Origin of the sequence: Microbacterium sp. NPDC055988, assembly GCF_042269505.1 — a bacterium.
GTDB lineage: Bacteria > Actinomycetota > Actinomycetes > Actinomycetales > Microbacteriaceae > Microbacterium.
In genome coordinates, this window is sequence record NZ_JBHJXY010000001.1 from 3,282,734 (window position 1) to 3,394,848 (window position 112,115).

109 protein-coding genes, 1 tRNA gene and 2 pseudogenes (2 of these 112 running past the window's edge) are annotated in these 112,115 nt (G+C 68.5%); 40 read left to right on the top strand and 72 right to left on the bottom strand.

The features are described from left to right. Together ACFC14_RS15745 and dusB are read right to left on the bottom strand one after the other, a co-directional pair. Positions 1 to 1,341, bottom strand: partial view of a deoxyguanosinetriphosphate triphosphohydrolase gene (locus tag ACFC14_RS15745; protein ID WP_376106418.1) — the 5' portion only. The gene continues 45 nt to the left of window position 1, outside the view; 1,341 of the gene's 1,386 nt are visible here — the first part of the coding sequence; its start codon is at positions 1,339 to 1,341; its stop codon lies off the left edge, out of view. Continuing rightward, positions 1,331 to 2,485: a tRNA dihydrouridine synthase DusB gene (gene dusB, locus ACFC14_RS15750; protein WP_376106421.1), complete on the bottom strand. Its 1,155-nt coding sequence runs from the start codon at positions 2,483 to 2,485 to the stop codon at positions 1,331 to 1,333. The genes ACFC14_RS15745 and dusB overlap by 11 nt, the downstream gene beginning before the upstream one ends. Positions 2,486 to 2,544: 59 nt before the next feature. Between dusB and ACFC14_RS15755 the strand changes: the two genes are divergently transcribed. Both ACFC14_RS15755 and ACFC14_RS15760 read left to right on the top strand, forming a co-directional pair. Further along, complete coding sequence (locus ACFC14_RS15755) at positions 2,545 to 3,039, top strand: glutathione peroxidase (protein ID WP_376106424.1); 495 nt, start codon at positions 2,545 to 2,547, stop codon at positions 3,037 to 3,039. Between the two features lie 170 nt (positions 3,040 to 3,209). Continuing rightward, entirely contained in the window at positions 3,210 to 4,406 is a 1,197-nt protein-coding gene (locus ACFC14_RS15760; protein ID WP_376106427.1) for a metallophosphoesterase family protein, read from the top strand. Between the two features lie 72 nt (positions 4,407 to 4,478). Here ACFC14_RS15760 and ACFC14_RS15765 read toward each other — a convergent pair whose 3' ends face one another. Beyond that, entirely contained in the window at positions 4,479 to 5,153 is a 675-nt protein-coding gene (locus ACFC14_RS15765; RefSeq protein WP_376106430.1) for a DsbA family protein, read from the bottom strand. Positions 5,154 to 5,223: 70 nt separating this feature from the next. Between ACFC14_RS15765 and ACFC14_RS15770 the strand changes: the two genes are divergently transcribed. Continuing rightward, positions 5,224 to 5,835, top strand: a complete 612-nt coding sequence (locus ACFC14_RS15770; protein WP_376106433.1) for an AAA family ATPase — start codon at positions 5,224 to 5,226, stop codon at positions 5,833 to 5,835. Here the strand turns inward: ACFC14_RS15770 and ACFC14_RS15775 are convergent. Further along, positions 5,775 to 6,578, bottom strand: a complete 804-nt coding sequence (locus tag ACFC14_RS15775; RefSeq protein WP_376106436.1) for an isoprenyl transferase — start codon at positions 6,576 to 6,578, stop codon at positions 5,775 to 5,777. The genes ACFC14_RS15770 and ACFC14_RS15775 overlap by 61 nt on opposite strands. Next, positions 6,575 to 7,318 (bottom strand): DNA repair protein RecO, encoded by a 744-nt coding sequence (recO, locus tag ACFC14_RS15780; protein ID WP_376106438.1) that lies wholly within the window; start codon positions 7,316 to 7,318, stop codon positions 6,575 to 6,577. Before recO ends, ACFC14_RS15775 begins: the two co-directional genes overlap by 4 nt. Before the next feature lie 34 nt (positions 7,319 to 7,352). Between recO and ACFC14_RS15785 the strand changes: the two genes are divergently transcribed. Then, positions 7,353 to 8,051 (top strand): trimeric intracellular cation channel family protein, encoded by a 699-nt coding sequence (locus ACFC14_RS15785; RefSeq protein WP_376106441.1) that lies wholly within the window; start codon positions 7,353 to 7,355, stop codon positions 8,049 to 8,051. A gap of 9 nt (positions 8,052 to 8,060) precedes the next feature. On the opposite strand, the gene ACFC14_RS15790 is transcribed toward ACFC14_RS15785, so the two are convergent. Continuing rightward, positions 8,061 to 8,792, bottom strand: coding sequence for a TetR/AcrR family transcriptional regulator C-terminal domain-containing protein (locus ACFC14_RS15790; protein WP_376106444.1), 732 nt, complete (start codon positions 8,790 to 8,792; stop codon positions 8,061 to 8,063). Between the two features lie 67 nt (positions 8,793 to 8,859). On the opposite strand from ACFC14_RS15790, the gene ACFC14_RS15795 reads away from it, so the two are divergent. Next, a complete protein-coding gene (locus ACFC14_RS15795) occupies positions 8,860 to 9,231 on the top strand; it encodes a VOC family protein (RefSeq protein ID WP_376106447.1) in 372 nt (123 codons plus the stop codon). A 58-nt stretch (positions 9,232 to 9,289) separates the two neighbouring features. Here the strand turns inward: ACFC14_RS15795 and leuA are convergent, their stop codons facing one another. Next, complete coding sequence (gene leuA / locus ACFC14_RS15800; RefSeq protein WP_376106450.1) at positions 9,290 to 11,044, bottom strand: 2-isopropylmalate synthase; 1,755 nt, start codon at positions 11,042 to 11,044, stop codon at positions 9,290 to 9,292. A 193-nt stretch (positions 11,045 to 11,237) separates the two neighbouring features. Here leuA and ACFC14_RS15805 point away from each other — a divergent pair, with 193 nt between their 5' ends. Next, positions 11,238 to 11,882, top strand: a complete 645-nt coding sequence (locus tag ACFC14_RS15805) for a hypothetical protein (protein WP_376106452.1) — start codon at positions 11,238 to 11,240, stop codon at positions 11,880 to 11,882. A 1-nt stretch (position 11,883) separates the two neighbouring features. On the opposite strand, the gene ACFC14_RS15810 is transcribed toward ACFC14_RS15805, so the two are convergent. The 13 genes and pseudogenes from ACFC14_RS15810 to hrcA form a co-directional block, all read right to left on the bottom strand. Continuing rightward, the gene (locus ACFC14_RS15810) at positions 11,884 to 12,840 is read right to left on the bottom strand and encodes a zinc-binding alcohol dehydrogenase family protein (protein WP_376107227.1); all 957 of its coding nucleotides are present in this window, start codon (positions 12,838 to 12,840) and stop codon (positions 11,884 to 11,886) included. Positions 12,841 to 12,855: 15 nt separating this feature from the next. Then, positions 12,856 to 13,329: a hypothetical protein gene (locus tag ACFC14_RS15815; protein WP_376106455.1), complete on the bottom strand. Its 474-nt coding sequence runs from the start codon at positions 13,327 to 13,329 to the stop codon at positions 12,856 to 12,858. Next, positions 13,326 to 14,306: a hypothetical protein gene (locus ACFC14_RS15820; RefSeq protein ID WP_376106457.1), complete on the bottom strand. Its 981-nt coding sequence runs from the start codon at positions 14,304 to 14,306 to the stop codon at positions 13,326 to 13,328. The genes ACFC14_RS15815 and ACFC14_RS15820 overlap by 4 nt, the downstream gene beginning before the upstream one ends. Next, positions 14,299 to 14,541, bottom strand: coding sequence for an RNA polymerase sigma factor (locus tag ACFC14_RS15825; RefSeq protein ID WP_376107230.1), 243 nt, complete (start codon positions 14,539 to 14,541; stop codon positions 14,299 to 14,301). Before ACFC14_RS15825 ends, ACFC14_RS15820 begins: the two co-directional genes overlap by 8 nt. A 99-nt stretch (positions 14,542 to 14,640) precedes the next feature. Continuing rightward, positions 14,641 to 14,826, bottom strand: a pseudogene (locus ACFC14_RS15830) (sigma-70 family RNA polymerase sigma factor); the annotation flags it as partial. A 54-nt stretch (positions 14,827 to 14,880) separates the two neighbouring features. Further along, positions 14,881 to 15,777, bottom strand: coding sequence for a GTPase Era (gene era / locus ACFC14_RS15835; protein WP_376106460.1), 897 nt, complete (start codon positions 15,775 to 15,777; stop codon positions 14,881 to 14,883). Continuing rightward, entirely contained in the window at positions 15,770 to 17,065 is a 1,296-nt protein-coding gene (locus ACFC14_RS15840) for a hemolysin family protein (protein WP_136042000.1), read from the bottom strand. The genes era and ACFC14_RS15840 overlap by 8 nt, the downstream gene beginning before the upstream one ends. Next, a complete protein-coding gene (gene ybeY, locus ACFC14_RS15845) occupies positions 17,062 to 17,520 on the bottom strand; it encodes an rRNA maturation RNase YbeY (RefSeq protein ID WP_029261717.1) in 459 nt (152 codons plus the stop codon). Before ybeY ends, ACFC14_RS15840 begins: the two co-directional genes overlap by 4 nt. Further along, positions 17,517 to 18,542, bottom strand: a complete 1,026-nt coding sequence (locus ACFC14_RS15850) for a PhoH family protein (protein ID WP_240745075.1) — start codon at positions 18,540 to 18,542, stop codon at positions 17,517 to 17,519. Before ACFC14_RS15850 ends, ybeY begins: the two co-directional genes overlap by 4 nt. Positions 18,543 to 18,621: 79 nt before the next feature. Then, entirely contained in the window at positions 18,622 to 18,972 is a 351-nt protein-coding gene (locus ACFC14_RS15855) for a histidine triad nucleotide-binding protein (RefSeq protein ID WP_376106464.1), read from the bottom strand. Between the two features lie 63 nt (positions 18,973 to 19,035). Beyond that, positions 19,036 to 19,764 (bottom strand): 16S rRNA (uracil(1498)-N(3))-methyltransferase, encoded by a 729-nt coding sequence (locus tag ACFC14_RS15860; protein ID WP_376106467.1) that lies wholly within the window; start codon positions 19,762 to 19,764, stop codon positions 19,036 to 19,038. Between the two features lie 2 nt (positions 19,765 to 19,766). Next, on the bottom strand, positions 19,767 to 20,882 hold the full coding sequence (gene dnaJ / locus ACFC14_RS15865) for a molecular chaperone DnaJ (RefSeq protein WP_136041997.1): 1,116 nt from the start codon (positions 20,880 to 20,882) through the stop codon (positions 19,767 to 19,769). 37 nt (positions 20,883 to 20,919) lie between these two features. Continuing rightward, a complete protein-coding gene (gene hrcA / locus ACFC14_RS15870; protein ID WP_136041996.1) occupies positions 20,920 to 21,951 on the bottom strand; it encodes a heat-inducible transcriptional repressor HrcA in 1,032 nt (343 codons plus the stop codon). Between the two features lie 103 nt (positions 21,952 to 22,054). Here hrcA and ACFC14_RS15875 point away from each other — a divergent pair, with 103 nt between their 5' ends. Next, positions 22,055 to 23,473 carry a carboxylesterase/lipase family protein gene (locus ACFC14_RS15875; protein ID WP_376106471.1) on the top strand — a complete coding sequence of 473 codons (1,419 nt, stop codon included), beginning with the start codon at positions 22,055 to 22,057 and terminating at the stop codon, positions 23,471 to 23,473. A 19-nt stretch (positions 23,474 to 23,492) separates the two neighbouring features. Here ACFC14_RS15875 and hemW read toward each other — a convergent pair whose 3' ends face one another. Together hemW and ACFC14_RS15885 are read right to left on the bottom strand one after the other, a co-directional pair. Further along, a complete protein-coding gene (hemW, locus tag ACFC14_RS15880; RefSeq protein WP_376106474.1) occupies positions 23,493 to 24,710 on the bottom strand; it encodes a radical SAM family heme chaperone HemW in 1,218 nt (405 codons plus the stop codon). Continuing rightward, complete coding sequence (locus ACFC14_RS15885; RefSeq protein WP_376106476.1) at positions 24,710 to 25,363, bottom strand: DUF1990 family protein; 654 nt, start codon at positions 25,361 to 25,363, stop codon at positions 24,710 to 24,712. Before ACFC14_RS15885 ends, hemW begins: the two co-directional genes overlap by 1 nt. Positions 25,364 to 25,687: 324 nt before the next feature. Here ACFC14_RS15885 and ACFC14_RS15890 point away from each other — a divergent pair, with 324 nt between their 5' ends. Further along, positions 25,688 to 26,041, top strand: a complete 354-nt coding sequence (locus ACFC14_RS15890) for a GIY-YIG nuclease family protein (RefSeq protein ID WP_376106479.1) — start codon at positions 25,688 to 25,690, stop codon at positions 26,039 to 26,041. A 171-nt stretch (positions 26,042 to 26,212) separates the two neighbouring features. Here the strand turns inward: ACFC14_RS15890 and ACFC14_RS15895 are convergent. From ACFC14_RS15895 to ACFC14_RS15905, 3 genes and pseudogenes are all read right to left on the bottom strand, one after another. Next, positions 26,213 to 26,675, bottom strand: a pseudogene (locus ACFC14_RS15895) (DUF1990 family protein). 30 nt (positions 26,676 to 26,705) lie between these two features. After that, the gene (gene lepA, locus ACFC14_RS15900; RefSeq protein WP_376106482.1) at positions 26,706 to 28,559 is read right to left on the bottom strand and encodes a translation elongation factor 4; all 1,854 of its coding nucleotides are present in this window, start codon (positions 28,557 to 28,559) and stop codon (positions 26,706 to 26,708) included. 117 nt (positions 28,560 to 28,676) lie between these two features. Further along, the gene (locus ACFC14_RS15905; protein ID WP_136042875.1) at positions 28,677 to 30,407 is read right to left on the bottom strand and encodes an ABC transporter family substrate-binding protein; all 1,731 of its coding nucleotides are present in this window, start codon (positions 30,405 to 30,407) and stop codon (positions 28,677 to 28,679) included. A 367-nt stretch (positions 30,408 to 30,774) separates the two neighbouring features. Here ACFC14_RS15905 and ACFC14_RS15910 point away from each other — a divergent pair, with 367 nt between their 5' ends. From ACFC14_RS15910 to ACFC14_RS15930, 5 genes are read left to right on the top strand one after another with little or no spacing between them, the layout of a single operon-like run. Next, entirely contained in the window at positions 30,775 to 31,755 is a 981-nt protein-coding gene (locus tag ACFC14_RS15910; RefSeq protein ID WP_091036971.1) for an ABC transporter permease, read from the top strand. A gap of 1 nt (position 31,756) precedes the next feature. Next, positions 31,757 to 32,674: an ABC transporter permease gene (locus tag ACFC14_RS15915; RefSeq protein WP_136042876.1), complete on the top strand. Its 918-nt coding sequence runs from the start codon at positions 31,757 to 31,759 to the stop codon at positions 32,672 to 32,674. Then, a complete protein-coding gene (locus ACFC14_RS15920) occupies positions 32,625 to 34,727 on the top strand; it encodes an ABC transporter ATP-binding protein (RefSeq protein WP_136042877.1) in 2,103 nt (700 codons plus the stop codon). Before ACFC14_RS15915 ends, ACFC14_RS15920 begins: the two co-directional genes overlap by 50 nt. Beyond that, positions 34,724 to 35,302: a PH domain-containing protein gene (locus ACFC14_RS15925; RefSeq protein WP_136042878.1), complete on the top strand. Its 579-nt coding sequence runs from the start codon at positions 34,724 to 34,726 to the stop codon at positions 35,300 to 35,302. Before ACFC14_RS15920 ends, ACFC14_RS15925 begins: the two co-directional genes overlap by 4 nt. 42 nt (positions 35,303 to 35,344) lie before the next feature. Next, positions 35,345 to 36,076, top strand: coding sequence for an alpha/beta fold hydrolase (locus ACFC14_RS15930; protein ID WP_136042879.1), 732 nt, complete (start codon positions 35,345 to 35,347; stop codon positions 36,074 to 36,076). On the opposite strand, the gene ACFC14_RS15935 is transcribed toward ACFC14_RS15930, so the two are convergent. Beyond that, entirely contained in the window at positions 36,071 to 37,258 is a 1,188-nt protein-coding gene (locus ACFC14_RS15935; protein ID WP_376106489.1) for an MFS transporter, read from the bottom strand. The genes ACFC14_RS15930 and ACFC14_RS15935 overlap by 6 nt on opposite strands. A 44-nt stretch (positions 37,259 to 37,302) precedes the next feature. Beyond that, entirely contained in the window at positions 37,303 to 38,673 is a 1,371-nt protein-coding gene (locus tag ACFC14_RS15940; protein ID WP_376106491.1) for a GH1 family beta-glucosidase, read from the bottom strand. A 222-nt stretch (positions 38,674 to 38,895) separates the two neighbouring features. Here ACFC14_RS15940 and rpsT point away from each other — a divergent pair, with 222 nt between their 5' ends. After that, positions 38,896 to 39,156, top strand: coding sequence for a 30S ribosomal protein S20 (gene rpsT / locus ACFC14_RS15945; RefSeq protein ID WP_017830351.1), 261 nt, complete (start codon positions 38,896 to 38,898; stop codon positions 39,154 to 39,156). Positions 39,157 to 39,250: 94 nt separating this feature from the next. Here rpsT and holA read toward each other — a convergent pair whose 3' ends face one another. The 5 genes from holA to ACFC14_RS15970 form a co-directional block, all read right to left on the bottom strand. Further along, the gene (gene holA, locus ACFC14_RS15950) at positions 39,251 to 40,291 is read right to left on the bottom strand and encodes a DNA polymerase III subunit delta (protein ID WP_376106495.1); all 1,041 of its coding nucleotides are present in this window, start codon (positions 40,289 to 40,291) and stop codon (positions 39,251 to 39,253) included. Positions 40,292 to 40,334: 43 nt separating this feature from the next. Beyond that, entirely contained in the window at positions 40,335 to 42,698 is a 2,364-nt protein-coding gene (locus tag ACFC14_RS15955) for a ComEC/Rec2 family competence protein (protein ID WP_376106498.1), read from the bottom strand. A 196-nt stretch (positions 42,699 to 42,894) separates the two neighbouring features. Beyond that, a complete protein-coding gene (locus ACFC14_RS15960; RefSeq protein WP_376107234.1) occupies positions 42,895 to 43,410 on the bottom strand; it encodes a response regulator transcription factor in 516 nt (171 codons plus the stop codon). Between the two features lie 132 nt (positions 43,411 to 43,542). Then, positions 43,543 to 44,082, bottom strand: a complete 540-nt coding sequence (locus ACFC14_RS15965; RefSeq protein WP_376106501.1) for an RNA polymerase sigma factor — start codon at positions 44,080 to 44,082, stop codon at positions 43,543 to 43,545. Next, on the bottom strand, positions 44,082 to 44,663 hold the full coding sequence (locus ACFC14_RS15970; protein ID WP_376106504.1) for a hypothetical protein: 582 nt from the start codon (positions 44,661 to 44,663) through the stop codon (positions 44,082 to 44,084). Before ACFC14_RS15970 ends, ACFC14_RS15965 begins: the two co-directional genes overlap by 1 nt. Before the next feature lie 261 nt (positions 44,664 to 44,924). Here ACFC14_RS15970 and ACFC14_RS15975 point away from each other — a divergent pair, with 261 nt between their 5' ends. From ACFC14_RS15975 to ACFC14_RS15995, 5 genes are read left to right on the top strand one after another with little or no spacing between them, the layout of a single operon-like run. After that, positions 44,925 to 45,233 (top strand): hypothetical protein, encoded by a 309-nt coding sequence (locus ACFC14_RS15975; RefSeq protein ID WP_376106507.1) that lies wholly within the window; start codon positions 44,925 to 44,927, stop codon positions 45,231 to 45,233. Further along, the gene (locus ACFC14_RS15980) at positions 45,230 to 45,865 is read left to right on the top strand and encodes a hypothetical protein (protein WP_376106510.1); all 636 of its coding nucleotides are present in this window, start codon (positions 45,230 to 45,232) and stop codon (positions 45,863 to 45,865) included. The genes ACFC14_RS15975 and ACFC14_RS15980 overlap by 4 nt, the downstream gene beginning before the upstream one ends. A 2-nt stretch (positions 45,866 to 45,867) precedes the next feature. Beyond that, positions 45,868 to 46,965 carry a hypothetical protein gene (locus ACFC14_RS15985; RefSeq protein ID WP_376106513.1) on the top strand — a complete coding sequence of 366 codons (1,098 nt, stop codon included), beginning with the start codon at positions 45,868 to 45,870 and terminating at the stop codon, positions 46,963 to 46,965. Then, complete coding sequence (locus ACFC14_RS15990; protein WP_376106516.1) at positions 46,956 to 47,576, top strand: ATP-binding cassette domain-containing protein; 621 nt, start codon at positions 46,956 to 46,958, stop codon at positions 47,574 to 47,576. Before ACFC14_RS15985 ends, ACFC14_RS15990 begins: the two co-directional genes overlap by 10 nt. Continuing rightward, entirely contained in the window at positions 47,573 to 48,622 is a 1,050-nt protein-coding gene (locus tag ACFC14_RS15995; RefSeq protein WP_376106518.1) for a hypothetical protein, read from the top strand. Before ACFC14_RS15990 ends, ACFC14_RS15995 begins: the two co-directional genes overlap by 4 nt. 30 nt (positions 48,623 to 48,652) lie before the next feature. Here ACFC14_RS15995 and ACFC14_RS16000 read toward each other — a convergent pair whose 3' ends face one another. The 3 genes from ACFC14_RS16000 to ACFC14_RS16010 all read right to left on the bottom strand — a co-directional run bounded on the left by ACFC14_RS16000 (position 48,653) and on the right by ACFC14_RS16010 (position 53,378). Further along, on the bottom strand, positions 48,653 to 49,249 hold the full coding sequence (locus ACFC14_RS16000; protein ID WP_376106521.1) for a ComEA family DNA-binding protein: 597 nt from the start codon (positions 49,247 to 49,249) through the stop codon (positions 48,653 to 48,655). 195 nt (positions 49,250 to 49,444) lie between these two features. Continuing rightward, positions 49,445 to 52,021: a leucine--tRNA ligase gene (leuS, locus tag ACFC14_RS16005; protein WP_376106524.1), complete on the bottom strand. Its 2,577-nt coding sequence runs from the start codon at positions 52,019 to 52,021 to the stop codon at positions 49,445 to 49,447. 34 nt (positions 52,022 to 52,055) lie between these two features. After that, entirely contained in the window at positions 52,056 to 53,378 is a 1,323-nt protein-coding gene (locus tag ACFC14_RS16010) for an anthranilate synthase component I family protein (protein ID WP_376106527.1), read from the bottom strand. A 41-nt stretch (positions 53,379 to 53,419) separates the two neighbouring features. On the opposite strand from ACFC14_RS16010, the gene ACFC14_RS16015 reads away from it, so the two are divergent. Genes ACFC14_RS16015 through ACFC14_RS16025 form a run of 3 tightly spaced genes read left to right on the top strand, consistent with a single transcriptional unit; the run spans position 53,420 to position 56,019 of the window. Continuing rightward, positions 53,420 to 54,091 (top strand): DedA family protein, encoded by a 672-nt coding sequence (locus tag ACFC14_RS16015; RefSeq protein ID WP_376106530.1) that lies wholly within the window; start codon positions 53,420 to 53,422, stop codon positions 54,089 to 54,091. A gap of 4 nt (positions 54,092 to 54,095) precedes the next feature. Then, on the top strand, positions 54,096 to 55,121 hold the full coding sequence (locus ACFC14_RS16020; protein ID WP_376106533.1) for an App1 family protein: 1,026 nt from the start codon (positions 54,096 to 54,098) through the stop codon (positions 55,119 to 55,121). A gap of 16 nt (positions 55,122 to 55,137) precedes the next feature. Then, complete coding sequence (locus tag ACFC14_RS16025) at positions 55,138 to 56,019, top strand: 3-methyladenine DNA glycosylase (protein ID WP_376106536.1); 882 nt, start codon at positions 55,138 to 55,140, stop codon at positions 56,017 to 56,019. Between the two features lie 3 nt (positions 56,020 to 56,022). On the opposite strand, the gene ACFC14_RS16030 is transcribed toward ACFC14_RS16025, so the two are convergent. Genes ACFC14_RS16030 through ACFC14_RS16045 form a run of 4 tightly spaced genes read right to left on the bottom strand, consistent with a single transcriptional unit; the run spans position 56,023 to position 59,255 of the window. After that, positions 56,023 to 57,228: a glycoside hydrolase family 3 N-terminal domain-containing protein gene (locus ACFC14_RS16030; protein WP_376106539.1), complete on the bottom strand. Its 1,206-nt coding sequence runs from the start codon at positions 57,226 to 57,228 to the stop codon at positions 56,023 to 56,025. A 26-nt stretch (positions 57,229 to 57,254) separates the two neighbouring features. Next, complete coding sequence (locus ACFC14_RS16035) at positions 57,255 to 57,911, bottom strand: NAD(P)H-binding protein (protein ID WP_376106542.1); 657 nt, start codon at positions 57,909 to 57,911, stop codon at positions 57,255 to 57,257. Between the two features lie 28 nt (positions 57,912 to 57,939). Next, positions 57,940 to 58,467: a hypothetical protein gene (locus tag ACFC14_RS16040; RefSeq protein WP_376106545.1), complete on the bottom strand. Its 528-nt coding sequence runs from the start codon at positions 58,465 to 58,467 to the stop codon at positions 57,940 to 57,942. Beyond that, positions 58,464 to 59,255, bottom strand: a complete 792-nt coding sequence (locus ACFC14_RS16045) for a hypothetical protein (RefSeq protein ID WP_376106548.1) — start codon at positions 59,253 to 59,255, stop codon at positions 58,464 to 58,466. The genes ACFC14_RS16040 and ACFC14_RS16045 overlap by 4 nt, the downstream gene beginning before the upstream one ends. A gap of 38 nt (positions 59,256 to 59,293) precedes the next feature. Between ACFC14_RS16045 and ACFC14_RS16050 the strand changes: the two genes are divergently transcribed. Then, positions 59,294 to 60,418, top strand: coding sequence for a DUF2804 domain-containing protein (locus ACFC14_RS16050; RefSeq protein WP_376106550.1), 1,125 nt, complete (start codon positions 59,294 to 59,296; stop codon positions 60,416 to 60,418). On the opposite strand, the gene ACFC14_RS16055 is transcribed toward ACFC14_RS16050, so the two are convergent. Continuing rightward, a complete protein-coding gene (locus ACFC14_RS16055) occupies positions 60,405 to 61,475 on the bottom strand; it encodes an NAD(P)-binding domain-containing protein (protein ID WP_376106553.1) in 1,071 nt (356 codons plus the stop codon). The genes ACFC14_RS16050 and ACFC14_RS16055 overlap by 14 nt on opposite strands. Before the next feature lie 137 nt (positions 61,476 to 61,612). On the opposite strand from ACFC14_RS16055, the gene ACFC14_RS16060 reads away from it, so the two are divergent. Then, positions 61,613 to 61,685: transfer RNA gene (locus tag ACFC14_RS16060), tRNA-Ala, on the top strand. A gap of 169 nt (positions 61,686 to 61,854) precedes the next feature. Then, positions 61,855 to 62,040 (top strand): hypothetical protein, encoded by a 186-nt coding sequence (locus ACFC14_RS16065; RefSeq protein WP_376106556.1) that lies wholly within the window; start codon positions 61,855 to 61,857, stop codon positions 62,038 to 62,040. 80 nt (positions 62,041 to 62,120) lie between these two features. Here ACFC14_RS16065 and ACFC14_RS16070 read toward each other — a convergent pair whose 3' ends face one another. The 11 genes from ACFC14_RS16070 to rplU all read right to left on the bottom strand — a co-directional run bounded on the left by ACFC14_RS16070 (position 62,121) and on the right by rplU (position 69,928). Then, positions 62,121 to 62,405, bottom strand: a complete 285-nt coding sequence (locus tag ACFC14_RS16070; RefSeq protein ID WP_376106559.1) for a hypothetical protein — start codon at positions 62,403 to 62,405, stop codon at positions 62,121 to 62,123. A 95-nt stretch (positions 62,406 to 62,500) separates the two neighbouring features. Next, a complete protein-coding gene (locus ACFC14_RS16075; RefSeq protein WP_376106562.1) occupies positions 62,501 to 63,190 on the bottom strand; it encodes an SDR family oxidoreductase in 690 nt (229 codons plus the stop codon). A gap of 1 nt (position 63,191) precedes the next feature. Further along, complete coding sequence (rsfS, locus tag ACFC14_RS16080) at positions 63,192 to 63,572, bottom strand: ribosome silencing factor (RefSeq protein ID WP_017830333.1); 381 nt, start codon at positions 63,570 to 63,572, stop codon at positions 63,192 to 63,194. Then, positions 63,572 to 64,798 carry a hypothetical protein gene (locus ACFC14_RS16085; protein WP_136040930.1) on the bottom strand — a complete coding sequence of 409 codons (1,227 nt, stop codon included), beginning with the start codon at positions 64,796 to 64,798 and terminating at the stop codon, positions 63,572 to 63,574. The genes rsfS and ACFC14_RS16085 overlap by 1 nt, the downstream gene beginning before the upstream one ends. Beyond that, the gene (gene nadD / locus ACFC14_RS16090; protein WP_136040929.1) at positions 64,795 to 65,400 is read right to left on the bottom strand and encodes a nicotinate-nucleotide adenylyltransferase; all 606 of its coding nucleotides are present in this window, start codon (positions 65,398 to 65,400) and stop codon (positions 64,795 to 64,797) included. Before nadD ends, ACFC14_RS16085 begins: the two co-directional genes overlap by 4 nt. Positions 65,401 to 65,406: 6 nt before the next feature. Next, the gene (locus tag ACFC14_RS16095) at positions 65,407 to 65,631 is read right to left on the bottom strand and encodes a hypothetical protein (protein ID WP_029261671.1); all 225 of its coding nucleotides are present in this window, start codon (positions 65,629 to 65,631) and stop codon (positions 65,407 to 65,409) included. A gap of 66 nt (positions 65,632 to 65,697) precedes the next feature. After that, positions 65,698 to 66,951 carry a glutamate-5-semialdehyde dehydrogenase gene (locus ACFC14_RS16100; protein WP_376106567.1) on the bottom strand — a complete coding sequence of 418 codons (1,254 nt, stop codon included), beginning with the start codon at positions 66,949 to 66,951 and terminating at the stop codon, positions 65,698 to 65,700. A gap of 9 nt (positions 66,952 to 66,960) precedes the next feature. Next, entirely contained in the window at positions 66,961 to 67,746 is a 786-nt protein-coding gene (gene proB, locus ACFC14_RS16105) for a glutamate 5-kinase (protein ID WP_136040927.1), read from the bottom strand. Next, positions 67,743 to 69,242 carry a GTPase ObgE gene (gene obgE / locus ACFC14_RS16110; RefSeq protein ID WP_136040926.1) on the bottom strand — a complete coding sequence of 500 codons (1,500 nt, stop codon included), beginning with the start codon at positions 69,240 to 69,242 and terminating at the stop codon, positions 67,743 to 67,745. The genes proB and obgE overlap by 4 nt, the downstream gene beginning before the upstream one ends. Positions 69,243 to 69,343: 101 nt before the next feature. Then, entirely contained in the window at positions 69,344 to 69,601 is a 258-nt protein-coding gene (gene rpmA, locus ACFC14_RS16115; protein ID WP_028501603.1) for a 50S ribosomal protein L27, read from the bottom strand. Between the two features lie 18 nt (positions 69,602 to 69,619). Further along, a complete protein-coding gene (rplU, locus tag ACFC14_RS16120) occupies positions 69,620 to 69,928 on the bottom strand; it encodes a 50S ribosomal protein L21 (RefSeq protein WP_028501602.1) in 309 nt (102 codons plus the stop codon). A gap of 245 nt (positions 69,929 to 70,173) precedes the next feature. On the opposite strand from rplU, the gene ACFC14_RS16125 reads away from it, so the two are divergent. Further along, a complete protein-coding gene (locus tag ACFC14_RS16125) occupies positions 70,174 to 70,440 on the top strand; it encodes a DUF4031 domain-containing protein (protein WP_376106573.1) in 267 nt (88 codons plus the stop codon). On the opposite strand, the gene ACFC14_RS16130 is transcribed toward ACFC14_RS16125, so the two are convergent. Then, the gene (locus ACFC14_RS16130; protein ID WP_376106575.1) at positions 70,405 to 73,038 is read right to left on the bottom strand and encodes an Rne/Rng family ribonuclease; all 2,634 of its coding nucleotides are present in this window, start codon (positions 73,036 to 73,038) and stop codon (positions 70,405 to 70,407) included. The genes ACFC14_RS16125 and ACFC14_RS16130 overlap by 36 nt on opposite strands. A gap of 281 nt (positions 73,039 to 73,319) precedes the next feature. Here ACFC14_RS16130 and ACFC14_RS16135 point away from each other — a divergent pair, with 281 nt between their 5' ends. Beyond that, positions 73,320 to 73,931, top strand: a complete 612-nt coding sequence (locus ACFC14_RS16135) for a vitamin K epoxide reductase family protein (protein ID WP_376106577.1) — start codon at positions 73,320 to 73,322, stop codon at positions 73,929 to 73,931. Positions 73,932 to 74,312: 381 nt separating this feature from the next. Here the strand turns inward: ACFC14_RS16135 and ndk are convergent, their stop codons facing one another. The 5 genes from ndk to ACFC14_RS16160 all read right to left on the bottom strand — a co-directional run bounded on the left by ndk (position 74,313) and on the right by ACFC14_RS16160 (position 81,050). After that, positions 74,313 to 74,729 (bottom strand): nucleoside-diphosphate kinase, encoded by a 417-nt coding sequence (ndk, locus tag ACFC14_RS16140; protein WP_029261664.1) that lies wholly within the window; start codon positions 74,727 to 74,729, stop codon positions 74,313 to 74,315. A gap of 1 nt (position 74,730) precedes the next feature. Then, positions 74,731 to 75,144, bottom strand: coding sequence for a DUF4233 domain-containing protein (locus ACFC14_RS16145; RefSeq protein ID WP_376106580.1), 414 nt, complete (start codon positions 75,142 to 75,144; stop codon positions 74,731 to 74,733). After that, on the bottom strand, positions 75,141 to 76,493 hold the full coding sequence (locus ACFC14_RS16150; protein WP_376106583.1) for a bifunctional folylpolyglutamate synthase/dihydrofolate synthase: 1,353 nt from the start codon (positions 76,491 to 76,493) through the stop codon (positions 75,141 to 75,143). Before ACFC14_RS16150 ends, ACFC14_RS16145 begins: the two co-directional genes overlap by 4 nt. Then, positions 76,490 to 79,900 (bottom strand): isoleucine--tRNA ligase, encoded by a 3,411-nt coding sequence (gene ileS / locus ACFC14_RS16155; RefSeq protein ID WP_376106586.1) that lies wholly within the window; start codon positions 79,898 to 79,900, stop codon positions 76,490 to 76,492. Before ileS ends, ACFC14_RS16150 begins: the two co-directional genes overlap by 4 nt. Before the next feature lie 409 nt (positions 79,901 to 80,309). Further along, positions 80,310 to 81,050: an endonuclease domain-containing protein gene (locus ACFC14_RS16160; protein WP_376106589.1), complete on the bottom strand. Its 741-nt coding sequence runs from the start codon at positions 81,048 to 81,050 to the stop codon at positions 80,310 to 80,312. A 376-nt stretch (positions 81,051 to 81,426) separates the two neighbouring features. Here ACFC14_RS16160 and ACFC14_RS16165 point away from each other — a divergent pair, with 376 nt between their 5' ends. After that, a complete protein-coding gene (locus ACFC14_RS16165) occupies positions 81,427 to 82,077 on the top strand; it encodes a pentapeptide repeat-containing protein (protein ID WP_376106592.1) in 651 nt (216 codons plus the stop codon). On the opposite strand, the gene ACFC14_RS16170 is transcribed toward ACFC14_RS16165, so the two are convergent. From ACFC14_RS16170 to ACFC14_RS16220, 11 genes are all read right to left on the bottom strand, one after another. Then, complete coding sequence (locus ACFC14_RS16170; RefSeq protein ID WP_376106595.1) at positions 82,067 to 83,572, bottom strand: ATP-binding cassette domain-containing protein; 1,506 nt, start codon at positions 83,570 to 83,572, stop codon at positions 82,067 to 82,069. The genes ACFC14_RS16165 and ACFC14_RS16170 overlap by 11 nt on opposite strands. Continuing rightward, entirely contained in the window at positions 83,569 to 84,381 is an 813-nt protein-coding gene (locus ACFC14_RS16175; protein WP_376106598.1) for an ABC transporter permease, read from the bottom strand. The genes ACFC14_RS16170 and ACFC14_RS16175 overlap by 4 nt, the downstream gene beginning before the upstream one ends. Further along, a complete protein-coding gene (locus tag ACFC14_RS16180) occupies positions 84,378 to 85,322 on the bottom strand; it encodes an ABC transporter permease (RefSeq protein ID WP_376106600.1) in 945 nt (314 codons plus the stop codon). The genes ACFC14_RS16175 and ACFC14_RS16180 overlap by 4 nt, the downstream gene beginning before the upstream one ends. Before the next feature lie 28 nt (positions 85,323 to 85,350). Then, positions 85,351 to 86,964 (bottom strand): ABC transporter substrate-binding protein, encoded by a 1,614-nt coding sequence (locus ACFC14_RS16185; protein ID WP_376106603.1) that lies wholly within the window; start codon positions 86,962 to 86,964, stop codon positions 85,351 to 85,353. Between the two features lie 94 nt (positions 86,965 to 87,058). Further along, on the bottom strand, positions 87,059 to 88,558 hold the full coding sequence (locus tag ACFC14_RS16190; protein ID WP_376106606.1) for a serine hydrolase domain-containing protein: 1,500 nt from the start codon (positions 88,556 to 88,558) through the stop codon (positions 87,059 to 87,061). 26 nt (positions 88,559 to 88,584) lie between these two features. Beyond that, on the bottom strand, positions 88,585 to 89,298 hold the full coding sequence (locus ACFC14_RS16195; RefSeq protein WP_376106609.1) for a type 1 glutamine amidotransferase: 714 nt from the start codon (positions 89,296 to 89,298) through the stop codon (positions 88,585 to 88,587). Continuing rightward, entirely contained in the window at positions 89,295 to 90,389 is a 1,095-nt protein-coding gene (locus tag ACFC14_RS16200) for a dipeptidase (RefSeq protein ID WP_376106612.1), read from the bottom strand. Before ACFC14_RS16200 ends, ACFC14_RS16195 begins: the two co-directional genes overlap by 4 nt. A gap of 16 nt (positions 90,390 to 90,405) precedes the next feature. Next, positions 90,406 to 91,296 carry an aminotransferase class IV gene (locus ACFC14_RS16205; protein WP_376106615.1) on the bottom strand — a complete coding sequence of 297 codons (891 nt, stop codon included), beginning with the start codon at positions 91,294 to 91,296 and terminating at the stop codon, positions 90,406 to 90,408. Positions 91,297 to 91,321: 25 nt separating this feature from the next. Further along, positions 91,322 to 92,470, bottom strand: coding sequence for an o-succinylbenzoate synthase (menC, locus tag ACFC14_RS16210; protein WP_376106618.1), 1,149 nt, complete (start codon positions 92,468 to 92,470; stop codon positions 91,322 to 91,324). Continuing rightward, complete coding sequence (locus ACFC14_RS16215) at positions 92,467 to 93,156, bottom strand: MurR/RpiR family transcriptional regulator (RefSeq protein WP_376106621.1); 690 nt, start codon at positions 93,154 to 93,156, stop codon at positions 92,467 to 92,469. Before ACFC14_RS16215 ends, menC begins: the two co-directional genes overlap by 4 nt. After that, entirely contained in the window at positions 93,153 to 93,932 is a 780-nt protein-coding gene (locus tag ACFC14_RS16220; protein ID WP_376106624.1) for a hypothetical protein, read from the bottom strand. Before ACFC14_RS16220 ends, ACFC14_RS16215 begins: the two co-directional genes overlap by 4 nt. 153 nt (positions 93,933 to 94,085) lie before the next feature. On the opposite strand from ACFC14_RS16220, the gene ACFC14_RS16225 reads away from it, so the two are divergent. The 8 genes from ACFC14_RS16225 to ACFC14_RS16260 all read left to right on the top strand — a co-directional run bounded on the left by ACFC14_RS16225 (position 94,086) and on the right by ACFC14_RS16260 (position 103,559). Beyond that, positions 94,086 to 95,174: a M20/M25/M40 family metallo-hydrolase gene (locus ACFC14_RS16225; RefSeq protein ID WP_376106627.1), complete on the top strand. Its 1,089-nt coding sequence runs from the start codon at positions 94,086 to 94,088 to the stop codon at positions 95,172 to 95,174. Between the two features lie 289 nt (positions 95,175 to 95,463). Continuing rightward, positions 95,464 to 97,296: an ABC transporter substrate-binding protein gene (locus ACFC14_RS16230; RefSeq protein WP_376106630.1), complete on the top strand. Its 1,833-nt coding sequence runs from the start codon at positions 95,464 to 95,466 to the stop codon at positions 97,294 to 97,296. A 71-nt stretch (positions 97,297 to 97,367) separates the two neighbouring features. Continuing rightward, on the top strand, positions 97,368 to 98,411 hold the full coding sequence (locus tag ACFC14_RS16235) for an ABC transporter permease (RefSeq protein ID WP_376106633.1): 1,044 nt from the start codon (positions 97,368 to 97,370) through the stop codon (positions 98,409 to 98,411). Beyond that, a complete protein-coding gene (locus ACFC14_RS16240) occupies positions 98,408 to 99,322 on the top strand; it encodes an ABC transporter permease (protein ID WP_376106636.1) in 915 nt (304 codons plus the stop codon). The genes ACFC14_RS16235 and ACFC14_RS16240 overlap by 4 nt, the downstream gene beginning before the upstream one ends. 1 nt (position 99,323) lies before the next feature. After that, a complete protein-coding gene (locus ACFC14_RS16245) occupies positions 99,324 to 100,973 on the top strand; it encodes an ATP-binding cassette domain-containing protein (protein WP_376106639.1) in 1,650 nt (549 codons plus the stop codon). Next, positions 100,970 to 101,917: an LD-carboxypeptidase gene (locus ACFC14_RS16250; protein WP_376106642.1), complete on the top strand. Its 948-nt coding sequence runs from the start codon at positions 100,970 to 100,972 to the stop codon at positions 101,915 to 101,917. The genes ACFC14_RS16245 and ACFC14_RS16250 overlap by 4 nt, the downstream gene beginning before the upstream one ends. Beyond that, on the top strand, positions 101,914 to 102,750 hold the full coding sequence (locus ACFC14_RS16255; RefSeq protein ID WP_376106645.1) for a serine hydrolase: 837 nt from the start codon (positions 101,914 to 101,916) through the stop codon (positions 102,748 to 102,750). The genes ACFC14_RS16250 and ACFC14_RS16255 overlap by 4 nt, the downstream gene beginning before the upstream one ends. After that, positions 102,747 to 103,559 carry a serine hydrolase gene (locus ACFC14_RS16260; protein ID WP_376106648.1) on the top strand — a complete coding sequence of 271 codons (813 nt, stop codon included), beginning with the start codon at positions 102,747 to 102,749 and terminating at the stop codon, positions 103,557 to 103,559. Before ACFC14_RS16255 ends, ACFC14_RS16260 begins: the two co-directional genes overlap by 4 nt. A 9-nt stretch (positions 103,560 to 103,568) precedes the next feature. Here the strand turns inward: ACFC14_RS16260 and ACFC14_RS16265 are convergent, their stop codons facing one another. After that, positions 103,569 to 104,618 (bottom strand): P1 family peptidase, encoded by a 1,050-nt coding sequence (locus tag ACFC14_RS16265; RefSeq protein ID WP_376106651.1) that lies wholly within the window; start codon positions 104,616 to 104,618, stop codon positions 103,569 to 103,571. 157 nt (positions 104,619 to 104,775) lie between these two features. Here ACFC14_RS16265 and valS point away from each other — a divergent pair, with 157 nt between their 5' ends. Together valS and ACFC14_RS16275 are read left to right on the top strand one after the other, a co-directional pair. After that, entirely contained in the window at positions 104,776 to 107,391 is a 2,616-nt protein-coding gene (gene valS / locus ACFC14_RS16270) for a valine--tRNA ligase (protein WP_376106654.1), read from the top strand. Further along, complete coding sequence (locus ACFC14_RS16275; protein ID WP_376106657.1) at positions 107,391 to 107,606, top strand: hypothetical protein; 216 nt, start codon at positions 107,391 to 107,393, stop codon at positions 107,604 to 107,606. Before valS ends, ACFC14_RS16275 begins: the two co-directional genes overlap by 1 nt. A 109-nt stretch (positions 107,607 to 107,715) precedes the next feature. Here the strand turns inward: ACFC14_RS16275 and ACFC14_RS16280 are convergent, their stop codons facing one another. Together ACFC14_RS16280 and ACFC14_RS16285 are read right to left on the bottom strand one after the other, a co-directional pair. Beyond that, entirely contained in the window at positions 107,716 to 107,934 is a 219-nt protein-coding gene (locus tag ACFC14_RS16280; RefSeq protein WP_376106660.1) for a hypothetical protein, read from the bottom strand. Continuing rightward, complete coding sequence (locus ACFC14_RS16285) at positions 107,931 to 108,554, bottom strand: ArsR/SmtB family transcription factor (RefSeq protein ID WP_376106663.1); 624 nt, start codon at positions 108,552 to 108,554, stop codon at positions 107,931 to 107,933. The genes ACFC14_RS16280 and ACFC14_RS16285 overlap by 4 nt, the downstream gene beginning before the upstream one ends. A gap of 134 nt (positions 108,555 to 108,688) precedes the next feature. Here ACFC14_RS16285 and ACFC14_RS16290 point away from each other — a divergent pair, with 134 nt between their 5' ends. Further along, positions 108,689 to 110,740 carry a M3 family metallopeptidase gene (locus tag ACFC14_RS16290; protein ID WP_376106666.1) on the top strand — a complete coding sequence of 684 codons (2,052 nt, stop codon included), beginning with the start codon at positions 108,689 to 108,691 and terminating at the stop codon, positions 110,738 to 110,740. 9 nt (positions 110,741 to 110,749) lie between these two features. Continuing rightward, complete coding sequence (locus tag ACFC14_RS16295) at positions 110,750 to 111,400, top strand: class I SAM-dependent methyltransferase (RefSeq protein ID WP_376106669.1); 651 nt, start codon at positions 110,750 to 110,752, stop codon at positions 111,398 to 111,400. 72 nt (positions 111,401 to 111,472) lie between these two features. On the opposite strand, the gene clpX is transcribed toward ACFC14_RS16295, so the two are convergent. Continuing rightward, positions 111,473 to 112,115: the 3' portion of an ATP-dependent Clp protease ATP-binding subunit ClpX gene (clpX, locus tag ACFC14_RS16300; RefSeq protein ID WP_136042123.1), read on the bottom strand. Its footprint extends 626 nt past the window's final position; 643 of the gene's 1,269 nt are visible here — the last part of the coding sequence; the start codon falls outside the window, past its right edge; its stop codon occupies positions 111,473 to 111,475.

Sequence of the window (112,115 nt, forward strand, 5' to 3'; positions counted from 1 at the left end):
GGCGCCGGGTCTGGCATGACGAGGAGTCCAGATGCCGACCTCGGCAGGATCGATCTCTCCCACGAGCCGGTTGTGCCAGTCGATCGCGCTCTGGTCGGTGAGGCTCGCGATCTGATCGACGACCACCCTGGCACGCTCGGCATCGTTCTCCGCCGCGATGAAGTCGGCGGCGAACGCAGGCTCGAGCACGTCGGATCCGGCGGACCACAGAGCGTCGGTCGACCAGAGCGCCTCGGCGAGCCGCGTCAGAACACGCCGCTGCTCCTTGTACACGCCCTTGCGGGCCTCGATCGTGACGATGGCCTGACCCATGATGCCCTTGAGCACGGCGATCTCGACCTCGATCACCCGGGGCACGATCACGTGGGCGTTGTAGCGCACCAGGGCCGTGGTCCCGTAGGCCTCCTTGGTGGCGGCGACAGCGGCCTTGGCGAATCGGCCGATCAAGTCGCTCGTGAGGTTCTTGAGCCGGGCGAGCGCCTGCCGCGAGCGGTCGAAGGACGCCAGCCACATCGGCTGGGACGACAGGCGGTAAAGCGCATCCGCCAGCTCGTCGCGAGTGAAGTCGTATCCCACCCACTGCTGGATGCGGCCGAGGAGCGCGTCATGAGCGCTCGGATCGGCGAGCTGCGCCACGTCGACGTATCCGTTGACGATCGCGTCCTCGAAGTCGTGCACCGAGTACGCGATGTCGTCGGAGAGATCCATGATCTCGGCCTCGATGCAGCGCAGGCGCCCGGGGGCACCCTCGCGCATCCAGCGGAAGACGGCCTCGTCCTCGGGATACACGCCGAATTTGAGCCGCCCGCCGGGGTCGGGCACCGGGCTGTCGACCGTCCACGGGTACTTGCACGTCGCGTCCAGGCTGGCGCGGGTCAGGTTCAGTCCGACCGATCGGTCATCGTCGTCGAGCACCTTGGCCTCGAGCCGGGAGAGGATGCGCAGCGACTGGGCGTTGCCCTCGAACCCGCCGATCGGAGCCGCCCACTCGTTGAGCGCGCGCTCGCCGTTGTGTCCGAACGGCGGGTGGCCCAGGTCATGGCTCAGGCAGGCGGTGTCGACCACATCGGCCGAGACGCCGAGAGCGACAGCGAGTTCCCGCCCGACCTGCGCGACCTCGAGCGAATGCGTGAGTCGGTTGCGGGCGAAGTCGGCTGTGCTGGCGGGGCTCAGCACCTGCGTCTTCGCGGCGAGACGACGCAGGGCGGCGGAGTGCAGCACGCGGGCGCGGTCACGGGCGAAGTCGTTGCGCTCGGATCGATGGGTCTCGGCGAAGAAGCGCTCGGCGTCGCGTGCGTCGTAGCCGTCGGCACGCAGGCCGACCTGAGGATCAACCGCCACTGTTCTCGATCTCCGCTCCGCGCATCATCTCCGAGGCCGACGAGGCGAGCTCTCGCGACTCCAGCCACTTGTCCGGCAGTGCCGTGCGCTTCGGGTGACCGGAGCGTCCGCGCTGCCCCTCGGCATCCGCACCGGGATACGGGGCGGTGTGATCGAGGCGTCCGAGGAAGTCATCGATCTCGGCGAGGCTGGATGCGGTGGCGAGCCCGGTGCGGATGTCTCCGCCGACCGGGTATCCCTTGAAATACCAGGAGACGTGCTTGCGGATGTCGCGGCACCCGCGATCCTCGTCCTCGAAGAACTCCACCAACAACTCGGCATGCCGACGGAAGGCATCCGCGACGAACCCGAGGGTGGCATCGACCGTCTTGCCCTCGCCGCCGAATGCGGTGGCGAGCTCGCCGAACAGCCACGGCCGCCCGAGGCAGCCCCGTCCGACCACGACGCCGTCGCAGTCGGTCTGCGCCATCATGCGCACGGCATCGTCGGCGGACCAGATGTCGCCGTTGCCCAGCACGGGGATGCTCGTGACGGCCTGCTTCAGCTCGCCGATCGCGTTCCAGTCGGCGTGACCGGAGTAGAACTCGCCCGCGGTACGCGCGTGCAGGGCCACAGCAGCTGCACCGGCATCTTCCGCCGCACGCCCGGCGTCGAGGAAGGTCAGGTGATCCTTGTCGATTCCCTTGCGCATCTTGACGGTCAGCGGCACGTCACCCGCGGCCTTGACCGCCTGGTCGACGATGTCGGCGAACAGCTTGGACTTCCACGGCAGCGCTGCTCCCCCGCCGCGGCGGGTGACCTTCGGCACGGGGCACCCGAAGTTGAGGTCGATGTGGTCGGCGTGGTCTTCCGCGACGATGATGCGCACGGCTTCGGCGATCGTCTTCGGATCGACGCCGTAGAGCTGGATGGACCGCGGGGTCTCCGACTCGTGGTGTCGGATCAGCCGCATGGTCGTCTCGTTGCGCTCGACCAGGGCGCGCGAGGTGATCATCTCGCTCACGTAGAGCCCGGCGCCGTACTCGCGGCACAGGCGCCGGAAGGCGGTGTTGGTGATACCCGCCATGGGTGCGAGGACGACCGGCACGTCGAGGTCGATCGGGCCGATGCGAAGGGGGCGGGCGGGGGCGGTGGCGAGAGTCATGTCCTGTCCATTCTCCCAGACGCGGAGCCAGGAGGGATGCTGCGACCTAAGCTGTGAATATGACCGATTCCGCGCTCCGTTCGATCCCGTTCACCGATGCGAAGGGCGAGGAGAAGACGCTCGACGATCTCGGCGCCGACGTGGTGCTGGTGGTCAACGTGGCGTCCAAGTGCGGCCTCACCCCGCAGTACGAGCAGCTCGAGGAACTGCAGCGCCTCTACGGCGACCGCGGCTTCACCGTCGTCGGCTTTCCCTGCAACCAGTTCTTCGGTCAGGAACCGGGCTCCGTGGACGAGATCCTCGAGTTCTGCTCGACGACCTACGGCGTCTCCTTCCCCGTCAACGACAAGGTCAAGGTGAACGGCAAGAACGCCTCGGACCTGTACAAGGCGCTCAAGGAGACCCCGGACGCGGGTGGCAAGGCCGGCCGTGTCGAGTGGAACTTCGAGAAGTTCCTCGTGCTGCCCGACGGTGACGTGCTGCGGTTCCGTCCGAAGCAGAAGCCGGACGCCCCCGAGATCGTCAGCGCGATCGAAGCAGCGCTGACCCGCTAGACCACAGCGCATCCCGCACGGTGTCCGCAGCCGTTCACCTCCGCGTCATCCGCGTCGTGCGCTGATCCGCCCGTGAACGCGGGTCTCGTTCACCCCCTCGTCAGCCCGGCGCCATCTGGCATCCCTAGTCTCACCGCGGCGAACATCGCCGAAGACGAAGGAGACCACGCATGACCGACCGCCTGCCGATCAGCCGACGCACCGTCCTCACCGCCGGAGCGCTCGGCGCTCTCGGTACCGCCCTGCCCCTCGGCACCGCCCAGGCCGCCGCGGCCTCCGACATCGCCCCGGCGGGCGCCGGATCCGGCCGAGGCCTGCGGTTCCGCGCCGACGGCACATTCAAGGTGGTCCAGTTCAACGACACCCAGGACGATGAGCGCACCGACCGCCGCACGGTCGAGCTGATGGAGAAGGTGCTCGACCAGGAGAAGCCCGACTTCGTGGTGATCAACGGCGACGTGATCACCGGCGGATGCGAGACCCGGCTCGCCGTCAAGCAGGCGATCAACAACGTCGTCACGCCGATGGAGTCCCGGCGGATCCCCTGGGCGGTCACCTACGGCAACCACGACGAGGATTCGCTCCCGCAGTCGGGCGTGGACGAGGCGGGGATGCTGAAGATCTACCGCTCGTACGAGTACAACGTGAACGCCGAGAGCACGCGGGGTGTGACCGGCACCAGCAACACGATCGTCTCGATCGGCTCGGCCGCCCGGAAGAACCGCGAGGCGTTCACCCTGTGGTTGATGGACTCGGGGCGCTACGCCCCCGGCGCCATCGATGGCCAGGACTTCGCCGGGTACCCGACCTGGGACTGGCTGCGGATGGACCAGGTGGCCTGGTACCGCGAGCAGTCGCAGCAGCTCGAGCGGCGTCGCGGGCGCAAGGTGCCGGGGTTGATGTTCCTTCACATCGCGCTCTGGGAGCACCGCTTCATGTGGTGGGGCGGCGTCGACACCCGCACGGAGGCCGATGCGGCACGCGGCAGGGCACGACACGGGATCGTCGGAGAGCGCAACGAGGACGAGTGCCCCGGCCCGTTCAACTCGGGGATGTTCAATGCGATCCTCGAGCGCGGCGATGTGAAGGGCGTGTTCGTCGGCCACGACCACATCAACGACTACGTGGGCGACTACTACGGCGTCATGCTCGGCTACGCCCCCGGAACCGGCTTCGGCGCGTACGGCCTCGACGGCGCAGAGCGCAACCGCATGCGCGGCGGAAGGGTCTTCGAGCTCAAGGAGGCCGGTGACGAGGTGACGATCGCGACGCGCGTCGTGTACGCGCGCGAGCTCGGCATCGATCTCACCGCGAACGACCAGCCGATGCAGCCGCTGCCGCTGGGCCCGCGCCAGCAGCGGATCTGACGCTCATACAGCAAGACGGCGGGAACCCGTTCGGGTTCCCGCCGTCTTCGCGTGCGTCGTGGGCCGTCGATCTCAGGCTTCGACGGGTTCGTCCCGCTTGGCCCAGAGGTCGCGGATCACGTTCTCGAATGCCGCCGGCGGCTGCGCGCCGCTGATGCCGTACTGTCCGTCGACCACGAAGAACGGCACGCCCTGGATGCCGTATGCCCGCGCCTGCGCCTGATCCTGGCGCACGGCCGGGAGGTACTGCTCGCTCTCGAGCGCCGCACGGGCACGGTCGGCGTCGAGGCCCACCTCGGTTGCGAGGGCGACGAGGTCATCGATCCTCCCGACGTGCTTGCCTTCGGTGAAGTAGGCGGACATGAGCCGCTCCTCCATCTCGTGCTGCAGCCCCTCGGCCTTCGCGAAGTGCAGCAGCTCGTGCGCCTTCACGGTGTTGGTGTGCTGCAGGATGTCGAAGCGGTACTCGAGCCCCGCGTTCGCCGCGACACCGGTCACGTTCGACAGCATCTGCTCGACCTGCTCCCGCGGCATGCCCTTGTGCCCCGCGAGGAAGTCGATCTCATCTCCGTCGAAGTCGACCGGGGTGTCGGGCGACAGCTCGAATGAGTGGAAGGTGATGTTGACCTGCGGCGCGTCCTCATCGGCGGCGACCGCTTCGAGACCCTTCTCGAGGTTGCGCTTGCCGATGTAGCACCAGGGGCAGGCGATGTCGGACCAGATGTCGATGGAGATGGGTTCAGTCACACTTTCATCCAACCGCATGCGCCTATGAGCTATTCCGAGGCGGCGGTCGCGATATCGGTAGGATTCTCGGATGCTCACCGGCGCCGACCCGCTTCCCGTCCGGCCCGAGCGCGTCTTGATCGCCGGTGTCACGGGCTCCGGCAAGACCACGCTCGCGCGCCGCGTCGCCAGCGTGTGGGGACTGCGCCACGTCGAGATCGACGGCCTGTTCCACGGTCCGGACTGGACTCCGCGACCCGAGTTCCTCGACGACGTCCGCTCGCTCGCGGCCGAAGACCGGTGGGTCACCGAGTGGCAGTACACGAGCAAGGGCACGGATGAGATCCTCACGCCGCGCGCCGACCTCGCGATCTGGCTGGACTACCCGTACCGCGTGGCGCGCTCCCGCCTGCTGCGTCGGACGCTGAGCCGCAGCATCCTCCGCACGCGGATGTGGAACGGCAACGTCGAGAAGCCGATCTGGCAGATGTTCCGCGGAGATCCCGAGGAGAACATCCTGGCCTGGCAGACCAAGACCCTCGGGCATTGGACCGAACGGATGCCGGATTACATCCTGCGCTACCCGCACCTCACGATCGTCCGGCTCCGGGATCCCCGCGAGACCGAGCGGTGGCTCCGGGCTCAGGCGGGCGCGTCGGGGGTGTCGATCGCCCCGCCGAAGCGACGGTCCCGAGACAGGTAGATGTCGATCGCGCGCCAGAGCTCCTCGCGCGAGAAGTCCGGCCACAGGGTGTCGAGGAAGACCATCTCGGCGTACGCCGACTCCCACAGCAGGAAGTTCGAGGTGCGCTGCTCCCCCGAGCTTCGCAGGAAGAGGTCGACGTCTGGCATGTCCGGCACGTACAGGTTCCGGCGGATCATCTTCTCTGTGATGGCCTTCGGCTTCACCCGACCGGCGGCGACGTCATCCGCGATGGCCCGCATCGCGTCGACGAGCTCGACCCTGCCGCCGTAGTTGACGCACATCGTGAGGGTGAGCACATCGTTGCCGCGGGTGAGCTGCTCCGCGTGCTGCAGCTCTTTGATGACGCTGCCCCACAGACGCGGCTTGCGGCCGGCCCAGCGGATGCGCACGCCCCATTCGTTGAGCTGGTCGCGGCGACGGTGCAGCACGTCACGGTTGTAGCCCATGAGGAAGCGCACCTCCTCGGGAGAGCGCGCCCAGTTCTCCGTCGAGAACGCGTACACGGAGAGATGCTTCACACCGGCCTGGATGGCACCGGCGACGACGTCGAGCAGCACCTCCTCGCCCGCCTTGTGACCCTCGATGCGGTTGAGCCCTCGGCGGTTGGCCCAGCGGCCGTTGCCGTCCATGACGATCGCGACGTGCTCGGGCACGGCCCGGAACGCCGGCGGGTGCACACCGGTCCAGTCCAGCGGGCGATAGGGCACCGCGTCCTTGTGCGTGTAGGGCTTCGGGCTCATCGCGGTCCTTCCGACGAGATGTCCGACACATGGGCGAGCGAGCGGATGCCGCGCTCCAGGTGCCATTGGGCGTAGGCGGAGACGAGTCCGGACGCGGCTGCCGTGTCGGCGTGCGGGGACGCGTCGATGACGTCCCATTCACCCGAGATCAAGGCACGGAGCAGGGTCAGCGTCTTCTCGGCGACGCGAGGGCTGCCGGCCGGGGCGCAGTTCGTGCACACCAGGCCGCCCAGCTGCGCGACGAACCGGGAGTGCGGGCCCGGCGTGCCACAGCGCGCGCATTCATCGAGGGAGGGCGCCCACCCGGAGAGGGACATGACCCGCAGGAGATAGGAGTCCAGGATGCTGCGCGCGACGTGCTCTCCGCGCGACAGCGCCCTCAGCCCGCCCACGAGGAGCAGGTACTGGTCGGGGGTGGCCTCGGCGTCGCTCAGCCGGTCGGCCGTCTCCACCATCGCGTTCGCCGCGGTGAACCGGTCGTAGTGCGCCGCGATGTCCGTGCCGTAGGAGCCGAGCGACTCCGCCTGCTGCACGATGTCGAGCGAGCGTCCCTGATACAGCTGCACGTCGGCGACCATGAACGGCTCGAGCCTGGCACCGAACTTCGATGACGTGCGGCGCACCCCCTTCGCGACCGCGCGGACCTTGCCGTGGCGTCGCGAGAGCATGGTGACGATGCGATCCGCCTCACCGAGCTTGTGAGTGCGCAGGATCACAGCTTCGTCTCGGTAGGTGGGCACCCCTCGATTATCCTCCGTGCAGGAGAATGGTCGGGTGACCGAACCGCTCTTCACCATTCCGCTGTGGGCGGACCTGCTCGGCGTCGGCCTCGGCGGGGTCCAGGGCGCGATGTTCGCATCGGGGTTCCAGGGCCAGCGACGCCTCGACTGGCTGGGTGTCGCGATCATCGGCATCATGATCGGCATGGGCGGCGGTCTCATCCGCGACATCCTGCTCGGGCAGACACCGGCCACGCTGCAGAACCAGTGGTATCTCGTCACGGCGGCGGGAGCAGCACTCCTTGGCATGCTCCTCGCGGGTCTGTTCACCCGCCTGAACACCGCGATCGTGGTCCTCGACGCGGTCGTCATCGGGATGTTCGGTGCGTTCGGCACCAGCAAGGCCCTGGCATTCGGCATCCCCGAGGTACCCGCGGTGTTCATCGGCGTCTGCGCGGCCGTCGGCGGCAGCGTGCTCCGCGACATGTTGATGGGGCTGCCGACCGCGATCATGCACGTGGGCTCCCTCTACGCCGTCGCGGCCGGTGCCGGATGCACATTCATCGTCATCGCCGTGGCGCTGGGCATGCCCATCACGATCGCCGCGGTCATCGGCATCGCCGTGACGACCGTGATCCGCATCCTCGCCGTCACGTTCGATGTCTCCCTCCCGGAGCAGCGCCGCATCTATCGACGCAAGGTCGCCGCCGAGACGGGCGCCATCGCGATCGTCAAGCCCAGCGCCGACAGCTGAGCCTCAGTCTCAGGATGCAGCCCGCTCCTCGATGAGGGCGCGAAGGCCGTCGAGGACCCGGGCCAGGCCGAACTCCCATGCGGCATCGGCGTCGTAGGCCGCGCCCAGGGATTCGCCCGCGGCCTGACCGACGGACTGCGCGAGCGGGTGCTCCTCCCCGAGGTGGGTCGACAGACGCGGTCCCGCCTCCGCCCAGAAAGCGCCGAGCTGCTCCTTCTCGGAGTTCTCCCGCATCCGGCTCGCCGCGGCACGCACGAAGTCCAGGACGAAGGACAGGGCGGCGTCGCGTTCCACGCCTTCCAGCCCGGTCTCATCGAACGCGTGCAGCTCGCGGTCGTACTTCGCGATCGTGCCGGGTCCGAGCGCAGCACGCTGGTCTGCGATGTCGAGCAACCAGCTGTGTCCACGCAGCAGGTCGAGGTTCTCCTCGGCCACGGTGCGCACGCGATCGGACCATGCGGCTTCCTCGACCGGCCGCACGATCATCCGTGCATGCATCTGGTCGATCATCAGCACCAGCAGGTCATCGCGGCTGTTGACATGCGTGTAGATCGACATCGGCGGCAGCTCGAGCGACTGCGCGAGGGCGCGGATCGTCACGGTGTCCAGGCCTCCGCGATCGGCGAGCTCGATCGCGCGCGAGACGACCTCCGCCGTCGAATGGCGCGCCCGGGGTCCGCGACGCCCGCCGGCGGCAGCCGAGTCATCCCGCCAGAGGAGATCCACCAGATTCTTGGCCATGTCGGAATAATCCTCTCACGCGAAGACTTAACCCTGTACGTTGTACGTAGTTTAGACAGGAGACACCGTGAACATCACCCAGACCGCCATCTCGCTCAACGTCCCCGACGTCGCCGCCTCGGCGTCTTTCGCGAAGACCCACTTCGGATTCGAGGAGGCCATGTCCGCCGAGGGCTTCGTCTCCCTGCAGCACCCGGACGCGCCGAACCTCATCTTCCTGCAGACCGGGCTGCAGACGTTCCGGCCTCAGGAGATCGCCGGTTCTGCGGGGCAGGGCACACTGCTCGTGTTCGTCGTCGAGGACATCGATGCGGAGTTCGCCCGCATCGCGACGAGCGCACGCGTCATCACTCCCCCGGAGACGGAGCCCTGGGGTGAGCGCTACTGCCAGTTCGCCGACCCGAACGGCCTCGTCTGGCAGCTCGTCCAGTGGGTGTGAGCAGGTGACGACGAACGCCCCCTCGGTCGACACCGAGGGGGCGTTCGTATACGCATCGTCAGACTGCCGCGAGCTCCGGCTGACGCGTGCGGATCGAGCGGTTCACGCCCGAGACGATCGCCTTGAGCGACGCGGTCGAGATGTCCCCGTCGATGCCGACGCCCCACAAACGCTGGTCGCCCACCTGCAGCTCGACGTAGGCCGCGGCCTGCGCGTCACCGCCGGCGCTGAGAGCGTGCTCGACGTAGTCGTACACCGTGATGTCGAAGCCCTGACCGCGCAGCACCTCGACGAACGCCGCGACAGGGCCGTTGCCGTTGCCCGAGACGGACACCTCCTGGTCGTCGTCGCGCAGAACCACGTCGAGCACCACGTCGCCCGACATGTCGCTGCGGGTCTGGGTCGCGAGCAGCTCGAAGCGCCCCCACTTGGCCGCAGAGTCGTCGGCGGGCAGGTACTCGTCGTTGAAGATCGACCAGATCTGGTCGGACGTGACCTCGCCGCCCTCGGCATCCGTCTTGGCCTGCACGACACCGGAGAACTCGATCTGCAGCTTGCGCGGAAGATCGATCGCGTGATCCGACTTCAGCAGGTACGCGACGCCACCCTTGCCGGACTGCGAGTTGACGCGGATGACCGCCTCGTACGAGCGACCCAGATCCTTCGGGTCTACGGGCAGGTACGGGACCGCCCACTCGATCTCGTCGACCGTGACGCCCTCGGCGCTCGCCCGGGCCTCCATCGCCTCGAAGCCCTTCTTGATCGCATCCTGGTGCGAGCCGCTGAATGCGGTGAAGACGAGGTCGCCGGCCCACGGGCTGCGCTCGGGCACGGGCAGCTGGTTGCAGTACTCGACCGTGCGCTTGACCTGGTCGATGTCGCTGAAATCGATCTGCGGATCGATGCCCTGGGTGAACAGGTTGATGCCCAGCGCGACGATGTCGACGTTGCCCGTGCGCTCGCCGTTGCCGAACAGGCAGCCCTCGATGCGGTCGGCGCCGGCCATGTAGCCGAGCTCGGCCGCGGCGATGGCGGTGCCGCGGTCGTTGTGCGGGTGCAGCGAGAGGATGATGTTCTCGCGGTGGTTCAGGTGACGGCTCATCCACTCGATCGAGTCGGCGTAGACGTTCGGCGAAGCCATCTCGACCGTGGCCGGCAGGTTGATGATCACCTTGCGGTCGGGGGTCGGCTCGAAGACCTCGATCACCTGGTTGCAGATGTCGACGGCGAACTCGAGCTCGGTGCCCGTGTAGCTCTCGGGCGAGTACTCGTAGTAGACCTTCGTATCTGGGATCGTCTTCTCGAACTTGCGGCACAGGCGCGCGCCCTCGAGTGCGATGTCGACGATGCCCTGTTTGTCCGTGCGGAACACGACCTCGCGCTGCAGCACGCTCGTGGAGTTGTAGAGGTGAACGATGGCCTGCTTGGCGCCGGCGATCGACTCGTAGGTTCGCTCGATCAGGTGCTCGCGTGCCTGGGTCAACACCTGGATGGTGACGTCGTCCGGGATCAGGTTCTCTTCGATGAGTTGTCGGACGAAGTCGAAGTCCGTCTGGCTCGCCGACGGGAAGCCGACCTCGATCTCCTTGTAGCCCATGCTGACGAGCAGCTCGAACATGACGCGCTTGCGCTCGGGCGACATCGGGTCGATGAGGGCCTGGTTGCCGTCGCGGAGGTCGACGGCGCACCAGCGCGGTGCCTCCGTGATGCGGGCGTCGGGCCACGTGCGGTCAGGCAGGTGGACGCTGATCTGCTCGTGGAACGGCCGGTACTTGTGGATCGGCATCGCGGACGGGCGCTGAGTGTTCTGCATGATGGGGCTTCTTCTCTTCGTCAAGATGAACGGGCCAACACAAGCGCCGCGACGAGGAAGGCCCTAGCTTTAGGACTCGTCGCGGCAGCTAAGAAGAAGCAGACCGCCGAAAGGCATGTGGTCATGCTAGCAGGCATGTGCGGGCGGTTTCGACGTGTCTGAGACGATCAGGCGCTCGGAGACACTCCCCCGTATGAGCACATCGCAGCGTCGCCTGATCCTCGCCGTGGCATCCGCCGTCGGACTCCTCACGTTGAGTGCCTGCACGGCAGGACCCGGCAGCTCGGCGGCCCCGACGAGCACCACCGTTCCGTCGGACCAGCGCCTCGAGAACGCGCATCCCGAGCCGCCGGAGGGGCGCGTCCTCGGGGTGGGCACCGTGTTGGATGACGCAGGCGACGTGGATTTCTGCGTGACGACCCTGGACTCGTACCCGCCCCAGTGCTCCGGCGTGCCGCTGGACGAGTGGACCTGGGACGGTGTGGATGGCAGCGAGACCAGCGGTGACACCACCTGGGGCGAGTACGCCGTCTACGCAACGTACGACGGCGAGCGGCTCACCCGGACCGACCCGCCGATCATGCTCGCGCTGTACGACACTGTCGCTCAGGAGGATCCGACCGATGGCATCGAAGGCTCGACCCCCGAGGACGAGCTGACCAGGGTGCAGGACGATATCTCCGCCCGCCTCGGGGCGAATGCGCTCACCGTCTGGACCGAGCGTGGATACGTCTGGTTGCAGGTCATGTGGGACGACGGCACGATCCAGAATGCGATGGATGCCGAATACGGCGACGGTGTCGTGATCGTGACATCGACCCTGCGCGAGATCGACTGACCTACGGGATCAGGGCGAGCTTACCGCCGGGGTGGCCGGACGCCAGCAGTCGATGGGCGTCGCGTGCATCGGTGAGGGGGAACGTCCGGGCGACCGGCACCACGAGGTCGCCGTTCTGGGCGAGCGCGATCAGCTCGCTGCGCACCTCATCGCGAAACCGGGCACTGTCGGGCATCGACCCGGCGATCGCCAGGATCCCCTCGGCCCCCGCGCGCCCCAGAGCGGCGATCGTGACGATGCGACGGCGATCGGCGACGAGGTCGAGGGACACGTCGACGGCCTCGTCCGTGCCGACGGCATCGAGCGCCGCGACCACCGGTTCGTCTGCGACCTCCCGGACCCGATCGGCGAGCCCCGGGCCGTATCGGACGGGCTCTCCCCCGAATCGCCGTACCTCGTCGAACCGGTCGGCGCTCGCGGTGCCGATCACCCGGATGCCGCGGAGCCGAGCCTGCTGCAGGACGCTCACGCCGACCGCCCCCGAGGCGCCGTGGAGGACGACGGTCTCGCCCGGCGCTGCCCCCGTGACCGCCAGCATCTCGGCCGCAGTGGTGCCGACGAGAAGCAGATTCGCCGCCTCCGGGTGCGTGAGCGTGGACGGCTTCGCGAAGACCTTCTCGGCCGGGACCGTGACCTCTGTCGCGTAGCCCCCGCGTACCCGGAACGCGACGACTTCGTCTCCGATCGCCGCGGAACCAGAGCCGATCCGGGTGTCCGGACCGACCGCGCTGAGCACACCGGACACCTCATACCCGATCGGCACAGGGAACTCGAGGCCGGGGCGGCCGGACGCGACATGCTTCGCGTCCGCAGGATTCACGCCGGCCGCGTACACCCGGATCGTGACCTCACCGCGGCCGGGTGCCGACAGGCGCTCCTCGACGGACTCCCACGAATCCGGCGGGCCCGGCGCGGTCGCCACCCAGTGCTTCGCCAGCGGCAGTTCCCCCGAGGACATCGACGACGACACAGCTCAGAGGAGACAGCGCAGGTTGGTGACCGTGCCGGAGACATTGCTCCAGCTCCCGGCAGCCACGGTCTTCAGGACGGTCGACCCGTTGCGCACCTGCACGGATCCGGTACTGCGCGCGTTGGCGGCGGACTTGACCGTGAAGCTCGACGGGATCGCATGCACGGCGCAGGTGCCGAACGTGAGAGCTCCTCCGCCGAGCGACGTGCTGCTGTAAGCGCAGATCCTTCCGGTCGTACAGCTGCCGACCGAGCGCGATGCCACGCCCGTGGCTGCGGGGACGGTGAGCTCCATGTCCAGCTTGGGCCACACCGCGTGCCGCCCGTCGATGAGAACCCCGCCCGGCACCTCATCGAGTACCGCCGCGACCAGGGGATCGACCTCACGGTCGTCCTCCGCGGCGGCCATGGCCGGGGCCGCCCCCAGCGTCATGGTCATCCCGAGCAGGGCGGCCGCCAACAGAGTGGTGCGTCTCATCGCACGGTCTCCTCATCGAGATCCCACATCTGATACGAGATGATCGCGCCTACGGGGAACACGTCATCGGCTTTCAACACCGTGCGTTCGACGCCCACTATCCGTCCGGTATCGCGCGACACCAGGACGAGGTCGCTCACGGCGCCGTCCGGGGACTGGACCCGCACACCGGTCACCGCACGCCCCAGTCGGTCGATCGTGTTCCCGAGAGCTTCACCGCCCCCGGCCTCCTCGAGCAGGAGAAGCAGCTCCTGGTGCTGCGCGTCGGTGAGCGTCCACTGATCGAGGACCGACGTGAGCGCCAGCCCGACGTCGTATGCGGTGGGATCCGCCGGCATCCCGAACGCCTCGAGCATCGCCACCATGTCGTCACGTGTCTCGCCGGGCACCGTCGTCCAGGGAGTGTCGAAATCCCCCGGCCCCATCACCAGATCGGTGACGACCTCGCCGCTGCTCGAGACCTCGGCGGCATTGCTGGCGACCGCGTCGGAAGGGTCATACGGCACACCGGCGATGATGGTCATCCGCCCGGAGCCGTCCGGTTCCCACACGAGGGTCGAGAGCTGCGGCACGACCGTCGTCGTCTTCGTGTCGACGTCGACCTGGAAGCCCCACGAGGCCGTCCTGACGGTTCGCATCGGCGCCGCCGGCCCCGGGGTCTCGGCGAGAGCCGTCTCCGCGTCGTCGACGAGCTGCGCGACCGTGCTCGATCCGGTGAATTCCAGCGGCGCGGGCGTGCCGGCGACAGCCGCTCCCTGCGGCGAGAGCACCCCGATCACCAGAGCAGCGGAGGCGGCGACGGCCGTGAGCCCGCCCGCCCAGCCGAGTGTCTGCGCCCGCCGGCGCTTCGGTGCCACGTCGCTTCGGAGGATTCGGTCGCGGGTGGCGAGTGCACGGGCATCGGGTGGCGCATCGCGCGGCGTCGGCGCAGGGTCGGCTTCGATCAGCATCCGCTCGAGCACGGCGTTGTCAGTCATCACCCGTTATCAGCCCCTCCAGGCCCAGCTCATCGCGCAGACGATTCTGCGCGACGCCCAGCGTCTTTCGTACCCGGAACTCAGAAGCGCGCAACAACTCCGCGATCTCCCCCACCGCGAGCCCATCCCAGTACGTGAGCATGATGATACGCCGTTGGGCCGGAGTGAGGACACCCAAAGCACGAACGACTTCCGAACGACCTGCCGGTCCCGGCTGTTCGTCGGCATCGGTCACTCCACCGTGCACGGCGTCGAGGGCGCAGGTCGGCGTCGAAGAGCGACGCGAGCGAGAGCGCAGACGCCGATCGGCGGCGCGGAGCAGCCAGACGCGACTGGGGGGTCGTGCCGGTCGCAATCGCGACCAGGCGTGCAGGAACACCTCGGAGACGATCTCGGTGACTTCCTCCTCATCGCCGACGACGCCCTCGACATGGTGCCGTACCGCCGCCCAGTGAGCGTCGAAAACTCGTGTGAAGACCTCGTTCCGCAGCGGATTCGGGTCATCGCTGCGGAAGCTCATGTCTGCGGGGTCGGCGGCCTTCCCGCCGCCATCGACGTGTGACCGGGCCTCATCTCAGAAGCCGAGCCGGCCGAGCTGCTTCGGGTCTCGCTGCCATTCCTTCGCGACCTTGACATGCAGACCGAGGAACACACGGGTGCCGAGCAGCGCCTCGATGCCGGCGCGGGCACGCGCGCCGACTTCGCTCAGCCGCTTGCCCTTGTGCCCGATGATGATCGCCTTCTGGCTGTCGCGCTCGACGACGATCGACGCATGCACGTCGGTGAGATCGGTGCCCTCGCGCGGTGCGATGTCGTCGATCACGACCGCGATCGAGTGAGGCAATTCGTCGCGGACCCCCTCGAGAGCCGCCTCGCGGATCATCTCGGCGATACGGTCCTCCTGCGACTCGTCGGTCGTGATGCCCTCCGGATACAGGGCGGGGCCCTTGGGCATCAGCAGCAGGATCTCGTCGGACAGGACGTCGAGCTGGTCCCTCGTCAGCGCAGACAGCGGGATCACCGCGGACCAGTCCTCGCGCAGCGCATCGACCTCCAGCAGACGCTCGGTGATCTCGTCGCGGGCCGCGACGTCGGTCTTCGTCACGATCGCGATCTTCTTGGCACGCGGATAGCCGTCGAGCGACGCGGCGATGCGGCGGTCGCCCGGGCCGACCTTCTCGTTCGCGGGTACGCAGAACCCGATGACGTCGACGTCGCCGAGCACCTGCTCCACCAGGTCGTTCAGCCGCTCGCCGAGCAGTGTCCTCGGCTTGTGGATGCCCGGGGTGTCGACGATGACGAGCTGCCCCTCGGGGCGATTCACGATGCCGCGGATGGCGCGACGGGTGGTCTGCGGCTTCTCGCTGGTGATGGCGATCTTCTCGCCGACGAGCGCGTTCGTCAGCGTCGACTTGCCGACGTTGGGGCGGCCGACGAAGGTCACGAACCCGCTTCGGGTGTCGTCAGTCATCGTGTCGATCTCCTTCATCCTGCGAAGCGTCAGGGTCTCCTGCCGCACGTTCCACGAACACGGTCGCGATCCCGCGACCTCGGCCGCGAGATGCTCCTCCGGTGAGGACCAGGCCCTCCACCGTCGCCGTCGCCCCGGGCTGCGGAACCTGTCCCAGCGCTTTGCCGAGCAGACCGCCGATCGAGTCGACGTCCTCGTCCTCGAGTTCGAGGCCGAAGAGGTCGCCGACGTCCTCCAGGGAGAGACGGGCACTCACGCGGTAACGTCCGTGACCGAGATCGACGAACTCTGCGGATACCTGATCGTACTCGTCGGAGATCTCGCCGACGAGCTCCTCGATCAGATCCTCGAGCGTCACGAGGCCCGAGATGCCACCGTGCTCATCGATCACCAGGCACACGTGCACGGCGTCGCGCTTCATCTGCTGCAGCAGCGTCTCGGCCCGCATCGACTCCGGCACGAAGGTCGCCGGTCGCGCGATCGGCCGGATGGACGCGGCGCGCCAGGCACTGTCGTCGCGATACGCGAACTGCACGAGGTCCTTGAGATAGAGCACGCCGACGACATCATCGGCGTCATCGTCCACGACGGGCATCCGGGAGACGCCGCGGTTCAGGAACAGCGACATCGCCTCGTCCGTCGTCGCGGTGGCATCGACGGTCACCATCTCGGTGCGCGGCACCATGACGGCGCGGACGAACTGGTCGGTGAAGTCGAACACCGAGTGGATGAGGTCTCGGTCGTCCTCCTCGATGAGGTCGTTCGATGCCGCCTCATCGACCATGCTGAGCAGCTGGTCCTCGCTGGCGAAGGAGCTGCGGCCCGTGCCGGGCGTGACCCTGTTGCCCAGCACGACGAGCGCCTGGGCGAGCGGTCCGAGGAAGATGCGGAGTCCGCGGACGATAGAGGCGGTGCCGCGGATCATGCCCTCTGCGTGCTGACGACCGAAAGACCGAGGGCTCGCGCCGACGAGCACGAACGTGATCGCCGTCATCAGCAGCGCGGCGGCGAGCATCGCCCACCAGTTGTTGTCGATGAGCATCGTGAAAGCGACGGTCACCAGCACCGCAGCGGTCACCTCGGCGAGCACGCGGATGAACGCGACCGCGTTGACATGCGCGTCCAGATCGGCGGCGATGCGCCCCAGCGCCTTGGCCCGGCGCCCCTCCGTCGCCATGTCCGCGAGATTCGCGCGGGAAGCGACGCCGTAGGCGGCATCGATCGCGGCCATGAGACCGCCGAACGCCACCAACAAGACGGCGGCGACGAGAAGGAGGGCGGCCGTCATCGGCGACGTTCAGCCGCGGCGAAGCCCTGGATCAGTTCCTTCTGCAGTCCGAACATCTCACGCTCCTCGTCGGGCTCGGCGTGATCGAATCCGAGAAGGTGGAGCAGACCATGGGTGGTGAGCAGGATCAGCTCATCCATCAGGGTGTGACGCGCGGCCTGAGCCTGCGCCTCGGCCACCTGCGGGCACAGCACGATGTCGCCCAGGAGCCCGGGAGCGGTGGGGCGGTCTTCCGTACCCGGACGCAGCTCGTCCATCGGGAAGCTGAGCACGTCGGTGGGTCCGGGCTCGTCCATCCACTGCACGTGGAGGGCCTCCATCGCACCCTCGTCGACGAGGACGATCGCGACCTCGGCATCCGGGCTGACGTGCAGCTGCGCCAGGTTGTAATCCGTGAGCCGCTGGAGCACGGTCTCGTCGACGTCGATGGCCGACTCGTTGTTGATCTCGATCATGAGAGTCCTCGTTTCGGCATGCGGTCACGTGGTCCGGGGCGCTGCGCTCCCCTGCGGTCGGCGCGGTTGGCGAACTCCGCCGCCTGCTCGCGCTCGAATCGCTGTGCGGTGCGCTTCTCGTCGTACTCGCTGTATGCGTCGACGATGCGTCCGACCAGCGAGTGACGGACGACGTCGTCGCTGGTCAGCCGGGAGAAGTGGATGTCGTCGATACCGTCGAGCACGCGCGTGACCAGACGGAGTCCGGAAGAGCCCTGCGGGAGGTCGACCTGGGTGATGTCACCCGTCACGACCATGCGCGTGCCGAAGCCGAGGCGCGTGAGGAACATCTTCATCTGCTCGGGCGTGGTGTTCTGCGCCTCGTCGAGCACCACGAACGAATCGTTGAGCGTGCGCCCGCGCATGTAGGCGAGGGGCGCGACCTCGATGGTCCCCGTCGCCATGAGGCGCGGCACGATCTCGGGGTCCATCATCTCGTTGAGCGCGTCGTACAGCGGTCGGAGGTATGGATCGATCTTGTCGGTCAGCGTGCCGGGAAGGAACCCGAGCCGCTCGCCCGCCTCGACGGCCGGGCGGGTGAGGATGATGCGCGTGACCTCTTTGCGTTGCAGCGCCTGCACGGCCTTCGCCATCGCCAGGTAGGTCTTGCCCGTACCGGCAGGGCCGATGCCGAAGACGATCGTGTTCTCCTCGATCGCGTCGACGTACTCCTTCTGCCCGAGCGTCTTCGGACGGATCACCTTGCCGCGCGTGGTCAGGATCGCCTCGCCCAGGACCTCGCTCGGCCGCGGACCGCCCTCCTGGCGCAGCATGCGCGCAGAGCTGGAGACATCGCTCGGAGCCAGATCATGCCCAGCCCTGGTCATGGCGAGCAGTTCTTCGACGAGGGCTTTCGCCTTCGCGACCGCATCTGCGTCGCCGCCGAGGGTGATCTCGTTGCCGCGCACGAGCACCTGCACATCGCGGTGCTCCTTCTCGAGCATCCGCAGCAGCCGGTCCTGCGGTCCGAGCAGTTGCACCATGGCGACGCCGTCAGCGTAGATCTTCTCGACCGCCTCGGGCGGCCGACCGCCCAGGCTGCGCTCCTGCGGTTCGTTGTTGTCAGGCACCGACGCTCTTCTCGGTCAATCCCCCGGCCAGCACATGCGCGTGGACGTGGAAAACGGTCTGTCCGGCGTTCGCGCCGGTGTTGAAGACGAGACGGAAGTCACCGTCGGCGGTGTGCTCCTCGGCCAGTTTCCCGGCGAACGCCACCATCTCTGCCAACAGCGACGGATCTCCCGCGGCGAGTTCTGTGACGTCACGGTACTCCGCGGTCTTCGGGACCACGAGCAGATGCACGGGCGCCTGCGGGGCGATGTCCCGCAGTGCGAACAGGCGATCGGTCTCGCCGAGGATCTCGGCAGGGATCTCCCCGTTCAGAATGCGCGTGAAGATCGAGGGTTCCGTCATGCGCTCAAGTCTACTGATCACGGCGTCCGCGGCGCCCTGGGGCCTCGACGGCCGGAACAGAGCTCACCAGCGGCCGAGCGCCACCGACAGCACGGCGATCGCCGCCGGGCCCGCCGTGGACGTCCGCAGCACCGTGTCGCCCAGGAGCACGCGTTCTGCCCCCGCCGCCGTCAGCCGGTCGAGCTCCTCCTCGGCGACCCCGCCTTCCGGCCCCACGACCAGAACCAGATCACGACCGTCAGCCTCGATCTCGGAGAGACGCACGGAGGCCGTCGGATCGAGCAGCAGCATCCGCTGCGAAGCCGCCCGTTCGGCGAGCTGCTTCGTCGAGACCGGGGCGGTGACCTCGGGCACCCAGGCCCGATGGGCCTGTTTCGCGGCCTCGCGCACGATGGTCGCCCACCGTTCGCGCCCCTTCACCGCCTTCGGACCCTCCCACCGCGACACACTGCGGCTCGCCTGCCACGGCACGATCTCGTCGACGCCGAGCTCGCACGCCGCCTGCACGGCCAGCTCATCGCGGTCGCCCTTCGCGAGCGCCTGGACCAGGATGATCCGCGGGCTCGGAGCCGGATGCTCGACGCGGTCGGAGATGCGCACCTCGACGCGGCTCGGAGACACCTCTTCGGCCGCACCGGTCAGCCACACACCCGCGCCGTCGCCGACCGTGACCGCCTCGCCGACGCGCAACCGCCGTACGACGGCCGCATGCTTCGCCTCCGCGCCCGTCAGCGACACGACGTCGCCGACTCCGGCACCCGCAGAAGACTCCACAAGGAAGTGCAGTGCCATGATCAGTGGCTGCGGAAACGGTCGCGGAGCTTCGAGAAGAGCCCGGGCTGGAACTGCGCGAGCTGCGGATCCGGCGCCTTGGCCTTCTTCGCGAAGTCCTCGATCAGCGCGCGCTGCGCGGAGTCGAGCTTGGTCGGTGTCAGCACCTGCACGCCCACGCGGAGGTCTCCGCGCTGGGTGCCGCGGAGCGGGGTGATGCCCCTCCCCTTGATGGTCAGGACGTCCCCGGACTGCACGCCGGAACGGATCTCGAGATCGACCTCGCCGTCGAGCCCCTGGATCGTGGTCTCGGTGCCGAGGATCGCGTCGGTCATCGACACCTCGAGCGTGGCCAGCAGGTCGTCGCCCTCGCGGCTGAAGGCGGGATGAGCGTTGACCGTGACCTCGACGTACAGGTCGCCGTTGGGGCCGCCCGCCTTGCCGACCTCTCCCGAGCCGGGCAGCTGGAGGCGCAGACCCGTCTCGACGCCGGCGGGGATGTCGAGCGAGACCGTGCGACGCGAACGCACGCGACCCTGGCCGCCGCACGTACCGCACGGGAACGGGATGGTGGTGCCGTAGCCCTCGCAGGTGCCGCAGGGCTGGGAGGTGACGACGTTGCCGAGCAGGCTGCGCACCTGGCGCTGCACATGGCCGGAGCCGCCGCAGATGTCGCAGGTGACCGGGGAGGTCCCCTCCTGGCAGCAGGAGCCGTTGCACGTCTCGCACAGCACCGCGGTGTCGACGTCGATGTCGCGGTGCGCACCGAACACGACGTCGCCGAGGTCGAGCGTGACACGGACGAGCGCGTCCTGGCCGCGCTCCCTGCGCGAGCGGGGTCGCGCCCCGCGACCGCCGCCCTGGGAGGCGCCGAAGAAGGTCTCGAAGATGTCGCCGAAACCGCCGAATCCGCCGAAGTTGCCGGCAGCGCCGTCTCCCCCGCCCATGTCATAGCGGCGCCGCGACTCGTCGTCGCTCAGCACGTCGTACGCGTGCGTGACGAGCTTGAACTTCTCCGCCGCGTCCTCACCGGGATTCACGTCCGGGTGCAGCTGTCGCGCGAGGCGTCGATACGCCTTCTTGATCTCGTCGGTGGAAGCGTCTCGGGACACCCCGAGAACCTCATAGTGGTCCGCCACAATCGCCTTTCTGCGTGTGTCTTCCGGCGCGACCGCGTCAGCGGCCGGCCTCGTCTTCGTCGAGCATCCGCGACAGGTAGCGGGCGACAGCCCGCGCCGCAGCGAGATTGCTCGGGTAGTCCATCCGCGTCGGCCCCATCACGCCGACGCGCGCGGTGCCGCTGGGTGCGGCGTAGTTGCTGGCGACGATCGATGCCTCGCCCAGGCCGAACGGCGCATTCTCGGTGCCGATGCTGGCGGCGAGTCCGTGCTCGTCGGTCACCATCTCGCTCATCAGCCGCAGCAGCGTCACCTGCTCCTCGATGGCCTCGAGGAGCGGATGGATGCTGCCGCGGAAGTCCTGCTCACGGCGGGCCAGCGTGGCCGCTCCCGCCATCACCAGACGCTCCTGTCGGAACCCGCCGAGCTCGTCCATGACGACGCTCGCGATCGCGCGCAGCACGAGGTCTTTCGGAGCGTCTTCCGCGGCCAGCAGGGTCTGGAGCCGGTCGGAGGCCTCGCCGATGCCGTGGCCGGTGATCAAGGCGGCCATGCGTGCACGCAGCACCGCCATCTCGGCCTCGTCGATGGCTTCCGGCAGCAGCGCCACGCGTTGCGACACACCGCCGGCGTCCGTCACCAGCACGATGAGGAGTCGATTGGGCGCCAGTGCGACCAGCTCGACGTGCGTGACGTGAGCCCGCGCGAACGACGGGTACTGCGCGAGCGCGACCTGGCCGGTGAGCTGCGTCAGCACCCGCACGGTGCGCACCATCAGATCGTCGAGGTCGGCGGGCTCACCGAGGAACGATTCGATCGCCGAGCGCTGCGCCGACGAGAGCGGTCGCAACTGTGCCAGGTGATTCACGAAGACGCGGTAGCCCTTGTCGGTCGGCACCCGACCCGACGAGGTGTGCGGAGCCGTGATGAGCTCCTCATCCTCGAGCAGCGCCATATCGTTGCGGATCGTCGCCGCCGAGACGCCGAAGGAGTGCCGGTCGACGATGGAGCGGCTGCCGACGGGCTCGTGGGTCTCGACGTAGTCCTGCACGATCGCGCGGAGAACCTGGAGTCCTCGCTCTGTGACCATCGCCCTTCCCTTCCGCTGGCACTCGGACGTTCAGAGTGCCAATCCTACCCCGTGCAGCTCCGGATCCTCCGTACCGCGGACACCCGACCCTAGGATGACGCTCATGACCTCCTCGCCTCAGACCACGCTGTCGACCGGCGCCGTGCGCGGTTCCGAACACGAGGGGGTCGCCCGTTTCCTCGGCATCCCCTTTGCCGCACCGCCGTTCGGGGAGAACAGGTTCCGGGCGCCGCAGCCGGTGCGGGCGTGGAAGGGCGTACGTGAGGCGACGCAGTTCGGCCCCACTGCTCCGCAGCTCCCCTACGCCGGCGCGATCGGCGAGCTCCTCGGCTCGGTGCGCATCGACGGCGACGACATTCTCACGGCCAACGTCTGGGCGCCGATCGGGGCCTCCTCGGCGCCGGTGCTTCTGTGGATCCACGGCGGCGCGCTGGAGCGCGGCACCGCCGCTCTGCCCCTCTACGACGGCACGGTGTTCGCGAAGGCGGGGATCGTCTTCGTCTCGATCAACTACCGTCTGGGATCGGAGGGATTCTCGGTGCTCGAGGATGCACCGAGGAACCTGGGCCTGCGCGACGCCGCCGCGGGATTGGCGTGGGTGCAACGCGAGATCTCCGCCTTCGGCGGCGATCCGACGCAGATCACCGCGATGGGAGAATCCGCCGGCGGGGCGATCGTCGCCGGGCTTCTCGCCCGAGAAGATTCCCGCGCGCTGATCCATCGCGCCATCATCGAATCCGGGCCGCTCGCGGCACAGCCGGTGAAGAAGGCGGGCCGGGTGACGGCGCAGCTCGCGAAGAGACTCGGCATCCGCTCCGACCGCGCGGCGTTCGCCGAGGTCTCTCCCGAGCAGCTGCTCGATGCCAGGAAGGCGCAGTCCGCAGGCTCTTCACCACTGGGCGGAGCTCCCGGCTTCCAGTTCGCCATCGACCCGGAGAGCCTGCCCCGCTCTCCGCACGAGGTGCTCGGCGAGATCGACACACCGATTCTGATCGGCAGCAACACCGACGAGTACCGCTTGTGGTTCCCGCCCGAGGCCCTGGCCGGTATCAGCGAGCTGAAGCTGCAGGCCGCGCGGATCCTCTCCCGCATCCCGCGACGTGCGGTGCGGGAGTACCGCTCGGCCTTCCCCGGAGCGAGCACGGGCGAGGTGTTCGGGCAGCTCGTCACGGACATGCTGCTGCGGGCGCCGTTGAGCCGCCTGGCAGCCGCACGGCCGGATCTCACCCACGTGTACGAGTTCGCGTGGCCGAGCCCGGTTCGCGATCTGCGCGCCGCGCACGCACTGGAGCTCGGCTTCGTGTTCGATCGCCTCACGGACGACGAGACGGTGCGGTTGGCGGGCCCCGGCGCGCCGCAGGCGCTCGCGGACGAGATGAACGCGGCCTGGATCGGATTCGTCACGAACGGCGACCCGGGCTGGCCGGTGTACGGCTCCGGCCGACAGACGCGGATCTTCGATGCCACGAGTGCGACGCTGCCACAGCGCCGAACGACGGGGATGGATCTGCTCCCGGGCTGAACCGCCCCCGATCAGGGGGTCAGTCGGTGAGCTCCCGCACCACGGCATCGGCGAGAAGTCGACCGCGTAGCGTCAGCTGGACACGGCCCCGGATGGCGGCTGACGGGTCCACGAGCCCGTCGGCGATCAGCCCGGCGACGCGACTCCGGTTCGCGGCGGGCACCTCGTCGACCGCGATCCCGTCACGGATGCGGCTCAGCAGCAGGATGCGCTCCAGCGTCCGCGACTCGGCGTCCGGCCGTTCCGTGCCGGCAGCGGGCGACTCGGACGCCGCGAGCCGCTGTGCGTACGCCGCCGGATGCTTCACGTTCCACCAGCGCAGCCCGGCGACGTGGCTGTGCGCACCGGGGCCGAAGCCCCACCAGTCACTCCCCCGCCAGTACGCGAGATTGTGCCGCGACCGTTGCTCGGGCGTGCGTGCCCAGTTGCTGACCTCGTACCAGTCGAAGCCACCCGCTGCGAGGCGAGCGTCGGCGAGCTCGTACATGTCGGCCTGCAGATCGTCATCGGGAGTCGGAACCTCGCCGCGGCGGATCTGGCGGGCGAGCTTCGTCCCGTCCTCGATGATCAGGGCGTACGCGGAGATGTGGTCGGATTCGAGCGCGAGAGCCGCGTCGAGCGAGGCCTCCCAGTCCGCGAGTGTCTCCCCCGGCGCCCCGTAGATCAGGTCGACGCTGACCGCGAGGCCGGCGTCCTTCGCCGCAGCGACCGCGGTGGTCACGTTCTCGGGCCGGTGCGTGCGGTCGAGGGAGGCGAGCACGTGCGGCACGGCCGACTGCATACCGACCGACATCCGCGTGACTCCGGCGGCGGCCAGCGTGCGCGCGACCGCGGGCGTCACCGTGTCGGGATTCGCCTCGACGGTGACCTCCGCACCATCCGCCAATCCGAAGGCCGAGGTCGCGGCCTCCAGCATGCGAGCCAGATCACCGGCCGGCAGCAGCGTGGGCGTCCCTCCGCCGAAGAAGACCGTGTCCATCGGTCGTAGCGCTCCCGCGTCGGCCAGCACCCGGCGGGCGAGGTCGATCTCGGAGACCAGCGTCGATGCGTAGTCTTCCTGCTTGGCGCCGCGGAGTTCGGTCGAGGTATATGTGTTGAAGTCGCAGTATCCGCAGCGCACCGTGCAGAACGGGATGTGCAGGTAGGCCGAGAACGGCACGCTCGTGTCGACGGGAAGGTCGTCGGGCAGATGCCCGTCCGCCGGCGCAGGGTCTCCCAGAGGAAGCGGTCCCGCCATCACAGGGGGGTCGCGTACAGCGGGGAGATCGCGCGGAGGTAGCGCGCGAAGAGCTCACGACGGCGGCGTTTGACGAGCGCAGGCACCAGGCGGTACGCGAGCGCATGGGGAGCGTCGAACGCGCGGACGGTGAACCAGACCTCGTCGTTGTCTTCCCGCCAGTCGACGTCGAACGACTCTTCGCCGCGGACGACCGATCCGCCGACCGTGCCGAGGACGAAGCCGATACGGCGGGTCTCCTCGGTCACCGAGATCACGCGAAGCTCCGCGTCTGCACGCATACTTCCGACACGGCCACGCAGATGAAGCGTCATCCCCGCGCCCACGTACGGCATTCCCTCCGCGTCATAGCGAGGCTCGACGTCGCGCTTGCTCGGCGCGATCGGGTTGCCCTCGGCGTCGAAGCTCACCCCCGCATAGGCGGGACCCGGCGCCGGTCGCACGTCCTCCACGGAGAGACCGGCCGCACGCTGAGCCGTCCAGGACAAGAGCGCGTCACCGGCGGTCTGGAAGCGCTCGATGCCACTGCCGATCCGCCAGGATTCCTCCGCCGGGATGCTGCGCTCCGGCGGGTACTGCATCAGATCGGGCGCGTGGGTCGCACCCACGGCCGCATAGTCCACCGTGTCGTCTCGGAAAGTCCCGCGCCGCATGAGTTCCAGCCTACTTCCCGTTACCTGGGCGAACACCCCCACGCGCCGCACGGCGACACATCCCGGGTACCGAGCCCGTCGCCCCTGGGTCCCTGAGCCCGTCACCCCTGGGCCCCTGGGCCCCTGAGCCTGTCACCCTGGGTCCCTGAGCCTGTCGAAGGGCCGCCCCTGGGCCCCTGAGCCTGTCACCCCTGGGTCCCTGAGCCTGTCGAAGGGCCGCCCCTGGGCCCCTGAGCCTGTCACCCCTGGGTCCCTGAGCCTGTCGAAGGGCCACGGTTATCCACACCCGGTCGTGGGCGATCTCGGTGCGCGCGACCATGGATCATGGCGTGGACATACATCCTCAGGTGCACTGACGACAGCTTCTATACGGGAAGCACCAACGGCGATCTGGAAGCGCGCGTCTGGGAGCACAACAACGACGATCAGTTCGCCGCAGAGTTCACGCGACGAAGGCGACCTGTCGTGCTCGTGTACGCAGAGCATTTCGAGACGGTCGATGCGGCGTTCTTCCGGGAGAAACAGCTCCAGGGATGGAGTCGCCGCAAGAAGCTGGCCCTCATCGAGAACCGTGGGCATGACTTACCAGCCCTGTCGCGGTCAACCGGAGTCGGGACTCTTCGACACGCTCAGCGACCCAGGCAGGGGGAAACTCAGCACCCCAGGGACGCTACCTGACGCTTCGACAAGCTCAGCGACCCAGGCAGGGGGAAGCTCAGCGACCCAGGCAGGGGGAAACTCAGCACCCCAGGGACGCGACCTGACGCTTCGACAAGCTCAGCGAACCAGGGAGGGAGAAGCTCAGCGAACCAGGGAGGGAGAAGCTCAGCGAACCAGGGAGGGAGAAGCTCAGCGACCCAGGCAGGGGGAAGCGGCGGCTGCATCCCGGACGATCTGCACGTAGCGCGCGTGGGTCGCCCGCTGCACCATGCGCAGCGCCGGGCCGAGCAGACTCCAGAACCAGGTCGACGGAGACGAGATGGATCGCGCAGTGAACACGCCGTTCCCATCGATCCGAAACGACTCCTCTCCGTAGATCGGATGCCCAGGACGCGTCTCGTACCCGAACCCGCTCATCCGCCCAGACGATCCTCACCGGTTCGACGAAGCGCACACCGAAGAGACGCTTCGCGAGCGTGCCCTCGAGCCCAGGCGCGGGTGCGGTGTCAGGCACCTCGAACCCAGCGCGGCGCTTGAACTCCCACGAACTCACCAGCGCGGCGACGGCATCGCGTGCCGCCGGGTCGACCACGGTCGAGTGCTCGGAGATCCGCATCCCATCAGGCGCAGTCGCGATTGGATGACGTGTCATCCCGCGCTCGTACACCGGCAGCGGCACGCGCTACTTCTTGTCCTTGCCCTCGACGTCACCCGACAGCGCGGCGATGAACGCCTCCTGGGGGACCTCGACGCGACCGACCATCTTCATGCGCTTCTTGCCCTCCTTCTGCTTCTCGAGGAGCTTGCGCTTGCGGGTGATGTCACCGCCGTAGCACTTGGCGAGCACGTCCTTGCGGATCGCGCGGATCGTCTCTCGGGCGATGATGCGCGCACCGATCGCGGCCTGGATCGGGACCTCGAACTGCTGGCGAGGGATGAGCTTGCGCAGCCGCTCGGCCATCATCGTGCCGTAGGCGTATGCCTTGTCACGGTGGACGATCGAGCTGAACGCGTCGACCTTCTCACCCTGGAGGAGGATGTCGACCTTCACCAGGTCGGCCTCCTGCTGTCCGGAGGGCTCGTAGTCGAGCGAGGCATACCCCTGCGTCTTCGACTTCAGCTGGTCGAAGAAGTCGAACACGATCTCGCCGAGCGGCATGTTGTAGCGCAGCTCGACGCGCTCCTCCGAGAAGTACTCCATGCCGAGCAGCGTTCCGCGGCGGGACTGGCACAGTTCCATGACGGTGCCGACGTAGTCCTTGGGCAGCAGGATCGCCGCCTTCACCATCGGCTCCGAGACCGAGCCGATGCGTCCGTCCGGATACTCGCTCGGGTTGGTCACGGTGACGGTCTCGCCGGTGTCACTCGTGAGGACCTCGTAGATCACGCTGGGCGCGGTCGTGATGAGGTCGAGATCGAACTCCCGCGCGAGCCGCTCGGTGATGATCTCGAGGTGCAGGAGCCCGAGGAAGCCGCAGCGGAAGCCGAACCCGAGCGCCACCGACGTCTCGGGCTCGTACACGAGCGACGCGTCCGAGAGCTTCAGCTTGTCGAGTGCCTCACGCAGCTCCGCGTAGTCGCTGCCGTCGATCGGGTACAGACCCGAGAACACCATGGGCTTCGGGTCGGTGTAGCCGGGAAGGGCCTCGGAGGCGGGCTTGCGTGACGTGGTGATCGTGTCGCCGACCTTCGACTGGCGCACGTCCTTCACGCCCGTGATCAGGTAGCCGACTTCGCCCACGCCGAGTCCCTTGGTCGGGGTCGGTTCCGGGCTCGACACACCGACCTCGAGCGCTTCGTGATTCGCTCCGGTCGACATCATCTGGATGCGCTCGCGGGGCGAGAGGCTGCCGTCCACCATGCGCACATAGGTGACCACACCGCGGTACGCGTCGTAGACCGAGTCGAAGATCATCGCGCGCGCCGGCGCCTCCGCGTCGCCCTTCGGGGCGGGGATCTCCTGCACGAGCCGGTCGAGCAGCTCCTCGACACCGACCCCGGTCTTTCCCGAGACGCGGAGGACGTCTTCCGGCTTGCCGCCGATGAGGGAGGCGAGTTCCTTCGCGTACTTCTCGGGGTCGGCGGCCGGGAGGTCGATCTTGTTCAGCACCGGGATGATGTGGAGGTCGTTCTCCAGCGCCAGGTAGAGGTTCGCCAGTGTCTGGGCCTCGATGCCCTGCGCCGCATCCACGAGCAGGATCGCGCCTTCGCAGGCCGCGAGCGAACGCGAGACCTCGTAGGTGAAGTCGACGTGGCCGGGGGTGTCGATCATGTTCAGGGCGACGGTCTGGCCGTCGAGTTCCCATGGCATCCGCACGGCCTGGCTCTTGATGGTGATGCCGCGCTCGCGCTCGATGTCCATCCGGTCGAGGTACTGCGCCCGCATGTCACGATCCGAGACGACACCGGTGATCTGGAGCATCCGGTCGGCGAGGGTGGACTTGCCGTGGTCGATGTGGGCGATGATGCAGAAATTGCGGATCTGCGCAGCCGGCGTCGAGGCAGGCTGAAGAGGTGTGAGAGCGCGTGGGGACATGTCCCCTCGATTCTACGGTCAGGCGGTGGCAAACCCCGATTCGCGTGATGCTCCGCCGGCAAAGCACACTGGGCGGCCCCCCGAGGGGGACCGCCCAGTGTGTGGTGCGAACGGGGCTTACTTGGCCCAGCCCACGTTCTGCCAGAAGTTCGTGCCGGTGGTCGACTCGAACTGCGAAGGACCGTAGTTCACGAGACCGTCGGCGATCGCGTACTGGTTCGGACGTGCCGCCAGCGGGATCGTCACGGCTTCGCTCATGATGATCTTGTCGATCTCCTTGGCGATCTCGAGACGTGCCTCGGGGTCGAGCTCAGCGTTGGCTTCCGTCCAGAGACCATCCAGACGCTCATCCGCGACGCCGGGGAAGTTCTGACCCGAGTCGGCCGGGCTGAAGATCGACTCCGTCGAGGAGATCGGGAACGGCGTACCCTGCCACGCGAAGATCGTCGCCTCGAAGTCACGCGTCTCCGTCGTGATGTACTTCGTGAAGAAGTCTGCCGACGGGACGGTGTCGATCTTGACGTCGAAGCCCGCCTTGGCGGCCATCGGCTGGATCTGCTGCGAGAGGATCGCCGAGTTCGGGGTCTCCGAGGGGATCACGAGGCGAACGGTCAGCTTGGTGCCGTCCTTCTCGCGGATGCCCTTGTCGCCCTCGACCCAGCCGGCGTCTTCCAGCTGCTTCTTGGCGGCGTCGACGTCGAACGCGATGTCCGCGCTGTCATCTTCGTAGCCGTTCTGACCGTTGAGGAAGATGAGGTTGTTGAGGACCTCGGGCTCGACGCCCAGCGGCTCGATGACGGCCTGAGCCATGATCTGACGGTCGAGCGACTTCGCGAAGGCCTGACGGACGGCGACGTCCTCGAACACGCCGGCGGTGCCGTTGAGCGTGACGTGGCTGTACGTGACGCCCTTCGAGTTCAGGATCTCGGAGTCGGAGCGTGCCTTCGCGGACTCGAGCGTGTCGACGCTGGAGTTGATCGGGATCGCGTCGAACTCCTTGTTGGCGAACGCCTGGCCGACCGTCGAGCGGTCCGTGGCCTTGTAGTTGATCGTGTCGAGCTTCGGCTTGTCGCCCCACCACGTGGGGTTCGGCTCGAACGTGATCGTCTTGCCGGTCGCGTCGAACTTGCTCACGATGAACGGACCGCCGGAGACGTAGGTCGAGCCGTCGGCAGCGAACGGACCGTTCGCCCATGCCGTGTTGAAGCTCTCCGGGGTCGCCGTGAGCCAGCGGGGGTAGATCGTGCCGGTGCCGAGGATGGAAGGCCAGTCGGCGTTCTTGTTCGCGAACGTGATCAGCACATCCTGGTCGTTCTCGCCGGCCTCGATCGAGGCGACGTCCGACCAGACGTTGGTGGAGGTCGGGGCGAACGCCTCGTTCTTGCCGTTGAGGGCGTTGAACTGGCCCTGGAAGTCCTGAACACCGATGGGGGTGCCATCGGACCAGACGGCGTCAGGGTTGACCTTGACCTCGACGACCTGGGGGTCCTCGCTCTTCAGCTCGACCGACGTGGCGAAGTTCGGGTCGGCTTCCCAGCTGCCGTCCTCCTTGATGACCACGAAGCCGGGGGTGAACAGGCTCGAGATCGTGTTGTCGTCGACGGTGCCGGCATCGAGGTTGTAGAGGTTCCAGTTGGCCGGCGTCTCGTCGAGCGGCAGGTTCAGCGTGCCGCCGTCCTTGATGGCGTCGCGGTCAGCGGCGACCCAGCCGGTCGCGGGAAGCGCCTCCGGCGAGGAACCGCCGTCGCCGTCTCCTCCGCCGTTCGTAGCGGGCGCGCACGCAGAGAGCGCCAGCGCGACGCCGGCGATTCCGGCGAGGGCCGCCCATTTCTTGGAGTTCGACTTCATCGATCTCCCCCTTCTATCGTTTCGTGCAGACTGCACAGGACTCGTCCGAACCGGAGACCGAAGACAGCGACCGGCTATGGAGCAACATCATCGATGATCGCCCCGTACACCGGCATGTCAGGCCCGTGTTGTCCGGATCGTTACCTAGTTGTCGTTCAAACCGCATCGTCGTGCGGTGTGAAACGGGGTCGCGCCGTGGCTGACATCGCGTCGCGTCGGCCCGACCGCCGTGAACATGGCAACATGGGGAGCCTGCCGGCGATCGAAGGGGATATGCCGGCGTTTTGGAAAGACGGTCTCGGGTGCCTAGAGTAGCGAGGCCGCAACAGATGTCGGCTGCGCGGCGATCCCGCGCCGAAGGAGCTCCATGATCGGATTCATCGCCAAGCGTTTGGTGAACTATCTCATCCTCACCGTCATCGCCACCCTGGCCGGCTACGCACTCGTCTCCACCACTCTTCAGCCGGCGGCACGGTTCCTCGGCAAGAATCCCCCCGTCCCGCAGTCCAGCATCGACGCGGCGCTCGACAAGATGGGCGTCAACCCCGACGTCTCCCTGCTGCAGCGCATGTGGGACTGGCTCGTGCAGTTCGTCACCACCGGCTCCCTGGGGATCTCCACTCGCAGCACCGAGGTGACGGCCGACATCATCGAACGTGCCGGCACGAGCCTCCGACTTCTCATCATCGGCACCATTCTCGGAGCGGTCTTCGGAATTCTGCTCGGCGTGTGGGGGGCCATCCGGCAGTACCGCGCGAGCGATCAGATCATCACCTACGCGTCGTTCACGGTGCTCGCGACCCCGATCTTCGTGATCGCGGTGCTCCTCATGATCGGCGCGACCTGGGTCAACAACGCGTCCGGTCAGCAGCTCATCAACTTCACCGGCGAGTACAGCGTCGGGGTCACCGGGTTCTGGCCCGTCATAGGCGATCGAATAGCGCATCTGCTGCTGCCCACGATCGCGCTCACCGTGACCGCGGCGGCCTCCTACTCCCGGTACCAGCGCAGCGCCATGCTCGACGTGCTCTCCTCGGACTTCATCCGTACGGCACGCGCGAAGGGGCGGACCCGCGGATCCGCCATCATGCGTCACGGCGTGCGCGTCGCGCTGATCCCCATGTCGACCTTCTTCGCCTATTCGTTCGGCACCATCCTGGCGGGCGCGGCCGTGACGGAGAAGATCTTCAGCTGGCACGGCATGGGCGAATATCTCATCGACTCCGTGTCGAACAACGACATCAACGCCGCGACAGGCTCGATCCTGTTCGCCGCGATCCTGGTGCTCATCGCGGGCACGCTGGCCGACGTCCTTTACGCGGCCCTCGACCCCCGAGTGAGGATGTGACATGACGCTCGATCCCACACAGCTCGACGCTCCGCCGCTCGAGCCGGAGAACGAGGAGTCCCCGTCGATCCCCCGGTGGCGGCTGATCCTGGTCCGCACTTTCTCGACCAAGCGCGCCTGGATCGGCGCCGGCGTGCTCGTGCTGATGTTCCTGCTCGCCTACGTCGGCCCGCTGCTCTACCCGTGGTCCGCGACCGATCAGGACTACCTGTCGTTCAACAAGGGTCCGAGCCTCGACCACTGGTTCGGCACCGACACGATCGGCCAGGACATCTTCGCCCAGTCGATGGCCGGCCTGCAGAAGTCCCTGCTCATCGGCCTCATCGTCGGACCGGTCACGGCCATCATCGCCGGGCTCGTCGGCGCGATCGCCGGGTATGTCGGCGGGGCATGGGACCGGGTGATCGTCTGGATCATCGACCTGCTCCTCGTGCTGCCGAGCTTCTACATCCTGGTCCTGCTGAGCCCCCTGTTCAAAGACCTGGCCTGGGTCGCGCTCGTCGTGTTCCTCCCCCTCTTCGGCTGGATGGTGCTCGCGAGGGTCATCCGCGGTCAGACCATGTCGCTGCGCGAGCGCGACTACGTCAAGGCGGCGCGCTTCATGGGCGTCGGCGGTTTCACGATCATCCGCCGGCACATCATCCCCAACGTGGCTTCGCTCCTGATCATCGACGCGACGCTGGGTGTCGGCGCCGCGATCCTCGCCGAGACCACGCTGAGCTACTTCGGCTTCGGCATCCAGCCGCCCGACGTGTCGCTCGGCACGCTGCTCGCTGCGGGAAGCGCCGCGGCGACCACCCGTCCCTGGCTCTTCATCCCGCCGGCGATCATCCTCGTCGCCACCGTGCTCGCGTCGAGTCTGCTCGGAGATGCCCTGCGTGACGCCGTCGACCCGACCTCGGAGAACAACCGTGCCTGAACCCCTGCTTCGCGTCCGCGACCTCAACGTCACCTTCGAGACGAAGGCCCGCACCGTCCACGCGGTGCGCGGCGTCAACTACGAGGTCAACCGGGGAGAGTTCCTGGCGATCGTCGGCGAGTCCGGTTCGGGCAAGTCCGTGTCGTCGATGGCGGTCATGGGCCTTCTCCCGAGTACCGCCCAGGTATCCGGCTCGATCACGTATGACGGCACCGAGCTCCTGGGCTCCACCGACCGGCAGCTGTCGAAGATGCGCGGCTCCGACATCGCGATGATCTTCCAGGACCCGCTCTCGGCGCTGACCCCGGTCTACACGATCGGCCAGCAGATCATCGAGGGCCTCAAGCTGCACCAGCCGGGACTCAGCACTCAGGCGCTGGAGGCCCGCGCGGTCGAGCTGCTCGACATAGTGGGCATCCCGGAGCCCCGCCGACGCGTGAAGTCGTTCCCGCACGAGTTCTCGGGCGGCATGCGCCAGCGCGCGATGATCGCCATCGCGATCGCCAACGACCCGAAGCTGATCATCGCCGATGAGCCGACGACCGCGCTCGACGTCACCATCCAGGCGCAGATCCTCGACGTGCTCCAGACCGCCAAGGAGATCACCGGCGCCGCCGTGGTGCTCATCACGCACGATCTCGGCGTCGTGGCCGGCAACGCGGACCGCGTGGCCGTCATGTACGCAGGCAGGATCGTCGAGACCGCCCCCGTGGACGACCTGTTCGCCCGCCCGGCCATGCCGTACACGATCGGTCTCCTGCGGTCGATGCCGAACATGGTCGACCAGCGGTCGGCGCGGCTGGTACCGCTCGAGGGCCGTCCGCCGCTGCTCACCGAGATCCCCACCGGCTGCCCGTTCGCCGATCGCTGCCCCGCGGTGATCTCGGCGTGCCACGACATCGAACCGGACCTGGTTCCGGTTGCACCGATGCAGGCCGCGGCGTGCATCCGCGCGACCGAGATCGTCGACGGCCGGCTCCCCCGCGACGAGGTCTTCTCCCCGCCGGCGCCTGCGGAAGAGGTCGTGCGCGAGGTCGAGACCCGCGGCACCGTGCTCAAGGTCGAAGACCTCAAGCGGCACTTCCCGCTCACCAAGGGCACCGTCTTCCGCCGTCGTATCGGCACCGTCCGTGCGGTCGACGGCGTCAGCTTCGAGCTGGAGGGCGGCAAGACCCTCGGCCTGGTCGGCGAGTCCGGCTGCGGCAAATCGACCACCGTCATGGAGGTGATGGAGCTCGCCAAGCCGCAGTCGGGGCGGGTCGCCGTCAACGGCATCGACACGGCTTCGCTCTCCCCGGCCCAGCGTCGCGCGCTCCGGACCGACATCCAGATCGTGTTCCAGGACCCGGCGGCCTCACTCGATCCGCGCATGACCGTCGAGGAACTCATCGGCGAACCGCTCACGGTGCACGACGTCCCGGCGAAGGAGATCTCGCGCCGCGTGCGCCGGATGCTCGAGCTCGTCGGCCTCGAGCCGAGCTATGCCCGTCGTTACCCGCACGAGTTCTCCGGGGGGCAGCGCCAGCGCATCGGCATCGCCCGCGCCCTCGTGGTCGAGCCGAAGATCCTCGTCCTCGACGAGCCGGTCTCGGCGCTCGATGTCTCGGTGCAGGCCGGCGTGATCAACCTGCTCGAAGACCTGAAGCAGCAGCTCGGGCTCTCGTACCTGTTCGTCGCCCATGACCTCGCCGTGGTGCGTCACATCGCCGACGACGTGGCGGTGATGTACCTCGGGCGCATCATCGAGTACGGCGACGTCGATGAGATCTTCAGCAACCCGCGCCACCCGTACACGCGCGCGCTGCTGTCGGCCGTGCCGGTCCCCGACCCGCAGATCGAGCGCACACGGGAGCGCATCCTCCTCTCCGGAGACCTGCCGTCGCCGACCGAGACGATCACGGGTTGCGCGTTCCGCACGCGGTGCCCGCTCTACGCGATCCTCCCTCCGGAGCAGCAGGCCGAGTGCGAGACCAGGTCGCCGGAGCTGCGGCCCGTGGAGGGACGCGACGTCTCCTGCCACTGGGCGGAGCAGGACATCCTGCAGACCGCGTGATCGGTCGTCGTGGCGTCAGCGGGCGCGGCACGGAGCGCATCGTCGTCCGCGGCGCATCGGGCTGGTGGATCAGCGGTGTGCTGGCGGCGCTGTTCGCGTACCTCCTCATCGATGCGGCGATCCGCGCGGAGTGGGCGATCGTGCTACTCTCCCTGCCGTGGATGGGCTTCGTCCTGCTGGTGTGCTGGATGCTGCTGATCCGGCCCTGCCTGATCGTCGCGCCCTCCACGCTCACCGTGGTCAACGTCTTCCGCACGCACACCATCCCCTGGCGCGAGGTGGCCGCGCTTCAAGTGCGATACCAGCTCGTCGTCGAGTTGACGGACGGCACCACGATCCGCGCCTGGGGTTCACCCACCGTCCAGCCGCGCCGGGACCGGGATGCCGACGTGTCGGCCCCGAACCGCTCCCGCGCCTTCGTCGGGGTCGTCGAAGCCATCGACCGGGCGCGCGACGACGTCGGGCGTGCACCGACAGGTTCGGACTCGCGAACCGTGAGCATCGCGTGGCGACCGCTCCTCGCGATCGTCCTGGCCCTGGCCCTCGGGGTGACGACCGCAGGACTGCTTCTCTGACGAGGACTCTCGGAGCAGGCGCCGAGATCCTATGCTGAACGCGTGAGCGCACAGATCGTCCTCGTGCACGGCATCCGCACGTCCGCCACGATGTGGCGCGCGCAGCTCGCCTATCTCGATGCTCACGGTTACGCCGCCACGGCCGTCGACCTGCCGGGGCACGGCACCCGGATGGGCGAGGATTTCACGCTCCATGAGGCGCTGCACACGATCGATGCGGCGGTTCGAGCAGCGGCGGAGAAGGGGCCCGTCGTGCTCGTCGGTCACTCGATGGGAGGCCTGCTCTGCCTCGCCTATGTCGGCGGAGCGGACAAGCCGCCGGTCGCCGCTCTGGTCGCCGCAGCGTGCACCTCGCTCCCCCGCGGCGCAGGACTCCGGGCCTACCGACTGTTCGCCAGGGCCGTCGACTCGCTGCCGGACCGCGGAATGTGGCTCACGGCGCGCATGCTCGAGGCGACCATCCCCGCCGAGACGCGGTCGGACTTCGCCGCGGGCGGCTATGCACTCGACACGCAGGATGCCGCGCTCCGCAGCCTCGCGACCCTCGACATCGCCACCGCCGTCCCCCGGATCACGATCCCCCTCTGGTTCGTCAACGGTCAGTACGACCAGCTGCGACTGAACGAGACGCTCTTCCGTCGCCTCGCCCCGCATGCCGAGCTGATCGTCGTCCCGCGCACGACCCATCTGGTGACGGCCATGCGTCCGCGGATCTTCAACGCGGTGGTGCAGGTGGCGATCGCGACGGTGGAGCAGGAGCCGGCTCGGTCATGAGCGCTTCGGCTCCCGGGCGAACGCGGTGAGCAGCCCGCCGACCAGGGACAGCACCGCCGCGGCGATGAAGACCAGCCAGAACCCGCCGACCAGAGCGACCAGCGCTGCCCCCAGGACCGGTCCGATCAGCTGGCCGAGGGCGGCCGTGACGTTCACGATCCCGAGGTCGCGCGCATGGTCCTGTTCGTCGGGCAACAGGTCGGCAGCGAAAGCGAGTCCCACCGTCGAGAAGGCTCCGTAACCGAGGCCCATCAGGGCCGCGGCCACCATCGTCATCTCGAACGTCGGCACCAGCGCGATCGCGACGCCCGATGCTGCCTGCACCACGGTGGCGGCGACCGCGAGCTTGCGCCGGTTCCCCGTGCGATCGGAGACGATGCCGGTGACCACGGAGGCGATCACCACGAACACGGTGTAAACGACGATGAGCAGCAGGAGATTGTCCTGCGCGACGGCACTCGGCTGGCCGAGGCCGTGCAGCAGGAAGAACAGGAAGAGCGCCGTCCCGAGCGCGTTGCCGATGTTCGTCACCAGGCGACCGGAGAGCATCCAGGCGAAGTCCCGGTCGCGCAGGGATGCCAGCCGACGACGACCCACCGGCTTCGGTCGCATGGCCTCGATGCTCGGGGGGTCGGGCAGGAGCAGCGCGGCCGCCGATCCGACGACCGCGATCACTCCGGCGAGCAGCAGGTAGCCGTCGCGGATGCCGAGACCGAGGAGGACGACCAGCCCGACTCCCAGCACGATCCCCACCGCCTGGCTGGAACCGACTGCTGCGGAGGCCGCACCGCGCTGCGTCGACGGCAGCTGGTCGGCGATGAGGGCAGTGAAGGCTGCGGACGAGACGGCCACGCCGATCGACACCCCTACCCACCCGGCGCCGACTGCCCACGGACCCTCGGCATATCCGGTCAGGACGAGGCAGACCGCGGTGAACAGAACTCCGCCGAGCGCCCACGGGCGGCGGCGGTGGCGCCCCGCGGCCGCGCGATCGGAGAGCGCCCCGGCGGCAGGACCGGCGATGATGCCGGCGAGCCCGCCGATTCCGAGCACCAGCCCGGAAGAGACGACACCGCGGATCCAGTCGTCTTCCGGGGTGTCCAGCTGCAGGGGAAGGAGCAGCTGCACGGGTGTGAGCTGCACGGTCCAGATCGCGAGCCACGCCAGCGTGAACAGCGACATCCATCGTGTTCCCGCTCGAACCGTGCGGGTGCCCGTGGTCTCGCTCAACTCGCCACCGCCGTCGCGGCCGCTGCGCGCGAACTCGCGATCACGTCCCGATACCAGTCGTAGGAGGCCTTGGGCGTGCGTTCGCCCGTCTCGAAGTCGACGTGCACGAGCCCGAACCGCTGGGTGTAGCCGTCTGCCCATTCCCAGTTGTCGAGCAGCGACCACACCGTGTACTCCTCCACAGACACTCCGGCGTCCACCGCCTCCCCGACAGCCGCGAGGTGACCGGCCAGATACTCGATCCTGTCCGTGTCGTCGATGCGGCCCGCGCGAGCGGGTTCGGGGAAAGACGCTCCGTTCTCGGCGATGACGACCGGGGGAAGATGCGGATGCCGTGCGTGCAGGTCGATCAGGAGATCGCGGAGGGCTGCGGGCATGATCGGCCATTCCGGCCCGAAGCCGGTGACCGGAACGCCAGGAGTGGGCACGATGTCGAACGGCACGGGGCTCCCGGCAGCGGCAGCCGTCACGGTCGTGGGGTTGTAGAAGTTGATGCCGTAGAAGTCGATCGACCGCCCGATCTCCTCGAGATCCCCGTCGCGCACCGGCATCGGGGGAAGCCCGAGCGACTCGAGGTCCGGGTACGCGCCGTCGAGGAGCGGTGCGCTGAAGACCCGGTTGTGGAGCAGATCGTAGACGGCGGCGGCTTCGCGGTCCTCGGCCGTATCGTGCAGCGGCAGAACCCACGTGTGGTTGTTCGCGAGACCGACGGTGGAGGCACCTCGTTCCCGCAGCACCGAGGCGGCGCGGGCATGGGCGAGCAGCTGGTGGTGGGCGGTCGGCAGCGCGTCGAAGAGCAGCTGTCGTCCCGGGGCGAGCGCACCGACCGCGTACCCCTGCAGCGTCGTCATCGCCGGCTCGTTGATCGTGTACCACTGCCTCACGCGATCGCCGAGACGGTCGGCCACGATGTTCGCGTACTCGGCGAAGCGCTCGGCAGTGTCGCGCTCGAGCCAGCCGCCGTCGGCCTCGATCGCACTCGGCATCTCCCAGTGGAAGAGGGTCGGGAACGGTGCGACGCCCGCCTCCAGCAGGAGGTCCACGAGCCGCGAGTAGTGGTCGAGCGCGCCCGCGTCCCCCGCACCCCGGCCGTCCGGCTGCACGCGCGCCCACGGAATGGAGAACCGGTAGCGGTCCAGCCCCAACCCCGCGGCGAGAGCCACATCGGCCTCGGGATGCCGATAACTGTCGCACGCGGGATCCGCGGTCGACCCGTCGATGATCGCGCCCGGTCTCTCGAGGAAGTCGTCCCAGATGGAGCGGCCGACGGCCCCCGTCGGGCGCGACCCCTCGATCTGGAAAGCCGAGGTCGCTGCGGACCAGCGGAGGCCTGCGGGCACGGACGGAGGAACGTGTTCGGGGGTCATGTGGCTCCTTGACAGCGGTGTCGGGATAGAGATGATTCTGCACCCAGTTCCAGGAGATCCGCGACGGAGTATCGTGATCCGTCTGCCGTTTCGCGTGATCACCCCCTCTGCTGGTAGACTCGACTCTTGGCTTGCGTGTGGGTTCTTCCCTCACGACCGCTGTGCAGCAGCCCTCTTCTGCTGCCGGCATTCCGAACACTCCTGTACAGAAAGCGTCCACACGTGGCAAACATCAAGTCGCAGATCAAGCGCAACAAGACCAACGAGAAGGCGCGCGAGCGCAACAAGGCCGTCAAGAGCGAGCTCAAGACGGTCATCCGCACGACTCGCACGGCAGTCTCCGCCGGCGACAAGGCAGCAGCCGAGGCCGCGCTGAAGAAGGCCGCCGTCAAGCTCGACAAGGCCGTCAGCAAGGGTGTCCTGCACAAGAACCAGGCGTCGAACCGCAAGTCGGCTCTCGCCAAGCAGGTCGCTTCTCTCTGAGCGGAAGCTTCTGAGAAAGGCCCGTCCCGTTATCGGGGCGGGCCTTCTTCGTGTCTCCGGCGTGCCGGGCGATCCGCGGAGTGAGGACGCGCGGCTATTCCTCGCCGAATGGACGACGAGTGGCGATCACCGTGACCATGCGCTCGAGCGCGAAGATCGGATCGCGGGCCGCACCCTTGACCTCACCGTCGGCGCGCGCTGTGGCCTGGATCGCCATCCCGAGCGAACGCTCGTTCCATCCGGCGAGGTCACGGCGGGCACGATCGACCTGCCAGTCCTTCATGCCCAGACGCTGGGCGAGCTGCCTACTCGGTTCGCGGTTTCCGGCGACCCGAGCCATGGTGCGGAGCTTCATCGCAAAGGCCGCGACCATCGGCACCGGGTCGGCACCGGACGACAGCGCATGGCGGAGCGCGACGAGCGCCTCTCCGTAGCGCCCGGCGATCGCCGTGTCGGCCACGACGAATGCCGACACCTCGACCCTCCCGCCGTAGTACTTGGTGACGACCTCTTCGAAGATGTCACCCTCGACGTCTCCGATGAGCTGCTGGCAGGCCGCAGCCAGCTCGGTGAGGTCATCGGCGAACGCGGAGACCAGCGCGCGCAGGGCCGCCGGCGCGATGCGCTTCTTGGCCGTGCGGAACTCGCCCGCGGCGAAGTCGACGCGGTCACCATCGCGCTTGATCGCCGGGCAGGCGATCTCGATCCCGCCGCCGCTACCGGCGCGGACGGCGTCGAGCAGCTTCTTGCCCCGCACGCTCGCCCCCGTGTGCCGCAGGATGACCGTCGCCCCCTCCTGAGGATTGTCGAGGTACGACACCGCCTCCTGGATGAAAGCGTCGGAGCACTTCTCCACGCCGGAGACGCGCACCAGACGCGGTTCGCCGAAGAGGGATGGGGACGTGAGGGACAGCAGCGTTCCCGGCGCGTAGTCGTCGGCCCGCACATCGCTGACCTCGAGGGCGGGATCCTCGGCACGGAGGTAGTCGCGGACGCCGGCGATCGCGCGCTCGGCGCAGACCTCTTCCGGCCCGGAGACGAGCACGATCGGAGCGGGATGAGGCTCTCGCCAGGAGACCTGGGGAATCTTCGTGGGTTTCGCACCGCCACGGGAAGGGGGACGCGAAGCTGCCATGGATCCAGACTACCGGCGGTCGCCGACACCGCTGCCCGCGCGCTCAGGGCAGTGTCTTGTCCGTCCACACGCGCAGCTCGCCGTCTCGGACGCCGAGAAGGATGCGTCCCTGTTGATCAGTGCGCAGCGCCTGTGCTCCGCCCGCCGAGACGAGGTCGAGGGTCTCGCCGCGGGGATGGCCGTAGTCGTTCCCCGCCCCGACGCTGAACAGCGCCACGTGAGCCTGCACGGCCGCATAGAGACCCGCATCCTGGTCCGCGCTGCCGTGGTGGGCGACCTTGACGACGTCGTAGCGACCGAGCCGAGCCGTGCGCAGCAGCATCCGCTGGGGTGCCGCAGAGAGATCGCCGAGGTAGATGGAGCGGGGCACCTCTCCCCCGTCGAACTCCATCACCACACTCGCGTCGTTGCCGTCGGGGAAGGCAGCCGAACCCCGCACCGGCCACAGCACCCGCCAGGCGGCCTTCCCCAGCATGCCGCGCTGTCCCATCCACGCCTCCTCGACGCGTGCGCCTCCCCCGCTGAGCTCCTCGAGGAGACGTCGATCGCCTCCCTCTGCGACCGGACCGTGCAGCACTGCGTCGACCCGCCCTCGGATGGCGGCGCCCCCGCCGGCGTGATCGAGGTCGAAGTGGGTGAGGACGAGGAGATCGATGTGCCCGATGCCGAGGGACCTCAGGCACGCCGCCAGAGGCTCCGGAGCCGGCCCCGTGTCGATCAGCGCCACCCGCGTCGCCGAGCGCACGAGCAACGCGTCGCCTTGCCCGACGTCGCACGCGGCGATTGACCATCCGTCGGGCGCCGTCGCCGTGGCGAGCGGTCCGTCGAGGAGCACCCGGGCGCCGGCGAGCGAGAGCACGACGATCAGGACCGCGGCCGCGGCCCGCTGCACGATGAGTCGCCCACGCCCGGTCGCCGCTTCCCTGCTCTGTCGACCGAATCTGATGACGACGACCACGATGCACACGCTCACGAGAGCCACGAGCAGTGCACTGCCGATTCCCGCGGGCAGCAGCAGTTGTGCTCCGGGCAGCCGTGCGGCGGTGGTCGCCGTGGTGGCGATCCACGCTGACGGTAGCCAGGCGGACGACGCCAGCAGATCCGCGAGAGTCGGCAGCGGAGCCGCCAGGCAGGCCAGCAGGCCGACCACGGTGGCGATCGGCGCCGCGGGTGCGGCGATGAGATTCGCGGCGATGCCGATGAGCGACTGCTGCTCGGCGAAGAGAGCGATGATCGGGCCGCACGCCAACTGCGCAGCGAGCGGGACCGCGAGAGCCAGCGCCACCGGTCCGGGCATGATCCGCGCCAGCCCGCCGGCGAGTGGTCGCGCGAGCATGACCAGAGCACCGGACGCGGCGACCGACAGCGCGAACCCCGGAGTAGCCGCCAGCCACGGGTCGGCGACGAGAATCCCGGCAGCGCACAGCGAGAGCATGCCCGCGCCGGCACTCGGACGGCCGAGCAGCACGGTCAGCATGCCGACCGCCGCCATGACCGCTGCACGGATCACGCTCGGTTCCGGCGTGACGAGGACGACGAATCCCGCCAGACCCAGCACGGAAAGGACCACCCGCAGTGCCCGCCCGGCTCCGCACAGGGCGGCGAGCCAGAAGATACCGCCGACGACGATCGCGCAGTTCGCTCCACTCACCGCGGTCAGGTGGCTGAGACCGCTCGTGCGCATGTCGTCGTTCAACTCCGCGCTCACAGCACGGGTGTCGCCGACCGCGAGGCCCGGCAGAAGGCCTGCGCCGGGCTCGGGGAGTCGCAGGGACCGCTCCACGAAAGCGCGCTTGAGGCTCGCCGCGACGGCGAACACTCCGGAGGCGGGCTCGACGACCTCGGTCTCGTTCGCGAAGACGACGAGGACCGAGCGCTCACCCGCATCGGTCGTCCGCACCTGTCCGACCACTCGAACCCGGGCACCGAGATCGAAGCCGTCGCCCGGCTCGACTCCTATGCGCACCGGCGCAGTGAGCGCGGCTGGTCGATCTCGGTTGCCGATGGTCATCGTCTGCGCATCGAACCAGAGTCGTCCGTCCCGACCGATCGACGCCGCCGAAGTCACCTCCGCGGTCACCTCCGTCACGTGCCCCGACCAGTCGGCGGCTTGCGCACGCGAGGGAAGGGCGAGTGCGACAGCAAGGCCGATGGCTGCCATCGCGGCGAGAAGCACCACGGCCAGACCTCCGCCGCCGTGAAGCCGCAGTGCCCGTCCCCGAAACATCGCGAGCACCATGAGCACCGCGCCCATGGCGCAGCCGCCCACCATCCACCACGAACACCCCGGCAAGAAGACGCACAGCAGGGCCGCCGCCCACACCGCCCCGAGCAACGGCAGCAACCGCAGATCGCGCCGTTTCAGGCTCGGTCTCGGCTGCTCCGCGCGGGTTCCTGGCTGCGACATCCCGTCACGCTACGAGAGCGCAACGACCAGACATCACCGCGAGCCCGCGAGCTGCGGACAACCACAGCGAATCACCACTCGTGCAGAGACAGAACCTCGCTACGGCCGCTGACGTCGCGAGAAGGAACCGGAATGGCAGACATGGCTATCGCGGACGACGACGCCGACGCCGACGGGCGAGTTGCGCCCTGTTCGGTTATCGGTGGACGACCCCTCGCATCTCTTCCGTCGTTCGCATCTCCCGCCCCACAGATACCCGTGGACGCGTCACGCGAGAGTGATGAGGCGGCGGGGTCAACAGGCCGCAGGCGCGAACGGCTTCGAGCCGAGTGCTGACCTGCAACGTCGCGTAGGCGTCGTGGAGATGCCGTTTGACAGTTCCCACGGAGATGACGAGCGCTTCAGCGATGTCCTGGTTCGTCGAACCGTGGGCTACGTGGGTGAGGACCTGCCACTGCCGCGGTGTGAGCAGAGCCTGTGATGCCCCGCGCGTCATGCTGATTCGCACTTCCGTGAGCAGTGCGCGGATGCCGCCTCCTGCCGAGATGTGGCAGACATAGGCAGGATACTGATGCGTCGATGGCACCCCGGACTCGTGCAACAGGATCGTGCGCACACGCCTTGTGCGACGGGCTTCTCGCGGTGGAAGCATTGTCGGATCGCTGACCAGCAGGTCTTGCGGGCGCAACAAGTCCGCCTCCGGATCAGCCATACGCTGCACCCGGTGGCCATCTGCGAGGAGAGCGTGCTCCACGGCATCGGTCAACCACTCCGATGCCAGACACACGCTCACCTGGGGTCTGGTACTCGGCAAGGCGTCGTTTCGACGACTGGCAGAACGTTCTCAGGCGTCGCTCTGGAGGGTGAGATCAGCCCGAAGCTTCGCCCGCGCCCGCGCATACCTGCTGCGGACGGTCGCCGGCTTCTTGCCGAGGATCTTCGCCGCCTCCGCGAGGGAGAACCCGTCCCAGTGGACGAGCTGGATGACCTCGCGATCGCCCACCGGGAGTGCCTCGAGTGCCTCCCACACATCGTCGCGCACCGGGCGGGAGTCGCCGATGATGAGCGCTTCTCCCTTGAGCCTGTCGCTGAGCTTCCGCCTGCGTGAGAGCGCGCGTCTGTGGTTGGCGAGCACGTTCCGGGCGATCCCGAACGTCCACATCCGTGCCTCGATGCGGTCGGACGGCATGGCGTCGACCTTGCGCCACATGGTCAGCAGCACCTCACCGGTGAGGTCCGCGGCATCGTCCGTGGAGACGACACGTCGAACGAAGTAGCCGAACAGTGCCCGCTTGCTTTCATCGATCAAGGCAGGAAGGTCGAGCCTGTCGTCGCTCCACATCGACACCAGCGCCTCGAGGGGCTCCTCGGAACGGCCGGGCATCAGTGCCGCACCCATGTGCAGGTCGAAGTGCCGGAGGTGCCGATACCGGGTCCGTTGATCAATTCGAACGGGATCTCCTCCACGACCGCGGTGCCGATACCCGAGGACACTGTCAGCTGGTCCAGGTCCTCCTGAGTGAGCTCGGGGTCCACGGCAGGGTCGCCGACGGACGTCGGGTTCTTCTCGCCGAGGTCGTAGCCGCGTTGGCCGATGCCGGTCCAGTCGTGCGACGCGATCCATTCCTTCGCCTCGGTGACGTTCGTGCCATCCCACGACCGGACCGCGAGTGAGAACGTGCACTCGACCGTCTTGCCCTCATCCGTAACGTAGGTGATCGGAATGACAGCATCCGGAGTGAAGTTCGGGGCGATGTAGACGGTAGCCGCCGTCCCGAGAACTCCGACGCCCAGAAGCGCACCCAGCGTCGCTGCGATTCGGAGGCCCCGCCGGCGACGTGGGGGCCGCGCGTGCTGCTCTACGGCGTTGCTGGCGACGCGTTCGAGCATCGCATCAAGAATCTCCGGCGACTCCGCCCACTTATCACGCGGAGTGAGCAGCCGGTTGAGCTGAGTGTCGTCCATGAGTTTCCTCCGATGATCCGTTCACTACCGCTCATGTCCGATCATCCCCGAAGTGTTGCATCGGTGCAGAAAAATCTCTGGAATCGCACGATATGTATCCATGGATACATATCGTGCTTCGCGCGCGTGATCCACCCTCGAAGCAGGTCAACTCCGACCTCTGAGAGAAATGAGAACTCCATGAGTCGTACGCGTTCAGCGGCGCCGCGCCGCCACAGCAAACGCCCCCTCGCTATCGCTGCAGCTGCAGCGATCGTAGCCATGGGACTCGTCGGCGGTATCGCCGCACCCGCCATGGCATGGGGTAGCGTCACGGTTGGGCCGCCTGCGGGATGCACCGGCAACGCCAAGGGTAAGAGTTGGACCAGCGGTTCGACGGCCTACGCCAACACGGCCGAGTCTGGCAACATCTGCCTCGTGATCGTCCCCGTTCACGCCGGCCTGCGCCAGTCCGGCGGCAGTACCCTGTGGAACGGTAGCACTGGCGTGCACTTCGCTCAGGCGTCAGCGATCGCATCGAACGGCTACGTCGGTGGATGGCACCGCTGGGGCGGCAAGGTCGCGAGTTGAGCCGATACTCTCGGGGCCCGCTGCTCAGGACCCTCGTCATCGCGGGTGCCGCGAGCATGCTGTTGCTGACCGCATGCTCCGTACAGACGCCGGGTCAGGGTGGCGGGCCCTTGTCAGCGGAGCAGATCAAGAGCACCGCAGATAAGTTCCGTGAGGACGGCAACGAGTGGCTGGCAGGCTTGCTGGAGGATGGTGAAGTCGACGCTGCCGACTACGCAGCCGCGTCGGAGCGCTATGCCTCGTGCATGCGCGGACTCGGATACGAAGTTCCCGCACCCATGGTGAACCCGACGAACTCGATGACGCACATCTACGACATCGACATGGGCACGCGTGAGCCGGATGCCTTCGGGGAGGACGACCTCTCGTGCAAGAACCCTAACCTGAATGTCATCGAGGCGGCCTATCTGAACACGGGCGCACAGCGGATGGACGAGTCGCTTCGCATCGCCGCACAAGAATGCATGGCCGAACTGGACTACGAGATCCCGGACGATGCACGAGACATCCGCGCCTTCAGCGGTGATCCGACCGCCGACGAGGGCGCACAGCGCGAAGCAGCCGCGACATGCATCAGTGACGAGGCGCTGCGCCTCTTCCCCGAGCTGCCGTATGTCGGAGTGGCGTATTGAACATGACCGCTGAGCAATCCCCGCGCCGACGCCGTGACGTAGCCTTCTGGGTCGTCGCGGTCTGCTGGATTCTGGCGCCAGTCATCGGCGTGGGCCTGCTCTATCAATACCTCTCCACGAAGACCGTCGTCGCGACTCAAGAAGTCTGGGCGCCGGCGCTCAGCGCCGAAGAAACGCGCGCCCAGGCAGTCGGCCTCGCACTCGAGTGGAGCGACGGTGCCGAGATCCCCGCGCCTGCATGGTCGGGGACGGTCGTTCGCGTCAACGTTCAACCTGGCGGCGTGCTCAAGAGCGGAGACGCGGTCGTCGATGTCGATCGCGTGAAGCGCATCGCGGCCTTCATGAATGTACCTCTCTACCGCGCCCTCGTTCCCGGATCCGCCGGGGAGGACGTTAAAGCGCTGCTCGAGTTCCTCAGCACCCGGGGCATCGACGTCCCGGACAGCGACCGACTCGGCTGGGACGCATGGCTGCAGGTCTCCGCGTTCGCGAAGTCCATCGGCGTCGACACCACGCAGGGATTGGCGTCCTTCGATCCAGGGTGGCTGGTCTTCATCCCGGCAACCGAACTCACCGTCAGCGAAGTGCATGTGAAGGCGGGTCGACCGGCTCCCGCCAGCGGCGAACCCGTTGCCACAGCCATGGACCAACTCGTGTCGGCGCACATCGTCACGCCCGAGGCCATCGCTGAGGTCACTGAGGACAACCCGATCAGCCCAGACGCGATTGCCTCTTCCACTGTCGCTGTTCCCGAAGATGCCGTCGTACTGTTCGGCCAGAAGGAACTCGCAGTCGACGAGGCTCGGACCGCAATCGATCCCGCAGCGCTCCCCCAGATAGCCGCTGGGGTCACACAAGGAGCTCTCACCTCATCTGCACGCGTCGTCACCCCTCAGCCTGCGGCGATCGTCGTGCCCGCCGCCGCAGTTCTCACCGGCACAGACGGAACCTGTGTCATCGTCCGCGACGGGGAGAAGCGCCGTGTCGTTGCCGCTGAGACGATCGAGTCCGTCGACGGCACCTCGCTCATAGCAGCGAAGGTGAAGTCCGGCGAGAGCGTGCTCGTCAACCCCTCAGCTACCGGCGCGACATGCGCATAGTCGCACGAGATCTCGGTATGAGATTCGGCTCTCGATGGCTATTCCAGGGCTTGGACTTTGCATGGGAGCCTCCCTCTTTCGTCAGCGTCACCGGCCCCTCCGGTTCCGGCAAGACGACTCTTCTGGGCGTCATCTCCGGTTCCATCCAGGCCTCAGCCGGGGACTGCATCGCCGAAACCGATGAGAACCGAGCACCGTCGTCCGCTGGATGGATCGTGCAGAACAGCCCCTTGCTTGTCAGCCGAACGGCGCTGGAGAACGTGGCGCTCGGTCCCCTCTTTCGGCGCGTTCCACAGTCCGAGTCGCTGGCTCGGGCTGAGCAGGAGATGGCTCGCCTGGGCATCGAACATCTAGCGAACGTCCGCGCCAAGAAGCTCTCCGGTGGCGAGCGGCAGAGAGTCACTGTCGCTCGCGCTCTCGCATCCCAGGCGCGACTGATTCTCGCCGATGAGCCCACATCCTCTCTCGACGCGGAGGCGAAAGTGCGGGTGGCCACTGCCCTCCGCAGTGCAGCCGACGACGGTGCCCTTGTCATCATGGCGACGCACGACAAGGACGTGGCGGCCTTCGCCGACACGGTGTTCGACATCGGGCAGAGAACGACCCGATGAAGATCGCCGACTGCGTCTCCGAAGCGATCAGCAACGCCTTCGCCCGCCCTCTTCAGACAGCGCTGATCGCGGTGCTCTCGGCAGCGCTGGCATTCGCGGCATTCATCCTCCCGTGGGCGACTGTCTCGCAGGCGCACGCGATGCTTGAGCAGGACATCGCCGAGGGGCGATCGATCATCGTGGTCGGCAGCAGTGGAGGACAAATCTCCACGGAGCGCTGCGACCTGCTCCGTTCGGTTGCAGGAGTCACCACCGCCGGTGCCGTCCTGCGACCGGTGGAGTTGAGATCCACCGGCGGACGACCGATCTCCGCTGTGCTGGTCACTCCCGGGTTGCCGGCTCTGCAGTGGCCAGAACTCCCAGACCTCGCCCCAGGAACCGTCGTCGTGCCTTCGACCGAGAACGCTCTTGCAAGCGGCGTCCCCACCCCGGCGATGATCGACGGCGCCGAGCGCCAACTCACAGCCGGGGGCACCGCCATCTCGGCAGGACGCATCTCCAGCCTCCATGCGAAGGTGATGATCCCGTCATCGACCCAAAGCGTGGCCACCGAATGTTACGTCGAGGCGACTCCAGGGGCCGAAGCAGGGATCACGTCGGTAGCCGCAGCATGGTTCCCCGCCTCAGAGGGTGCCCGCACGATCCCGCTGGTGCCGGGGAGACCAGCTGGCGCGACGAGCCAAGAGCTCCTCTCTTCCAGCCCACAGCTCTGGGTCATTCTCTGCGCCGTCGGCATCATCGTGTTCGCTGTCGGATCGTCCGTCTGGAGCCGGCGCCATGACTTCGCCGTCTACCAACAACTCGGACTCTCACACCGAGGGTCGCTGGTGATGACTCTGGTCGAGTCCACGATCACGGTCTACATCCCTGCCGCAGGGGGAGTACTCGCCGCCGTGGCGGTCGCCAGCCTCGGCGACGTGCGCACGGAGGCGCTCGAGTTCGCCAGCACCTCTGCGGCGATGTTCATGCTGGGTATCACTATCGTTCCGGTCGTTGCGACCTTCATCTGCACATCCGTCGGGCGTTCGAGCGCGGGGAAACTATGAACGCCCGGCACGACGTCTGGTCGCGCGTCGTCACACCCGTACCCCATCGCGCAGGCCGGCGAGCAGCTTCTCACCGATACCGGGCACGGCGAGCAGGTCGTCGACGGAGCCGAAGCGCCCGTTCTCATCGCGCCAAGCGATGATGCGTTCGGCCAGTGCCGGACCGATGCGCGGCAACGTCTCCAGAGCGGCCTGATCGGCGGTGTTGAGGTCGACGCGGTCGTCTCCCGGCGGTCCCGCTCCCGGCGCAGCGGCCACCGCCCCCGCGGCCGGGACGACGATCTGCTCGCCGTCTTCCAGCAGCCTCGCGAGATTGACCGCCGCCAAGTCGGCATCGTCGTTCGCGCCACCCGCCGCCGCCAATGCGTCGACCAGACGTGCGTCCAGGTCCAGCACGTAGATGCCGGGGTGCGCGACCGCCCCCAGAACGTGCACGTACAGCTCCCCGGAACCACCGGCGGTCGACGTCTCATCCGGCAACGGCACGGATGCGGTCGGGGATGCCTGGCCGCGCAGAAGACCGAGGCCGACGGCGGCAGACAGCACGACGAGCGCGAGAACGACCCCGGCTCCGATGCTCAGGCGCAGTCGACGCCGTGGCGGGGGTGGTGCCTGCGGAGATGCCATCCGGCCAAGCTAGGCGCGGGAAACGGACTCCCCGGGCACCGAAGACCCGAGTCGTGGACAACCGCTGCCCCCGTGCAGGTGGTGCAGAGCGGCCGGCCCGCGCATTTCCGCAGCACGACAGGCATGACGGCGACGGCCCCTGGCCCTCACCGAAGCGAGAACCAGGGGCCGAAAATCATCCCCGGCGAGAGGAGATCAGCCCTTCACGACGATGCTGACGATCTTGGGCGCGCGCACGACGACCTTCACGATCTCGCGGTCGCCGATCGAACGGATCACTCGCTCGTCGGCACGAGCCAGTGCTTCGAGCTCGGACTCACCGATGCGCGCCGAGACCTCGAGCTGTGCACGGACCTTGCCGCCCACCTGCACGACAGCGGTGACCGTGTCCTCGACCAGCAGCGCGGGATCGGCGGATCTCCAGGTAACGAGGCCGACGGAGGGCTCGTGACCGAGCATCTCCCACATCTCCTCCGCGGTGTGCGGGGCGATCAGGTCGAGCATCACGGCGATCGTCTCGGCGGCCTCGCGCACCGCGGGGTCCGCAGCACCGGCGTTGCCGTCGATCGTCTTACGGGTGACGTTCACGAGTTCCATCAGGCGAGCGACGAGCACGTTGAACTTCGTCTGCTCGACCAGAGCGGGAGCCTCCGCAAGCAGCTTGTGCGTCGCGCGACGCAGTGCCGCATCGCCGCCGTCGAAGACCACGTCCACCGGGCTGGAGACCTCGCCGGCGACGCGCATCGCTCGCGCCAGGAACTTCTGGGCGCCCGTCGTGGAGACATCGGCCCAGTCCTTGTCATCCTCGACCGGGCCGGCGAACGCCAGTCCGACACGGAGCGCGTCGGCACCGTGGGCATCGAGCTCGTCCTGGAACAGCACCAGGTTGCCCTTGCTCTTCGACATCTTGGTGCCGTTGAGGATGACCATGCCCTGGTTGATCAGGTTCGAGAACGGCTCCGTGAAGTCGATCAGGCCCATGTCGAACAGCACTTTGGTGATGAAGCGCGCGTACAGCAGGTGCAGGATCGCGTGCTCGACGCCGCCGATGTAGGAGTCGACCGGAGCCCAGCGAGCCGCCTGAGCGGGATCGAACGCCACGGTGTCGCTGTTCGGCGACAGGAACCGCAGGAAGTACCACGAACTGTCCACGAAGGTGTCCATGGTGTCGGGATCGCGCAGCACCGGGTCACCCGTCGCCGGATCGGTCGTGCGCACCCAGCTCTCGGCACCGCCCAGCGGTGACGTGCCCTTGGGCTTGAGGTCGAGTCCTTCGACGCTCGGCAGCTTCACGGGGAGCTTGTCCTCGGGGACCGGGATGATGCTGCCGTCCTCGGCGTGGAGCATCGGGATCGGCGTGCCCCAGAACCGCTGGCGCGAGATCAGCCAGTCGCGCAGCCGGTAGTTCTTCGCGGCACGACCGGTGCCGGTCGACTCCAGCTGCTCGATCGCGCGGGCGATCGCGTTGCGCTTGGAGAGACCGTTCAACGCACCGGAGTTGATCATGCGGCCATCGCCGGTCAGCGCGATGCCGGTCGATGCCGGGTTCTGCTCCTCCAGCGCGGCGCCGGTGTCGATGGGCACACCCTCGTCGTCGACCTCGATCACGGGCATCGCGCCGGTGACGGGAGCCGTCGTGTCGACGACGACCTTGACCGGCAGGTCGAACGCGCGGGCGAAGTCCAGGTCGCGCTGATCGTGCGCCGGGACGGCCATGACCGCACCGTGCCCGTAGTCGGCCAGCACGTAGTCGGCCGCCCACACCGGTAGTTTCTCGCCGTTGACCGGGTTGATCGCGTAGCGCTCGAGGAAGACACCGGTCTTCGGGCGGTCCGTGGACTGCCGGTCGATATCGGTCTCCTTCTGCACCTGCTCCAGGTACGTCTGGAAGCGTCCGCGCACCTCGTCGGGTGCGTCGGCAGCGAGCTCGGACGCGAGGTCGGAGTCCGGGGCGACGACGAAGAACGTGGCGCCGTGCAGCGTGTCAGGGCGCGTCGAGAAGACCGTCACCGGCTCCGGGCGACCCTCGATCACGAAGTCGACGTCCGCGCCGATCGAGCGGCCGATCCAGTTGCGCTGCATCTGCAGCACCTTGTGCGGCCAGAAGCCCTCGAGCTGGTTCAGGTCGTCGAGCAGTCGATCGGCGTAGTCCGTGATGCGGAAGTACCACTGTGTGAGCTTCTTCTTGATGACCTCGGCACCACAGCGCTCGCAGCGACCGTCGACGACCTGCTCGTTGGCGAGCACCGTCTGGTCGTTGGGGCACCAGTTGACCGGGCTCTTCTTGCGGTACGCCAGACCGCGCTCGTGCATCTTCAGGAACAGCCACTGGTTCCAGCGGTAGTACTCGGGGTCGGACGTGTGCAGCACGCGGGTCCAGTCGAACGAGACTCCGTACGCCTGGAACCCCTCCTTCTGCTGCGCGATGTTCTGGTAAGTCCACTCGCGGGGGTCGGCCCCACGGCGGATCGCCGCGTTCTCGGCGGGCAGACCGAAGGAGTCCCAGCCGATCGGGTTCAGCACGTTGTGCCCGCGGTGGCGCCAGAAACGGGCCACGATGTCGGAGTAGAGGTAATTCTCCGCGTGCCCCATGTGCAGGTCGCCCGAGGGGTAGGGGAACATCGCGAGGACGTATCGCCGCGGCCGGGTGTCCTCGTCGCCGCCGGTGAGGAACGTACCGTTCTCCGCCCAGTACTTCTGCCACTTCGTCTGGATGGCGTGCGCCGACGGGGCCTCGTCGTCGGCGGGAGCGGTGGACAGGTTCTCAGACAACGAACGCACGACCAATCTGAAGGAAAAAGCGGGATCAGTTCAGGATATCGGAACGCCAGAGCGCAGGCATTTCCGCACCGAGCGCGGCGAGGGGCGCTCGCGCCTTCGTCGCCACCTCGGCGACTTCGGCCGCCGGCACCGAACCCCAGGTGATCCCTCCCCCGGCGCCGACGACCGCCCGCTCCCCATCGATCAGGATGCTGCGGATGACCATCGCCAGATCGAGCCCACCATCCGCCCCGATGTAGCCGAAGCAGCCGGCATAGACGCCGCGCGGCCCGCCTTCCAGCCCCTGCAGTCTCGTCATCGCCGAGAGCTTGGGCGCACCCGTCATGCTGCCGGCGGGGAAGGCGGCGTCGAGCAGCGAACCGACGGTCGTCCCGGCGGCAGCGACACCGCTCACCGTGCTCACGAGCTGATGCACGGCGGGATAGCTCTCGACCACCCACAGCCCGTCCACGCGGATGCTTCCCGGTTCGCACACGCGGGAGAGGTCGTTGCGCATCAGATCGACGATCATCACGTTCTCCGCGCGCTCCTTCCGATCGAGTGCGAGCTCTGCGGCCAGAGCGGCATCCTCCGCCGGGTCGGCACTGCGGGGACGGGTGCCCTTGATGGGGCGGGTGCGGATCACGCCGCCGTCGACGTGGAGGAACTGCTCCGGGCTGGCGCTGAGCAGCGTGCGGTCGCCGATCCGGAGGAATCCGCCGTGATGCGCGGGCGTCGCAGCGCGCAGGCGACGGTAGACGTCGACGGCATCATGCGGGCCGACCACGGTGAACCGCGTCGTCAGGCACAGCTGGTACGCGATGCCGGCGCGGATCAGATCACGGCAGCGCTCGATGAGCGCGGCGTACTCCTGCGGGTCGTGTCGCCCCTCGGCGACACGGGAGTCGCCGTCGGGTAGCGTCGGCGGGACCATCTCGTCCGGCGCGTCCTCGACAGCGGAGACTCGAGCCGCCCAGGCCGGAAGGTCGCCGTGGGCGCTGAGCGCCCAGACGCGCCGCGCGGCGTGATCGAAGGCGACCACGTGCGTGGCCCGCAGCCAGGTGCCGCCGGTCTCGTCGACGCGCCCGCTCGCCGGCGCACCGGCAGCCGCGGCTCCGGACTCGTAGTCGAGCCATCCCACCCAGCCTCCGGAGAACGGCGGAACGGTCGGATCGACAGGAGCGCCTCCCAGAGCCACCTCCCGGGGCAGGGACGAGCGCTCCCCCGTGCCGACGAAGCTCCAGCCCTCCGTGGCATCCGCTCCCGCGTCGAGCCAGAAGAGATCCGCGACCTGTGCCTCGAGCATCCGGAACACGGACGACGGCTTCACCCAGGACGGAAGAAGTCGAGCGGTCAGTTGTTCGGGCACCTTTCCAGCCTAGGACCGGGCCGCTCCCGTATTCTCATGACGTGGACGACCTCCTGCTCTGGCTCCTCGACACCGTGCAGTCGATCGATCCGATCACGCGCACTCTGGTCGCAGGGCTCGCCGTCATGCTGGAGACCAGCATCCTCATCGGGCTGATCGTCCCCGGGGACACCATCGTCATCATCGCCTCGATGGGCGTCGCCACCGTCTGGGAGGGCATCGCGATGGGCGTCGCCGTCGTGATCGGCGCGCTGATCGGCGAGAGCATCGGATTCTGGCTCGGCCGTTGGCTCGGCCCGCACATCCGCGTGTCCTGGCTCGGCCGCAAGATCGGCGAACACAACTGGGTCAGGGCAGAGAACTATCTCGAGCGCCGCGGCGGCATCGCGATCTTCCTGTCGCGATTCCTCCCGGTGCTGCACTCCCTCGTCCCCCTCACCGTCGGTATGAGCGAGTACCCGTATCGCAAGTTCCTGGCATGGACCGCCCCAGCGTGCATCCTCTGGGCGACCGCGTATGTGAGTGTGACCTCCCTCGCGGCCGGCAGCTTCCGTGAGCTCGTGGATCGCGTGCACTTCGCGGGCTACATCTTCGTCGGCGTCATCGCGCTCTTCCTGCTCCTCGCGTACCTCGGCAAGAAGCTGCTGCAGCGGCTCGAAGCCCGCCATCAGGAGGCACCGGAGTCGGCAACCGACTCCGACGTGAAAGACTGAGTCAATGGCATCGGCTCCCCCAGCCCCCCGGATCCACTGGTTCGCCCGACTCGAGCATCGCTTCCATGTCTGGCGTGAAGGTCGTGCGCGCCGCCGCGGCCGTGTCGCCACGATCCTCCCGTTCCCCGGTTACGGCGGTCCCGGCTGGGTGCGCGTGGTCGGCCGAGTGCTGATCGTGCCCCCGCAGCGCCGCACCCGCGACGGCGAGCCGGCGAGCGTGCGCGGCTGGCGCAGCTTCGTCGGGATCCCCGTCGGGTACGCGTCCGTGAGCGTGCATTTCGGAGACACCACACATCAGCTGGTCGCCGACCGCGGAGGTGTGGTCGATGCGAAGATCCCGGTCGACCTGGAGCCCGGCTGGCAGACGTTCATGATCTCGGTCGAGGGACAGGAACCGGTCGAGGCGGGCGCCTTCATCGTCGCGGAGGGAACCACGTTCGGTGTCGTGTCCGATGTGGACGACACCGTCATGGTCACAGCACTGCCGCGTCCGTTCATCGCGTTCTGGAACTCGTTCGTGCTCGACGAGCACGCCCGTCTCCCCGTCCCCGGGATGGCCGTGCTCCTCGACCAGCTGCTGCGGCAGCACCCCGGAGCGCCGATGGTGTACCTGTCCACCGGCGCGTGGAACGTCGCCCCGACCCTCTGGCGGTTCCTCGGTCGCCATCTCTTCCCGGCGGGCTCGATGCTGCTGACCGACTGGGGCCCGACGCATGAGCGCTGGTTCCGCAGCGGGCGTGAGCACAAACTCACCAATCTGCGTCGGCTGGCGACGGAGTTCCCCGATGTGAAGTGGCTGCTGATCGGCGACGACGGTCAGCACGATGAAGCGATCTACTCGCAGTTCATGGACGAGCATCCCGATTCGGTCGCCGGCGTCGCCATCCGGCGGCTGCTGCCTGCCGAGGCGGTGCTCGCCGGCGGACGTGCCGGCCGTGAACCGCACTCCGAAGATGTGGCACCGTGGGTGAGCGCCGAAGACGGCGCCGGACTCCGCGACCTCCTCGGTGAAGCCGGCATCCTGCACTGACGAAACCACAGCAGACATGGACACGCTCGTCGAGAAGACGATCCCCCGCGATGAATGGCTCACCCGTGAGCAGGCGCATCAGGAGCGCGCGGACACCCTGACGGCCGGGCATCGCGAGCGCGCTGCCCGATCCGAGAAGCACCCCGTGTGGGACTTCCTCCACACCTACTACTCCTACAAGCCCGCGCAGCTTCGGCGGTGGCACCCGGGAGCAGGGGTCGAGCTGCAGGATGCGCCGGAACGCCTCTCGTGGCGCTGGTACTCGCCGGGTGAAACCGAGGGGGGCGCCGTGCCAGATCCCCGCCGGTTCGCGCAGGAGAAGGCGGACCTCGCCGCCCTCGTCGAACGGATGCTGCGCCGCACGGCTTCGCGCCCCGGACAGTTCGGCTGTTTCGGACTGCACGAGTGGGCCATGGTGTACCAGGCGGACGAGCATCGCCACGCGGTGCCGCTGCGTCTGGGACAGGCGGGCACGGATGCGGTCGTCGAGAGCCATGACCTGCGCTGCACCCACTTCGACGCATTCCGGTTCTTCACCCCGGAGGCCGTTCCCCGCAACCGCACGCCCCTGAGTCGCGACGATCAGCCGCTGTTCGAGCAACCAGGGTGTCTGCATGCGGGGATGGATCTCTACAAGTGGGCGACGAAGCTCGGACCGCTCATCCCGGGCGAACTCCTCCTCGACTCGTTCGAGCTGGCGCGCGACATCCGGCTGCTCGACATGGAGGCCGCGCCCTACGATCTCTCCGCCTGGGATGTCACCCCGGTGCGCATCGAGACGCCCGAGGGCAAGGCGGAGTACGTGCGTCGGCAGCGCGGATTCGCCGAACGCGGTGCAGTTCTGCGCACTACCCTGCTGGCCGCGTGGCTCGGCGACAGCGCACGAGCAGCGGCCTGAGCGTCACTGCACCGGTTCGCAGTCGGCGCAGAGCGTCCACCGCGCCGATGCCGCTGCCAGTTGCGTGCGCAGCGTGAGCACCCGCGTCGCCGCCTCTTCGAGCCGCTCCTTCGGCAGCGTGCCGGCGTCGACCGCGGCCGCGATTCTGGCCGCCATCTTCCCCGCCGTCTGCGCGTCGGAACCCGCGATCATCAGCACCAGGTCGTTGCCGGCGGCGATCGCGGCGACGCCGTTGGCGACCGGATCCGCGTAGACGGGATTCCCCGACGACAGCAGCATGCCAAGGTCGTCGGTCACCGCCACCCCTTCGAAGCCGAGCTCCTCCCTGGCGATCTGGTGCCACTTCGGAGAGAGGGAGGCGGGCAGGGTGTCGACGGCGGTGTAGGCGAGATGCCCGTACATGAGGAGAGACGCTCCGGCATCGATGCCCGCCGCGAACGGAACCGCCTCGGTGCTGCGCCATTCGTCGAGTCCCATGCTCGTGCTCGGGATCGCGGAGTGCGAGTCGCCGGGGGCGGCGCCGTGTCCGGGAAAATGCTTGAGCGTCGACGCGAGGAACTGTTCCTGTGCGACAGTGGCAGCCGTCACCCGATCCGCGGCGCTCGCGGGGTCGGTGCCGAGCGCGCGACCGTAGATGAAGGTTCCCGAGTCGGCCGTGAAGTCGGCCACCGTGCCGAAGTTCACCGTGATCCCCGCCCGGGCCACGAGGGACCCTCGAGCCGTGAACGCTGCGGAGGTGTCATCGACCGGCTGCCCCTTGAGCGCGGTGGAGGCCGCGTAGTCGTCGCCGTGCAGCCGCGAGACGATGCCGCCCTCCTGGTCGACCGCGATCAACGGGGGCAACGCGGGATCGATGGTCATCGCGGCGGTGAGAGCCTGCAGCTCGGACTCCGTCGCGGGGATGTTCGCGCCCATCAGGATGAACCCGCCGAGACCGGACTGCATGTAGGTCCGGAGCGCGGCCGGGTCCGTGCCCGACACGTGGCCCATGACCACCGTAAAAGCCTGCTCTGCCACGGACATTTCCTGCACCAGAGCGGTCGCATGCGCAGCCGGCCCGGTGGTGTCCCCGGCCGAGGAGACGGCGGCCGGGGTGTGGGAGCCAACCGTCGACGGGATGGGCGACGCGACGGCTGCCGGCGAGGCGCACATCGCTGCCGTCGCGACGACCGCCAGTGCTCCTGCGGCCCAGCGACGGTATCGAGACATGACGGGTCCTGTGCGCTGTGGACGCGTCAGCAGCCGAGGGCCTCGGCGATCGGCACCGCCGAGCCGGCGTCGCCGTTGCCGAAGCGGATCGTCCGTCCGATCGTGCACGGTCCGTGGAGCGCTGCCGCGATGACCGCGGCGACATCGGCCCGCGAGACGGCTCCGCTCCCCGCGGGGTCGATCTGGATCCGAGAGGTCGGCTCGTCGAACGTGAGCGTGCCGGGGGCGAGGATCGTGCCGTCCAGCGCACTGCCGCGCAGATGCTCGTCAGCGGCCCACTTCGCGTCGGCGTAGGGGAAGAAGGAGTCGTTCTCTGGCACGCCGTGATCGGCCGTGGAGCCGAGCCACGACACCATCACGTAGCGGCGGACGCCTGCGAGCTCGGCCGCGTCCATCGACCGCTGCGCGGCATCCCGATCGACCGCGTACGTGCGCTCCGGGGATCCGCCGCCGGCGCCGGCCGACCACACGACCGCATCGTGTCCGCGGATGATCTCGGCGAGCTCCTCCGCTCCGAGACTCTCGACATCGGCGACGAGAGCCGTAGCCCCCGTCGCTTCGACATCGGAGGCGTGCTCCGGGTTGCGGATGACGCCGGTGACCTCATCGCCGCGGGCGACGAGCAGTGGCGCGAGCAGAAGGGCGATGCGGCCGTGGCCGCCGAAGACGATGATGCGCGACATACCCTCACCCTACGCGCCTGCCCCGACGTCAGCGCGGGGTCTGATCGCTGTCGATCACGAACGCCTGCGGATGGCTCGGCAGGTAGCGGACGACGACGGGCTCGCCGCTCGTCAGGAACGCATCGCGATCCGGGTACACGGCGGGCGTGAAGAAGTTGCTCTCCAGCGTGTATTCGACGCCCTCGGCGGTCGTGAAGGTCACCCAGTCCCCCTCCAGCGTCCCGGTGGTGGGGCGACCGTTGTCGTAGATGTACGCCCGGGTCACGGGCACTCCGGTGAGGCTGAGGATCCCGACCACGAGCGATCCGACCATGAGGAGCGCCAGCACGCGAGCCCCGATGCGGACGACGCCGCCCCAGAACCGACCTCGCGGTCGTTCCGTGGGGTGCAGCAGTCCCTCCCGCTCCCGGATGCTCCGCAGCGCCTCGCCCGGCACCGCACCCCGAACCGACAGCGCGAACAGCCCGAGAGTCGAGAATCCTGCGATGAAGACCATGGCATAGCCGTGCGAGGCCGGGAAGTTCACCAGCCAGATGAGGGTGTCCATCGGGTTCATCGAGCCGTCTCCTTCTCGATGGTCACCGCGACGGTCCGCGGATCCTCTCGGCGATAGAACGCCCACACAGGAGCGCCCACCTGCAGATGCGGGATCGCCTGGGGGTAGACGAACACGGTCGTGTCGGCCTCCCAGGTCGCCGCCCCTTCCGGCGCCATCAGAACCCGCAACGCGAGTTCGCTCTGCCCCTCGCGGCGACGGCCCGTCGGCCGCACCTCGAGCACCGACGCCGGCACCTGAGTGCCGCTGGTGCGCGCCCGCACCTGCCCGGGGTCGATCAATCCCCGGTCGATGCGCCACTGCAGCATCGCGTCGCGAACGGCGGGGTCGCTCAGATCCGCGAGTTCGACGGTGTCCTGGTCGGTCAGGCTGTAGCGCACCGGAACCGGCAGCCCGACCTGGAGCGTCGCCAGGTCGGTGGGCTGCACGAGCATCCGGAGCTGGCCGATGAAGTCGTCGGCGGCGCTCGGGGAGACACGAATGAAGAGGTCGTACTGCGGGACGTCGTTCACCGTCATGCCGGTGCGGGTGACCTCGACGATCGTGCCGACGCCGATCTGCGCGTCACCGCGAGGAGTCCTGCGACGCGCGATGCCCGACAGCATCCCGCCGAAGGTCAGCAGCAGCCCCCATGCGACTCCGATGATGATCGGACCGCCGAGGGTGTCCTCCCCGGCGAACGGGAGGATCGACCGGCGCTGATCCACCCCGAACAGCCCTTCGCCGACCCAGATCACGAGCCAGGCGGACAGCAACAGCCAGACGACGAGGAGCACGATGCGGAGCATGTCCCTCAGCGTAGCCAGGCATCGTTCTCCGCCCGTGCATGAACCTGCGTGCCTGGACCCTCGTCCGACGCGGCGGGGTCCTCTACACTCAGGGCAACGATGCCGACCCGAACGGCATCCCTCCCGACAGCAGGACGACGATGCCCACACCGCTGATCGAGCGCGAGATCACCGCGCCCGTCTCGCTCACGACTCCCGACGGAACCCTCAACCGCGATGCGCTCGGCTGGTCCCGCCTGCCGCTGCACGACACGTCCGGAATCCCCGGACGTGGTCGCTGGGGGCGCAACAAGCGCTGGGAGTACTGGAACGTGATGACCCCGTCGCACATCATCGCGTTCACGGTCTCCTGCGTCGACTACCTGGCGCTGCACGAGGTCTGGGTGCTCGACCGCGCGACCGGGGAGGACATCGGCTCGACGGTGATCTCCCCCGGAGCACGCTCCGCGAACCTGCCGCCATCGCTCGGGGACGGCTCGACACAGGCCCGCACCCGCCGGATCACGCTCGATATCGACGAGACGTTCGACGGCACGCGCCTGCGGGGCACCGCGCCCCGGTTGTCGTTCGACATGCTCGCCGCCCGGCCGCCCGAGCATGAGGCGCTCGGCGTGGTCGTGCCCTGGCGTCGCGGAGAGGACATCCGCCGGTTCCAGTACACGGTGAAGGATGTGGCGCGACCGACGACCGGCACCGTCGCGATCGACGGCCGAGCCTACGACGTGCCGGTGGGCAGCTGGGCGGTCCTCGATCACGGCCGCGGGCGCTGGCCGTACCGCGTGCACTGGAACTGGGCAGCGGGCAGCGGCATCGTCGACGGCCGCACGATCGGGTTGCAGCTCGGCGCGAAGTGGACGGACGGTTCCGGAGCCACCGAGAACGCCCTGCTCGTCGACGGCCGCCTGTCGAAGATCAGCGAGGAACTCGTGTGGGAATACGACCCCGAGCATTTCATGCGCCCCTGGCGGGTGCACGGCGCGGCGGCCGACCTCACCTTCTCCCCCTTCTACGACAAGAGATCGCGCACGAACGCGCTCATCATCGCCAGTCGGACGGATCAACTGTTCGGCGTCTGGACCGGATGGGTGCGCGACGACACGGGTATGCAGGTGCGCGTGGACGGCATCGAGGGCTTCGCCGAAGAGGTCCTCAACCGGTGGTGACGCTCGCCCCCGCGGAGCGCAGCGCGCGCTGCACTCCCTTGGCCGCGGAGCGCCCGGCACGATTCGCGCCGATCGTGCTCGCCGAAGGCCCGTAGCCGACCAGTTGCACCCGCGGATCGGCGACCGCGGTCGTGCCGCGGCCGTTCCGGTCGAGCTGGATCCCCCCGGCGGTGCTGCGCAGGTGCAGGGGCGCCAGGTGGCTGATGGCCGGACGGAACCCGGTGGCCCAGAGGATGACGTCCACGCGCTCGAAGCTGCCGTCGGCCCAGCGCACTCCGTCGGGCTCGATGCGCGCGAACATCGGGCGGCGTGCGGCGTAGGCGCCGAGCCGCTCGGCCTCGCGTTCTTGCGGACGCAGCATGAGTCCGGTGACGCTGACCACGCTCGCCGGAGGGAGTCCTGCGGCGACACGCTGCTCGACCAGAGCGACCGCGGCCGCCCCGGCTTCGGGTGTGAAGTCATCGGTCCGCCACACCGGCTCCCGGCGCGTGACCCAGAGGGTGTCCGTGATCGGGGCGAGGGCGCCGAGGAACTGCACGGCCGACGCTCCCCCGCCGACCACCAGAACCCGCTTGCCGAGGAAGTGCTCGGGGCCGGGGTAGTCGACCGTATGCAGCTGCTCTCCGACGAAGGTCTCCATACCGGGGAAGTGCGGGAGGAACGGATGCGACCACGTCCCGGTCGCGTTCACCAGCGTGCGGGTCGTCCACTCCCCCTCTCGCGCTCGCACGACCAGGAGTCCGTCTCGGTCCTCGACCCGTTCGACGTGCACCGGGCGGAGCACCGGGAGCGCGTGCTTGCGCTCGTAGGAGGCGAAGTACTCGGGGACCGTGATGTTGGCGCGGGCGCCGACACGCGGCGGAGGCGTGTCGTCGGGCAATTCGGCGACGCCGTGGACGTCGCGCATCGTCAGAGCGTCCCAGCGGTGCTGCCAGGCTCCGCCCGGACGCGCATCGGCATCGAGCACCACGTGCGAGATGCCCAGCCGTGACAGGTGGAACGATGCCGAGAGACCGGCCTGCCCTGCGCCGATCACCAGACTGTCGAGGATGCTCACGATGAACAGAACGCTCCGCTCCTCGCGGTTGTTCCAGCCGCAGGACGACACTCCCGGGCGGCCGCCGCCGATTGGTGCTCGCGCGGATTCGTGTAGTACTCTTTTCAAGTTGCTCCGGCTTCTACGGAGCGGCATCTGGGCCTGTGGCGCAGCTGGTAGCGCACCTGCATGGCATGCAGGGGGTCAGGGGTTCGAGTCCCCTCAGGTCCACACAATCGAAGCATCAGAACCCTGCTCCGCGGCGACGCGGAGCAGGGTTCTTTTCTTTGGACCGGGCGCGGCACACGCTGCTAGCGCGCTCCGCCTCGAGCGTCAACCCGATTCAGTCCGCGCCCTGCGGGGTTCTACGGTGAACGCACCCCGACGAAAGGATGCGATCATGTCGAACCCCATCATTCCTCCGGTGCCTCCGGTCCCCCACGACGACGACGCGGCCGGTGTACCCACCAGGGATGTCGACGGCGAACAAGTCCTCGATCCGGATGCCGATGACGCGCTCGTCGACAGCGCGGAGGCCGATCGTGTCGCCGCGGGAGCTGATGAGGACGAAGACGCCGGCGCCTGAGCGCCTCACGCACCCGCGAACCCCGAAGCGCACCTCCTCGATCATCGAGGAGGTGCGCTTCGGTGTAGGACAGCGGGAGGTCAGGTGGCCATCAGCGGCGGCCGATGGGGAATCGTGATCGGACGCGTGGCCCGGCTCGAATCGCGCATCCGCTCGACGTCCTCGAGCACTTCGAACGCGGTCCCGTAGCGGGTGGCGAGCGGCAGATCGCGAAGCCAGGTGACCTCCACCTCGGTCTCGGCGAGCTCGTAGACGCAGGCGACCACATGACGCGGATCGTTCGGCGAGTACCGAAGGTCGTTGATCACCCATTCCGACGCGGTGATGCGATTCAACATGAAGCGCGGGTCGGGGAGTTCAGACATGCGGGGCCCTCCAGGACTCTCTCGAGAAGAGTCTGCGCCACCCGCTCTCCTGAAAGAAGCCCCTTGACATCCCCCGCGGAGGATGCCGGGACGGCTCAGCGTCCTGGACGCACCGTCAGATCGGTGATCTCCGCGTCACGCGGAAGGTCGAGCGCCGTGAGGATGGTCGTGACGACCGCCTCCGGTGTGGCGAAGCGGGCCGGGTCGTACGCCTGCCCCTCCTGCTGGTGCACGCGCTCCTGCATCGGTGTCGCCGTGCGACCCGGGTAGATCGAGGTCACGCGAACTCCGTGCGCGGTCTCCTCGGCGCGCAGCGCGTCGGCCAGCGCCCTGAGACCGTGCTTGGACGCGGCATACGCCGACCATCCGGCGTTGGCACGCAGGCCCGCGCCGGAGTTCACGAACAAGATCTGCCCCTGCGACACGCGCAGCACAGGAAGGAGGAGCCTCGTGAGCTCGGCCGGAGCGACGAGGTTGACGGCGAGCTGCTGCTCCCACAGAGCGGCCGTCAGATCAGCGACGTCGCCGAGGTCGACGACACCGGCGACATGCACCAGCGAGTCGATGCGCTCGGGCAGCTGCTGCTTCGAGAGCGCCCACGACAGGCGCCCCGGCTGAGCGAGGTCACCGACGATGACGGACGCGCCGGGAAGGTCCGCTGCGATCTGCCGGGCGCGACCCGCATCGCGAGCCAGCGCCACCACCGCATCGCCACGCTCCAGCAACCGTCGGGCGAGAACAGACCCGATGCCGGATCCCGCACCGGTGATCAGGTGCGTGCTCATGTCAGCTGGGGTCGGCCGCAGGCTCGGCCACGTCGATCGGAACGACCGGGCAGTCCTTCCAGAGGCGCTCGAGTCCGTAGTAGACGCGCTCCTCCTGGTGGAAGACGTGCACGATCAGATCGCCGAAGTCGAGCAGCACCCAGCGAGCCTCGGCCCGCCCCTCGCGACGCACGCGCTTGTGCCCCGACTCGATCAGTCGGTCTTCGATCTCGTCGGCGATCGCGGCGACGTTGCGCTCGCTGTTTCCCGTGACGAGCAGGAAGATGTCGACGAGCGGGAGTGGCTCGGAGACGTTGAGCGCGACGAGATCCTCTCCACCCTTGTCGATGGCGGCTTGGGCTGCGAGACGCAGCATCTCTTCGGCAGTTTCAGGTGATTGCATCAGATCATTTTCGTGGTGAAGGCGATGACGAGAACGACGCCGATCGCGAGGGCGAGTCCGCCGGCGATGATGGCGAGCGTGACCATCAGTCGGTTCCCCTTCTCGGGGGCCGGAGGCCGGATGACTTCTCCGGCTGGTTTGATGGTGCTGACGGCCGAGCTCGCGGCGATCGGCGTCGGCGAGGATGCGGGGGGCAGCTCGCCATCGATGAGGACGGCGTCGACGTCCTTGCCATCCGTGGTCCCGAGCGCGTGGCCCTGCGAGCCCATCCCCTGCGGCAGCTCATAGGAGCCGGTGACGAGGATCTCTCCGGTGGACGCGACCGGGCCCGAGAGGGAACCCTCTCCCGGCGAGGGGGTGAAGATCAGCGCGTTGGGAGCGGAATGCTGGGAGCCGGTCGAATCTCCCACGCCGATCAACTCGTCGAAGGACGGACGGAAGGGTGCGTGGGCGTCGGGGGCGTCTGCGAGAAGCCCCTCCCCGAAGGACGAGTTGACGGTCGGACGAACGGTGTCGTCGTCATCGTGGTCTTCCTCGGCATCGTGCACGTCGGCGAGGACATCGTCGTCTGCGGCCGCATCGCCCGCGTCGGCGGGAAGGCCCAGGACAGCCTCGAGGTCTTCTTCGCCGTCGGTCGCTTCAGCGGAGGGCTCGACCGCTTCGAGCGGGACCTCGCCGACCGTGTCGGCGACGACGGATGCACTGACGGGTGCGACGGCGACCTCGTCATCCACATCGTCGTCATCATCATCACCGGCGTCGACCGTCCGAGGGAAGTCCGGGATCCCGGAGACGATCTCGCCGGAACCCTCTGCAGGAGCCTCTGGCGCGGCCTTCGCGGGAGCTTCCTCCTGCTTCGGCGCCTCATCGGGCTGCTCGGCGGGTGATACAGCAGGCTCTTCGACCTGCTCGACGGCCGACGCCGCCTCCGCCTCGTCGGCGCCGATCACAGAGACGGAACCGGTGCGGGCCTTCTCCTGCTCTCGAACCTGACGACGGGTCAGCGGTGCATCGCCGTTCGCCTCTTCGGCCACGGGAACCGGCAGCGGTGCCGGCTCGATCTCGACGGGTTCGGCGGCACGTGGAAGCGGGGGCGCTGGCGGCGCCTTCTCGGCTGCCGCGGCTGCCTCCTCGCTGGAGATCACAGGGTTAGATCCCGTCAACCGGATCTCCCGCAGCTGCTTGCGCGTCAGCGGACCGTGCCCTTGCTGATCCGATGTACTCATGCCTTGCTCCGATACAGATGATGCTTCGCGATGTACTGAACGACCCCATCGGGGACCAGGTACCAGACCGGCTGATCGTCACGAACCCGCTCGCGGCAGTCCGTCGACGAGATCGACAGCGCCGGCACCTCCAGTTGGCTCACGTTGTCGCTCGGGAGGCCGTCTGTGCTCAGGACATGTCCAGGACGTGAGACCGCGACGAAGTGGGCCAATTCCCACAACTCATCATGGTCCCTCCAACTGAGAATTTGCGCCACGGCGTCGGCTCCGGTGATGAAGAAGAGCTCAGCGTCGGGTCGATCCCGTTTCAGGTCACGCAGCGTGTCGATCGTGTAGGTCGGGCCTTCGCGATCGATGTCGACCCGACTCACCGTGAACTGCGGATTCGAGGCGGTCGCGATGACGGTCATCAGATAGCGATGCTCGCTCGGCGAGACGCCCGACTTCTGCCACGGATGTCCGGTCGGCACGAAGACGACCTCGTCGAGGTCGAAGGAGTTCGCGACTTCGCTGGCTGCGACGAGGTGGCCGTGATGGATGGGGTCGAATGTTCCGCCCATCACGCCGATGCGCGGGGGGCGCGTGGTCGCAGCGTCGTTCATGCGGGCCTAGTGGCCGTGTCCCGCCTCGTGGCCGTCCTTGCCGTGCTGCGCGGCCCAGGCCTCAGCCTTCGCCGAGTGACGGTTGGCGACGTTCTTGTACGAGAACGTCACGAGGCCGAGCGCGCCGAACACGATCGCGGCGATGACCCCGAAGATCAGCGTCTCGAGCGCGACGTTGCCGTGGTGCTCGGTTTCGGCAGCGGCCATCGCGATCTGTGCGACGAGGTTCATCCTGGCTCCGTTTCGTGGCGTGCTGTTCGGGATCCTGTGGGGTTACAGCGTCCCCCAGTCTAGCCCTCAGCCGCGCGTCTGCCCCGACCCACGCGCGAGCCATTTCGTGCTGGTCAGCTCGGAGAGCCCCATCGGACCCCGCGCATGCAGCTTCTGGGTCGAGATGCCGACCTCTGCGCCGAACCCGAACTCACCTCCGTCGGTGAATCGCGTGGATGCGTTCACCATGACGACGGCTGAGTCCACCTCGACGAGAAAGCGCTCGGAACTGCGCGTGTCCGTGGTGATGATCGACTCGGTGTGTCCCGTGCTGTAGCGCCGGATGTGCGCGAGGGCCTCATCGAGCGAGTCGACGACCTTCATCGCGATGTCCAGGCTCAGGTATTCGGTCTCCCAGTCCTCCTCGGTGGCGGGGATCACGTTCGACATGAGCCCGACGACCATGTCGTCGCCGTGGATCGCGACACCCTCGCTCTGGAGAGCACTGGCCACCAGAGGCACGAGCCGCGGCGCCGCCTGACGATGCACGAGGACCGTCTCGACCGCGTTGCACACGCTCGGACGCTGCACCTTGGCGTTCACGACGATGTCACGAGCCCAGTCGTCGGGAGCGGTCTCGTCGAGGAAGATGTGGACGTTGCCGGCCCCGGTCTCGATGACCGGCACGGTCGACTCCGTCACCACGGTCTCGATGAGGCCCGCACTCCCCCGCGGGATCAGGACGTCGATGAAACCGCGACCGTGCATGAGCGCCTTCGCACCGTCGCGTCCGAAATCGTCGACGGTCTGGATCGCTTCCGCCGTGAGCCCGGCGCTCTCGACCGCCGCACGCATGATCTCCACGAGCACGGCATTGGAGTCGTGAGCGGCGCTGCCGCCTCGCAGGACCACGGCATTGCCCGATCGAAGCGCGAGTGCGGCGATGTCGACGGTGACGTTGGGCCGAGCCTCATAGATCGCGCCGACCACGCCGAAGGGCACCCGCACCTGCTCGAGCGCCACGCCGTTGGGCATCCGATGACCGCCGACCACACGCCCGACGGGATCGGGAAGCGCGGCGACCTCGCGGACGGAGGAGGCCAGAGCCGCCACCCGCTTCTCGTCGAGCCGCAGTCGATCGATCAGGGACTCGCCGATGCCCTCCTGCTGCCCGCGAGCGATGTCGCGACCGTTCGCCTCGATGATGCGCGGTGCGTCCGCCAGGAGCGCGACAGCGATCGCTTCGAGCACGCGAGCCTTGGCATCGCTGGTCAGGGCTGCGGTCGCGCGGGAGGCCTCTTTGGCGCGCTCGAGGCGCGCCTGCGGGGTCTGGTCGGTCATCCGTCCAGTTTATGAGCTGGCGGGTTCGAACCAGGTCCCTATTTCGGCACCGGAGAGCGCCTTGTCCACCAGATCTGCGCTGGTGACGAGCACGCCGATGCCGGATGCCGCAGCCAGTCGCGCCGCCGAGACCTTGGTGGCCGCCCCGCCGGTGCCGACGCTGTTGACCACGGTCGAACCGAACTCGAGCCCGGCGAGATCGGCGTCGTGCGCGACGATGTCGATGGGCTCCGCCCCCGGGTCTGTCGGCGGCTTCGTGTACAGCGACTCGATGTCGCTGAGGAGGATGAGCGCGTCAGCCTCGATCAGCTGCGCGACCAGGGCGCCGAGGCGGTCGTTGTCTCCGAACCGGATCTCCTGCGTCGCGACCGTGTCGTTCTCGTTGACGATCGGCAAAGTCCGCAGGCCCAGGAGCCGCTCCATCGCGCGACGGGCGTTGGAACGAGACGTGGGGTTCTCCAGGTCGCCGGTGGTGAGGAGGACCTGGCCGGCGACGATGTCGAACGGGCGAAGCGACTCCTGATACCGGTACATGAGGATGTTCTGCCCCACGGCCGCGGCCGCCTGCTGGGTGGCGAGGTCGTTCGGCCGCGAGTCCAGACGCAAAAACGGAATCCCGGAGGCGATCGCGCCGGAAGAGACCAACACGACCTCTGTCCCGCGTGCGTGCGCCGCGGCGAGGGCCTCGACGATCACGGGGATGCGCCACGAGGACTCCCCGCTGATCGAGGACGAGCCGACCTTGACGACGATGCGTGACGCGGCCGCCAGATCAGCGCGCGTGCGTGCGGTCACTCGCCATCCTCGCGGTACGCGGCCAGGCGCTGGGTCTCCACCTCGGCGCGCGCTTCGGCCTTGGCGTCCATGCGCTCGTAGTACTGCTCGCGTCGCTCCGACGTCGTACGGCGCGCGTTGGGTGCGAGACGGGGGTCGGTGCCGCGCGGCGCGCTCATGAGCTCCGCCGCCGAGGTCATCGTGGGCTCCCAGTCGAAGACGATGCTGTCGCCCTCGCCGATCACGACGGTCGATCCCTGGACCGCACCGAGGCGGAAGAGCTCGTCCTCGACGCCGAGCTTCTCGAGGCGATCCGCGAGGTAGCCCACGGCTTCCTCGTTCTGGAAATCGGTCTGCTGAACCCAGCGCACCGGCTTCTCGCCCAGGATCCGGTAGACGTTGCCGTAAGTGCCACCCTCGACGCGGATGGTGAAGCCCTTCTTGGAGCCACGCGGGCGGATGACGACCCGCTCCGGCGGCGTCTCGAGCGCTGCTTCGGCGCGGGCCTTCTCGACGAGCTCGCCCAACGCGAACGTGAGCGGACGCAGACCCTCGTGCGAGACCGTGGAGATCTCGAACACACGGAATCCGCGCGCCTCGAGGTCGGGACGGACCAGCTCGGCGAGATCGCGAGCCTCTGGCACGTCGATCTTGTTCAGAGCGACGAACTGCGGGCGCTCAAGCAGCGGAGTCTGCCCCTCGGGCACCTCGTAGGCGCCGAGTTCGGCGAGGATGACGTCGAGGTCGGAGATCGGGTCACGCCCGGGCTCGAGGGTGGCGCAGTCGAGCACGTGCAGCAGAGCCGAGCAGCGCTCGACATGGCGGAGGAACTCGAGTCCGAGGCCGCGCCCCTCGCTCGCGCCCTCGATGAGGCCGGGCACGTCGGCGACCGTGTAGCGGAAATCGCCCACCTGCACGACACCCAGGTTGGGGTGCAGAGTGGTGAACGGGTAGTCGGCGATCTTGGGTCGCGCTGCCGAGATCGCACCGATCAGGCTCGACTTGCCCGCGGACGGGTAGCCGACGAGCGCGATGTCGGCGACGGTCTTCAGCTCGAGGACGACGTCGCCCTCGTATCCGGGCGTGCCCAGCAGTGCGAAGCCCGGAGCCTTGCGCTTCGGGGTGGCGAGAGCCGCATTGCCGAGCCCGCCCATCCCGCCCTTGGCGACGACGAACCGCTCGCCGGGGATGATCATGTCGATCAGGACCTCGCCCGCGGTGTTCTTCACCACGGTGCCCACGGGAACCGGCAGTTCGAGCGTCTCACCGAGGAAACCGGAGCGGTGGTCGCCCATGCCGGGACCGCCGTTACCCGAGGAGCGGTGCGGCGAGTGGTGGTACGAGAGCAGCGTGCCGGTCTGCGGGTCGGCGACGAGCACGATGTCGCCGCCGTCGCCGCCGTTTCCTCCGTCGGGGCCGCCGAGGGGCTTGAACTTCTCGCGGTGCACGGAGACGCAGCCGCCGCCGCCCTTACCCGCACGCAAGTGCAGTGTGACGGTGTCGACGAACGTGACCATGTGCGGGTTCCCCTGGGTTCCTGTTTTATGACTGTGTGCAGATACACGGACGGGGCGAGCCGAAGCCCGCCCCGAACCGGATGACTAGTGTCGCGCTGAGATCACTCAGCTGCAGCGACGATGTTGACGACCTTGCGGCCGCCCTTCGCGCCGAACTGGACCGCACCAGCGGCCAGAGCGAACAGCGTGTCGTCGCCACCACGGCCGACGTTCACGCCGGGGTGGAAGTGCGTGCCGCGCTGGCGGACGATGATCTCGCCGGCGAGGACCTGCTGACCGCCGAAGCGCTTCACGCCGAGGCGCTGAGCGTTGGAGTCACGACCGTTACGGGTTGAGCTTGCGCCCTTTTTATGTGCCATGTCCTAGTCCCCTCGGGCTTACTTGATGCCGGTGATCTTGACGCGCGTGAGCTCCTGACGGTGGCCCTGACGCTTCTTGTAACCGGTCTTGTTCTTGTACTTCTGGATGATGATCTTCGGGCCGCGGAGGTTGCCGATGACCTCAGCCGTGACCTTGACCTTCGCCAGCGAGTCAGCGTCGGTGGTCACCGTGGCGCCGTCGACGAGCAGCACTGCGGCCAGCTCGATCTTCTCGCCCTGGGCAGCCTTGACACGGTCGAGCTGAACGATCGTGCCGACCTCGACCTTCTCCTGCCGCCCACCGGCGCGCACTACTGCGTAAACCACTTCATACCTGTTTCGTTGGGGAGCTCGCGGCTCCGAGATCTCACGGGAAGACTGTTGCTTGCATGCGCCGCAGGACGGCGGGCGCGAACGCAAGACTCTCCGCTTCGGCCGACGAGGACGACGCGGCATACGCACCAAGGGACTACTTTACCGGATGCGGGTCGGTGTCGCAAAGCGAAGCCGCTCCCGCACCCCCGCGTGTCGCTCCGCGGCCGACCCCGCCGGAGCGGTCGTAGGCTGACGAGGTGACCGTACTCGTCGACGACCCCCTCTGGCCCGCCCACGGACGCCTGTGGGCGCACCTGGTCAGCGACGAGAGTTTGGACGAGCTGCACGCTTTCGCGAGAGCGAACGACGTGCCGGCGCGCGCGTTCGACCTCGACCATTACGACGTGCCGGAGGAGATGATCCCCCGGCTCGTCGTCGCCGGCGCCCGCCCCGTCAGGGGCAAGGAGCTGGTGCGCCGACTGATCGCCTCAGGACTCCGAGTCCGCGGCCGCGACCGGCGCTGACGGCTCGTTGTTCACCGAGACGGGTGTGCCGGTGAGTGCTGCCGTGCTGACCCGACGACGACCTCGTCCCTGACCCGGAGCCTTCGGCTCGGGAAGGGCGTCGAGGACCGAGTCGAGCAACTGCTCGGCGGGCGACTTCGGCGCCGAGCGATCGCCGCCGCGCTTCTTGCGAGCCTTCTTGGGTCGCTCGGCAGCCGTCGGCGCCTCGGGCGCTGCCGGAGCGGTCTCCGCCTCTGCAGTGCCTTCTGCGGCCGGGACGATCGTGGAAGCGGCGATCTGAGCCAGTGCCGACTTCGCGCCCTCGGTGATGCTGTGCGTGACGTTCGGCGCGGCGGGCGCGCTCTGGTTCTGGCCGTTGCCCCCGTTGTTGCCGTTGCCGCCCCGCTGGCGACGACCGCTCTGGCCGTTGCCGTTGCTGTTGCCGCCGCTGTTGCTGGAGCGGTGCTTCACGACCGGATCATGATGCACGATGACACCGCGGCCGGCACAGACCTCGCACGCCTCGCTGAAGGTCTCGAGCAGCCCGAGTCCGAGCTTCTTGCGGGTCATCTGCACCAGGCCGAGCGAGGTGACCTCGGCGACCTGGTGCTTCGTCCGGTCGCGGCTCAGGCACTCGATCAGGCGGCGCAGCACGAGGTCGCGGTTGGATTCGAGGACCATGTCGATGAAGTCGACGACGATGATGCCGCCGATGTCACGCAGTCGCAACTGGCGGACGATCTCCTCAGCCGCCTCGAGGTTGTTCTTGGTGACCGTCTCTTCGAGGTTTCCGCCCGAACCGACGAACTTGCCGGTGTTGACGTCGACGACGGTCATCGCCTCGGTGCGGTCGATCACGAGTGAACCACCCGAGGGGAGCCAGACCTTGCGGTCGAGCGCCTTCTCGATCTGCTCCGTGATGCGGAACGCGTCGAACGGGTCGGTCTCGTCCTCGTATGCCTCGACGCGCTCGAGCAGGTCGGGTGCCACGCTCTCGAGGTAGGCGCGGATGGTCTGCTGGGCATCCTCGCCCTGGATGAGCATCTTCGTGAAGTCCTCGTTGAAGACGTCACGGACGATCTTGACGAGCAGATCGGGCTCCGCGTGCAGGAGGGCCGGCGCCTGCTGGCTCTCGACCTGCTTCTGGACGTGCTCCCACTGCGCGGTGAGACGCTGCACATCGCGCGTGAGCTGATCCTCGGTCGCACCCTCGGCGGCCGTGCGCACGATCACGCCGGAGGACTCGGGAAGGACCTCCTTGAGGATCCGCTTGAGTCGCGCACGCTCGTTGTCGGGCAGCTTGCGGCTGATGCCGTTCATCGAGCCGCCGGGCACGTAGACCAGGTAGCGGCCGGGAAGGGAGATCTGGCTCGTGAGGCGCGCACCCTTGTGTCCGACCGGGTCCTTGGTGACCTGCACGAGCACGCGGTCGCCGGGCTTGAGCGCGAGCTCGATGCGTCGCGGCTGGTTGCCGGTCTCGACGCCGTCCCAGTCGACCTCGCCGGAGTACAGCACGGCGTTGCGGCCGCGGCCGATGTCGACGAACGCGGCCTCCATGCTCGGCAGCACGTTCTGGACGCGGCCGAGGTATACGTTGCCGATCAGGGATGCGTCCTGGTTACGGGCGACGTAGTGCTCGACGAGAACACCGTCCTCGAGGACGCCGATCTGCGTACGACCGTTCTTGGAGCGGACGACCATCTTGCGGTCGACCGACTCGCGACGCGCGAGGAACTCCGCCTCGGTGACGACGGGACGGCGACGACCCGCATCGCGTCCGTCGCGACGACGCTGCTTCTTCGCCTCGAGCCGGGTGGAGCCCTTGATGGCCTTCGGCTCGGTGATGTACTCGACGACGCGCTGGCGCTGACGCGGCTCTTCGCGCTGGTCGTCTCCGTCGGATCCGCCACGGCGACGACCGCGACCGCGGCCTCGACCCGATGACTCGTCCTGCGGCTCGCGCTCGGCGATGCGGTCGAAGATGCGCTCCCCGCGGTCGGGCCGTGCGGGCAGCGGGATGACCTCGGGCGCGTAGAAGTGCAGTTGCGTGGAGACCTGCGACACGAAGACCTCGGGCAGCAGGCCGAGCGACACAGCGGTCACCGCGGCCGGAGCCTCGGGGGCAGCCGGGGCCTTCTCCTCAGCGGGCACCTCAGCCTTTGCGGCGGGCTCCTCGGCGGCGGCATGATCGACGGGCGTGTCGGCCACGGCGCCCTCCTCGACGATCGCCTCGGACATGGCCTCGACGTCGGCATCCGAGGGAGCGTCGGCTTCGCCGTTCTCCGCGGAAGCGTCTTCGGCGACCTCGGACTCTGCTGCGACCTCGGCCTCAGCCGCGATCACGGCGGCAGCCTCGTCCTCCGCAGCGGCATCTGCGGCGGCACCGGCCGCAGCATCGTCAGCGGCCGCAGCGGCGTCCTCCGCGGCGGCGTAGCCAGCGGCAACGTCGTCGGCAGCGGCGTCGGCAGCGGCGTCGGCCACATCCGCCGCGGTGTCGTCCTCGTTCGTCGATCCGTGCGGATCGTGCACCTCGGGAGCCGTGGGCTCCGTCAGCGGTTCCGCGGCGTCAGCCGGGGAGTCGAGGGTAGGTGCGTTGTTGTCATTGTTCTCATCGGCCATCTCTGGCTTGCTCCCTGCACGGAGCACTGCTGCTCCGTGAAATCTCATGCGGTACCCGCGGGTTCCGCGAACTCACTCGGTGTGCGACCGGCTCATGGCTCTGATCGCGTGGGGCATGGGGCCCCGAAGTCTGCGTCGACACGTGTCGCGGCAAGGCCGTTCATCGTGTCACAGGCCATTATCGCACCAAGTGGCTCCGTTCACGGCATCCCGTCGTGACCAGCGCGTTTTGTCCGGCCTGTTCTCGCCACATCCATAGCAGTCGTTGGGATAATCCCCCTATGAGCGAGCAGCGCACCCGCCCCGTCGTCTACGCCGTCTGGTTGATCTTCGCGAGCGTGGTCGGCTGGTTCGCCGCCTTCCAGCTCACGGTCGAGAAGTTCGCGCTGCTGGAGAATCCCGGGGAGGCGCTCTCCTGCGATCTCAGCCCCTTCCTCCAATGCAGCACCAATCTGCAGTCGTATCAGGGATCGATTTTCGGCTTTCCGAACCCGATCCTCGGACTCACAGGGTGGATGGCTCCGCTGGTGGTCGGCGTCGCGATCCTCGCCGGCGCCCGTTTCCCGCGCTGGTTCTGGCTTACGTTCGGCGCCGGCATCACATTCGCGTTCGGCTTCGTTATCTGGCTGATCGGCCAGAGCCTGTACGAGCTCCTGGTGCTCTGCCCGTGGTGCATGGTCACCTGGGCCGTCACAATCCCCACCTTCTTCGCGACGATGATCCACCTGACGCGCATCGGCGCGTTCACGAGCAACGAGAAGGTGCAGGCTCGTGCGGACAGGTTGATGCCGTGGGTGCCGCTGGCGACCATCGTCGCCTACGCGCTGGTCATCTTCCTCGCGCAGCTACAGGGGCTCGATTTCCTCGGCGAGATAGCCAAGATTCTCTTCTGAGCCAGGCGCGTCAGCTGACTGACTCCTCGACGTCTCTATACTTCCCACCCGCTGTCACCCGATAGCTAAACCTTATGGGCCGTGTTCCGGTTCGCTACGTAAGCAACACGGGAGGGTCAAATTCCACAACCACGAGCTACATCGCGATACCGAAGGGGGCGACACAGATCAACTGGCGCATCACGCTGAAGAACGGTGCAACGGTCGTCGCTCGCGACATCGTCATCAAGAAGGATGTTGCGTAACCCGGTTTCCTCACCCGCGAGTATCCGACCAGGCGAGGCTGCCGAAGACGATGAACCTCCGTCTGACTCGGCCCCCGTCCAGAGGCGACCAAGGCCCGCCCACTTCTCAGTGGACGGGCCTTTTCGCGTACGGGTCTCAGTCGAACCAGATGCCGAGCTCGCGCGCGGCCGACTCGGGGCTGTCCGAGCCGTGCACGAGGTTCTGCTGCACCTTGAGTCCCCAGTCGCGGCCGAAGTCGCCGCGGATCGTGCCAGGTGCCGCCGTGGTCGGGTCGGTCGTGCCGGCGAGGGAGCGGAACCCCTCGATCACACGGTTGCCCGCGAGACGGATGGCGACCGACGGTCCCGAGAGCATGAACTCGAGCAGCGGCTCGTAGAACGGCTTTCCCTCGTGTTCGGCGTAGTGCTCGGCGAGCAGATCGCGGTCGGGCTCGACGAGGCGGATGTCGACGAGGGCGTACCCCTTCGCCTCGATGCGGGCGAGGATCGTGCCGGTGAGGCCGCGGGCGACGCCATCGGGCTTGACGAGGACGAGGGTTTCTTCGGTGGCCATGTCATTCACTCTCTGTCTGAGTCTCGGTCGTGGGCTCGGCGGGGCGTCGTGCGTCCAGTCGGGCCCCTCCGATGGTCGCATACGCCCACATCCCGCCGAAAATCAGGACGACGAGCAGGATGGCCGGGACGAAGAACGCCGACAGGGCCACGATCGCCTGAATGACCCACCCGGCCGGGATGGCCCAGGGCTTCGTGATCATTCCGGCGATGGCGATGCAGGCGAGCGCGAGGACTCCGCCGCCGACGATCCCCCACCACGGTTCGACACCGGCGGGGAGCTGACGCAGGCCGAAGATGGTGAGGCCGACGAGGAAAACCACGATCGCCTCGAACCCGAGGACGATGGGTGCGAGCTTCTGCACGAGGGTCCGCGGCGGCCGCGGTCGGCGCGCGGGCGCAGCATCGGCACTCACGCGCGCCACCCCGACTTCCAGTCCTCTTCCTCGGCGAGGGCGATCGCCTCTCCCGCGAGCACGACCGAGCCGGCGATCACGACGGCGCGACGGTCGGATGCGGCCGCCCACTCGCGCGCCGCATCGGAGGCGTCGGCGAGCGAATGGTGCACAGTCGCACGCTGACCGGTCTGCTCGACCAGATCGGCGATCGTATCGGCGTCGCTCGCGCGATCCGAGTCGGGCGCCGTCGCGAAGACGTGCGCGACCCCGGGCGCGAGCCGACCGACGATGCCTGCGGCATCCTTGTCAGCGAGCACGCCGAGCACGAGACCCCACTCGTCGAAGTCGAAGCTGTCGTCGAGCGCCTGGGCGAGAGCGGCCGCGCCGTGCGGATTGTGCGCGGCATCGACGATCACGGTCGGCGCGATGCCGAGCAGCTGCAGGCGCCCAGGAGAAGTCGTGCCCTGGAGCCCGTCGGAGATGATGTCGCCCGCGATCGCCTGGGTCCCCCCGCCGATGAGCGACTCGACGGCGGCCACCGCGAGTGCGGCATTGTGCCCCTGGTGCGCTCCGTAGAGCGGCAGGTACTCCTCGGCGTACTCCCCCGCCAGCCCGCGGATCGTGAGGAGTTGGCCACCGACGGCGAGCTTCTGCTCCGTGATGCCGAACTCCTCGCCCTCGAAGGCGATCGTCGCGTTGCGCTCCGCCGCCACGCGCCGCAGCACCTCGGCCGCCTCGGGCGGCTGCTGGGCGGACACCACTGCGGCGCCCTCCTTGATGATGCCCGCTTTGACCTCCGCGATATCGGCGATCGTGTCGCCGAGCCGATCCGCGTGGTCGATGTCGATCGGAGCGAACACCGCGACGTCGCCGTCAGCGGTGTTCGTGGAGTCCCACTCCCCGCCCATCCCGACCTCGAGCACGAGCACATCGACCGGCGCATCCGCCACGGCGACGAAAGCGAGGACCGTGAGCAGCTCGAAGAACGTCAGCGGCGCATCTCCTGCGGCCTCGAACTCCGCGTCGACGATGTCGACGAACGGCTCGATCTCGTCCCACGCGTCGGCGATCGCCTCGTCGGAGATCGGCTCGCCGTCGATCATGATGCGCTCGGTGAAGCGCTCCAGGTGCGGACTCGTGAACAGCCCGGTGCGCAGATCGTGTGCGCGCAGCAGGCTCTCGATCATCCGGGCGGTCGAGGTCTTGCCGTTCGTGCCCGTGATGTGGATGACGCGGTAGGTGCGCTGCGGGTCATCGAGGAAGGCGAGGATGCGTGCGGTGCGCTCCTTGCGCGGCTGCACCCAGCGCTCCCCCGCACGACTCAGCAGTGCCTCGTAGACGGCGTCTGCCCGCTCCCTGTCGTTCATGCTCCTGCTCCGATCCTGGTGACGGCGATCGTGAATTCGCCGGCGTTCGCATAGGTGCCGGCAGGGATGACAGCGGAGAATTCGGGCGTCACTCCTCCGGCAGCGGCGAGGACGGTTCCGTGCCCGAAGATCGAATCGCCCTGCGCATCGATCACGAAGTACTCCTCGGCCAGCGTCTCCGCCGCGATGCCGGCGAGGTCGAAGGCGGAGACGACAGCCTGGGTGTCCGCGTCGTCCTGGAACCGGAGAATCAGCTGGATGCGGTCGCTGACGTCGAAGTCGGCGTTCTTGCGGGTCTCCTGCACAGCGCGGATCACGTCGCGTGCGAGCCCCTCGGCTTCGAGCTCGGGAGTCGTCCTGGTGTCGAGAAGCATGAAGCCGCCGGTCGGGACGATCGCGAGAGCTTCACCCTCCGGACGCCCGGTGGTCTCCAGCACGAGCTCGTACTCGGCTGGTTCCAGGGCGATGCCGCCCGCGGTCACGACACCGTCGACCTCGCTCCAATCCCCCGAGCGCGCGGCCTGGATCGCCTTCTGCACGTCCTTGCCCAGACGCGGACCAGCCGCGCGAGCATTGACGCTCAGGCGGTGCGCGATGCCGTAGTCCACCGCGGTGGTGCCGGTCAGGGCGACGAGCTCGACCGTCTTGACGTTGAGTTCCTCGCGAAGGATGTCCTCGAACTGCCCCAGCGTTCCGGCCAGCGGCGAGACGACGGTCAGACGCGCCAGCGGGAGTCGCACGCGCAGCTTCTCCTTCTTGCGCAGCGCGTTGCCGACACTCGAGAGCTCTCGTACAGCATCCATCGCGTCGCGGATCTCGTCCGCCGCCGGGAACTGCGCGTCGTCCGGCCAGTCCGTCAGGTGCACGCTGCGCCCACCGGTGAGGCCCTGCCACACGCGCTCGCTGATCAGCGGCACGAGCGGCGCCGCGACGCGGGTGAGCGTCTCGAGCACCGTGTAGAGCGTGTCGAACGCCTCACGACTCTTCGGGTCCTCCGTCACGCCGACCCAGAAGCGGTCACGCGAGCGGCGGATGTACCAGTTCGTCAGCACCTCGGCGAAGTCGCGAAGCCGCGCCGACGCCGTGGTCGAGTCGAGACCTTCCAGATCGGCGCGCACCTCGCGCACGAGGTCGCCCAGGCGCGCCAGGATGTAGCGGTCGAGCACATCCGTGGAATCCGTGCGCCATTCGGCCTCGTAGCCGTCCGCACCGGACGCGTTCGCGTAGGTGGCGAAGAAGTACCAGGAGTTCCACAGCGGCAGCAGGAACTCGCGGACGCCGGAGCGGATGCCCTCCTCGGTCACCGCGAGGTTTCCCCCGCGCAGCACGGAGCTCGACATCAGGAACCAGCGCATGGCGTCGGACCCGTCGCGATCGAGCACCTCCGAGACGTCCGGGTAGTTGCGCAGGGACTTCGACATCTTGTAGCCGTCACTGCCCAGCACGATGCCGTGGCAGCTGACACCCGTGAACGCGGGACGATCGAACAGCGCGGTCGACAGCACGTGCATGACGTAGAACCAGCCACGGGTCTGGCCGATGTACTCGACGATGAAGTCCGCCGGTGCGTGCGAGTCGAACCACTCCTGATTCTCGAACGGGTAGTGCACCTGGGCGTATGGCATCGAACCCGAGTCGAACCACACGTCGAAGACGTCTTCGATCCGGCGCATCGTGCTCTTGCCGGTGGGGTCGTCGGGGTTCGGGCGCGTCAGGTCGTCGATGTACGGGCGGTGCAGATCGATCTCACCCTCGGGGTTGCGCGGCAGTGTGCCGAAGTCGCGCTCCAGATCTTCGAGCGAGCCGTAGGCGTCGACGCGCGGGTACTCCGGGTCGTCGCTCTTCCAGATCGGGATCGGCGAGCCCCAGTAGCGGTTGCGGCTGATCGACCAGTCGCGTGCGCCCTCGAGCCACTTGCCGAACTGGCCGTGCTTGACGTTCTCCGGCACCCAGGTGATCTGCTCGTTGTTGGCGAGCATGTCGTCCTTGATGTCCGTCACGCGGATGAACCAGCTCGACACGGCCTTGTAGATCAGCGGGTTCCGGCAGCGCCAGCAGTGCGGGTAGGAGTGCTCGTAGCTCTGCAGTCGGATCAGGCGGCCGTTCTCGCGGATCAGGCGCACCAGCGGGGTGTTCGCGTCCATCCACAGCTGGCCCGCCACATCGGTGACGTTCGGGAGGAACTTCCCGCCGTCGTCGAGAGACAGGATCGTGGGGATGCCGGCAGCGCCCGCGACCCGCTGGTCGTCTTCACCGTAGGCCGGGGCCTGGTGGACGATGCCGGTGCCGTCGCTGACCGTGACGTAGTCGTCCACGAGGATGCGCCAGGCATTCTCGGTGCCGTATGTCTCGGTGTCCGCGTAGTAGTCGAACAGGCGGTCGTAGGTGACGTCCTGCAGGTCGGCGCCGCGGACCGTGGCGTCGACCGCGGCGAGCGCGTCCTCCGCGCCCTCGTACCCGAGGTCCTTGGCGTAGCCGCCGACGAGCTCGCGGGCGAGCAGGTAGCGGTGCGCGGACGACTCGATCGCGGCATCCGTGGTTCCGGGTGTCTGGTGCACGTCTGCGGCGCCGAGGGGGCCGGCAGGCAGCACGACGTACTCGATCGCAGGCCCCACGGCGAGCGCGACGTTGGTCGGCAGTGTCCAGGGCGTGGTGGTCCAGGCGAGGGCCCGGACCCCGGTGAGCCCGAGTGACTCGGCCTTGGCTCCGGTCAGCGGGAAGGTGACCGTGACGGAGGGGTCCTGACGCATCTGATACACGTCGTCGTCCATGCGCAGCTCGTGCGCGCTGAGCGGGGTCTCGTCGCGCCAGCAGTACGGCAGCACGCGGTAGCCCTCGTAGGCGAGCCCCTTGTCGTACAGCGTCTTGAACGCCCAGAGCACGCTCTCCATGTAACCGAGGTCGAGCGTCTTGTAGCCGCGGTCGAAGTCCACCCAACGCGCCTGGCGGGTGACGTAGTCCTGCCACTCGTGCGTGTAGGCGAGCACGGAGCTCTTCGCCTTCGCGTTGAAGACGTCGATGCCCATCTGCTCGATCTCGGCCTTCTCCGTGATGCCGAGCTGCTTCATGGCCTCGAGCTCCGCAGGGAGACCGTGCGTGTCCCAACCGAAGACGCGGTCGACCTTGTGGCCGGTCATGGTCTGGAACCGCGGGAACACGTCCTTGGCGTAACCGGTGAGCAGGTGTCCGTAGTGCGGCAGGCCGTTCGCGAACGGAGGGCCGTCGTAGAACACCCACTCCGGGGAGCCTTCGCGCTGCTCGATCGAGGCGCGGAAGGTGTCGTCGCCCTTCCAGAACGCGAGCACCTCCTCCTCGATCTGCGGGAAGCGGGGGCTGGGCGCGACGTGGGTCCCTGAGCTCGTCGAAGGGTCGGCGGCGGGGCCGAAGGAGGAACGGGGGTAGGTCATCGTGTCTCGCAGTGGTCGTCGTGGCGGATGCTCCTGCGAGGACGACCCTCGCGGACCGCGGTACCACCTCGCGTGCCACGCCTTGCGACGCGACCACTCTCACTGCGGCTGTGACGGGCCTGCCCCGCTCGGTTCTACTGAGCGCACCCCGAGGGACGCGCCGTTCTTCCGAGAGCTCCCCGGTGATGCCGGATCGATGCTCGTCCCTCCAGTGTACGCGGGTCCTGCGCCTGCGCGGCGCCTGCGGTTTCGCGGACAGGCGCTGCGGTCGCCGCGGTCCTGCGCTTGCTGCGGCCTTTCGCGCTTGCTGCGGCCGGATTCGACGGAAGCGGCCGATGGAAGGGCGTATGGCCGAGGTAACAGCGACTCGGAGGGCGTGACTGCGGCGAAACACGTGAGTGCGGGAGGCTCAAGCCTCGTGCAGCCCCTGCGCCACGGCGCGCATGACCAGGTCCTGCACCATGTGCCACTCGAACATCATCTGCGAGTAGGAGATCCGGATGACGTGGTAACCCCTGAGCTTCAGCACCGCGTCGTGCCGGATGTCTTCGCTGCGCTGGGCGCCGACATGATGAGCACCGTCGATCTGGAGTATGAGGCGGCTGCCGATCAGAGCATCGACGCGATGCCCGGCGATCCAGATCTGAGCTCGCACCGGCACCCGGAGCCAGCGGAGCCGCTCGCGGATGTATGTTTCCAGCCCTGCATCCGAGAAGGGCACGGCGGTCGCGAGTATTCGACGCGCAGTTGGTCGCCATGGGAGACGACGGAGTTCCTCGATCGTCACGAGAGATCGGTTCAACGCGGACTCCCACGTGGCGAGCGCCTGTTCGAACGGCTCGCACTCCGCGATATGCGCCAGCACATTCTCGACCGGATCGACCAACGCGTCGGGGTGACGCGGGACGGGCGGCGTGCTCCAGTGCACCTTCGCGCGGAGTCCCCGTCGACTCGACGCGTTCGTCCCGACTGCGACGTGCGGGAGGCCGGACGCATCATGCACCCAGAGACCGAGGCGGCCGGCCTGCGTCCGGCAGGTGAGTATGACGCCATGCCGGGCTGCCTCCAGAAGGAGGGGATCGGCCGCGGGCGAGGCGAGCCAACCGCGACGGGGGCGGATGATGGCGCCGGCTCTGAGTGCAGCATCCACTGCCGTCCTGCCGAACCCGAGATCAGCGACGCGAGCGGATCGCGTGATACCGCCGAGGTCAATGATTCTCGCCGCAAGTACCTCCGCCGTTCGCCGCATCCGTCCAGTGTGGGGGCCGCTCCGGTGTGGTGGCAGCCGCGCGCTCCGCGCCCGTGGACAACGACCTGTGCTCGGCACCTGTGCATGAGAGGTGCGCGCGCAGCTGGTGCGGCCTTCCGCGTCTCCCGCGGCCAGATTCGGGAAGTTCGGCCGCGGGAGGTGCAGAAGGCCGCAGCAACCCGCAGCTCGCAGAAGCAGCCGTCCCCGCCCCGCGCGGCCTGTGCCCGGCACGGCGCCACCTGCGACGGGTGTCCGCGGCAGGCCATAGCCTCGAGGCATGGCCCGCACGTCAGAGTCCCCCGCACCGCCCCGCATCAGCGGTCCCGATCTGCCCCGCGAGTTCGAGCCCGCAGCTCCCGCCCGCAGCGCCGACATCATCGCCGCGAGCCTCGATCTCCACGGCGCCGTCGACCTCGCCTACGCGACACTCGAGCAGTGCACCGTGTCCGCCGATGCGGAGGCCGTCGATCTCACGGGAGCGACCGTGGTCGACGTCGACATGTCCGGGGCACGCATCGCCTCCCTGCGTATGCGCGACGCCGGTGTGCGACGGATGCGGATCAGCGGCGGCCGCATCGGCACGCTCGACCTCAGCGAGGCGCGCATCTCCGAACTCGAGCTGCGCGACGTGCGGATCGACTACCTCAATCTCGGCGCCGCGAAAGTGACCGACCTCGAGATCTCCGGCTGCGCGATCCGCACGATCGACATGCCGCAGACCGAGCTCACCCGCGTGCGGTTCACCGCCACGACCAGCGATGAGGTCGACCCGCGGGGCATGCGCGCGAAAGACGTCGATCTGCGCGGCCTCGACGCGATGACGTACCTCGATGCCAACAGCCTCCGCGGGACAACGCTCTCGTCGTTCCAAGTGCAGCAGCTGGCGCCCGTGATCGCGGCGGGACTGGGCATCCAGATCAAGGACTGACGGGACCGCTCGCCTCCAGCAGCTCCTGAGTGAACGGATGCTGCGGCGCTGCGAACACGTCGGCGGTCACTCCCTGCTCCACGATCCGGCCATCCTGCATCACGAGAACCTCGTCGGCGACGGCTCCGACCACATCGAGGTCGTGCGAGACGAGGATCATCGTCAGCTTCCGCTCGCGCTGCAGTCGGTCCAGCAGCCGCAGCACACGCTCCCGGACCGAGGGATCGAGCGCCGACACGGGTTCGTCGAGGACCAGCACCTCGGGGTCAGCCGCGAGCGCCCGGGCGATCGCCGCACGCTGCCGCTGACCGCCGGAGAGTGCACGGGGGCGACGGTCGGCGAGCTCGGTCGCGAGGCCGACCTCGACCAGCAGCTCGGACACCCGCTCGGCCCTTCTGCTCCGTGGCACACCGGCGGCCTCGAGCGCCTCGCGCAGGGAGCGGCCGATCGTCCATCGGGGGTCGAAGGCACCGAGCGGATTCTGATGCACCAGCTGCACCCGCGGCGTGCCGATCCAGCGCAGCGAACCGGTGTCCGGCTGCTCGACGCCGACGATCATCCGCGCCAGCGTGGTCTTTCCGGATCCGGACTCCCCCACCACGCCGAGCGTCCGTCCTGCCGAGACGACGAAGGACGCGCCTGTGACCGCCGGCACCGCGTCGAAGCTCTTCGAGAGTCCGTCCGCGACCAGCACCGGCGTCGACTCCGCCTGCACAGCCCCGCGGGGTTCGTGGATCGTCGCCGCGATCAGCTGACGCGTGTACTCGTGCTGCGGGTTCTCCAGCACCTCGACCACGGTGCCGGATTCGACCACCCGCCCGCCCTTCATGACCAGCACCCGATCCGCGAGCCGCCGCACGGCCGCGAAGTCGTGACTGACGAAGACGAGTGCCGTCCCCGCATCGGTGATCTCGCGCAGCAGGCCGAGGATCCGGGCCTGCACGGTGGCGTCCAGCGCCGTCGTCGGCTCATCCGCCACCAGCACGACGGGAGACGCGGCGATCGCGGAGGCGATCAGCGCACGCTGTCGGAGTCCCCCGGAGAGCTCGTGAGCATACTGCCGGGCGCGTCGCTCGGCATCCGGCATCCACACCCGTTGCAGCAGCTCTCGGACGCGCGCATCGAGCGCCGCCCGGCCGCGCGAGATGCGGTGCAGACGCAACGGCTCCGCCACCTCCGCACCGATGCGGCGCAGCGGGTCGAGCGAGACCAGGGCGTCCTGCGAGACGAGGCCGATGCCGGCGCCGCGGAGCCTTCGCCAGCCGTGCTCGGAGAGCGTCGCCGCATTCCGCCCGTCGACGGTGAGCGTGTCGACCGTCATCGTCGCATCCGACGGCGTGAGCCCGAGGAGTGCACGGGCGGTGAGGGTCTTCCCCGCGCCCGACTCCCCGACGATCGCGACGCACTCCCCCGGCTCGACCGCGAATCCGACGCCGTCGACCACCGGGTCCGCGCCGAACCCGATCCGCAGTCCCCGCACCTCCAGCGCACTCACGTCGTCCGCCCATCCGCGCGTGCGCGCAGGATGCGCCCGATCACCGTCGCCGAGACGACGGTGAGGGTGATCGCGATTCCGGGAAAGACCGCGATCCACCACGCCTGTCCGAGCACGTTGCGTCCCCCGGCGAGCATCAGCCCCCATTCGGGCGTCGGCTCGGATGGACCGAGACCGAGAAAGCTGAGGCCCGCAGCGGCCAGGATGCTCGACCCGATGCCGATCGTCGCGAGCACGCTGAGCGCCCCGACCACACCGGGGACGACGTGACGCGTGAACGCCTTCCCCCTCGGCACACCCAGGATGCGTGCGGCTTCGACGTGCTCCGCGACCCGCAGCGTCTGCGTCTGCACACGGGCGAGCCGGATGTACACCGGAACCGCCGCGAGCGTCACCGCGATCGCGATGTTCACGGGCCCCGGCCCCAGCACCGCGATCACGACGAGAGCGACCAGGAATTCGGGAAAAGCCATCAGCACGTCGTTGACCCGCATCACCGTGGCGTCGACCCCTCTCGGCGCGACCCCGGCCAGCGCACCGATCACGAGGCCCACGGCGAGCGCGATCCCGGTGGCGAGGAGTCCGATCCCCAACGAGCGCCCTGCGCCGTAGACGACTCGCGAATACACGTCGCGACCGCTCTGGTCGGTGCCGAATAGATGCTCGGTACTCGGCGGGAGCAGCGCAGAGCGGACGTCGGTCTGCAGCGGATCGTGGGTGGCGAGGACTCCGGGGAAGAGTGCGGCGAAGACGATCACGGCCAGCACCGCCGCGGCCGTCCACAGCAGCACGTGCTGTGCGGGCTTCATCGGATGCCTCCGGAGCGGGCCGCTCCGACACGCGGATCGATCAGGGGATGCACGAGCTCGACGACGAGGTTCACCACGACGAACACGAGTGCGCTCAGGAGGATGATGCCGGTGATGACAGGCAGGTCGCGGTCGCTGATCGCGGCGAGCGTGACGCGACCGAGTCCCGGCCGGGCGAAGACCGTCTCGACGAGCACCGCGCCGCCCAGCACGGAACCCGTGAGGTACGCGGCGAGCGTGATGGCCGAGGCCGCACCGTGGCGCAGCCCGTGCCGCACCGTGAACCACGAGGGGCTCGCCCCACGCGCACGCACGGTCTCCGCGAACGGCATCCGCTCCGCCTGCATCAGGCCGTCGCGCAGCACCTGGCTCAGCAGCGCCGCGACCGGAAGGGCGAGGGTGATCGCCGGCAGCACGAGGGTGGCCGGGTTTCGCGCCCCGGAGACCGGGAACCAGCCGAGGCCGAAAGCGAAGACGCTGAGCAGGATGAGCCCGATCCAGAAGACGGGCGACGACAGCACGACCAGCTCGATGCCCGCGGCGACGGTACGAGCCACCTGGCCGCGCACCAGCACCGCGACGGCGAGCGCCAGCACCAGGGCGATGAGGAGGGCGAGGGCCGAGAGCTGCACCGTCGCGCCGAGCTGACGTCCGATGACCTCGGTCACCGGCATCCGCAGCTGGTACGACTCCCCCAGGTCGCCTCGGGCGAGTTGCCCGATGAAGCCGAGGTACTGCTCGAACGGCGGCCGATCCAGCCCGAGGTCCGCGCGGATCCCGTCTTTGACCGCCTCGCTGACCTGCGCCTGGGGTCCGAGCATCACCGACACGGGATCGCCCGGGATCACCCGGAAGGCGAGGAACGCGACGGTGGCGGCACCCCACAGGACGATGACGAGGGATGCGGCGAGGCCGGCGATACGGACGAGAGCAGCCTTCACCACTCGTGCCCTCCGCTCAGCCGGCGGATCAGCCGACGGTCACATCGTAGAACAGCGGCCGACCGTACAGGTCGTACTGCAGTCCCTCGATGCGCTCGCCGACCGCGGTGATCGCCGACGGGCTGTACAGCGGCACGATCGCGGTGTATTCGGCGTTCCACTGCTGCACCTGCGTGTACAGCTCGTTGCGCTCGTCCTGATCGCTGCTGCCGACGGCCTGCTCCAGAAGCGCGTCGATCTCAGGGTCGCTCACCTGAGACGCGTTCTGGAATCCGTCGGTGTGCAGGTGGGCGCGCAGCAGATCCGGATCGACCCCGGAGAATCCCCAGTCGGTCAGGTCGAACGTCTTCGGCTCGTACTGCTCGTTGTAGGCGCCCGGTTCGAGCACCTCGCGCTTCACCTCGAAGCCGATCCCTTTGAGGTCGGACTGGATCGCGTTGGCGAGGGCGGCGTTGTCGTCGGGAACGGGCGTCCAGGCGATCCAGCGCACCGAGAGACGCTTGCCGTCCTTCATGCGGATGCCGTCGGCATCGCGCTCGGTCCATCCGGCCTCATCGAGCAGGGTGTTCGCCGCGTCCTGATCGAACGGCCAGCTGTCCTCGAGCGATGCGTCATAACCCGGGGTCGTCGAGCCGAGGATGCTCCACGCACGCGGGAACTGTCCGAAGTAGATCTCCTCGACCGCGGCGTCGATGTCGATGCCGCGGGCGAACGCCTGACGCACCTTCTCATCGGCGAACACGCCGTACTTCTCGTTCAGGTAGAGCGAGTACGGCAGGCCGGGGTACTCGATCGAGTCGACGGTGATGCCGTCGCCGAGGTCCTTCGCGAGGTTCGGCGGGATGTCGCTGGCGAGATCGGCCTCGCCGCTCGTCACGACGCCGGTACGGACGGAGGCCTCCGGCTGGATCTCGACACGGAGCGTCTCGAACTTCGGCGCCTTCTCGTCGTGCGGCCCCCACGCGTAGTCGTCGTTTCGCGTGTAGACGATCTCCTGGTCGGGCGTGTACTCGGCGAGCACGAACGGACCGGTGCCGACGTTGATATCGGGGCCGCCGGCCTTGAGCTTGTCCGCCGACTCCTCTAGCACGGCGGGCGAGTAGAAGCCGAGCTGCGGCGTGCTCGCGGCCTGAAGGAAGGGTGCGTACGGCTGGGTGAACGTCACCTTCACGGTGTAGTCGTCGACGACTTCGGTCCCCTCGTAGAAGGCCGCGCCGAGCATGCTCGCGGCCTGCTTCGAAGCCGTCTTCGGGTCGACGATGCGATCGAAGTTCGCCTTGACCGCCGCCGCATCGAACTTCTCGCCGTCGGTGAAGGTCACATCGTCGCGGAGCGTGAACGTGTACTCGGTGCTGTCGGGCGACACCTCCCACTCCTTCGCGAGCCAGGGCGTAAACGTGCCGTCGTTCTCCTGGAAGACGAGCGAGTCGAGCACGGCGCGCTGCACCATGCCCGAGACGTCGAGCTGGCTGATCTGCGGGTCCATGTGACCCGCCGACAGGTTGGCGCCTTCGATGGACCAGACGAGCTCTCCGTCGCTCTCTCCCTCGGAGCCAGGAGCAGCGCAGGCGCTCAGCACCAGAGCGGTGGCGGCGGCGAGCGCGGCGACGGGCAGGAGACGACGCACGGGGTTTGCGGGCATGACGATCCTCAGGACGAACGGGGCGGGATGCCTCCAGTCTACGGCGATTTCTTGGACTGGGTCGAAAAGCGTGCCCCTGCGGCTCTCGGGGTCGTCACTCCCCGTCGAACACGATGCGATGCCGGTCGCAGGGCGCGGGGATCTCGTCCGCCGTCCGCGTCTCGCCGTGTGCGATGACGGCGAGACTCAGGCTCTGCACGCGAGGCCGGGGCACACCCACCAGGCGCGCTTCCACCCGCAGGTCCGCGCTCTCTCCGGCGATCCGCCAGCGCAGCTCGGCCTCGGTGGCGGCTGCGATCAGCCGCTCGGCGAAGGGCTTCTGAACGGGGCAGATGCCGCCGATCGTGGCGATGTGCGCCGCAAGGCGGGAATCACGGATGCCCGGCGGCACATCCTCGAGGACGTGATCGGCCAGGCCCGGATACTCGGCGGCGGATCGGCCCTCTCGGATGGCGGAATCGATCGCCCGGGCCGCGGTCACGGTCTCCGGCCACGGGCGCACCACGGCCGACGGCGCGTCGGCCGTGTCGAGCGCGTCCTGCAGGGCGGCACCGGCCACACGCCGCGCACCGAACTCGTCCGAGTTCCCGAACGCCACCGCGCCGATGCCGGTCGCCGTATGCCAGCGCATGTGGGCGGAGAAGCCCGGAAGGCCCCCGGAGTGCTGCACGATGCGGCCGAACCGCCGGTCCTGCTCCACGAAGAGTCCGTACCCGTAGCCGGCGCCGGCGAGGTCGCGTCCGTCGAACATCCCCGATGGCACGTCGATGGGTGTCCGCGGCTGCTGCATCTCGATCCGCGAGGAGGGAGCCAGCACGTGCGGCGCGAGTGGGTCGTCGGTGAAGGCCGAACCGAGGAACCACATCCAGGTGGCGATGTCGTCCACGGTGCTGAACATGCTTCCGATGCAGCCGAGGGCGCCTGTGCGCACGTAGGACTCGGGGTGGAAGGTCGCGCCGTCGTCGAAGGTGCGGAAGCCGCCGGCGAGGGTGTCGTGCGCGTAGCCGTCGGCCGAATGGGCGGTGCGCGTCAGTCCCAGCGGCTCCAGCAGGGTCTCCCGCACCACGTCCTCGACAGCGCGTCCGGTGACGGCCTCGACCGCCGCGCCGACCAGCGACTGCCCGAGATTGGAGTACTGGTACGTGGTTCCGGGCGCGGCGGCGAGCAGCATCCCCTCGGAGAACAGCGCCGCGATCTCCGCGCGGGAGTCCCCCAGGTGGCGGTCGACCCAGGCGTTGTCCTCGCCGAGCCCCGACCTGTTGGAGAGCAGCAGGTCTCCGGTGAGTACGGCATCAGAGCCCCGGTGCCTGGCGCACACGGCGGGGAGATACTCGGTGATCGGGGCATGCAGATCGAGGGCACCGCTGTCGCGCAGCGCGAGTGCTGTCGCGGCGAGGAAGCTCTTCGACATCGATGCGATCCGGAACACGGTGTCCCGACTCGTCGTCGCATCGTCGGCGCGCGGGTGTCCGTGAGTGCGGACGCCTCGCACCTCCCCGCGCTCGCACAGGGCGACGATCGATGCCGGGGCGGTCCGACGCGCCCTCTCGTCCAACCCGAGCCGGAGGGCACGATCCACCGTCGTCGTCGTCATCGTCGCGAGCGGAGGAGTCGCCCTGTTCACGCGCGATCTCCGACCAGGACCTCGTCCGCGAACGCCTCGACGAGAGCACGGCTGACCTCTGTGTTGCGCGCGTCGACCTCCTCGGCGGCGGCGATGAGGCGCGCCAACGATCGTCCTTCTCCGCGCAGGGCGGCGTCGTCCCACCGGGCGAGATCGGCAGCCGAGGCCTCGGGGTGGAACTGCACACCGCGCACGTGCCGCCCCAGGCGGAAGGCCTGAATCTCGATCGCGTCGCTGGATGCGAGCAGCACAGCCCGCGGAGGCAGACCGGTGATCATGTCCTGGTGGTTCTCGATCATCGGGGCGCCGTCGCCGAGCGTCGCGATCACCGCGTCCTCCCGGCCGGACGGGGTCGGATGGATGGGCGTCGCCCCGCGCTCGACGGGACCGGTCTTCGCCTTCACCTCTCCACCGGCGACGTGCGCGAGCACCTGCGCACCCAGGCAGATGCCGAGCGTCGGGAGGTCGCGGTCGATGGCCTCGGCGGCGAGCGCGCGCTCGGCCACGAGCCAGGGTGCACGGTCGTCCTCGTCCGGCATCAGTCCCCCTCCGAGGAGCACCAGCCCGGAATAGCCGTCGAGAGTGACGGGAAGCTCCTCCTCCGCGCCCACCACGGGGGCGACCGCGATGCCGCGATCGGCGAGCCAGGTCCCGAGGCGTCGTGGTCCGGAGCTCGCCGAGTTGACGACGACGAGCACGCGCGGGCTCACAGCGCTCCCTCCCGCGTCGACACATCCACGGCGGGCACCAGCGCGGCGGTCGCGGGAGGTGCGGCCCGCCCTGCCAGGAAGGACTCGTGATCGCGATCGGAAGCCTCGAGGACCCGGAGCACGTTCTCGTGCGCGAGGCCGGCGAGGTCGGCCTCCGACCATCCCCGCGCTCGCAGCTCGGCGAACAGCGCCGGGTAGCCGGAGACGTCGGCGAGACCGTCCGGCATCACGTCGGTGCCGTCGTAGTCCGCGCCGATGCCGACGGCGTGCGGTCCCGCGACCCGCCGGATGTGGTCGAGGTGATCGGCCACGTCGCCGACGCCCACCACCGGCGCTTCGCCCTCGCCGCCGGCCTCCCACCAGTCGCGGCGGGCCTGCGAGACGAACGTGGGCACGAAAGCGACCATCACCACTCCGCCCTGGGCACCGATCGCGGCGAGCACGTCGTCGGGGACGTTGCGCGGGTGATCGCAGAGGGCGAGAGCACCGGAGTGGCTCACCATCACGGGGCGGGTGGTCTCCTCGAGGGCATGACGCATGGTGGTCGGGGCCACGTGGGAGAGATCGATGAGGACACCGATGCGGTTCATCTCGCGCACCACCTCGCGGCCCCATGCACTGAGACCGCCGTGATGCGCGTCGTCGGTCGCGGAGTCGGCCCAGGCGGTCGTCCGCGACCAGGTGAGCGTCATGTACCTCGCGCCCAGACGCGCGTACTGGCGCAGCACCGCGAGCGACCCGCCGAGCTGGCCGCCGCCTTCGATGCCGATGAGCGAGGCGATCCGCCCCTCCGCCATCGCCTCACGCACATCCGCAGCGGTCCGCGCGAAGGCGAGGCGCTCGGGGTGCGCGTCGACCAAGCGGTGCACGAAGTCGATCTGCTCCAGCGTCCCGACGACCTGCTCGGCGCCCTGCAGCACCGGATCGACCCATACCGACCAGAACTGTCCGGCCACCCCGCCGATCGCGAGCCGGGGAAGGTCGGTCTGCGTCGACGGCACGCCGTCCGCGAGTTCCTCCACCCCGTACCCGAGCAGGGTCCTGCTCGCCCATGCCAGGTCGTTGTGGCCGTCGATCACACTGTCGAGCATCCGCCGTGCACCTTCCTCAGTCCTCGCGCGCGTCCAGCGCCGCGTTCATCCGCGCGGTCAGGCCATGGTCGATGACCCGCTCGGCGCCGTCGAGTTGCGCCACCGGCACCGCGCCGCGCGTGCTGGAGCACAGCCACAGCGCATCCGCCCGATCCAGATCGTCGCGCATGAGCACCCCGATCCTCGTCGGGACGCCGGTGATTCCCGAGAATGCATCGGCCTGGGTCGTTCCGGGGAGGACGCCGAGCTCGGCGGGTGGTGTGACGAGCTCGCCGTCGATGCGCGCGATCAGCGTCGAGCGGGGTCCTTCGAGCACGAAGCCGTCTGCGCTCACGAAGATCACGTCATCGGCGCCGCGTCGGGTCGCCTCCCGGAGGGCGGCCTGATTCACCGCGTAGGCGAGCGACTTCGCTCCCTGCAGCAGCCAGGGGGCGGTCTGCATCACGTCGTGCCGGTAGCCGCGATCCAGCACGACGGCACGGACGCCGCGGGCACGGACGCCGGAGGGGTCGCTGCCGGCGAACCCGAGCACCCATCCGGTCGGTCCTGCCGGGTCGAACTCGTCGCCCCGGGTCATGACGAACTTGATGGACGCGATCTCCCCCTCCTCCAGCGCTCCGGGAAGGGACACCTCCGCAGCTGCCCGGAGCACCGCAGCTCGCCACAGGTCGCGTCGGGGCGCGGGCAGCTCCATCAGCGCCGCCGAGCGTTCGAGCCGCGTCAGATGGGCTTCGAGCGCCTGCGGCCTGCCGCCGCGGACCACGGCCGTCTCGAACACGCCGTCGCCGCGATTGACGCCGAGGTCGGTCGCCCTGACGATCGGCTCACGCGGGTCGATCGGGTGGATGCTCTCCTCGACGGCGGACGTGCCCGACAGGTCGAGGCGAAACAGCAGCAGCGCACGCATGATGGTCCTCTCCGGAACGGGCGTCTCACCCGTGCGTGAGCGCGGGGTCACGGACGGCGTGGTCGGCGGAATCCCAGGTGCGCAAAGCATCCCGCTCGATCCGCTCCACGAGGACGTCGTGGCCGATGCCCGCACCGCGGGGAACCTGCACCCTGCCCTCCACCGCGGTGACGGGTGGGGCGATGATGTCGTCGACGTAGTACTTGTCGGAGCCGGAGACATCCGAGGGGAGCAGGAACCCGGGCAGCGCTGAGATCGCGACATTCGCCGCCCGGCCGATCCCGAACTCGTGCATGCCCCCGCACCAGACGGGGATGCCGGCGTCGACGGCGAGGTCGTGCGCCGCCTTCGCGACGGTGAGTCCCCCCATCCGCGACACCTTGATGTTCAGGATGCGCGCGGCGGAGAGCCTGATCATCGTGCGCAGATCGCCGAGTCCGACGACGGACTCGTCCAGACACACCGCCGTTCCGATGCGGGCCTGGAGCGTCGCGTGCGCCACCAGCTCCCGCGGCGCGAACGGCTGCTCGATCATCGTCAGATCCAGTGCGTCGAGCTGTGTGAACACGGCGGCGGAGTCGTCGTCGTCGGGATACGCGCCGTTCGCGTCGACGTGGAGATCGAGGTCGGGGTGCGCGTCGCGCACCGCCCGCACCGGCTCCACGTCCCACCCGGGGGCGATCTTGAGCTTCACGCGCGGATATCCCGCGGCACGCTGCAGCTCCACCTGGCCCAGGAGCTCGTCGATCGACGGCTCGATGCCGAGAGAGACTCCCGCCACGACCTCGTCGCGGGTGCCGCCGAGCGCCGCCGCGAGGGCGATCCCCCGGCGGCGGGCGAAGAGGTCCCACACCGCGCCGGAGAAGCCGGCCCTGGCGAACTCGTTGCCGCGCACCCGCGCCCACGTCATCTCCAGGTCGGCAGGCTCTTCGCCCTCTGCGCCGACCAGGGCGGGTACGAGGTAGCGGGTGGCGATCTCCCATGCCGTCGTGGTCGTCTCCGCGCCGAAGTACGGGTCGCTGGGCGCGGCGATCTCTCCCCAGCCGCGGCGGCCTTCCTCGTCGGTGGCCTCGACCAGGATGTGCTCGATACCCGACTTGCGATGCGAGCTGGTCTCGAAGCTGTGCCGCAGTTCCTGACGAAGCGCGAACAGCCGGATGCGGGTGATCCTCACGTCGCCGCCTCCCCGTCGACCTCGGCCCGCGAGGGATCCGAGCTGTAGAGCCCCAGTCGCGCGACGAGCCGATCGCGCTCGGCCAGGCGGCGGCGGGCTCCCTTCGCGCTCGCCGTCGTCAGCGCACTCAGCAGGTGGCAGACGGCCGCGACCGGGGTGGGCGAGTCCGCGTAGGACGCCGACCCGGTGCGCACACGGATGAGGGAGGTCGCGAGCGGTGCCAGCGGGGCGTCCTCGCTGTCGGTGATCACCACGAGCTGCCCGCCCGCCTCCCGGAACAGCTGCCCGAGCCGCACGGTCTCCTCCCGGTAGCGCCGGAGGGAGAAGGCGATGAGCACGTCCGAGGCCCGCACATCCGTCAGGACGGTCAGCGGCTGCAGCGCATGCCCGTCGACGAGGAAGACGTTGGACAGCGTCGCGGACAGGTCGGCGTTGAGCAGCTGCGCGTAGGCGGCAGCCTTTCCCTCACCCGCGACGTAGCGTCGTCGTGCGCCCAGCAGCAGCGCCGCGGCCTGCGGGACCTGTGCCGAGGTGCTCAGCTCCTCGAACGTGAGCGCGAGCGTGCGCAGCTCGGTCTCGATGATGCGCGCCTGGATGCTCTCCGCCGAGAGATTGGTCCGGATGCGCTCGCCGAAGCGGTCCCGCGGCGAGACGAGCTCGCGATCCTCGTGCTGCTGGTCGCTCATGCCGTGCCCTTCCCTGATGTGGCGCGGTAGACCGCGGTGTTCTCGTCGACGCGGGAGGCCGAGACGAGGACATCGCCGCGTCGGAACACCTCCGTCATCGCACTCTCCAGCTGCCGTCGCAGCACCGAGCGCTCGCCGGGAGCGAGCTCGTCCGCACGAGCGGGGATGGCTATCCAATCGGCGTCGTCAGCGTGCACCACGCGTCCCCAGTCCTCCCTGGTCAGTGTCACAGGCGCACCCGATCGCGGTGCCCGGGGCGCATCCCGGGTCAGGTCCCAGGAGACCACGAGCCGGTCGGTATCGGGCCGGGCGTAGTAGTCGCGTTCGAACGCGATGCCGACCGCACCGAGGGAGCTGAGGTTGAAGTGCGCGTTCCGCGCCAGCAGCGGATCGAAGGTCCAGCGCATGGACTGCTGTCCCCACCGGAGCGCGACGTCGCGCTGGGCGAGCTTGAGCGCCTGACCGACCCCGCGGCCCTGCTGCGAGGCGTCGACCGCGGCCGCCTGCGAGTAGTGGAAGTGAGTCCCGCTCGCATCGCAGCCTGCGAATCCGTACGCGAACCCGATGAGCCCACCGTCGTCAGCGAACGCCCCGACCGCCGACCCGCCGTTCCGGGCGAGCGCGGTGAGCAGATTGGCGTTGAGTGCGTACTCCTGCTCGGTGTATGCGAAGACGCGCGCGTAGAGCGCCGCCGCCTCACGGAACTCGGAGTACTGGGTCAGTTCGCGGCAGTCGTAACCGACGCCCGCGTCGGCGGCCACCGAAGAGTGAGGCACGATACGTTTCCTAAGATCGAACGAGTGATGCAGCTGGGAGCGATGTTATCGGCGGGTTGCACGTCAATCAAGAGGCAGATACGGTTCGTAACTGTGACCACTTTCCCGGCAGCTCCCGGAGCGGACCACCCTTCAGACGACATCATCGCACTCGTGCGTGAACTTGTGACCTGTGAGTCGCCCACCCGAGATATCGAGGCGAGCCGCACCATCGCCGATCTCCTGACCGGATGGTTCGAGGGCGTCGGCGGGGAGGTCCGTCAGGAGCCCACCGCCGCGGGAACGGATCTCGTCATCGACGTCGCCGGAGCCGGCGATCCGTACCTCCTGATCGGTCACACCGACACCGTGTGGCCGGAGGGCACCCTCCGCGGCGCGCTGCCCTGGTCTCAGCAGGGCGACGTCGTGCGCGGGCCCGGCGCCTACGACATGAAGGCCGGGATCGTGGTCATGCTCGAGGCCTTGCGACGACTCCAGCCACTCCCGCGCGAACGCCGCCGGGCCGTGCGCATCGTCCTGGTCGCCGACGAGGAGGTCGGCTCGCCCGAGTCCGGCCCCCTGCTCGCCGAACGCGCACGCGGAGCCGTCGCCGCCATCGGATTCGAGTCGCCGCATCCGGACGGCGCCCTCAAGGTCGGCAGGCGCGGGAGCGCACGGGTCCGGATCGCGGTCACCGGGCGCGCCGCACACGCCGCCCTCGACCCCGAGCACGGAGTGTCCGCCGTGGACGAGCTCGTCGATCAGCTGCTGCGCGTGCGGGAGATCGTCGCGGATCCCGCCTTGCCGGGGCCCGTGCTCTGCAATGTCGGGACGATCTCCGGTGGGGCCCGCGCCAACGTGATCCCCGCGCAGGCGCAGGCGGAGGTCGGTCTCCGCTTCACCGATCCGATCACCGAGGAGCGGGTGATGAGGGCACTCACGTCGCTTGCGCCCCTCCGCGCCGGCGCGGAGATCGTCGTCGAGACCCTGAGCGCCCGCCCTGCCTGGGCCGCCTCCGCGCAGGACGCCGCGCTGGTGGCGACCATCGAACGGTCCGCCGCCGGCATCGGACAGCACGTCGAGGCACGTCCGGCTGCCGGCGCGGGCGACACCAATCTGCTCGGCGCCCTCGGGCTGCCCACGGTCGACGGATTCGGACCCCGCGGGGGCGGCGCGCATGCGGAGGACGAGCACTTCCTGCGCTCCTCCCTCGGCGAGCGCGTCGAACTCCTGCGTGCCGTGCTCACCCTGCCCGCGGAGTGAGGATACGATTCCCGTTTGCGCCCTGATCACGCTGATCCCAGGGATACGTTCCGGATCTCGGGACGGAAATACTGCATAGCTGAACCCCCTTCGCGTGGGGCGCATCCTTGCATCCGCATGTTTCCGCGCTGTTACACCCGTAAAGCAACCTGCGCCCAGATGCCGACTTGCGAAAAATCTTCGACGATACGCAACGAATCCCTTGACCCCGGGGCAGACTTCCGCTTGCATGGTCTCCACCGACCCGGCTTCATCGTGGATCCGGGCGGCGCCCGAAGGGACTTCTTCTATGCGTCTTGCCCCCCGCTCCAGAACAGCACGAAGTCTGACCGCCGCTGCGATCGCCTCCGCGCTCCTCATCGCTGCTCCCGCCGGTGCCGCTCAGGCGCAGTCGGTGAGTGCCGCGACCGAATCCCCCGCCTCCGACACCACGTTGCGCATCGCGACGTCCGGCTTCGTCGACACGTTCAACCCGTTCATCTCGATCTACCTGACGCCGACGAACATCATCCGCTACGTGTACGAGTCCCTCGTGCAGAACGACGCCGAGGACGGCTCCCCCACCAAGGGCCTCGCCGATTCCTGGGACGCCACCGACGGCGGTCAAACGTGGACCTTCACCCTGCAGGATGACCTGAAGTGGTCGGACGGCGAGCCCATCACCTCGGCCGACGTGAAGTACACCTACGACCAGATGATGACCGTACCGGCGCTGGCGACCGCGAACGGCAACCTCGTCTCCAACTTCGACTCGGTCGAGACCCCCGACGACAAGACCGTGGTGATCTCGCTCAAGACGCCGCAGGCGCCCAACCCCGGCTCCGAGATCCCGATCGTCCCGCAGCACATCTGGGAGGCGGTCGACGACCCCACCACGTTCGCGAACGACTCCGAGGTGGTCGGCTCCGGCCCCTTCGTCCTGGACAGCTACTCGGCCAACCAGTCGATCGTGCTCAAGGCGAACAAGAACTTCTGGCGCGGCGCCCCCAAGATCGATGCGATCCAGTACGTGTACTACACGAACTCGGACGCCCAGGTGCAGGCGCTGAAGGCCGGCGACGTCGACCTCGTCTCCGGTCTCACCCCGACGCAGTTCGAGGCGCTCGACGGCGTCGAGGGCGTCACCACCCATTCCGGGATCGGCCGCCGCTATCACTCGATCAGCATCAACCTGGGCCAGCAGACCCGCGAGAACGTGCCCTACGGCACCGGTAACGCGGCGCTGAAGGACCTCGAGGTCCGCCAGGCGATCCGCCTCGGCACCGACACGGAGACGCTGCTCGACAAGGTGCTCTCCGGCGAGGGCGTGCAGGCCACCAGCTTCATCCCCGCATCCTTCCCGAAGTGGCACCTCGCAGACGACGACGAGGTGATCGTCGGGTTCGACCCGGAGGCGGCAAAGGCGAAGCTCGACGACGCAGGCTGGGTGCCTGCTGCCGACGGCATCAGGGAGAAGGACGGACAGCGTCTGAGCCTGCGCCTGCTGACGGACGCCGACGACTCGAACGAGCAGTCCATCGCCGAGTTCTTCGTCCCGTGGATGAAGGACATCGGGATCGAGATCGCCGTCGAGTCGACCGACTCGGACACCATCAGCGCGAAGGCCACGTCCGGCGACTACGACCTGTACTTCAGCGGATGGTCCGTCAACCCCGACCCCGACTACCAGCTCGGCATCAACACCTGCATGAACCTGCCCACGGCGACCGACGGTACCGGCGGCACCACGCAGGACGGCTACTGCAATCCCGAGTTCGACGAGCTGTACGCCCAGCAGCGCTCGGAGACCGACGAGGAGAAGCGCCAGGAGATCGTGCACGACATGCTGGCGCTGAACTACACCGACACGGCGCAGGTCGCCACCTGGTACGCCAACTCGCTCGAGGCGTATCGCTCCGACCGCTTCACCGGTTTCACCCTGCAGCCCAAGGACGGTGGAATCATCGCGAACCAGGCCGGCTACTGGGGCTACCTCACGGTGGAGCCCGTCGAGGGCGCGACCGCCAGCGGCACCGGCACGAACACCGGACTCATCATCGGAGGCATCGTGGTGGGAGTGGTCCTCATCGGAGGACTCGTCTTCTTCCTGATCCGTCGTCGCAACATCGCCGACGTCGAATGAGTCCAGCGAGACGCTGCGGGCGGCGGACATCCGTCCCCGCGGCGTCTCCCGGTCCGCTGTAAGGAGACTTCATGTCGAACGCGGTTCCCCCATCCACATCCGCCATCGCCACCAGCGCCGCAGCCGAGGAGCAGCCGAGAGGCCTCGGCGGCCTCCGCTATTTCCTGGTCAAGCTCGGCGGCGCGGCCATCAGCATGGCGATGGTCATCCTCCTCGGATTCTTCGCCTTCAAGATCCTGCCGGGAGACCCGGTCGCATCGATCGCGCGCGAGCGCGGCATGAGCGCCGACCAGGTGGCGCAGTTGCGGGAGCAGCTCGGCCTGAACAAGCCCCTGTGGCAGCAGTTCTTCGACTACCTCGGCAACGTCTTCACCCTAAACTTCGGGACGAGCTACGTGTACCGCACCTCGGTCTCCGAACTCATCGGCATGTACTTCTGGAACACGATCCTCCTCACCGGTACCGCGGCGATCATCGCCATCGCCCTCGGCCTGTGGCTCGGGCAGAAGGCCGCGTGGAAGCACGGCTCCACCTTCGACCGCATCGTCTCCGGCACCTCGCTGGTGTTCTGGTCGGTCCCGACGTTCTGGCTCGCCCTGCTGCTGCTGATGATCTTCGGCGGCACACTGCACTGGTTCCCCACCGGCGGGATGGTCTCCCCCAACCCGCCCACCGATCCCGTCGGCGCCGTCCTCGACGTGATCTCGCACATGGTCCTGCCGGTGATCACGATGGTCGCCGTCGTCTATGCGCAGTACCTGATGGTGATGCGCAGCTCGCTCCTGGAGGAGATGGGCGCCGACTACCTCACGACTGCGCGCGCGAAGGGGCTGCGGGAAGACCTCGTGCGTCGCCGCCATGCCGTCCCCAACGCCCTGCTCCCGACCGTCACGCTCGTCTTCATGCATATCGGCGGGCTGATCGCCGGGGCGGTGACGGTGGAGACCGTGTTCTCGTGGCCCGGTCTGGGCAAGCTCACCTTCGAGGCCATCTCCGGTCCCGACCTCCCGCTCCTGCAGGGCACCTTCGTGGTGTTCTCCACGATCATCATCGTGATGAACCTCGTCGCGGACCTCATCTACCGTCAGCTCGACCCGAGGGTGAGGCGCGCATGAGCACGGCATCCACTTCCATCCGCTCGCCCCGCGCGCTCGCCTGGCACCGTCGTGGTGCGGCGTTCGCCGACTTCTGCCGCCAGTTCGCGCACCACCGCGCGGGCATGGTCGGTCTGATCTTCCTGATCATCGTCGCGGCGGTGGCCATCCTGGCCCCGGTGATCGCGCCGTCGAGCATGCTCGATGTCACCAAGCTCGTCGACCCGGAGCGGTTCGCGCCGCCCTCGTGGCAGCATCCGCTCGGCACCGACCAGCAGGGCCGCGAGATCTGGGTCCGCATGGTGTGGGGAGCGCGCGTCTCCCTTCTGGTCGGACTCGCGGCCACCGCCATGTCGATGGTCATCGGCACACTGGTCGGGCTCTCCGCCGGTCACTTCACCGGCTTCTTCGGCGGACTGATGATGCGCATCATCGACTTCTTCCTCGTGCTCCCCTCGCTCATCCTCGCGATCGTGCTCTCCTCGGTGCTCAGCCGCGGTGTCTGGACGATCATCATCGCGATCGGGCTCACGTCGTGGGCGGGCACGGCGCGCGTGGTCCGGGCGCAGACCCTGTCGATCGAATCGCGCGACTACATCGAGCGCTCCCGTGCCCTCGGCGCCGGTCACTGGCACATCATCATCAAGCACCTCCTCCCCGGCGTGCTGCCTCTTGTGCTCGCCAACACCACACTCACGGTGGGCTCGGCCATCATCTCCGAGTCCACGCTGGCGTTCCTCGGGCTGGGCGACACCACGCTGCAGTCCTGGGGCTCGATCCTGAAGAACGCGATGGACGTGTCCGCGGCGACCAGCGGCTACTGGTGGTACGTGCTCGTACCCGGTATCGCGATCGTCCTGGTGGTGCTGTCGTTCACCCTGATGGGCCGCGCCGTCGAGAACATCACGAACCCGACGCTGAGGAGCCGATGACATGCCCGATCTGATCTTCGACGACGTCTCGATCACCTACCGCACCGCCGGGCGCGCCGGACGGGACGAGGTCGCCGCCGTCCGCAACGTCTCGCTGACGCTGCCGGCGGGCCAGACTCTCGGCATCGCCGGCGAGTCCGGGTCCGGCAAATCGACTCTGGCGATGAGCGTGCTGCGCCTGCTCCCCCACAACGCACGCCTGAGCGGCCGCGTGCTCCTGGGCGACCAGGACGTCGCCGAGCTCTCCTTCGGCCAGCTCCGCGCGGTGCGCTGGGCGCAGACCTCCATCGTGTTCCAGGGGGCGATGCACTCGCTCAACCCGGTGCGGACCGTGGGCTGGCAGCTGCTCGAGGCCCTGGAGCTGCACGCGTCGGATCGCTGGAAGAGCGAGAAGGGTCGCAAGCAGCGCATGGCGGAGCTGCTGGAGGTCGTCGACCTCCCGCAGCAGAAGGCCGAGTCGTACCCGCACGAGCTCTCCGGGGGCCAGAAGCAGCGGGTGATGATCGCGATGGCGCTGGCGTGCGACCCCGAGGTCATCATCGCCGACGAGCCGACGACCGCTCTCGATGTCATCGTGCAGAAGCAGATCCTCGACATGATCTCGCGGCTCGTCTCCGAGCGCGGCATCTCCATGCTGATGATCAGCCACGACCTGTCGGTCCTCGCGACGGCGTGCCAGCGCATCGCCATCATGCGCGACGGCGAACTCGTCGAGGTCGGTGAGAGCTACGCCGTCTGCACGCGTCCGACGCAGGACTACACCCGGCAGCTGGCCGATGCCTTCCCCACCATCGGCGATCCGGCCTCCCGCCTGGCGCCGGTCACCCGACACGGGCAGGGCGCCGAAGAGGTGCCGGACATCGCCCATGGCGACGAGGTGCTGCTGGAGGCCCGCGGGGTCAACGTCACCTATCGCTCGGGCAGCCGACCCGTGCACGCCGTGCGCGACGTCGACCTCACCGTGCGTCGAGGTGAGATCGTCGCCCTGGTCGGCCAATCCGGATCGGGCAAGTCGACGCTCGCCCGGGCGCTCATGGGTCTGCAGCCCGCCGACCCCGGCTCCCGGATCCTGTTCGACGGAGCCGAGATGCCGACGAAAGGCCGCGACCTCGCGCACTTCCGCTCCCAGGTGCAGCTCGTGCTCCAGGACCCATGGGCCGCGCTCAACCCGAAACACAGCGTGTACGAGTCGGTCGCCGAAGGTCTGCGGGTGCAGCGCTTCACGGGCGACGAACGCGCGCGCGTGGCCCAGAGCCTCACGGATGCGGAGATGACGCCGCCGGAGAGGTTCTTCAGCGCCATCCCGCAGGAGCTCAGCGGCGGACAACGCCAGCGCGTGGTGATCGCCGGAGCCCTCGCCGTGCAGCCGCAGATGCTCATCGCCGACGAACCGGTCGCTTCACTCGACGCCTCGGTGCGGGGAGAGATCCTCGGACTGCTCCTCGACCTGCGCCGGCGGCTCGGACTCTCCGCGCTCGTCATCACGCACGACCTGGGCCTCGCCTGGAACATCGCCCACAGCGTCGCCGTGATGTACCGCGGCGAGATCGTCGAACGGGGCACGACCGAGGAGGTCCTGTTGAATCCGCAGCACGAGTACACGCGGCATCTGCTCTCCGCAGCACCGCGCATCGAGGAGCAGCCGGCGTGACGACCTCTCCCTACCTCGACTCCGCCCCGCTGCAGCCCGGAGACACGGTCGCTATCGTCTCGCCGGCCGGGCCGGGGAACGAGGAGAACACGCAGCGCGCCGTCGACTACTACGAGTCGTGGGGTCTGCGGGTACGGGTGGGCGAGCACGTGCTCACCCCGCACCCGCGCGCGTCCTACCTCGCCGGTCCCGACGACGTGCGCCGTTCGGACCTCGTCGATGCGTGGATGGACCCGGACGTGGACGCCGTCGTGGCCGCCCGAGGCGGGTACGGCGCACTGCGACTGCTCGACGGCATCGACTGGTCGGAGATGCGCCGCGGAGCGCTGCGGCGCGACGGTCGTCCGAAGCTCCTCACCGGCTCCTCCGACATCACCGCACTGCACGAGACCGTGCGCGCGCACCTGGACCTGGCGACGCTGTTCTGCCCGATGGCGGGCAACAACGTCTTCCGCGACTCCGAACAGGTGCGCGATGACGTGCAGCGGTGGTTGTTCGAGCCCTGGCGCGGACGCGAGCTGATCGGCCCCAAGACCGAGGTGATGACGCCGGGGCGTGCGGTCGGGCGCTTCACCGGCGGCAACCTGAGCCTGCTCGCCGCCGGGCTCGGCGCCCCCGAGGCGGCCGTGCCCGCTCCCGGCATCCTGTTCCTCGAGGACATCACCGAGGAGCCCTACCGGCTGGACGGCTTCGTGACGCAGCTGCGGCGGGCGGGGCGGCTCGCGCAGGCGAACGCCATCGTGCTGGGCTCCTGGCATGAATGCGGCGACCTCGAGCTCGTACACGCCCTCATGCGCGACGAGTTCCAGGATGCCGGTGTGCCCGTGCTGTGGGAGCAGGGCTTTGGACACGACCCGCACGCCCTGACGATCCCCCTCGGCGTCGACGGCGTCCTCGATGCCACGACGGACGAACCGCGACTCACGGTGGGAGTGCCGGGATGATCGCCGTGCCGACGCTCGATCCCCGCGTCACATGGTCGGTGCGGGTGATCGACGCCGACAGCGGCGCCACCCTCGCCGAGCATGAACCGCACGTGCAGTGCGAGACCGCCAGCATCGGCAAGGTCTTCCTCCTGCTCGAAGTCGCGCGCCGACTCGAAGAGGGCACGCTCGATCCGGATCAGCCGGTCGCCATCCCGGAGGAGCACCGGGTGGAGGACTCCGGCCTGCTCTACCGGATGCGGGGGCAGCGAATCGGCGTGCACGACGCCGCCCTCCTCGTCGGCGCGGTGAGCGACAACCTCGCCACGAACGCCCTCATCCATCTGTGCGGCCTCGAGTCCGTGCGCGCCGTCGCGCTGGCCCTCGGATACACGCAGACCTCGCTGCACGACTACATCCGCAACGAGCGCACTCCCGATCTGCCCTGGACACCGTCGTACGGCACCGCGGCGGAGCTGGCCGACCTGATGCGCCGTCTCGGTGCCGGCGAGGCCGTCTCCCCCGCGGTGAGCGCACGCGTGCTCGACTGGCTGGCCGCCGACACCGACACGTCCATGACCGCCGACGCCTTCCTGCTCGACCCCCTCGCCCATGTGGACGCCGAGTACCAGGGCATGGTCCTGCGGCACAAGACCGGCAGCGTCGGATTCGCCCGCGTCGACACCGGCCTGCTCCGCGGTCCCGTCGCCGCCGTCGCCTACGCGGTGGCCGCGAACTGGAAGCACAGCCCGACCGATCTGCGAGCACCCGTCATCGACGGCATGAGAGACATCGGAGAACGGATCCGGCTGCATGTCACCGGACTCGCGCGTGACGAGACGGGACTCGCATGAGCGTCATCGGCGCGGAGCTGCCTGCCGACCACGGAGCGGTGTGGTCCGTCCTGGTGAAGGACATCGACTCCGGCGAGGTGCTGTTCGAGCATGCGCCCGAGACGGTGCTCGACACCGCGAGCGTCGGCAAGATCTTCCTCCTGCATCGGCTGCTCACCGAGGTCGATGCAGGCACACGGAGCCTGGAGGAGCGCGTGACGCGCCGCCCCGTGGAGTCCATCGATGACTCCGGGCTCTGGTATCTGCTGCAGGCGGCGGAGCTGTCGCTCTACGACGTGGCCGCACTCATCGGCGCGGTCAGCGACAACGCCGCGACGAACACCCTGGGTCGAGTGATCGGGATCCCCGTGGTCCAGGAGCACACGCGCGCCCTCGGCTACACGTCCTCCGCGCTGGACGACATCGTGCGATGGCCGATCCCGCCCGGCGCTCCGACGACGCTGTCGCATGCGAGCGCCGCCGAACTGGTGCGATTCATGTCGCGTCTCGCCGACGGGGCCGACCTGACTCCGGCATCGGCCGACACCCTCCGACGCTGGCTCGGCGCGGGGATGGACCTGTCGATGGTCGCGTCCGCCTTCGACCTCGACCCCCTGGCGCACTGGGGCTTCGACCGCGGCATCTGGCTGCTCAACAAGACCGGAACGATCTCCCGGGTGCGCGCCGACACGGGCATCGTGATGTCGCCGGATCGCCGGATCGCCTATGCGGTGCTGGCGAACTGGGACCGCGGAGCAGACGGGCGAGGGTCGGTGCTGGCCGCGATGCGCAGCATCGGCGAGGGCATCCGCAGCGCGCTCGCCGGGTGAGTTCACAGCTCAGACGGCCCCGGCGCGGGCGAGTCGCTCCCGGACCCGGTCGACGGGAACCGCATGCGCGATTCGGCTCTCCGGGCCGACGATCGTCTCGGCGGCGAGCACGGAGTTGATCAGCGCCTCCTCCACGGCATCCATCGTCGCGGCGAACAGCGGGGACAGCTCGTCGTCCGCCACCGGCCCGCCGAGCGCGGGATCGTGCACCGAGAACGCGATCGCGTAGTCGCCGCTCCCCTGTGCGTAGTCGGCCCCGACGCCCCGCATCGCGAACACGGCGCGGTTGGCCACGCGCCCGAGCTGGCGACCATCCACGGCCGCATCCGTCGCGACGACGATCATGCACGAGTTGCCGACGGGTTGAGCTGCGGCTCCGGCCAGCAGCTCCTCCGCGGGAAGCGGCACTCCCGCGATCCGCAGGGTCCCGCTGAAGTTGGTCTGCACGAGGGCACCGACCGTGCGCGTCTGTCCGGCGACGTCGACGAGCCGTGATGACGTGCCGATGCCGCCCTTGTAGCCGAGAGCGACCGTTCCCGCGCCGGCACCGACACACCCCTCCGCGACCGGACCGGCGGCCGCAGCCTCCAGCGCCTCGACCACCTGCTCCGCGCCGACGGCCCGGCGCCGGATGTCGGAGAGGAAGCCGTCGTTCGTCTCACCCACGACCGGGTTCAGCGTCGTCGTCCGCGCGTGGGCCGGGGTCGCCAGCAGGTGTTCGAGCAGCGCGTCGGCGACGCGGAAGACCGACAGGGTCGATGTCAGGAGGATCGGGGTCTCCAGAGCGGCGAGCTCACGCAGCTGCGTGGCGCCGACGAGCTTGCCGTAGCCGTTGCCGACCGAGAGGTTCGCCGGGAGGCTGCGGCGCTCCCCGGTCAGGGCATCGGGCACGATCGCGGTGACCCCGGTGTGGAGACCGTCGCCGTGCAGCGTGGCGTGCCCGACCCGGACACCGCCGACATCGGTGATCGCGTTCTCGGCACCGCGCGCGAACGCCCCCGATGGGACACCGAGGTCGGCGAGGCGCGGACGGGAGGAGGCGGACGACGGCGGTGTCATGCTCCGATCCTTCCAGGGGCGGAGCAGCACATATCCGCGCCGCGCCGGACGACTCCTCCGTGTCCAGCCGGCGTTCCGCTCGCTCGGTAGACTGGGCGGAACACCCACACTCAGGCACGCTCACACAGTGCCGCATACATCGCTCGAGGAGACCTCCATGCCTGCTTCCGAACCAACTCCCACCGGGATTCCCGACAAGCCCGCACTCGAAGGTCTCGAAGCGAAGTGGGACGCCGCCTGGGCGGAGCAGGGCACCTACCTGTTCGATCGCCTGCGCGCGGCACAGGCCGGCCGTGAGGGCGTGTACTCGATCGACACCCCGCCGCCGACGGCATCCGGCAGCCTGCACATCGGACACGTGTTCTCGTACACGCACACCGATGTCAAGGCGCGGTACGAGCGCATGCGCGGCAAGACCGTGTTCTACCCGATGGGCTGGGACGACAACGGCCTTCCCACCGAGCGCCGGGTGCAGAACTACTACGGCGTGCGTTGCGACCCCTCGCTCCCCTACGACGCCGACTTCACGCCCCCGTTCGAGGGCGGCGACAACAAGTCCAGCCGTGCTGCCGACCAGCAGCCCATCAGCCGCCGCAACTTCATCGAGCTGTGCGAGCGCCTCACGATCGAGGACGAGAAGCAGTTCGAGGCGCTGTTCCGTCAGCTCGGGCTGAGCGTGGACTGGACCCAGACCTACCGCACGATCTCTGACGACACGATCCGCCAGAGCCAGCTCGCATTCCTGCGCAACATCGAGCGCGGCGAGGCCTACCAGGCTCTCGCGCCGACCCTGTGGGACATCGACTTCCGCTCCGCCATCGCGCAGGCCGAGCTCGAGGATCGCGACCAGCAGGCCGCTTACCACACCATCGAATTCCCCTTCGCGGACGGCTCCGGATCGATCGCGATCGACACCACGCGCCCCGAGCTGCTGCCGGCATGCATCGCGCTCGTCACGCACCCCGAGGGGCCGCATAAGCACCTCATCGGGACGAAGGTGAAGACGCCGTTCTTCGGCGCCGAGATCGAGATCCACGGACACCACCTCGCCCAGCCCGACAAGGGCACGGGAGCGGCGATGGTCTGCACCTTCGGTGACGTGACCGACATCGTCTGGTGGCGCGAGCTGCGCACCACTGAGAACGAGCCGCTGCCGAACATGACCACGATCGGCCTCGACGGACGCTTCCTCCCCGAGGCGCCCTCGTCCGTCGAGAAACCGGATGCGATCTCCTGGTACACCGAGGAGCTCGCGGGCAAGACCGTCTTCAGCGCGCGCAAGGCCATCGTCGAGAAGCTGCAGGAGACCGGCGACATGACGGCGGTCGGCAAACCGTTCAACCACGCGGTGAAGTTCTTCGAGAAGGGCGACCGCCCGCTCGAGATCGTGTCGACTCGCCAGTGGTACATCCGCAACGGCGCCCGCGACGGCGAGCTGCGCGACACCCTCATCGCACACGGACAGGAACTCGCCTGGCACCCGGAGTTCATGCGCGTGCGCTACGAGAACTGGGTCGGCGGCCTCACCGGCGACTGGCTCGTGTCGCGCCAGCGGTTCTTCGGAGTGCCGATCCCGCTCTGGTACGCCCTCAACGAGAACGGCGAGCGGGACTACGAGCGCGTGCTCACCCCCGACGCGGTGGCGCTCCCGATCGACCCGACCACCGATGTTCCGGCCGGATACACCGAAGACCAGCGCGGCGTGGCCGGCGGCTTCGACGCCGAGGCCGACATCCTCGACACCTGGGCGACGTCGTCGCTCACCCCGCAGCTGGCCGGCGGCTGGCAGCGCGACGAGGAGCTCTGGAACCTCACCGCGCCGTTCGACCTGCGCCCGCAGGGCCAGGACATCATCCGCACCTGGCTGTTCTCGACCATGCTGCGCTCGACGCTCGAAGACGACCGGACGCCGTGGCGCAACGCCGCGATCTCCGGCTTCATCGTCGACCCCGACCGCAAGAAGATGTCGAAGTCCAAGGGCAACGTGGTCACCCCGGCCGATGTGCTCGAGGCCCACGGCTCCGATGCGGTGCGCTACTGGGCCGCCTCGAGCCGCCTTGGCATGGACGCCGCGTTCGACCCGCAGAACCCGACACAGGTGAAGATCGGTCGACGCCTCGCGATCAAGGTGCTCAACGCGGCCAAGTTCGTGCTGTCGTTCCCCGTGCCCGAGGGCGCGCAGGTGACGCATGCCCTGGATGCATCGATGCTGACCGCGCTCGACGGTGTGGTGACGGAGGCGACCAAGGCGTTCGACCGGTACGACGCGGCGCGCGCGCTGGAGTTGACCGAGGCGTTCTTCTGGACCTTCTGCGACGACTACCTCGAGCTCGTGAAGGAGCGCGCCTACAACCAGGCCGATGTGGGTCAGGCGTCCGCAGCGCTCTCGCTGCGACTGGCGCTGTCGACGCTCCTCCGCCTGCTCGCCCCCGTGCTGTCGTTCGCGGCCGAGGAGTCCTGGTCCTGGTTCGAGGAAGGGTCCGTGCACACGGCTGAGTGGCCTACGCCGCTCGGCATCGACGGCGACCCGGCCGTGCTCGCCGCCGCGAGTGAGGCGCTGATCGGCATCCGCCGTGCGAAGACCGAGGCGAAGGCGTCGCAGAAGACTCCGGTCTCGCGCGCCGCGATCGCTGCTCCGGCTGCGAAGCTCGAGGCGCTCCGCGCCGCCGCCGACGACCTCCGCGCCGTCGGCCGCATCGCCGAGCTCGAGTTCAGCGAGGCCGAGGAGTTCGCGGTCACCGCGATCGAGCTCGCGCCGGTCGAGGGTTCCTGATGCAGCTCGGCACACGATGGGCCGCGGGATCCGAGGCACCCGCCTCGGTTCCCGCGTCCCTGCGCCCGGCGATCGCCGAAGTGGAGGCGAAGGGTCTCACCGGCCACTGGACCCTCACGTGGCTCGAGGGCCGCGCCATCGCCGAGCTCGACGCCGGCTGGGAGGTCTTCCAGACCGCCTCCGGCGAGATCGTCGCTCGCCCCTTCGCCGACTGAGTAGGCCCGCGCAGGCCATCTGCTCCGGTCGATGACGAGACCCCCGTGACTCCGCCTCCGCGGATGCACGGGGGTCTCCGCGTCGGACCGAGGTCGGGCCCTGAGCCCTTCAGAACCGGGGGATGTCGAGTTGCGCGAGCGCGCGGGCCAACGACCGCTGGTCCTGTGTCGGCGTCTGCTGCTGCCGCACCCTGTCGAGAACCTGCGCGCGCCTCTCGGCCCGGCGGGCGACGCGGCGCTCGACCCACGCGGTGAGCGTGTCGGCCAGCCGGAGCAGGCGAACCTCGGTGTGGGTCGGAGCCATCAGATGAAGCGTGGCGCTGGTCATGATTCCTCCTCCATGTCGGCGGCGGGTGCGGATGTCGGGATCGACGGGGTCCCCAGGTCGAAGAGCTCGGTGCGCAGCGACACCCGGCGGACGTCCGGGCCGGTCTGACCCCGATAGCGCTCGATCGAGCGCTCGATGATCGCCTCGAGCTCATCGCGCAGCGCTGATGCCTGCTCCGGAGTGAGGTCGAGGTGTGTGGTCATGATGCTGCCGGCGTCGCGCCACTCCTCGGGCACGTCCACCTGAGAGCGGTTGACGTACGCCATCAGAGTCTCGTGACGCAGGCGGAAGAACTCCGAGTTGACGATCTGGGCGGCGGCGCGGTTTGCGGGCGAGGTCATCTCATCGGGTCCGGGCACATCGATCCGCCCCTTCGGCCGCTCCCACCACCGCTCGCGAGCGGTGCCTCGACCCTCGACCTCTTGGATGAGGTCGTGCGCGGCGAGAGCGCGAAGGTGGTAACTGGTCGACCCCGAGGTCTCCCCCACCAGTGCCGCCAGCGAGCTGGCGGTCTGCGGGCCACGTGCGGCGAGCAGGTCGAAGATCTTCACCCGCAGCGGGTGCGCCAGCGCCTTCAGTGCCCCGGCATCGAGCGTCCGTACCTGCGTCTCGTTGGTCATGTATGCAAAGATACCTTTGCAAAGAGTTCTTTGCAAGCATTTCTTTGCAAAGCACTTGCGGCCGCTTCCGGCGATGACGCGCCTGAGCGACGGAGGTTCCTGAACACGGACCTTCTCGTGGATAGGCTCGGAGGATGACCGACGCCACGAATCCGCTGCTGCAGCCGTCGACCCTCCCCTTCGGACTCCCCGATTACTCGGAGATCCGGCCCGAGCACTATCTCCCGGCGTTCCAGGCCGGATTCGAGGAGCAGCTCCGCGAGGTCGCCCGCATCACGATGGTGCGATCGATGCCGACCTTCGAGAACACCCTCGAGGCACTCGAACGGTCGGGGGAACTTCTCGACCGCGTCGCCCATGCCTTCTACACGGTCAGCTCCGCGGATGCGACGCCCGAGATCCAGGAGATCGACGAGCAGCTCGCACCCCTCATGGCCGCCCACCAGGACGCGATCACCCTGGACGCCCAGCTGTATTGGCGAGTGCAGCAGGTGTTCGAGCAACGGGACGCTCTCGGCCTCGACGTCGAGCAGCGCTATCTCGTGGAGCGCCACCACCGCGAGATGACGCACGCGGGTGCCGGTCTCGACGACAGCGCCAAGGAACGGCTGACCGCGCTGAATCAGAAGCTGTCGACGCTGACCAACACCTTCGAGCGCAACCTCCTGAACGACACGAACGACCTCGCCGTCGTGTTCGACTCCCCCGCCGAACTCGATGGACTCAGCGCCGGCGAGCTGTCGGCCGCAGCACGTGCCGCGACGGACCGCGGACTCGACGGCAATCTCCTCATCACGCTCCCGCTGTTCACCGGACACCCCACCCTGGCCCAGCTGCGCGTCCGGGAATCGCGACGGCGCATCTTGGCCGCTTCCCTCACGCGCGGATCCCGTGACAACGCGAATGACAACCGCCCTGTGCTCCTCGAGATCGTGCGGCTGCGGGCGGAGCGGGCGGCGCTTCTGGGATACGAGTCCCATGCCGCGTATGTGACCGCCGACGAGACGGCCGGGACTCCGGATGCCGTCGAGCGGATGCTACGTCGGCTCGCCGCGCCCTCCGCACGTAACGCGAAGGCCGAGCACGCCGCGCTGCAGGCGATCGTCGACGAGACCGAATCCACGCCGTTCGCCGTGGAGGCCCATGACTGGGCGTACTACACCGAGCGTGTGCGCACGGCCCGGTACGACATCGACACCAGTGCGCTGCGCCCCTGGTTCGAGGCGGAGCGCGTCCTGCAGGACGGTGTCTTCTTCGCCGCGACGCGGCTGTACGGGGTGACGTTCTCAGAACGTCACGACCTCGTGGCCTACCACCCCGGCGCTCGGGTGTTCGAGGTGCGCAATGACGACGGCACCCCCGTCGGCCTGTACGTCCTCGACCTCTATACTCGCGATTCGAAGCGCGGTGGGGCCTGGATGAACGCGATTGTGAGTCAGTCCCGGCTGCGCGGCACCGCGCCCGTCGTCGTCAACAACCTCAATGTGCCACTCCCCGGCGAAGGCGAGCCCACGCTGCTGACCCTCGACGAGGTCACGACGCTGTTCCACGAGTTCGGTCATGCCCTCCACGGACTCTTCGCGACGGTGACCTACCCGCACTTCGCCGGTACCAATGTGTTCCGCGACTTCGTCGAGTTCCCAAGCCAGGTGAACGAGATGTGGATCCTGTGGCCCGAGGTCCTCGACAACTACGCCAGACACCACGAGACCGGCGAACCGCTCGACCCCGCGATCGTCGAGCGCCTGCGCGCGACCGAGACCTTCGATCAGGGCCACGCGACGAGCGAGTATCTGGCCGCCGCCTGGCTGGACCAGGCGTGGCACCGCCTGGGCGTCGACGCGGAGATCGACGACGTGGCCGCGTTCGAGGCCGCCGCTCTCGCCGACATCGGCCTCGACGACCCGGCTGTCCCCACCCGCTACTCATCCACGTACTTCGCGCACGTCTTCTCCGGCGGGTACAGCGCGGGCTATTACTCCTACATCTGGAGCGAGGTGCTCGACGCCGATACGGTCGACTGGTTCCGGGAGAACGGCGGGCTCACCCGCGCCAACGGCGACCGGTTCCGCGCACGCCTGCTCGGTGTCGGCGGCTCGAAGGACCCCCTGGAGGCGTACCGCGACTTCCGCGGTCGGGATGCCGAGATCGAGCCGCTGCTGAAGCGTCGGGGCCTCGGCGGCTGAGGTGCACGGGTGACGGATCCGCTCCGCATCATCGGCGACGCCTTCGACGCCCGTGCAGCACACTACGACGAGAGCGCGATGCACCGTGGGGTCGCCGCGGCAGTGGCCGACTTCGTCACGATCGAAGAGGTGAACCGTGTCGTCGACATCGCGACCGGCACCGGTCTCGTGCTTCGGGAACTCGCCCGCAGGGCCCCCGAGCTGGAGCTGATCGGCGTGGACATCTCTCCGGGGATGCTCGACGTCGCCCGCGAGGCGCTACCCGCCGCAGAGTGGATCGAGGCGGATGCCGCAGACCTCCCTCTCGCCGACTCCTCCGCCGACTTGGTCACGTGCGTGACGGCCCTGCACATCATCCCCGCCGTGGCGCAGTCGGCGGCCGAATGGAGGCGAGTGCTGCGTCCGCGCGGACGCCTCGTCACCGCGACCTTCGCGGGTCCCGTCCCCGAAACCCCTGTCGCACCGCATGGAGCCTCCGCGGCGCCGTACCTGCGTGATCATGAGCCGTATGCCGCCCCGGTTGCTCTGAACGCGTCGTTCGGGAGATTCGGCTTCCGTTTGACCCGGCACGCGGAGTGGAGCGACGGCATCGATACCGTGCTGATCGCCGAGCTGGAGACCGCTCACCCGGATTCCGTGGATGTGGTCCCCGAGTCGTGAGACTCTGAGTGCATGGACGAGGTCCGGCCGTCGCGACCACCGTCTTCGGCTCGTACGACGGGCTGATCGAGGTCAGGCGCTCTTGCGCTTGCGCTCCATCACGATGGTGGGCGGCGCGCCTTCATCGACGGCCGCGCGGGTGACGATGACCTTGGCGACGTCTTCTGCCGAGGGAATCTCGAACATGATCGGGCCGAGGACGTCTTCGAGGATGGCGCGGAGCCCTCGGGCACCGGTCTTGCGTTCGACGGCGAGGTCGGCGATCGAGCGCAGAGCCTCTTCTTCGAACTCGAGCTGGACGCCGTCGATCTCGAACATGCGCTGATACTGCTTCACCAGCGCATTGCGCGGGCCGGTCAGGATGTCGATGAGCGCGGCCTGGTCGAGCGGCGAGACCGAGGTGACGACCGGGAGGCGGCCGATGAACTCGGGGATCAGGCCGAACTTGTGCAGGTCTTCGGGGAGCACCTCGCTGAACAGGTCGAGATCCTTGCCCTTGTCGTGCAGCGGGGCACCGAAGCCGATCCCGTGCTTGCCGACCCGTGCGGACACGATGTCCTCGAGTCCGGCGAACGCTCCCGCGACGATGAACAGCACGTTCGACGTGTCGATCTGCAGGAACTCCTGGTGCGGGTGCTTGCGGCCGCCCTGCGGCGGAACCGACGCGACCGTGCCCTCGATGATCTTCAGCAGCGCCTGCTGCACACCCTCGCCT

Bases quoted from the DNA above. Each gene is read 5' to 3' on its own strand.
- ACFC14_RS15850 (WP_240745075.1), bottom strand. From the start codon at position 18,542: ATGGTGCAACTGCTCGGACCGCAGGACCGGCTGCTGCGGATGCTCGAG.
- hemW (WP_376106474.1), bottom strand. From the start codon at position 24,710: ATGGCGGGACCGCTTCCTCTGGGAGACCCTGCGCCGGCGGACGGGCAT.
- ACFC14_RS15935 (WP_376106489.1), bottom strand. From the start codon at position 37,258: ATGTCGCTGTTCACGCTGGCGTGGCTCGCGATCTGGACCGTGCAGCTC.
- ACFC14_RS15875 (WP_376106471.1), top strand. From the start codon at position 22,055: ATGACCTCCTCGCCTCAGACCACGCTGTCGACCGGCGCCGTGCGCGGT.
- ACFC14_RS16255 (WP_376106645.1), top strand. From the start codon at position 101,914: ATGATCGCCGTGCCGACGCTCGATCCCCGCGTCACATGGTCGGTGCGG.
- ACFC14_RS16025 (WP_376106536.1), top strand. From the start codon at position 55,138: ATGGACACGCTCGTCGAGAAGACGATCCCCCGCGATGAATGGCTCACC.
- ACFC14_RS16205 (WP_376106615.1), bottom strand. From the start codon at position 91,296: ATGCGTGCGCTGCTGCTGTTTCGCCTCGACCTGTCGGGCACGTCCGCC.
- ACFC14_RS15805 (WP_376106452.1), top strand. From the start codon at position 11,238: ATGAGCACATCGCAGCGTCGCCTGATCCTCGCCGTGGCATCCGCCGTC.
- ACFC14_RS15915 (WP_136042876.1), top strand. From the start codon at position 31,757: ATGACGCTCGATCCCACACAGCTCGACGCTCCGCCGCTCGAGCCGGAG.
- holA (WP_376106495.1), bottom strand. From the start codon at position 40,291: ATGGCAGCTTCGCGTCCCCCTTCCCGTGGCGGTGCGAAACCCACGAAG.
- nadD (WP_136040929.1), bottom strand. From the start codon at position 65,400: ATGAACGACGCTGCGACCACGCGCCCCCCGCGCATCGGCGTGATGGGC.
- ACFC14_RS16000 (WP_376106521.1), bottom strand. From the start codon at position 49,249: ATGGCATCTCCGCAGGCACCACCCCCGCCACGGCGTCGACTGCGCCTG.
- ACFC14_RS16230 (WP_376106630.1), top strand. From the start codon at position 95,464: ATGCGTCTTGCCCCCCGCTCCAGAACAGCACGAAGTCTGACCGCCGCT.
- ACFC14_RS16020 (WP_376106533.1), top strand. From the start codon at position 54,096: ATGGCATCGGCTCCCCCAGCCCCCCGGATCCACTGGTTCGCCCGACTC.
- ybeY (WP_029261717.1), bottom strand. From the start codon at position 17,520: ATGATCGAGATCAACAACGAGTCGGCCATCGACGTCGACGAGACCGTG.
- leuA (WP_376106450.1), bottom strand. From the start codon at position 11,044: ATGCAGAACACTCAGCGCCCGTCCGCGATGCCGATCCACAAGTACCGG.
- ACFC14_RS16085 (WP_136040930.1), bottom strand. From the start codon at position 64,798: ATGAGTACATCGGATCAGCAAGGGCACGGTCCGCTGACGCGCAAGCAG.
- ACFC14_RS16150 (WP_376106583.1), bottom strand. From the start codon at position 76,493: ATGAACGACAGGGAGCGGGCAGACGCCGTCTACGAGGCACTGCTGAGT.
- hrcA (WP_136041996.1), bottom strand. From the start codon at position 21,951: ATGGTCACAGAGCGAGGACTCCAGGTTCTCCGCGCGATCGTGCAGGAC.
- ACFC14_RS15955 (WP_376106498.1), bottom strand. From the start codon at position 42,698: ATGTCGCAGCCAGGAACCCGCGCGGAGCAGCCGAGACCGAGCCTGAAA.
- ACFC14_RS15890 (WP_376106479.1), top strand. From the start codon at position 25,688: ATGGCGTGGACATACATCCTCAGGTGCACTGACGACAGCTTCTATACG.
- ACFC14_RS16035 (WP_376106542.1), bottom strand. From the start codon at position 57,911: ATGTCGCGCATCATCGTCTTCGGCGGCCACGGCCGCATCGCCCTTCTG.
- ACFC14_RS16240 (WP_376106636.1), top strand. From the start codon at position 98,408: ATGAGCACGGCATCCACTTCCATCCGCTCGCCCCGCGCGCTCGCCTGG.
- ACFC14_RS15775 (WP_376106436.1), bottom strand. From the start codon at position 6,578: ATGAGCCCGAAGCCCTACACGCACAAGGACGCGGTGCCCTATCGCCCG.
- ACFC14_RS15820 (WP_376106457.1), bottom strand. From the start codon at position 14,306: ATGACTGACAACGCCGTGCTCGAGCGGATGCTGATCGAAGCCGACCCT.
- lepA (WP_376106482.1), bottom strand. From the start codon at position 28,559: ATGTCCCCACGCGCTCTCACACCTCTTCAGCCTGCCTCGACGCCGGCT.
- ACFC14_RS16280 (WP_376106660.1), bottom strand. From the start codon at position 107,934: ATGACCAGCGCCACGCTTCATCTGATGGCTCCGACCCACACCGAGGTT.
- ACFC14_RS16135 (WP_376106577.1), top strand. From the start codon at position 73,320: ATGAGCGAGCAGCGCACCCGCCCCGTCGTCTACGCCGTCTGGTTGATC.
- ACFC14_RS16130 (WP_376106575.1), bottom strand. From the start codon at position 73,038: ATGGCCGATGAGAACAATGACAACAACGCACCTACCCTCGACTCCCCG.
- ACFC14_RS15995 (WP_376106518.1), top strand. From the start codon at position 47,573: ATGAAGATCGCCGACTGCGTCTCCGAAGCGATCAGCAACGCCTTCGCC.
- ACFC14_RS16175 (WP_376106598.1), bottom strand. From the start codon at position 84,381: ATGAAGCCCGCACAGCACGTGCTGCTGTGGACGGCCGCGGCGGTGCTG.
- ileS (WP_376106586.1), bottom strand. From the start codon at position 79,900: ATGACCTACCCCCGTTCCTCCTTCGGCCCCGCCGCCGACCCTTCGACG.
- ACFC14_RS15920 (WP_136042877.1), top strand. From the start codon at position 32,625: ATGCCCTGCGTGACGCCGTCGACCCGACCTCGGAGAACAACCGTGCCT.
- ACFC14_RS16185 (WP_376106603.1), bottom strand. From the start codon at position 86,964: ATGCCCGCAAACCCCGTGCGTCGTCTCCTGCCCGTCGCCGCGCTCGCC.
- ACFC14_RS15855 (WP_376106464.1), bottom strand. From the start codon at position 18,972: ATGACGGAACCCTCGATCTTCACGCGCATTCTGAACGGGGAGATCCCT.
- ACFC14_RS16050 (WP_376106550.1), top strand. From the start codon at position 59,294: ATGAACCTGCGTGCCTGGACCCTCGTCCGACGCGGCGGGGTCCTCTAC.
- ACFC14_RS15790 (WP_376106444.1), bottom strand. From the start codon at position 8,792: ATGGCCAAGAATCTGGTGGATCTCCTCTGGCGGGATGACTCGGCTGCC.
- obgE (WP_136040926.1), bottom strand. From the start codon at position 69,242: ATGGTCACGTTCGTCGACACCGTCACACTGCACTTGCGTGCGGGTAAG.
- ACFC14_RS15910 (WP_091036971.1), top strand. From the start codon at position 30,775: ATGATCGGATTCATCGCCAAGCGTTTGGTGAACTATCTCATCCTCACC.
- ACFC14_RS16065 (WP_376106556.1), top strand. From the start codon at position 61,855: ATGTCGAACCCCATCATTCCTCCGGTGCCTCCGGTCCCCCACGACGAC.
- ACFC14_RS15965 (WP_376106501.1), bottom strand. From the start codon at position 44,082: ATGCCCGGCCGTTCCGAGGAGCCCCTCGAGGCGCTGGTGTCGATGTGG.
- ACFC14_RS16190 (WP_376106606.1), bottom strand. From the start codon at position 88,558: ATGACGACGACGACGGTGGATCGTGCCCTCCGGCTCGGGTTGGACGAG.
- ACFC14_RS16235 (WP_376106633.1), top strand. From the start codon at position 97,368: ATGTCGAACGCGGTTCCCCCATCCACATCCGCCATCGCCACCAGCGCC.
- rpmA (WP_028501603.1), bottom strand. From the start codon at position 69,601: ATGGCACATAAAAAGGGCGCAAGCTCAACCCGTAACGGTCGTGACTCC.
- ACFC14_RS15810 (WP_376107227.1), bottom strand. From the start codon at position 12,840: ATGTCCTCGGGGGAACTGCCGCTGGCGAAGCACTGGGTGGCGACCGCG.
- ACFC14_RS15815 (WP_376106455.1), bottom strand. From the start codon at position 13,329: ATGAGACGCACCACTCTGTTGGCGGCCGCCCTGCTCGGGATGACCATG.
- ACFC14_RS15990 (WP_376106516.1), top strand. From the start codon at position 46,956: ATGCGCATAGTCGCACGAGATCTCGGTATGAGATTCGGCTCTCGATGG.
- ACFC14_RS15760 (WP_376106427.1), top strand. From the start codon at position 3,210: ATGACCGACCGCCTGCCGATCAGCCGACGCACCGTCCTCACCGCCGGA.
- ACFC14_RS15905 (WP_136042875.1), bottom strand. From the start codon at position 30,407: ATGAAGTCGAACTCCAAGAAATGGGCGGCCCTCGCCGGAATCGCCGGC.
- ACFC14_RS15975 (WP_376106507.1), top strand. From the start codon at position 44,925: ATGGGACTCGTCGGCGGTATCGCCGCACCCGCCATGGCATGGGGTAGC.
- ACFC14_RS16260 (WP_376106648.1), top strand. From the start codon at position 102,747: ATGAGCGTCATCGGCGCGGAGCTGCCTGCCGACCACGGAGCGGTGTGG.
- ACFC14_RS15860 (WP_376106467.1), bottom strand. From the start codon at position 19,764: ATGGCACTGCACTTCCTTGTGGAGTCTTCTGCGGGTGCCGGAGTCGGC.
- ACFC14_RS16265 (WP_376106651.1), bottom strand. From the start codon at position 104,618: ATGACACCGCCGTCGTCCGCCTCCTCCCGTCCGCGCCTCGCCGACCTC.
- rsfS (WP_017830333.1), bottom strand. From the start codon at position 63,572: ATGCAATCACCTGAAACTGCCGAAGAGATGCTGCGTCTCGCAGCCCAA.
- ACFC14_RS15960 (WP_376107234.1), bottom strand. From the start codon at position 43,410: ATGGCTGATCCGGAGGCGGACTTGTTGCGCCCGCAAGACCTGCTGGTC.
- ACFC14_RS16075 (WP_376106562.1), bottom strand. From the start codon at position 63,190: ATGAGCACGCACCTGATCACCGGTGCGGGATCCGGCATCGGGTCTGTT.
- ACFC14_RS16275 (WP_376106657.1), top strand. From the start codon at position 107,391: ATGCAGCTCGGCACACGATGGGCCGCGGGATCCGAGGCACCCGCCTCG.
- ACFC14_RS16045 (WP_376106548.1), bottom strand. From the start codon at position 59,255: ATGCTCCGCATCGTGCTCCTCGTCGTCTGGCTGTTGCTGTCCGCCTGG.
- ACFC14_RS15885 (WP_376106476.1), bottom strand. From the start codon at position 25,363: ATGCGGCGCGGGACTTTCCGAGACGACACGGTGGACTATGCGGCCGTG.
- ndk (WP_029261664.1), bottom strand. From the start codon at position 74,729: ATGGCCACCGAAGAAACCCTCGTCCTCGTCAAGCCCGATGGCGTCGCC.
- ACFC14_RS16070 (WP_376106559.1), bottom strand. From the start codon at position 62,405: ATGTCTGAACTCCCCGACCCGCGCTTCATGTTGAATCGCATCACCGCG.
- ACFC14_RS16215 (WP_376106621.1), bottom strand. From the start codon at position 93,156: ATGAGCGACCAGCAGCACGAGGATCGCGAGCTCGTCTCGCCGCGGGAC.
- ACFC14_RS16030 (WP_376106539.1), bottom strand. From the start codon at position 57,228: ATGTCTCGATACCGTCGCTGGGCCGCAGGAGCACTGGCGGTCGTCGCG.
- ACFC14_RS15985 (WP_376106513.1), top strand. From the start codon at position 45,868: ATGACCGCTGAGCAATCCCCGCGCCGACGCCGTGACGTAGCCTTCTGG.
- valS (WP_376106654.1), top strand. From the start codon at position 104,776: ATGCCTGCTTCCGAACCAACTCCCACCGGGATTCCCGACAAGCCCGCA.
- ACFC14_RS16100 (WP_376106567.1), bottom strand. From the start codon at position 66,951: ATGACCGACCAGACCCCGCAGGCGCGCCTCGAGCGCGCCAAAGAGGCC.
- ACFC14_RS16290 (WP_376106666.1), top strand. From the start codon at position 108,689: ATGACCGACGCCACGAATCCGCTGCTGCAGCCGTCGACCCTCCCCTTC.
- ACFC14_RS16245 (WP_376106639.1), top strand. From the start codon at position 99,324: ATGCCCGATCTGATCTTCGACGACGTCTCGATCACCTACCGCACCGCC.
- era (WP_376106460.1), bottom strand. From the start codon at position 15,777: ATGACTGACGACACCCGAAGCGGGTTCGTGACCTTCGTCGGCCGCCCC.
- ACFC14_RS15970 (WP_376106504.1), bottom strand. From the start codon at position 44,663: ATGGACGACACTCAGCTCAACCGGCTGCTCACTCCGCGTGATAAGTGG.
- ACFC14_RS16200 (WP_376106612.1), bottom strand. From the start codon at position 90,389: ATGCTCGACAGTGTGATCGACGGCCACAACGACCTGGCATGGGCGAGC.
- ACFC14_RS15755 (WP_376106424.1), top strand. From the start codon at position 2,545: ATGACCGATTCCGCGCTCCGTTCGATCCCGTTCACCGATGCGAAGGGC.
- ACFC14_RS16095 (WP_029261671.1), bottom strand. From the start codon at position 65,631: ATGAACCTCGTCGCACAGATCGCGATGGCCGCTGCCGAAACCGAGCAC.
- dusB (WP_376106421.1), bottom strand. From the start codon at position 2,485: ATGACTCTCGCCACCGCCCCCGCCCGCCCCCTTCGCATCGGCCCGATC.
- ACFC14_RS15940 (WP_376106491.1), bottom strand. From the start codon at position 38,673: ATGACCCCCGAACACGTTCCTCCGTCCGTGCCCGCAGGCCTCCGCTGG.
- ACFC14_RS16165 (WP_376106592.1), top strand. From the start codon at position 81,427: ATGGCCCGCACGTCAGAGTCCCCCGCACCGCCCCGCATCAGCGGTCCC.
- ACFC14_RS16040 (WP_376106545.1), bottom strand. From the start codon at position 58,467: ATGAACCCGATGGACACCCTCATCTGGCTGGTGAACTTCCCGGCCTCG.
- ACFC14_RS16285 (WP_376106663.1), bottom strand. From the start codon at position 108,554: ATGACCAACGAGACGCAGGTACGGACGCTCGATGCCGGGGCACTGAAG.
- ACFC14_RS15770 (WP_376106433.1), top strand. From the start codon at position 5,224: ATGCTCACCGGCGCCGACCCGCTTCCCGTCCGGCCCGAGCGCGTCTTG.
- ACFC14_RS15840 (WP_136042000.1), bottom strand. From the start codon at position 17,065: ATGACGGCCGCCCTCCTTCTCGTCGCCGCCGTCTTGTTGGTGGCGTTC.